A 115343-nucleotide genomic window follows, 5' to 3' on the forward strand; every position below is an offset into this window, starting at 1 on the left:
CTTCTGCGCCTGTAACGGCCCTTTCGCGAGCAAGCTCGCTCCCACACGTTGGCATGACACACGCAGCTCATTTCCAACAGCCCTGTATTCACCGGGCAACCGGTTTACAGGAAGTCGCGGATGTCGCGTTCCAGTTTGCGGCCGACGAAGATCGAGATGCTCAGCAGCACCACCGAGAACACCACCAGAATGCCGATGGCGGTCAGGTCCGGGGTCTGGCCGGTGATCAAGGCCGCACGGTACGCCAGCACCAGGTGGTGGAACGGGTTGAGCGCCACGACGTGCTGGATGAAGATCGGCAGGATGTTGGCCACATACACAATGGGCGTCAGCCAGAACCACAGCTGCACGATCACGCCGACCACTTCCTTGATGTCGCGGATGAACACCGAAAGGATCGCGCACGTGATGCCCAGCGCATACGCCAGCAGCTGCTGGACAAAGAACACCGGGATCCACCACAGCAGGTGCCAGGTGAATTGAAAGCCGATGCTGACCAGAAAGATCATGAAGAAGCTGGTGGCGATCAGGTAATGCACGGTTTCGCTGAGCACGACGTACATCGGCAGCGACCACAGCGACATGCGCACCTTGCCGATCAGGTGGGCCTTCTCGTGGAAGACCTGGGTGATGCGCGTCAGCGTGGCGGCGAAGCAGTTCCAGGCCAGCAGGCCGCTGACCAGGTAAACGCTGTAACCCCACGGGCCCAGGTCCTGGCCGAGGCCGCCCAGACGCATGCCCATGATGTTGGAGAACACCAGGGTGAAAATGAGGATGTTGATCAGCGGCAGGATAAACGTCCAGGCCGCGCCAAGCATGGAAGCAGAGTGCCGGTCGATCAGGTCCTGGCGAGTAAAGTTGAAAATCAGGTTCCAGTTCATCAGACATTCCGGTGCAGAAGAAGGGGCAAAAGGATACGCATTCCCGGCCCATTAAAAAACCCGCCTTTTGAGGGGCGGGTTTTTTGATTATCAGTCACAGGCCCGAAGGCCTGTAGCCGATACAACCAGTTTGCTAATTAAGCAACGTGGCTGATAACGCCGTTTGCGAAGGTCAGCTCGGCAACAGTAACACCGGTCAGGGTGATAACTGCAGCGCCGTCTGTAGTCGAAGCAGCGGCCAGGTCAGCAGTAGTGCTGCCGGTAACGTTGGTTTCAACTACAGCTTTAACGTTCGCGCCGTCTTGGATGAAGAATACTTCCTTGGCATTGTTGTCGCCGCCGGTGATGAAACCGGTAGTAGCGTCAACTTTAGCAGTGGTGTTCAGCGTGAAGCCTTCACCCAGGTACAGGGAGTCCTTCGAACCGAAGTTGATAGCAACGTCGTTAGCCTGAGTGATAGCAGATGCGAAGTGGAACACATCAGCCTTAGCAGTACCGGCACCGGCAGTAACCAGAGTCAGAGCAGCGCTGTTATCAACGGTAGTTTGAGTCGAGGCAGCAGTGCTAACCAGCGAATCGTGTGCAGTGTCGATAACAGTGTACTTAGCTTCCAGAGCGTCGATAGCTTTCGAGGCAGTCAGCTGAGCGTTGTCAGTGGCGACGTTATCGTAAGCAGTTTTCCAAGCAGCGCCAGTGCCAGCAGCAAGATTGCCGCTAGCAGTGCTTTCAGCAGCTACTGCAACAGCTTCCGATTTTTCCAGTGCAGCAACAGTTTTCACAGCAGCGAATTCGCTGATCGAAGCGAAAGCTGTGGTGATTTTGGTGACAACTGCGTCAGTGGTACCAGCAGCCGACAGAGTGGTGTAGATGTCAGCAGCGGTGGTGGTGGAAGCCAAGCCAGCATCGGACAGCGCTTTGGTGTAAGCAGCCGAGTTAGCGGTGTTGGCAACGTAAGCAGCGAAAGTAGTGTTCGCCTGGTCGATGTTGCCCTGTACTGCACCTTGGTTAGCTGCTACAGCTTTAACAGCTGCGTCGTAGGCGTTGATCTTGGTGACGGCGTCTTTGTCGTCAGTCAGGAAGTTGGTACGAGCAGTTGCCAAAGCAGTGGTATCAGTACCCAGCTTGGTGGTCAGCGTTTCTGTATCCAGATTAGCGCCGCGAGCCAGGGTGATCGCTGCTTCCAGATCGGAAGCTTGGTCAGCGTAGGTGGTACCAGTCGATACGGCGGTATCACCGATCAAAGGGGTTTGCTTGCCGTTGTCATTGGTAACGGACAAAGCGAACAGCTCAGTGCTCAGCGCTTTAACGTTGGCAATGTTGTTAGTGTCGAAAGCAGTAACAGCGGCATCAGCAGTAGCGTCAGCTTTCAGAGCAGCGATTGCAGCCGGAACAGCGATGCCGCTCAGGGTGCCGTTAGTCAGCTGGGTCAGAGCAGCGCTGATCGAACCGTTATCAGTAACGTTCGAGATGATAGTTGCAGCGTCAGCAGCCAGGAAGTTGGTGCCAGCAGCGTTGGTGTAGATCTCGGAAACCAGAACCTTGTTGGTTACGGTCTGGGAGTCAGTAGCGCTTGCGCCATTGATGAAAGCAGTCAGCAGCAGGTCGGTGCTAACGGAAGCGCCGCCACCGGTGGTCCAGTAGGTCAGGCCAGCTGCGTCAGCAGGGCGACCGAACAGGTTGCTGTAGATCTTGGCAACGGTGTCTTCACGAGTCAGACCGCCGTAGATAGCGGCGTACTCTGGCTGCGAGTTTACGAAGTTAGCGCGCAGGTCTTCCAGAGTCAGGGTAGCTGGAGTTGCGTTCAGCTCGGTGGTCCAGTAGTCCAGACCAGCTTTATCAGCAGCACGGCCGAGGTAAGCAACATACAGCTGTTGAATCTGTGCGGTAGTAGTAGCCATTACGTATACATCTCCAAAATGAGTCGATATCGACATCCAGGCTTCCATAACGGATGAGAGCCCGTCGGCCCCAGCCTGTTGCCACGTCCCGGCGGGCCATGGCCCCCTTTATGGGAAGTCAGCCTCTGCTGACCTGCTTATCGCGTTACCCGTTTCGACTTTTTTCAAGGCCGTCAAGCAGATAACACGATGGCCGGCCGATCATACATGTCAAAATGGCGGCGTAACAATAGCTGACACCGTTCTTTTTTTGTCTTGTCTATCAGAACTTTTCGTAAATCTTGTAAGACATTTCATTAAACATCGTGGGTTAAAGTTTTGGCGTTTTCGGCCGACAGGCCCATCAATACGTTGCGTAACCGAGCTGAAACGCTTCTCCATCCATGATTACGTAACCATTTTTCCTGTAAGACCTGTGGTACAGCGTCAAGATTTTTTCGCAGGCCTTTTGCCATGGAATCGCTATCGGTGCCCGGCAAAAATGTGACTGCATCCTCAACATCTTCAAAAATCGCCAGTGGCGTGCAGAAAACCGGACGACCGGTACTCAGCCCCCAACGCACCGCCGCACTCGACGATTCCTGCGTGTGTTGATAGGGGAAGACGATCGCGTCGGCCATGCCCAGCCAGGACAGCGATTCCTCGTCGCTCAGGTAATCGGTAATCAGCGTCACCCGCCCGGCCAAGTCCGGCTGGGCGATGCGCTCGCGGCAGGCCACGGCCAGTTCAGCCGATACCGGCACCGGGTATTCAGCATTGACCAGCAGCAGGTGCAGCGTGCTGTCGTCCTTGGCCAACAGCGCAAACGCTTCGATCAGTTCCGGCATGCCTTTGTGCGGCAGCAGAAAACCGTAGCTGGCGATGATGGTCTTGCCCTGCAGGTTGGCCGCCTGTTGACGCGCGCCCGGTGCAGGCGGCGGGGTGTCGATCACGCCGTGGGGGAACATCAGCAGGTTGTCGCGCAGGCCGAAGTCCTTCAGACGGTTGAGGTCGCCCACGCTGTGCACCAGCAGGCGCGCCGACTGGCTCAGGGACTCGCGCAGGTCGCGCAGTGATTTGAGCTGTTCGCCATGCTGCACGTCAGCCGTGGAATGGAACACCACCAGGGTGCAGATGCCGCGGCCGTGGGCCCAGTCGAGCAACGAGGCGAAGGCCTGCAGGCCGAAGAACGAGAAGTTGAACTGGATCAGCAGCGTGTCGACCCCCGAGCGCTCGATGGCCGCCTTCAGGCGCGCCAGGTCGTCGGTGTCGCCGGCGCTCCAGCAACGCTCGATGTTGCCTTCATCGCGACTGGTCAACACCACGCCGTCGTTGGCGAACACGTGGCAGTCGAGGCCGAACGCCGGTTCAAGCAGTTTGGTGCTGTAGGTGGCGATGCCGCAGGCGCTGTTCCAGGTGGTGACGGTGCCCAGGCGCGGGGCCTTTTTGAGCAAGGGTTGCTGGCTGGCTTGCGCCATGGCGTCAACGCTGGCCTTGGCCACGTGCGACCAGGTGAAGCGGCTGCGGATCAGCGCATCGGCGGCCTCGACCCGGGCGGCCGTGACGCTGGCCAGACGGCCTTCGCCCCACGCCAGGTAGAACTCGCCCAAGAGGCTCGCCAGGTGTTCGGCGCTTGGCTCGAACCACACCGAGGCGGCGGCATCCAGGTGGGTGCGGGCGCGCTCGTAGCGGTAGTCGATCAGCCAGGCGGTGTCTTCGGTGCAGAAGTCGCTCTGCCCGCCCTGCCCGGTCACGATCACCGGCAGACGATGCAGCATGGCTTCGGCCAGTGGCAGGCCGAAACCCTCACCGCGCGACGGCGCAACCAGCGCGTCGGCCATCGTGTACAGCGCACGCAGCGCCGAGTCCGGTAGGTCCTGCACGATCAGTTCGACGGCCGGGGCCGAGGGCAGGCTGGCGGCCCAGTCGGCGACTTCCTTGCGAATGTCGTGGTGCGGGTTGGGGAAGGTCTTGATGATCAGCACCACCGGCTGCTCGGCGGTGAACGCCTGGCCGTAGGCGTTGAGCAGCACGTCCACGCCTTTGCGCGGAAAGCATGAGGACACGTGCAGCAGTTTCAAGCGCTCGGCGCTGACGTTGGGCATCGGCGGCAGGCTGCTGGCGTCGATGTCGGCGCGCAGGATGTGGTCGGCGCCCAGGCCGACGGTGGCCAGCGGCGCAGTGACGCCGTTGTCGAGCAGGGTGCGGGTGACCCAACTGGACATGCTGGTGATCAGGTGCGCCTGGTGGTTGAAGTCGTGGCAGTAGCCTTGCGGCAGGCTCGACTCTTCCCAGCCGTAGCAGGACACGACGTTGAAGTCGCCCTGCATGTCGGTGACGCGCGGCGGGTACATCAGGCGCATCACGTCACGCGCCGGCTGTTCGCCGCGTGCGTGCAGGTCGGCGCAATCGGGGTTGGCGTCCAGAAACGCCTGATCGACCGGAATCGGCCCCGGCCCTTCGGTGGCGCGCAGGCCGACGCGGTGGCCGTGTTCGGCAATGGCGCGGCCCAGTTCACGGTTGACCAGCGCCAGGCTGTAGGTGCTGTCGAACGGACCTTCGATGCGGTAGTCGACCAGCGGCGTCGGTGCGGTGACCGGGAAGCTGAATTGCGGCAGCTGGATGTCGAATTTGCTCAGGTAGCTGCTCAGGCGGTCGTACAGGTGCTGGTAGCCGAACTCGTGCATGCGCTCGATGCCACGGCGGCGCATGTTGCGGCGCAGGGCCGGGTTTTCCATGAGTTGCGCGATGGTGGCCGCCACTTGATGCGGATCGGCGTTGTCCAGCAGCAGACCGGCGCTGCCCAGGGTGTGGATCACGTTGCTGTTGGGTGCGTCGTAGGCCAGCACCGGCAGTTCGTGGGCCATGGCCTCGATCAGCGGCATGCCGAAACCTTCGTGCAGGCTCAGGGAAACGAACAGGTCGCTTCGGCGGTAGAGCGAGGTCAGGGTGTCGTCATCGACCTTGCCGGTCAGGCTGACGAAGGACTGGATGCCCAGTTCCTGAATACGCGCCTCGATGCGCGCCTTGTAGTCCGGCACGGTGAAGCCGCCCACCAGGTACAGCTGGATCGGCACAGGCGAGCTGCGCAGCAACACGGCGAAGGCTTCGACCAGGCCCAACTGGTTCTTGTGCGGCATGATGCGGCCGACGTACAGCAGGGTGAACGGGCGCGGGGTGTCGTGGCGTTTGACGGCGTGCGGCTGGATGCGCTCCAGGTCCACCAGCAGGGGAATTTCGGTGATGTTGTGGTCGCTGTAGCCGTGCTTGAGCAGGTCCTGCAGGTTTTGCTGGGAATCGGCAATGCTGCCGGTCAACCAGTGTTTCCAGGTGTCGACCTGTTCCCAGCCATGGGCGAGCATAGGCTGGATGGCGTGTTCGGGCGGGAACAGCTCGCCGGGGGTGATGTTGTGGAACACCATGAACTTGGGTTCCGGCAGATCACGCAGCCAGGCTTCGACCGGGTTGCCGATGCCGTGGTGTACCAGCAGCGCATCGGCGCTGCCGGGCAGGTAGTCGTCCATGCACAGGACATCGCCAGCCATTTGTTCGGAAGGACGGATGCAGTAGATGTCTGACTTGACGCCTGCCAGACGTAACAACTTTCGGGTGAGCATCATGCCGTTACTGATGCCGTCGCCGGGGGAGACGCTGATTGCAAACTGGTGGAGGGTGACCTGTACTTCGCTGTGCATGGAGTGGCCTGGTAAAAATGGATAAAAAATGAAACAGGGCGCTATTGAATACTATTTTCGAGCCGCTGTGGGAGGCCTCACTACACCTTCCACGTAGCGCTGTCGCGCATCCCGTGTGGGAGTGGACTTGTCCACGAAAGGGCCAGTACATCCAGCCGAGGTGTTGCGCCTGATGCATCGCCTTCGCGGACAAGTCCGCTCCTACCGGGTTTGATCGTGGGAGTGGACTTGTCCACGAAAGGGCCAGTACATCCAGCCGAGGTGTTGCGCCTGATACATCGCCTTCGCGGACAAGTCCGCTCCTACCGGGTTTGATCGTGGGAGCGGACTTGTCCACGAAAGGGCCAGTGCATCCAGCCGAGGTGTTGCGCCTGACACATCGCCTTCGCGGACAAGTCCGCTCCTACCGGGTTTGATCGTGGGAATGGCCCCACCCATGCCTGCCGGGCACTTTCTCGCGCGCATGAAAAAGGCCGCGTTTTCACGCGGCCTTCTCAGATAGCTAGCTATCTAGATATATAGCTAGCTATTACGTACGCCCTGCTCTTCTATATATAGAAGGATCAGAACGATTTGCCGGACTGGACGCGCTCCAGGTCAGCCTTGACCATCAGGTCGCACAGCTCTTCCAGGGTGGTCTTGGCTTCCCAGCCCAGAACGCGCTTGGCTTTTTCTGGGTCGCCGATCAGCAGTTCGACTTCAGCAGGACGGTAGAACTTCGGGTTGACCTGAATAACGGTCTTGCCGGTCTTGGTGTCGATACCGTGTTCGTTGTCGGCGCTGCCTTTCCATTCCAGGTTGATGTCGACGGCCTTGAATGCCATGGACACGAAGTCGCGAACGGTTTCGGTGCGGTTGGTGGCCAGAACGAAGGTGTCCGGCTCGTCAGCCTGCAGCATGCGCCACATGCCTTCGACGTATTCCTTGGCAAAACCCCAGTCGCGCTTGGCGTCCATGTTGCCCAGTTCCAGGACGTCCTGCATGCCCAGGGAAATGCGCGCCACGGCGTCGGTGATCTTGCGGGTCACGAACTCTTTGCCGCGCAGTGGCGACTCGTGGTTGAACAGGATGCCGCTGGAACCGAAGATGTCGTAGGACTCACGGTAGTTGATGGTCATCCAGTGAGCGTACAGCTTGGCCACGCCGTACGGGCTGCGTGGGTAGAAGTCGGTGGCTTCGGTCTGTGGAACCTGCTGAACCTTGCCGAACATTTCCGAGGTCGACGCCTGGTAGAAGCGGATCTTAGGGTTAACGATGCGGATGGCTTCCAGCAGGTTGACTGCGCCCAGGCCGGTGATTTCGGCGGTGGTCAGCGGCTGGTCGAACGACACGCCCACGAAGCTCTGAGCGGCCAGGTTGTACACCTCGACCGGCTCGGCTTTCTGCATCAAGCGGATGCTGGCGGACAGGTCGGTCAGGTCGTGCTCGACCAGTTCCAGGTTCGGGTGGTTGAGCACGCCAACCTCTTCCAGACGCCAGAAGTTGACCGAGCTGGTACGGCGGTAGGTGCCGTAGACCTTGTAGCCCTTGTTCAGCAACAACTCGGTGAGATAAGCACCGTCCTGGCCGGTGATGCCAGTGATGATCACGGATTTTGTAGGTGCATTCATTGCTTGGAATTCCGGTCGGGGACTGAGTCCGTTTTACTGTTGTTGCTCAACCATACATTGACGCTTTCGACGCTTTCTTCGGAAAGCTTGCCGGCCCAGCGATTGAGGATGAACAGATTGGTAATGAAATCGTATTGAGTCTTGAGCAGATCGCGGCGCGCCTTGAACTCGTTCTGAGTGGCGGTCAGCACATCCACCGCGTTGACCACGCCATAACTGAAAGCTGCCTGAGACGCGATGCTCGACTGCTCGGCTGACGCAAGTGCATTTCGATTGGCGCGTATTTTTTCGACACTTGAGTCTGCGGTCAAGTAAGCATTGGTGGTTTCTTTGACGACCTGACGGCGCGTCGCCTCCATTTGCAGTTCTGCAGTGGTCTGGTCCTGATAAAGGCCACGTACCCGGGCCGATGCCGAGCCGCCGCTGTAGATCGGCACTTGCAGACCGATACCGGCCACATAGCTGTCGGTCTTGGGCGCCAGGGCGTTGTTGTAACCCTCGTTGGTGTTCTGCGCGCTGAGGTTCAGGCTGAGCGTCGGGTAGTGCGCGCCCTTGCCGCCACGCAAGGCGGCCTCGGCGGCCTCGACAGCGCTTTCGCCGGCGTGGATCTGCGGGTTGCTGTTGACGGCCAGTTGCACCCAGCTGTCCAGGCTTTCGTCCGACACTTGCAACTCGACGTCATTGCGCACGCGGCTGAGCTTTTCCTTGACCGGGCGGCCGACGATTTCCGACAGCGCGGCACGGGTCACGCGGACCTGGTTGCGGGCGTCCACTTCCTGAGCGGCCAGGGAATCGACGCGGGCCTGAATGTCGAGCTTGTCGGTGATCATTGCCAGTTGTTTGTCATACAGCGCGTTGACCCGGTCGAGGTTCTTCTGGGTCGCACGGCGCTCGGCCTGCACCAGCTCCAGTTCATCGTCAGCGGCCAGCGCGGCGAAGTAGCGTTGGGCAAGGTCGACGGTCGCTTCGGCCAGGGCCTCTTCGGACTCGGACGCCGACTGCTTGGCCAGGCTCTTGTAGCGCTGGTAGTTTTCCCAGGCGGCCTTGTTGTACAGGTGCTGGCTGAGCGTGACGCTGTAGTTTTCGCTGTTGTAGATCTGGTTGGTGGTCTCGTTGACCTGCTTGATGCGGTTGGCACCGGCATTGGCGGTGATCTGCGGCAACAGGCCGCCCAACGCTTCGCGCTGCTGTTCCTTGCTCGACTGGGCACGCGAGTAGGACGCCAGCACGCGCGGGTCTTCCAGACGCGACTCGCGGTAGAGCTGCATCAGGTCGGCCGAGTACTCCACAGCGCTGATGCCTTTGGGCGCAGGCTTAGGCTTGGACGGTTCTGCCGTTTTCGGTTCGGCGGTCTTCGGCTCGGCAGCGTGTGCCTGAAACGCCAACATTCCTACTAACAGGCAGGGCAACAAGCGCACAATCATTCCTCGATCATCGACTGGGAAATCGCGTTACGCGCCGGCTGCAAGAGGTATTGCAGCATGGTGCGCTCGCCGGTCTTGACCAGCACGTCGGCCGGCATACCGGCCAGCAGCTTGCGGTCACCCAGTTTATGCGCACCTTCAGGCGTCACGCTGACGCGGGCCAGGTAATACGGCATGCCGGTCTTTTCGTTGGTCAGGCGGTCAGCCGAGACGCTGGTCACAACGCCTTCGATCACAGGCGTCGTTGCACTGTTGAACGCACTGAAGCGGATATCAGCGGTCTTGCCGACGTTCACGCGGTTGATGTCCTGCGGCGGCACTTGAGCTTCGACCACCAGGTCTGACACCGACGGCACGATGTCCAGCAATGGCGTGGCCTGACGCACGACACCACCAATGGTGTGTACGGTCATGCCGATGACCATGCCGTCGTCCGGGGCACGAATGACGATGCGGGTCAGGCGATCAGCCAGCGCAGCGGTGCGCTCTTGCAGGTCGTAGGCCTTGGTCTGCACTTCAGCCAGTTGCTTGGCCACGTCGGAATCGAAATCCTTGTTGATCTGCAGGATCTGCAGTTGGGTTTCGTTGATCTGCAGACGGGTCTTGGTGATGGTCGAACGGTGGTCGGCCACTTCGGACTTGAGCATGTCGAGCTTGCGTTGCTGTTCGAGCATGCGCTGCTTGTCGACGAAGCCCTTGGCAAGCAGGTCGGTCAGTTCGGTGATCTCGTTGGTGTAGGACTTCTGCAGATTGGTCTTGGTACCGATCATGTCCTCGGTGCCCTTGATCTGCTGGTTCAGCTGACCAATGCGTTCCTGCAGCACCGCAATCTGCCCCAGACGCGCGCCACGGCGGGCGTTGAACACCTGCGTTTCGCCCAGACGGGCTTCGATGCCGCGCGGGGTGTCTGCCTCGGTCATGGTGCCGAAATCGATCTGCGCCTTGCCGTCACGCTCTGCTTCCAGACGCGCTTCCATGGCCCTGGCAGCGATCAGCTGGTTGTGGTTCATGTCGTATTCGGCGCGCAACTGGGCGTCGTCGAGGACGATCAGCGGGTCACCTTTCTTGACCATGTCGCCGTCGTGGGCGAGCACGTCCTTGACGATGCCGCCTTCCAGGTGTTGCACCGTCTTGCGGTAGGTCTGAACCGTGACGACACCCGGGGCATAAACACCGCCATCAATGGGCGCTACCGCGGCCCAGGTGCCGAAAATGCCGAACACCACGATCAGAATGGTGAAGCCAAGACGACGGGTCTTGGTATCGGAGGTCGGCAGGTCAGCGAAGTTATCAACGTTTTTGGTCAGCATGCGGGTCATCGATATCTTCCTGTCAGGCGCGAACCGGATTGGCGCCTGTGCCCACCTGGGCGGCTTTCTGTTGAGCTGCGGCTTGTTGCTTGTTGAGCTCTTCCATGACCTGATCACGCGGGCCGTACATGCTCACGCCACCTGCGGCCATGACCAGCAGGCGATCAAGTACCGCCAGGATCGTGGTGCGGTGGGTGATGACAAAAATGGTCGCCCCGGACTTCTTGAGCTCCAGGATGGCCGATGCCAAGGCACGTTCGCCCACTTCATCGAGGTTGGAGTTGGGCTCGTCCAGCAGAATCAGGCGAGGGTTGCCGTAGACGGCACGTGCCAGACCGATTCGCTGACGCTGTCCACCGGACAGGTTGACACCATCGCTGCCGATCACGGTGTCGTAACCGTCAGGCAGGTGCAGGATCATTTCGTGTACGCCGGAAATCTGCGCAGCGGCCACGACCTTTTCGGCGTCTACGTCGGCAAAGCGTGCAATGTTCTCGCTGATGCTGCCTTCGAACAGTTCGATGTCCTGCGGCAGGTAGCCGATGTAAGGGCCCAGCTCTTCCTTGTCCCACGAACTGATGTCGGCACCGTCAAGACGGACCGTGCCGTGCTGGGGTGCCCAGACGCCCATCAGGGCACGGGCCAGGGTCGATTTGCCGGACGCGCTCGGGCCGATGATGCCGACCACAGAACCTGCCGGTACGCCGAAGCTGATGCCACGGATGATCGGGTTCTTGCTGCCGGGTGCGCCGACGATCAGGTTGTCGACCAGCACGTTGCCCTGTGGGGCCGGCAACGACATGCGCTCAGGCTCGGACTTGAGCTTGTCCATGATGTTGTTGAGGCGGTCGTACTGCGAGCGCGCAGCAATGAAGCCTTTCCAGCTGCCGATGATCATGTCGATCGGCGCCAGGGCGCGACCCAGCAGGACGGAACCTGCGATTACCAGGCCTGGGCTGATTTCGTGGTTGACCGCAAGGTACGCACCCAGGCCCAGGATCAGCGACTGGATGAGCATACGGAAGGTCTTGGAAATGGCACTGATCACGCCGCCCTTGTCGCTGGCCTGGGACTGCAGCGCCAGGACTTTCTTCTGGCGGCGGCTCCAGCGCTGGATCAGGGTGCTGAGCATGCCCATCGATTCGATGACTTCAGCGTTGCGCAGGTTCTTGGTGGTCTGCAGAGTGGCGGCGATGTTTTCCTTGTTCGCCTCACCCAGTGCCTTGCCCGTGCCGCGCTCGTTGAGGTAGGCGAGGATCAGGAGAATGATTGCGCTGGCAATGGCCACCCAGCCATACCAGGGGTGGAACATGAACATCACGGCGACGTAGATCGGCAGCCACGGGGCGTCGAAGAACGCGAACAGCCCGTTGCCGGTCATGAACTGGCGCAGGCCGGTCAGGTCGTTCAGAGGCTGTGCGGACGCATCCATACCACCACTTTCAAGCGCACGCTTGAAACTGGCGCGGTAGACATCACGGCTCAGCAGTACATCCAGCTTGGTGCTGACGCGCACCATGATGCGCGAGCGAATCCACTCCAGCGACCCCATCGTGATCACCAGGATGGTCATGATGATGGTCAGCATGGCCAGCGTCGTCAGACTACCGCTCGTCACCACGCGGCCGTAGACCTGCAGCATATAGAAGGTAGGGACCAGCATCAGCGCGTTCACAAAGAGACTGAAAACACCAACCGATATGAAACTGCTCTTGCAGGCCTTTAAAGCCGCCTGCAAGCTGTTTTCATGTGCGTTGCGCATATTTTCCTGACTGCCACGGGGGTAAAAGGGCGCGAGTGTATCACCACCCTAACGTGCGATAAATGAAAAAGGATTTAGCTGAAATCGCTGTAGGACGCACGGTTGTATATAATGCGGGCCAATTTCCGGTTGCGTGGCCTTCTAAGCGACGGTTAAAGTCAATCTCATCTAAATCTGTTCCGATTCCCAGATACTTGTGGTTCAGCTGTTATTCAGCAATGGTTCATTTGTGGACAGTGGACGAGCGGTTTTTGCGAACACTTGTAGCGAGTCAATCATGCGCGTTCTGCATTTCTTCAAGACCTATTATCCTGATACCACCGGTGGCATCGAGCAGGTCATCTTCCAGCTCTGCCAGGGCACCCGCGGCCTGGGTATCGATAATCAGGTTCTGACCTTGAGCCCCCATCCGCACCCTGCACGTCTGCAAGTGGCCGATCATTCGGTGGTGCGCGTCAAGGAACAGCTCAATCTCGCGTCCACCGGCTTCTCCCTGCAAGCGTTCAGCCAATTCAAGGCCATGGCCCGGGAAGCCGATCTTGTGCACTTTCACTTTCCCTGGCCATTCATGGACCTGGTGCATTTCGCCAGCCTGCATGATCGGCCCACCGTGCTGAGTTATCACTCGGACATCATCAAGCAACGGTCGCTGCTCAAGCTCTACACGCCGCTCATGAATCGCTTCCTGAAGTCGATGGACCGTATTCTGGTGGCCTCGCCCAACTACCTGCGCAGCAGCGAGACCTTGCAACCGTTTGCCAACAAGACCGTGGTGATTCCTTACGGCCTGGACGCTGCCGCGTATCCGCAAGTGACCGAACAGCAACTCAACGACTGGCGTCAGCGCGTGCCGGAAAAGTTCTTTCTGTTCGTGGGTGTGCTGCGTTATTACAAGGGCCTGCAAAGCCTGCTCAGTGCGCTGGAAGGCACCGACTATCCGCTGGTGATCATTGGCTCCGGGCCTGAAGAACAGGCGCTCAAGGCCCAGGCCGAACGCCTGCAATTGCGTCATGTGCTGTTTCTTGGCCGCCTCGATGAGGTCGACAAGGCCTGCCTGCTGCAATTGAGTTACGCTCTGGCATTCCCTTCACACCTGCGTTCGGAAGCCTTCGGTATTTCGCTGCTGGAAGCGGCCATGTACGGCAAACCGATGATTTCCTGCGAGATCGGTACGGGCACCACCTACGTCAATATTCATGAAGAAACCGGGCTGGCCGTGCCACCTGAACACCCCGGCGCACTGCGTGCCGCCTTGCGCCGTCTGTGGGATAACCCGCAAGAGGCCAGCCGTTTCGGGGCCAACGCCCTGAAACGCTTCAACACGCAGTTCACCGCGCAACGCATGTGCGAAAAAACCGTCGCGGTCTACGGGGAGCTGGTGAAGGGTGCAGTGCCCTCTTCCACAGCAGGCTACTCACCCTCTGAAGAAGCCTGACAGGCCTCTACAGATCATTATCATTCTGGAACAGGCCGCCGTCTGCCTTGGCTTTATAGGGATATAACTGTGTTACCGAGACTCATCCAACAGCTTACCGACTTGATCAGCTTTATTATCAGAGGCCTGCTTCCCAAATCCCTGATCTCTTTTCTGATCGTGGGGTCACTGGGCGTCGTTGTGCACATGACCGTGCTCAAGACCGTCATGCTGCTGGCCACGGATAATTTTCGTTATGCCAATGCCTGCGCCATGATTGTTGCCGCCACGTTCAATTATCTGCTCAATAACAAGGCGACTTACCGGGACACCAGTTTGTCAGGCAAACGCATCATTGCCGGTTACGCGATTTATCTTGCGATTACGTCTGCCGGGCTGGCGCTCAGCCTGCTGATTTCCGGCGAAGTGTATGACCGTATTGGCATGCCGATGGCATCTGCCTTAAGCGGTATCGTGGTGGGTTCCTTGTGGAACTACTTCATGTCTTACAACTTTGTCTGGAAATTGCTTTCGCCAAAGTCCAGCCCCGCCAATACCTGATCGAGAAGTACGCCCATGAAGACGCTGGTCTTTTTTGCCACGTATAACGAAGCTGGCAACGTCCAATCCATGATTGATCGCATCGCCGAGTCGACGCCCCATGCCGATATCCTTGTGGTCGATGACAACAGCAAGGACGGCACGCTGGACATTCTGGAGTCGCTGGCACGCCCCAACCTCAAGGTCGTGGTGCGTCCTGGCAAGCTGGGCCTGGGCACAGCGCATCTGCTGGCCTGGAAATACGCCATCCATCACGGTTACGACATTCTGGTGACCATGGACGGCGACCATTCCCACGATCCGGCCGATATCCCGCATCTGATCAATCGCCTGAATGCCAACACTGATCTGGTGATCGGCTCACGCTATGCCAAGGGCGGTCAATGCGATTACACCGGCTACCGCCTGCGTGTCAGCCAGGCTGCCAACCTGGCTTCGCGTCTGTTGCTGGGTATCAAACTCTCGGAGTTCACCACCTCGTTTCGTGCCTTTCGGGTCAACCGCCTCAACGCCATCGATTTTGATGCACTGGTGGTCGGCGGCTATTCGTTCTTCCTCACGGTGATTGTCCAGGCGCATCGCCACGGCCTGCGGGTTGCAGAGCACCCGATCCACTTCCACGAGCGCAACGCCGGCGTGTCGAAAATACCGCCACTGGAAATTTTCCGAGGCATGGCGAACCTGGTGAGACTGGCCTGCGTCACTCACCTGACACGTGTTTCGGACGCCTTCGACAACAGCCCGCTCGACTGCGAACAATGCAGTGGTGACTCTTCGCTCATGCGCATCCGCAGCCGCACTGCGGGTAAACACGCCAAGGATGAAATCTGCCTGCACTGCGGTGATGCCAAGCATGGAATCACCGCTCAATGAAAACCGGTGTTCCTGCTGATCGTTCTCGCTCTCTGCTTCCTGGTATCGCGCTTCTGCTGCTCTGCGGTCTCATCGCCGGTATTGCCTTCCCCATGACGGTCACGTTGTCGGGTATGCAGGACGGCGATGGCATGCTCACCGCATTGATCTCCACCCAGAACCTGACCTGGTATTTCTGGGGCCAGGATCGTCTGCTCAATGTGCTGCCGGCCCTGACGCATCCGTTCACCAACGTCGAAACCAACCTGCGGCTGCAGGTGATGATGCGCGCAATGCTTGCCTATCTGGCCCCGCTCGGCGTGCTGGTTTTCCTGACTCGCGAGCTTCGCCTGCTGGTCATTGCCGTTGCGATTGCCAACGTGGTGGTCGTGACTTGCCTGGCCCCGTACGCGCTGTTCAACTTCTATGTACAGCACAATACGGCGGGCACTTCGCTGGTGATGCTGGCCGCAACCTATGCACTGACCTACAGCCGACTGCCAAAGCCTATGATGGGTGTGCTGGTGGTGCTGACGTTGTGCGTGGCGTATGCCGCCAACTTCGCACTGCTGACCTATGCCCTGCCGATGATCGTGCTGATAGGCCTGCTCAAACGCGAAGAGCGCAAGCGGCATGCGCTGTTTCTGGCGGCCAACTTTGTTGCGATCCTGGTCGCCCGGTTGCACAGCAGTTACTTCGGCGAACCTTCGACCTCATATGGCATGCAGATTTCATGGGACGCTCTGGTCGCGGCGGGCCACTCGATCCATACATTCATGCACCTGTTCACGCTCGCCACTTTCGCCGTCGTCGCAGGCCTGTGTTACCCCTATGCCCGGGAAAAGCGTCCCTGGGAAATCGCCGCAGCGGTCTCCATCGGCCTGGGCCTGGTCGTGTTGCTGGCCAACACGTACTGGGTGCAGAAAAACGGTTACGACATTCGCTACTTCATCACCGCACAGATCCTCATCACCTCGGTGATCGGCTATCTGATCGCTCAGGCGCTGCTGTCGCTCAATCTGCGCTATGGCCTGGTCGTGGCCTTATGCGTAGCGGCGCTGGCCAATTGCGTGGCGATGGGGCTTGGCGGGTACAACGGCTATTACAAGGAGCTGGTCTCACCCACATGGCGTGCACAGTCAGCTGCCGTGGCCGACGTGGCCGTTGCACAGAACGTTCGGGTGATTGCCGGTGGTTTCTGGGACGTCTGGGCGGCGGTCTATCAGACCAAGCGAGAACAGCGTTCCAGGCCTAAATCCGAGCGCATGGACGTGTATGGCGCAACGTTCAGGGGCGAGGTGCTGCGTGAGCAGTTTCTGGCATCGGTGCTTGCCAAAGGCGAGCAAAACGCCTTGTGCTTCTACACAGATGTGAATCAGTGCCTTCTGGAAATCAATGCCCGGTTCCACTTGCCGCCTGATTACACGCTGACACTCAAGAAGAGCGAAGCGGTGCAGATCCTCAGCCTGCCGATGCTCAAGCTGGTGTTCGAGGTCAATTGAACACACTTGCCGATCACCCGACTCACGGGTGATCGGCAACAGCGCCCTGCCCTGCGCGCCTGAACACTCAGGCGACGCATCAAGCGGCTTTTTTCAGAGTTTGAATACCAGCCCCTGGCCTGTCGGCAACTCCAGCACTTCAAGACCGAACTCGGCAAGTAACGGGTCTTCGGCTTCTTTCTGCGCGCGATAGACCCACCATCCATAGTCATCCAGTATCAGCACGCTGCCCGGCACCATGCGCGGGACAATGCGCTTGAGCGCTTCGACTTCGGCCGGCGCCTGATTCAGGTCGATGTGCGCAAAGGCAATCTGCTCCGGGAAACCCTGCTCGAACGAGTCCGGGACATAGCCTTTGATGACCTGTACGAACGGGTACGCTGCAAAGCGCTCTTTGACGGTGTTGTGCAACTGCGGTCCATGGTTGGGCATGGCGTGATGCACATCGCCTTCATCGTGTTCGAATGCGTCGTACAGGTAATACTGTTTACCCGTAGACGCGAGATCGACCCTGTCTGCAATGACGTTGGCGGTGTTGCCTTTATAGGCACCGACCTCGACAAAATCGCCCGGCAGACGCCGGGCCATTTTTGCAAAGTGGCACAGGATATACGTGCGCCAGATGATGGACATTTCAATGTTGGAGGTGGCGTTTTTTCTCATGGCAGCCATGAACGGCTCATCGGTCATGAAGCTGAAGTTGCGGTTCCAGCAAATGACGTTGTCGGCACTGTAAAAACTGTCGGGTGTGGCGACGCTTTGGCGCAGCCCTTCAAGGCTGTGCTTGAATAGTTCGGGGTTGATAATGTTGAAACTGTCGCCGTTAACAATCATGGTTTTTTACCTTTTCCATCGCCCTTATCCATGGATGAATACGGTCGGTCCTAATGCCATCTGGCACGTATTCAGATTGAATGACGCCACATAAAAAACCCCCGCATCCAGAAGGAAGCGAGGGTTCGATTACGCGTAATCAGGCAGCTTAAACAACCAGGATGCCAGTGGTGTGCAGATCGTTGATGGTGGTGACATTGCCCGTCAGGGTAATGGTTGCCACCTGAACGATGTCAGACGCCGAATCTACAGCCGTTGTACTGCCGCCCAGCGAGGAGTCTACGAAGTAGACGTTCGCTTTATGCGCGGTGTTGTCGATGGTCACCAGCACTTCCTTGCCGTTGACTGCCGACAGATAGCCGCCGGTGAAGTCAGCGACGCTGATCGTGTTGGCGGTCTGCAGACCGAAGCCACCGTTCTGTGCAACAGACAGGCCGTCAACCAGCGTGGCGCTACCCGCCGCACCACCAAAGTTAGACGCGCTGTTAACAATCTCGGTACCCAGGCTGTAGCCGTTACCCAGGAACGAGTTGAAGTTCAGCGTGCTGTTGCTGGCACCCGTGATGAAGCCGTTCAAGGTGTCATTGCCGTTCAGTGCAGCCGTTGCGGCGAACGAGAATGTGCTGCCGGATTTCAACAGCACAGTGTCGTTGCCGGCACTGGAGTCGAAGGTCTGCTGACCGGTCCCCATGATCACGTTGGACAGTGTGGCCGCATGGACCGTAACGCCGTCGCCGTCACCCACGGTGATGGTCTGGGTGAAGCGACCGCTGCCTGCCAGGAAGATGTCTTCGAAGCCTGTGATTTTGCTCAGGTCGATTGATGTGCTGGTCAGGCCGACGTGCAGCTCATCGGTCGTCGCAGTGCTGGTCAGTGCAAGCGTCTTGCCGTTGAGTGACGCTGCTGTGTCGGTCAGGTTCACCTTCTCGCTGCCCGACAGTTGAATGCCGGTAGCTTTCAGGACGCTGTCGACCGCTGCAAAGTTGCCGGTCAGGCCGGTGACGGTTGTTGCATCGACTTGGGTGGTGGTCAGCGCGTCGATCGAGGTCAGGGTAGTGGCCGCCAGACTGACGGTGTCCGTCACCTTGACCGCAACCGAACCCGTTACATAACCGTCAGTGTTGGCCGACAGGTTGGCAGCGGTGTCGGCAATGCTGGTGTAAACCAGTGCCGGAGTGACCACGTTGTCGATGGATTTGAGCTGAGCCAGCGTAGCACTGCCATCAACGGTGACCACCGTGCTGGCCAACACGTAAGCACCGGTGTTGGTGATCAGGTTGGCAGCGCTGTCCTTGATGCCTGCGTAAGTAACGGTGGTTGCAGCAGCGTCAATGGTCGCAAGCTGAGCGATGCTGGCGTTGTCGCTGACGGTCACAGCGCGACCTGCAGTGAAGGTGCCCGCACCCGCGTTGGTGGCAGCATCGGTTGCCAGCGCCAATGCCGTGTCGTTCAGGTCAGTGGTGTAGGTCACGGTGCCGGTGCCATTGGCGGTATCGAGGCTGGTGAGCTGGGCCACGGTCACCGCGTCTGTCACGACCACGTTGGTATTGGCATGGATGCCTGTGTAGTAAGCGGATGCACCGATTGCTGTCAGGTTGGCGTTGGTGTCGGTAATCGTGGTGTAGGTCAACGTACCGTCACCGTTGGCAGCATCGATCGTTTGCAACTGAGCGATGGTGACCGCGTCGGTGATGGTGACGTTGGAGCCTTCGCCGATGTAAACCGAAGCAACACCCGAGGTGACAAGGTTGGCGGCTGTGTCGGACAGTTCGATGACGGTCACTTTGCCGGTGGTCTTGGCGTCGATGTCTGTCAGATCAGACAGGCTCACGGTGCCGCTGACGGTGACCGGTACCGCACCGATGAGGTAGGTGCTGTCAGCCATCAGGTTGGCAGAGCTGTCAGTGATCGAGGTCACGGTCAACAGGCCGGAGGTCTTGCCGTCGATGGCGCTCAGTTGCGCAATGCTGGCCGAACCGCTGACAGTCACGGGTACGGCGCCGGTCACATAGAGGCTGTCAGTGATCAGGTTGGCTGCGGTGTCAGTGATCGACTCAATGGCCAGAGCGCCAGTGGTCTTGGCATCAATGGCGGTCAGTTGCGCAATGCTGGCCGCGCCGGTCACGGAGACAGGGATCGCACCGGTGATGTAGGTGGCATCTGCCGCCAAAGCCGAAGCGGTGTCGGTGACCGACGTTACGGTCACGGTGCCGGTGGTCTTGGCATCGATGGCGGCCAGTTGCGCGATGGAAGCGGCGTCATTCACGGTGACAGGAACTGCACCCGTGATGTAAAGCGTGTCGGCCGACAGCGCTGCAACCGTGTCATCGATTGACGCAACGGTCAGCAGACCGGTGGTCTTGGCATCGATGGCGGTCAGTTGCGCAATGGTCGCTGCACCCGTCACGGAGACAGGGATAGTACCGTTGATGTAGAGGGTGTCTGCTGCCAGCGCCGAAGCGGTGTCGGTGACCGACGTTACCGTCACGGTGCCGGTGGTCCTGCCGTCGATGGTCGCCAGGTCAGCCAGGTTGGCCGTACCGCTCACGGTAACCGGTACAGAACCGTTCACGTAAGTGGTGTCGGCAATCAGGTTGGCAGAGCTGTCAGTGATCGAGGTCACAGTCACCAGGCCGGCGGTCTTGCCGTCGATGGCGCTCAGTTGCGCAATGCTGGCCGAACCGCTGACAGTCACGGGTACGGAGCCGTTCACATAGAGGCTGTCAGCAATCAGGTTGGCTGCGGTGTCATTGATCGACGCAATGGCCAGAGCGCCAGTGGTCTTGGCATCAATGGCAGTCAGTTGCGCAATGGAGGCCGCGCCAGTCACGGAAACAGGGATCGCACCGGTGATGTAGGTCGAATCTGCCGCCAGAGCCGAGGCCGTGTCAGTCACCGACGTTACGGTCAGGGTGCCGGTGGTCTTGGCATCGATGGCGGCCAGTTGCGCGATGGAAGCGGCGTCATTCACGGTGACAGGAACTGCACCCGTGATGTAAAGCGTGTCGGCCGACAGCGCTGCAACCGTGTCATCGATTGACGCAACGGTCAGCAGACCGGTGGTCTTGGCATCGATGGCGGTCAGTTGCGCAATGGTCGCTGCACCCGTCACGGAGACAGGGATAGTACCGTTGATGTAGAGGGTGTCTGCTGCCAGCGCCGAAGCGGTGTCGGTGACCGACGTTACCGTCAGGGTGCCGGTGGTCCTGCCGTCGATGGTAGCCAGGTCAGCCAGGTTGGCTGTACCGCTCACGGTGACAGGTACCGCACCGATGACGTAGAGGCTGTCAGCGATCAGGTTGGCCGACGTGTCGTTGATCGACTCAACCGTCAGGGTGCCGGTGGTCTTGCCATCAATCGTGGTCAGTTGCGCGATGGAGGCCGCACCGCTCACGGTGACAGGGACTGCGCCAGTGATATAGGTGCTGTCGTTGATCAGGTTAGTGGCGGTGTCAGTGATCGACGCAACGGTCAGGGCGCCAGTGGTCTTGCCATCAATGCTGCCCAATTGAGCGATGGTGGCGGTGTCGGTCACGCTGACCGGAATGGCGTTTTTGATGTACGTGGTGTCTGCTGCCAGAGCGACTGCGGTATCTGCGATTGAAGTCGCTGTCAGCGTACCAGCCGTCTTGGCGTCAATGCTTGCCAGTTGCGAAAGGCTTGCTGCCGTTGTAATCGTGACAGGAATCGAGCCGTTAACGTACGTGGTGTCGCTGATCAACGCTGCTGCTGTATCCGCAATAGCGGTGGCAGTCAGTGTACCGGTGGTCTTGGCATCAATGGCCGCCAACTGAGTCAGGTCGGCAGTACCCAGCACGTTCACAGAAACGGAGCCGTTGATGTACAACGTGTCATTGAACAACGCGGATACGCTGTCCTCAATGGACGTGACTGTCAGCACACCTGTGGTCTTGGCGTCGATGGCAGCCAGTTGAGTCAGGTTGGCTACGCCGCTCACGGTAACCGGTACGGCGCCTGTGATGTAGGTGCTGTCATTGACCAGATTGACCACAGTGTCGGTAATCGATGCAACGGTCAGAGCGCCAGTGGTCTTGGCATCAATGGCGATCAGTTGCGCAATGGAGGCCGCGCCGGTCACGGAGACAGGGATCGCACCGGTGATGTAGGTCGAATCTGCCGCCAGAGCCGAGGCAGTGTCAGTCACCGACGTTACGGTCACGGTGCCGGTGGTCTTGCCATCAATGGCAGTCAGTTGCGCGATGGAAGCCGCATCATTCACGGTGACAGGCACTGCACCCGTGATGTAAAGCGTGTCAGCCGACAGCGCTGCAACCGTGTCATTGATCGACGCAACGGTCAGCAGACCGGTGGTCTTGGCATCGATGGCGGTCAGTTGCGCGATGGAGGCCGCGCCGGTCACGGTGACTGGGATCGCACCGTTGATGTAGAGGGTATCTGCTGCCAGCGCCGAAGCGGTGTCGGTGACCGACGTTACCGTCAGGGTGCCATTGGTCTTGCCGTCGATGGTCGCCAGGTCAGCCAGGTTGGCCGTACCGCTCACGGTAACCGGTACAGAACCGTTCACGTAATCACTGTCAGCAATCAGGTTGGCTGCGGTGTCGGTGATCGAACCCACGGTCACCAGACCGGTGGTCTTGGCATCGATAAGCGCCAGTTGCGCCAGATCAGCTGCACCGCTAACAGCAACCGGTACAGAACCGTTCACGTAAGTGGTGTCGGCAATCAGGTTGGCTGCGGTGTCGGTGATCGAACCCACGGTCACCAGACCGGTGGTCTTGGCATCGATGGCGGTCAATTGCGCAATGGAGGCCGCGCCGGTCACGGAAACAGGGATCGCACCGTTGATGTAGAGGGTATCCGCTGCCAGAGCCGAGGCAGTGTCAGTCACCGACGTTGCGGTCACGGTGCCGGTGGTCTTGGCATCGATGGTCGCAAGGTCTGCCAGAGAGGCCGAATCGCTGACGGTCACGGCAACCGCGCCGTTCACGTAAGAGGTGTCGGCAATCAGGTTGGCTGCGGTGTCGGTGATGGACGCAGCGGTCACAAGACCGGTGGTCTTGGCATCGATAAGCGCCAGCTGCGCCAGATCAGTTGCACCGCTCACAGCAACCGGTACAGAACCGTTCACGTAAGTAGTGTCGGCAATCAGGTTGGCTGCGGTGTCGGTGATCGAACCCACGGTCACCAGACCGGCGGTCTTGGCATCAATGGCCGCCAGTTGCGCCAGATCAGCTGCACTGCTCACGGTAACCGGTACAGAACCGTTCACGTAAGTGGTGTCGGCAATCAGGTTGGCTGCGGTGTCGGTGATCGAATCCACGGTCACCAGACCGGTGGTCTTGGCATCGATGGCGGTCAGTTGCGCAATGGAAGCCGCGCCGGTCACGGAGACAGGGATCGCACCGTTGATGTAGAGGGTATCCGCTGCCAGAGCCGAGGCAATGTCAGTCACCGACGTTACGGTCACGATGCCAGTGGTTTTGGCGTCGATGGTCGCAAGGTCTGCCAGAGAGGACGAATCGCTGACGGTCACAGCAACCGCGCCGTTCACGTAAGCACTGTCGGCAATCAGGTTGGCTGCGGTGTCGGTGATGGACGCAGCGGTCACAAGACCGGTGGTCTTGGCATCGATAAGCGCCAGTTGCGCCAGATCAGCTGCACCGCTCACAGTAACCGGTACAGAACCGTTCACGTAAGTGGTGTCGGCAATCAGGTTGGCTGCGGTGTCGGTGATGGACGCAGCGGTCACAAGACCGGTGGTCTTGGTATCAATAAGCGCCAGTTGCGCCAGATCAGCTGCACTGCTCACGGTAACCGGTACAGAACCGTTCACGTAAGTGGTGTCGGCAATCAGGTTGGCTGCGGTGTCGGTGATCGAACCCACGGTCACCAGACCGGCGGTCTTGGCATCGATAAGCGCCAGTTGCGCCAGATCAGCTGCACCGCTCACGGTAACCGGTACAGAACTGTTCACGTAAGTGGTGTCGGCAATCAGGTTGGCTGCGGTGTCGGTGACGGACGCAACGGTCAGCAAACCGGTGGTCTTGGCATCAATGGCAGTCAGTTGCGCAATGGAGGCCGCGCCGGTCACGGTGACAGGGATCGCGCCGTTGATGTAGGTCGAATCTGCCGCCAGAGCCGAGGCAATGTCGGTCACCGACGTTACGGTCACGGTGCCAGTGGTTTTGGCGTCGATGGTCGCAAGGTCTGCCAGAGAGGCCGAATCAGTGACGGTCACAGCGACTGCGCCGTTGACGTAGGTGGTGTCAACAAGCAGATCGGCAGCGGTGTCGGTGACCGACGTTACGGTCACGGTGCCGGTGGTTTTGGCGTCGATGGTCGCAAGGTCTGCCAGAGAGGCCGAATCGCTGACCGTCACAGCGACCGCGCCATTGACGTAGGTGGTGTCGACAAGCAGATTGGCAGCGGTGTCGACGACCGACGTTACGGTCAGGGTGCCAGTGGTTTTGGCGTCGATGACCGCCAGTTGAGCCAGGCTAGCCGAGTTGCTGACCGTCAGATCGACCGCGTTAGCAATATTAGTCACGTAGGTGGTGTCGGTGATCAGATTGCTAGCGGTGTCGGTGATGGAGGTGAACGTCAGCAGACCGGTGGTCTTGGCATCAATGGCCGTCAACTGAGCGACGGTGGCCGTGCCGGTCAAGGTGACAGGAGTCGCGCCGTTGATGTAGGTGGTATCTGCCACCAGGGCCGAAGCGGTGTCGGCCACCGACGTCACTGTAAACAGGCCAGTGGTCCTGACATCGATGCTCGCCAGAAGACTCAGGCTCGCGGTGTCAGTAACGGTGACCGCCTCGTTACCCAGGCCCGTGATGCTAACGGCAGTGTAGGCCGTGAGCAGATCGGATGCCGACCCCGTTACCGAGGCCACAGCGCTTACGTCGAGTCGTGCGAGGGACACTTCAGCGTCGAACCGGAGCAACTGGTCAGCGGTCAGGCTGGTATCAGTCAGTGCGACCTTGCTGTTGCTGCTCACGGTGCCAGCGATCACAACGGGCGTCGAAGGTACTAGCGAGATGATGTTGTTGGTGATGATGGTGCTGAGTTCGTCCAGAACAGCCGAGGACGTCGTCAGCGTGGTGTTACCAATCACCAGACCTTGCGTCACGGCCGAGGCGGCTATTTTGACTTCAGTGCCGGTCACGGCCTTGAACGTCAGCTCGCCGCTGGCAGAGCTCAGGGTCACGTTGCCGTTCTGGGCGCCAACGGTGAACTTGCCAGCGTCAGCGTTGGTGCCTTCGGTAACGGTGAACGTCGGGATGGTCGGTGTGGTCGGGCCGGTCGGGGTCGTGCTCGGAGTTGCTGTGGTGACGTCGTCAGAGGCTTGAGTCGAAGGGTTATCCAGCGCTGCCGGATTGGTCTGGGCAGCTACCACTTTGGTGTTGATGCTGGTGAACAGCGTCGTCAGGTTGGTAGCCGAGGAAACGTTGGCTGCAACCGTGTTCAAGTACGTGACCAGGTCGCTCAATTCGCCAGGCGAGTTCTTGATCAGGTTCGCAACGTTGGTGACGGCGTTGTTCAGCGCGGTCAGCACAGCCGGGGTCTGGCCAGCGGCATTCGAAGGAACCAGTTTGATCAGGTCCAGGGTCGCGGTCAGGGTATTGGCGTTGGCAGTGACCGATGTCAGGACACTGGCTGCCAGGTTGACGTCGTTAAGGCCTTTGTCAGCAAACGCAATACCTACGCTTGCCTTGTTGGACAGCAAGGTGGCGTCGAGCTGGCCCTGGGCGCTGGTGTTGCTTTTGGCGCCGTTGATGATGGCGGCAACGAACACATCGCGGCTGATTGCGCCGGAATCCAGCTGAGCCTGCCAGTAAGCCATGCCTGCGCTGTCTGCGCTGCGGCTGAGGACGTTGCCGTAAATGGCCGTGATGAAAGCATCGGTCGACAGAGAGTCAGGGTACTTGGCCTGACCTTCGGGCTGAGCCTCTACCCAGTTGTTCGCGATCTGCTCCAGGGAGATTGTCCCTGCATCCAGCTCTCCAACCCAGTACGCCAAACCCTCTGCGTCCGGAGCCCGGTTGAAAAATGCGGTGTACAGTTCTGCGATATCCGACTGGGTACTCATCTACAACTCCCTACTGTTACTGATGAAACTTTGCCGTGGGCAAAGTCGTACGCGTTTTTTGATGAGACAAGGTGGACTCCCTGAACGGGGCGACACTTTTTTTATAAGTTCATTCATAAAGCATCGCAGGGAAGTTATTAACTTTCTACCTTTATTTTTTTATGCCCGTCAAGATTCCAGCGCCTATATATTGACTTTATTTTGTGCTGGATCTCTGCACTTTAATTTCTTCATCTATATGGAAAAACACCTTTCATGCGGTCTTACCAACACGATAAAAATTTCAATTTATGTTATTTTTTTCATATTTATCAATGAGTTAAGCGATATAAAAAATACGGCGTCAATTTTCATATCACACAGCACCGTCATTAAAAAATAATCTATTAGTTAGCTAAGTATTTTACAAACCTGTTGGTATCTTTGTTTTTAACCTTTGTTTGTGCAGTCTTCTTTTCTTTTATTTTTTTGACCGAGCCGACAGGTTCAGGTTAACGCCTTATAAAAAGACGTAGGACTTTTCCACTCTTTTAAAAAATTCAATACCCTTTTATAAAAAAATATAGAGCCTGATTTTTTTTATAAAAAAACGCCTAACCCATTCATTTTAAAAGTTATTTTTTCTCAGCAGTGCCACTATTTTGGCATTACTCCTTTCGTATGAGCTGCGAGACCACCCCTTTTTCCGCGGAAACGATCCGAAAAGTGATGTGTTTCGAGAATCGGCCTGGTGATGGGCTCAGTGATGGCTTTTTGCCGTCTGTCGGATTTTTCTACCTTTCTGTGCCCTGGCACGCCTTTGGATGACCGAGTGGCCATCCATCAGCGTGAACAGCCTTTGCACTGCACGCGCACAAACGCATCTTTTGAGTCTTTCAATGCAAACGTGCAGAGAAACCGGAGGATCACCCTCTGTAAAACCGCAGGGAAAGCGCGTAGCCATGAGGGTTGGGCAGCAAGGGCACGACTGCAGGCCTGGCCGGATCGAAGGAGCTCGTCATCGACTGCCGGCCCTGAAGCATTTTTCATCGGAGAGGGAATGAAGCTCATCCAGGCTGTCGGTACATGAAAGAAACGACGGCAAGGTCCTTTCCAACGGCACCGCACTAGTTGCCTCGGTAGTCGGAAAACCGCGACTGCTTAGTCAGCATTCAGGATCTATCGACTACAAATTCCGGCTATGCCGTTAGTAGGATTATTCCGCGTTTAAGGCGGGATGACAGGCGTCCGTTTCCGCAAAAAAAGATCGATCGTGTCAGCGAAGCAGGCTCCATCGGCCTCTGTACCGGGGTGCCGGACAACTTCCCCGAGTAGAAGCAGAGCGCGCACCCGCACTTTATCCCACCCCGCCGACAGGCGTTGGTGGGTATGACGTCGCGCCTATCGACTACAAATTCTGGCTATGCGACAGCTCGCTATCAAGCTAGATAGCTATATATATAGCTATCTAGCTTGATAGCCTTATTGGCCTCTACTGACTGCTGTTTGAAGTCTGAACTGGAAGGAAATGGGATATTCAGTCGACACGAGCCCCCCAGTCGCGAAGAACAGGGGGCTGACTCTCGGGAATTGGCCAAAGGAACGGTGCAGGCCTCTCGCCTCTCGCATTGAACCTGCGGGCAGACTGGAGGCTATCGACTACAAATTCCGGCTAATGAAAATAAGCTAGCTAGCTATATAGCTAGCCATATTTATTTAATTTAACTTACTGTTTTTATTGGGAATTCGTCGACGACAACTTCTTCGTCTGCCGGAATTATTTCCATACCGTCCCCCAGGGACAGTCGCAACTGCGCCGCTTCCTGGAAGCGGAATATCAGACTCTTCACCGTCTTGCCTTCCGTGATGGTCTCGTAGGTGATGGTGATTCCAGACTTGGCCATGATCTCGCTGATGGACGGCGCGATTACCCGCTGACGCAGATTGTTAAAGCGCTTGTAGCTGTCGCCCAGGTCAAGCAGCGTGCGCAGTTTCTCGACCTCGATGATGAGCACCCCCGTGCTCTTGAACTGCATCATCAGCTCGAACAAACGAAAACTGTGCATGGAGTTCAGATTGGCCACACGGCGCAGATCGTAGGACGTCAGCTTGCTGTTGAGCATCGACAGGTAGGGGATGACGTCGACAGTGAAGTTTAGCGTGACCCTGCCCTCGCCCTCGGCATAGGCGGCTTTGTAAACCCAACGGATGCGTGTGCGGTTCTTGCCGTCAAATGTCTGGATATCGCGCTCGTACAGGGAGTCTGCGGCTTCCTTGAGGTTGGTGTAGGCAAAGCGGATCGGCACGCCATAGATATCGGCAAAGCTGGCTGCAGTCACGGTGATCTTGGACGGCATGGGCTTGCGTGGATCGACCTGGGCGATGGCCGCCAACAGCAGACGCTGTTCCTGGAGGGTCAGGCGGTAGGAGGCGCTGATCAAATCATTGGCTTTGGTCACAAGCAATGATGACGGTTCTTTGGAGCTCATCGACTATTCCTGTCGCAGTGATGAGTCGATAGTAACAAGCTTGGCCAACGAGTGGCGGGATCATTACGTAGCCAAATGCGTAGCCGGAATTTGTAGTCGATAGCCACTCTTTTGCCATAGCCAGAATTTGTAGTCGATAGCCATCCTATGGCCATAGCCGGAATTTGTAGTCGTTGCACGTCGCGCGCTGGGTCATAGCCGGAATTTGTAGTCGTTACAAGACAATGCGTCCTACACGAAAAAAGGGTTTCCATATGTAAACCCGCTTAAACACACAATCCCTCACAGCCTCGATGCCATCATGCCTGCCATGACTTAACCCTTTGCATGCGCAGGCTAGGGAAAGGCCGCAGAGTCACTGTTTTCGGCACGTTGAGAGCAATCCCTACACTGAGGGACGCGCGCTCATTGTCCAACGTGTACTCCGAGGAAAGGCCCTGGCACCCAGGCCTGTGGATAACAGCCGGAATCTGTAGTCGTCATAGCTGAAATCTGTAGTCGTCATAGCTGGAATTTGTAGTCGTATAGCTGAAATCTGTAGTCGTATAGCCGGAATTTGTAGTCGATGCCCCTCTGCAGGCCACGTAAATCAAGGGCTCCAGAGGTGCTAAAAACAAGCTTTAAAAACAAGCTTTAAAAACAAGAAAAAAAGATTTTAAAAACGCGCGAGAAGCTCATTTTTTATTTTTCTTGAAAATCAAACGCAACAGCGAGCAGCAACGCATCGCAAAAGGCCCTGTAAGCGCGCATAAGCGACGATAACGATAATTTGCACGCTGGTGCTTGATGGGCGCCATAAAGTCGCCCAGAAGGGATTTGGTGCGCCTTTACGGTGATCCTGCAGGAAATCATTCGATGCGCAAGGCGGTGAAAACCGACGACAGCGGCAAAGTAGCCCTCTCGAATGGTCGCCAGCGATGATCCCTGTGATCCTGAGCGAATAGGCAGTCGGTTAAACAAAACGTTTAGCCGCGGTAAACGACACACTGAATTTACAGGTTTTTCCGAATACCTGGACGCTAGTTTTCCTACAGAAAAATAATCTCCAAAAATCATCGAATCACGGTCATTCAGTATAGCTAGCTATCTTTATAGATAGCTATACTGATAGCTGTCTTGTAGCTATATATATAGCTATGCCATTGAAAGGAAAACCAAGTGACTATTTTTGCTTGTGTGAACACAAAAGGCGGTGTGGGTAAAACCACAACAGCAGTCCACCTGGCGACGCTGCTGGCAATACGCGGCAAAACATTGCTGATCGATGGCGATCCGCAGGCAAGCGCGGCCAGCTGGGCTGCATGGCGTCGTGACAATCCTGAATACAGCCCAAGCCCGACAACAGTTTGTCTACAGGGCAAAGCCATCAACTCTGAGGGTCGTCAGTTGGCAGGCGCCTATGACCATGTGGTCGTCGACGCAGGCGGACGCGATTCTGTAGGCCTGCGCTCAGCGTTGCTGTTGGCAGAAGTGGTTATCGTCCCGGTGGGTGCCAGCTCGTTCGATGCCGCTGCTATGACAGACTTGTTGACCGTTGTAGACCTGGCACGTGATTACAACCCTGATCTGGATGTTCGCATGCTGCTTTCAAGAGTAGACACGCGTACCAAGGACACCGGCGAGATGCTGACTTTTCTTGAAGAGCAGTCATTCAGCGTGTTCAAAACCAAGATTTGCGAGCGTGTGGCGTTCCGACGTTGCATCAGTGAAGGCGCTATCGTTCACGAGCTCAAGCGTGATCACGCAGCCATCCAGGAAATGAATGCCTTCGTTGCAGAGGTCTTGGGATGATCAAGTCAAAGCCTGACATCAAGAGCTTTAACAAGGATCCGAACGACTTTCTGGAAGGAGGGGAAGCGGACAAGGCGTTGACCAAATCACGCGCGATCACAGACAAAACGATTGCTGAAGAAAACCCGGCTCAGGCCATGGAAGCGTTCAAGCCGGAACCGACCGTGCAGAAATTGTTTCGTCTGCGTTGGGATATTGCCAATGCGCTGAAGCTGGGTGCTGCCCAGGAATCGGCCAAGACGGGTAAACGCGTGACTGAAACGGACATCATTCAGCAGCTGCTCAAAAAGCATTACGGCATAAAGTAGATAGCTAGCTATATAGCTATAATGAGCGCTGGCGCTATGATGTAGAACAGATAGCGCCAGTCGCCAGACCGCAATGGCTAGCTAGCAATATAGATAGCAGCGCCAGGCCATTTAATACCACCCCTAGCAGTACCTCACTTGTTAACTGCTTTTCTTTTTCCTTTCCGGGCGGCCTCGTGGATAGAAGAAGAGGAAAGTGGCGCTTTAAAAATCTGCTGCTACTATAGGGGTGGTATTAATAGTTAAGGGATCACTATGTACGTTGATATCACATCTATCCACGCCCGTTTGGTCAGCCAGGTCAACGCCTTCAACCATATCTGGCCTCAATGGGTGGTCTCCGGGAAGGTCTGGCAGCTGCCTTTGCTGGTACAGCAGAAGGCTCTGGATCTTATTGAAGTACAGCCTCTGGAGGGCGAGGCTGCCATTCATGCCACGACCCGGGCGATGACGCAGTTCGAGCGTTTGCCTGGCCAGGCGCCTGGTACGGTGATGCGTTTGCCGGGTTATTTTGCGTTGAGCCAAAGCGTTCTGCCGTGGATCAAAGAGATCAATCAGCTAAAGGATGAGCTGATGGCGGCGATCGAGCAGACACGTCTTGAGCTGAATCTGGCCACCACTGCCCGGTCGAAGATTCTCCGTCAGGCACTGGGGGCTCAGTTCAGCATGAAGCAATTGGCGCGGCACACCCAAGTGTTCGACATTTGCCCGCGGTTGATCGTGTTCACCTGGGCTGGCCATACAACGGGAGGTGAACGCGTTGCGGTGGGCAAGGTGAGAGAGCTTCTGGGCAAAGCTGCCGAACAGCAGTCGAGCAAAGACAACGTATCCATTGAGCAGACCCTGGCCGGTGCGGAGCTACGCCGGATTGTCAATTTGTCCGATCAAGCCAGCCTGATCAAATACAAGAAGGTCGCACCGCATCCCAGGGCGATGGTGTATTTCTCTGCCAACTCGCGCTATGACGCCATGATCCACAGCAACCTGCCGATGTTCGTGCTGGCCGGTGAAGAGCCTTCCAGTGTGCATGAGTTGCGCAATTTCGATCGCAACACGCGTCAGGCGGAACGGCCGGACAAGAAGTCGCGCATTGAAGTGATTCCGCGCATGAACCTGTACCTGAACCCTGATGACCTTGTGGGTCAGCGCAAGCCTTCGGTGATGGTCAGCAAGCCCAGCAGCGTGGCTTCAACCTACTCGGATAAAGCACAACTGCCGGGGCAGAGCGTCGACGCGACCGTCGATCACTCGCAACTGGACCTCAACCTTCCGACGGATGAGGTGTGAACTCAAGCGCTGCGCCTGACTGAATGAACGCCGCCCATGCATCCATCAACTGCCGGCGTTTGCCGAGCAGATCTCCCCGGTTGTAGGCTGCTTCGACCTTGTCTTCCAGGCTATGGGCCAGCGCCATTTCGCAGACGTCTCTGGGAAACAGTGTGTTTTCAGCCGCCCAGGTGCGAAATGTCGAGCGAAAGCCATGGGGCACGAACGCTCCGGCCTGCAGCTCTTGCATCACGCGTCGAAGCGCATTGCCAGGCAAGCTTGCTGAATGCCGGGCGTTGGGAAATACCCAGACAGGATGCTTGCCCTGTTGCTGTTCCAGGACCTGCAGAGCGCCCCTGCTCAAGGGAACACGATGCGGTTTGCCAGCCTTCATGCGGGCCGCGTCTATGTTCCATATGCCCGCGTTCAAATCGAATTCCGTCCAGCGCGCATCACAGACTTCAGCGTTTCGGCAGGCGGTGTAGATCAGCAGTTCACACGCACGCGCTGCCGTACTCGCCAGGCTGTCGAGACGCCTCAGAAACGGGCCGAGTTGATCCGCCGGCATCGCCGAGAACGGCGTCTTTGCGTGAGTCTGCCGTGGCAACAGCTTGTCCAGATGGCCGCGCCAGCGGGCCGGGTTTTCACCCTCGCGCAATTTGCGTGCTCGCGCGGCATCGAGCACCAGCTCGATTCTGTTGCGCAGACGGAAGGCGGTCTCTGGAATCTGGTTCCAGATCGGCATGAGCACGTCCAGCACCTGTTCGGTTTCGACCTGGTCGACGGGCAGGTCGCCGATCAGCGGGTACACGTGGTCGCGCAATGAATGTGACCATTGCTGCGCGTGCCTGAGGTTTTTCCAGCTCTGGCGATGGGTCTTGATATAGCGCTCGGCTTCGAAGCGAAACGTCACCACCTGGGTGGTTTGAACGTTGGTCTCGTCATCGAGCACCGTGCGCAGGCTTAACGGGTCGATGCCTTGTGCAAGCCTCAGCCGATGCGTGTCGACGGCGAGCCGCGCAGCCTTGAGCGAGACCTCGGGGAAAGCCCCGAGGCCAAGATCGTGACGCCGATTATTGAGTTGATAGCGCAGCACCCATTTTTTGGTGCCTCTGGCGCTGACACGCAGGATCAGCCCTCGCTCGTCATGGTAGCTGCCCGGCTCTACGAGGGTCTTGACGAACGCCTGCGTCAGTTTGCTCATTTTGATTCTTCTTGTGGAATGGTCTGGCACGCGACGGATTTTACACCAGAATGTACGCGGAGGGTGCCTCCGCGTACTTATCAGCTTTCGGTCTTTATATTAGGCAATAACGCCATGGCAGACATTTTTGGTCCCACAGATGGACCCACAGTGTGAAGGTAGGAAGGTATGCGTGATGAACGGGGAGGGTGGCCAGACGGTACGTGGTGTTCAAGGCGGGGATTTATCCAGCCTTGGGTTGCGAAGAAACCTGAGCCGGTGTTAATACGGCTGTTCAATAAAGAACAGGTCATTCTCTTTTTTCCGACGAACGTGGCTGCACAGGTATTGATGTGCTTTGAGTTTCAAAGTAAGGCGAACGTCTGGCTTGGATCCTATAACGAGTGCTGGTATCACGTGCAAACACATGATCTGGCTATTTGAACAATAATGAATAAAGACGAAAGCCCGAATAGTTAAACGTTAATTTTTTCGCGCTGCATGTACACGGTGTAACAATATGCTGAACCCTTCGGTAATAACGTGACTAAGCCTTAATAGAAATTCGCGACCGCATGGACAGATCACGTTATCAGACAACTTCTATTTAAAGCCAAACCCTTATCATTCCAGACATTAAAAAGGCCATCACCCGGATGGCCTTGTCGTTACCCGTTTCTATAGGATCGCGTCAGATCTTGAAGCTGGCCACCAACTGTTTCAAACGCCCGGCCTGCTGTGAAAGCGCAGCACAATCCTTGAGCGTTTCATTGAGGTTGGCCACGCCCTGCTGATTGAGGGCGTTGATCTGGTTGATGTCCACATTCAGTGTTTCCACCACGGCGGTCTGCTCTTCGGTGGCGGCTGCGACCGACTGGTTCATGCCATCGATTTCGCCGATGCGGCGGGTCACATCACGCAAGCGGCTGCCTGCCTGATTGGCGACCTCGACGCTGCCCAGGCTTGAGGCCTGGCTCTCGTTCATGTTCACAACCGCGCTTTGAGAGCCCGACTGCAGCTCGCCGATCATGTTGTGGATCTCGTCAGCCGACACCTGTGTACGATGAGCCAGGTTGCGCACCTCGTCGGCCACTACGGCAAACCCGCGACCTGCTTCACCGGCACGTGCTGCCTCAATGGCCGCATTGAGCGCCAGCAGGTTGGTCTGCTGCGAGATGCCCTTGATCACGTCGAGGATCTGACCGATGTTCCCGGTGCTGGCGTTGAGCTGCTCGATCTGGACACACGAATCGCTGATTTTGGTCGACAGCGTGTTCATCGACTGAATGGTTTGCTCAACCACCACCTGACCGCTTTCGGCCTGGGTGCGTGCCTCACTGGCCTGCGTCGAGGCGTCCGAGGCATTGCGGGCGATCTCCTGAGTGGCGGCACCCAGTTCGTTGATTGCAGCCGCGACGCTGTTGGTTCGGGCGCTTTGCTCGTCGAAGCCGATGATCGAAGAGTTCGAGGAGTGCACCACTCGTTGCGACAAGTCATGCACTTGAAGGGTGGCGGATGACACTTCGACGATGGACGCGTGCACCCGCTCGACGAACTGGTTGAACGAGCTTCCCAGGTCGGCGAACTCATCCCGGCCCTGAATAGTCAGGCGCCGCGTCAGGTCGCCTTCACCTTGGGCGATGTCCTGCATGGCGCGGCCCATATCGGTCAGAGGCTTCATGAGCGCACGAATCAACAGGCTCAACAGCAGTGCGATCACGACCACGGCAATGATGCCGGCCACGATCGCAGAGCTGCGAAACTGGCTCAGTGGCGCATAGGCCTTGTCCTTGTCGATTGACAGACCAATGTACCAGTCGGCCGAAGGCAAACCGGTGATCGGCGTGAACGACAGGATACGTTGCTGGCCATTGAGCGTGACCTCGCGCAAGCGTGCATCCAGGCTCAGCGTCTGGCCAGGATAGATATCCTTCAGGTTCTTCATGACCTGGTCTTTTTCAGGGCTGACGATGACCTGACCGTCGCCGCTCACCAAAAAGGCGTAGCCGATGCCGCCAAACTCCACCGAATTGATGATTTTCACCAGCGTATCGAGACTGAGGTCGCCCCCCACGACACCGGTCACCTGGCCGCCGCTCTTGACCGGACTGGCAATGGTCACGACCAGCCCGCCAACCGACGCCTGGTACGGCGCGCTCAGAATCGTCTTGCCGGCGTCGACCGTCGACTTGTACCAGGGACGCTGACGAGGATCATAACCGGCTGGCATCTGCACATCGGGGCGCTGAGTGAATGTGCCTTTGCTGTCACCGACATACGTGAACTGAAAGGTCGAGACCAGCGATGGCTGGGAAACGAGTCCACTCAGATCGGAGCCCACACCCTGGAAGGCCACGTCCTGGGTCAGGTTTTCCAGCACCAGAATGCGCCCGCTCAACCAGTTCTGCACGCTGCTGGCTGTCAACTGCCCCGCCTGCCCGACGGACGATTCGAGGTTCTGGTGAATCGTCGTTCGTTGCAGATAATCGTTGTAAAGCGTGAACAGCGCAAAGGCCAATACGACAACGCCTGATGCGGCCAGCAGAATTTTATGACGGAACTTCAAAGACATGACGAGGCATCTCTAACGTGTATAGATGGGTTGCAAACTTGCGAGTCACTGTCCAGGCCGCCAACTTTATGGGGGTGACCCTTTATACCGTTCATCCCCACAACAGCGTTCATGACGCCTGAAAGGCACGACATTCTGACGCCCGTTTTCTTATCACAGCGCAGTTGCGATTCAATGTTCTCGATGCCCCTTTATAACGGGGGGCCGCAATGAATGAAAGCACACCGCCCTTTTTTTGATTTTCTCTGTCTTTTTATTTCAGCTTGGTAAACCACTGCCGATAGCGTCTGTAACCCATGCCTTGGCGGTTATATCAAATGCACCCTCCTGAGGCCCTGATTGATGAATAATGCTTCTGGAGAATGCTAATGAACAGCTGGTTTGCAAACATCAGCGTTAACATGAAACTGGCCCTCGGTTTCGGTCTTGTACTTGTTTTTACGGCCATTCTTGCGCTGACAGGCTGGACCAGCATGAGCGGCCTGATCGCTCGCAGCAACTGGATGAGCGACATTACCTCGCTCAATGCGCAGTTGACCAAGTTACGGGTCACACGCCTGCAATACATGGTGGCCGTCGGTGATGAAAAGGTGGCTGAAACCGTTCAGGTTTCCCTGGATGGCTTCAAGGCCTATCAGGAAAAGCTGCTGACCTCGTTCAAGAGCCCCGAAAACGTAAAGATGCTCAATCAGCTGAGCGTGGTGATTGCGGACTATCAGAAATCGCTGAACAACATGCGCAGTGGCTACAAGGCCAGCATTGCATTGCGCAAGGAATTGAGCGTCAACGCCACCAAGGCGACCGAAATGCTTGACCGGATTCTGGCCGACGTAAGCAAGCTCGACGCCACCGATCCGAACCGTTTCGAGTACTACCAGCTCATCGTGCGCGCCAAGGAAGACCTGATGCAGACGCGCTATGAAGTGCGTGGTTACCTGACCGACATTACACCTGAAAACGAGCAGTCTGCTGCGCGCAAGCTCGATGACGCGCTCAAGAATCTGCAGCCGCTCAAGGCCACGTTCGGCAGCACCCAGGCCGACGCCCTCAAGCAACTGGAAACCTCCCTGCAGGCCTATAGCACCACGCTTCAGGGGTTCAAAACGTCCAGCGGCGACATTGCCCAGGCGCGTAAGGAAATGACCGTACAGGGTCAGGACATCGTCAAGCTCAGCGAGGCTATGTACCAACTGCAGCTGGATCGTCGCGATCAGGAAAGCGCTCAGGCGCGCAACATGCAGATTGGCTGCACACTGCTGGCCATGATTCTGGGCATCATCGCCGCCGTGATCATCACGCGCCAGATCACCCGTCCGCTGCAGGAAACCATGGCAGTGGTCGATCGGATCGCGTCCGGCGACCTGTCGCAGACCATGATGGTGACACGCCGCGACGAACTGGGCGTTCTGCAGCAGGGCATTCAGCGCATGGGAACCACACTGCGTGAGCTGATTGGCGGTATTCGCGACAGCGTGGTGCAAATCGCCAGCGCCGCCGAGGAGCTGTCGGCCGTGACTGAACAGACCAGTGCCGGCGTCAACAGCCAGAAGGTCGAAACCGACCAGGTGGCCACCGCCATGCATGAAATGTCGGCCACCGTGGCAGAAGTTGCCCGTAACGCCGAACAGGCCTCCGAAGCCGCTTCCACCGCCGACAAGGAAGCACGTGCCGGCGACACGGTGGTCAACGAAGCCATCGGCCAGATCGAGCGACTGGCGGCCGAAGTCGTACGTTCTTCCGAGGCCATGACGCTGCTGGAGCAGGAAAGCGACAAGATCGGCAAGGTCATGGATGTGATCAAGGCCGTCGCCGAACAAACCAACCTGCTGGCCCTCAATGCCGCCATCGAGGCTGCGCGCGCCGGTGAAGCAGGCCGTGGTTTTGCCGTGGTCGCCGACGAGGTGCGTGGCCTTGCGCAGCGCACCCAGCAATCCACCGAAGAGATCGAGAACCTGGTCGCGGCCTTGCAGAACGGTACACGTCAGGTCTCCAGCATCATGCTCAGCAGCCGCGAACTGACCGTCAGCAGTGTGCAGTTGAGCCGCAAGGCCGGCACCTCCCTGAACAGCATCACTCAGACGGTTTCCAATATTCAGGCCATGAACCAGCAGATCGCTGCCGCCGCGGAAGAGCAGAGCGCCGTGGCCGAAGAGATCAGCCGCAGCATCATCAACGTCCGTGATGTGTCCGAGCAGACCGCCTCGGCCAGCGAAGAAACCGCCGCCTCCAGCGTCGAACTGGCACGCCTGGGCGGGCAGCTGCAAACGATGGTCAGCCACTTCAAGATTTGACGTTCGGCAAAAAGCAATCAAGCCCGGGTTAACCGGGCTTGATTGCCTGGGCAGACTGACAATGATGTGAGGCATCCTGTCGGTGTTGGCACACGTTCAGGCGCGCAAGGCATCACTTGCACCCGAAAAAGAACCCTGGTGACGGGATCGATCCGTCGTCTTCCGTGCTGTTACCAGCACGGCTGCTCTAGCCATTGAGCTATCCAGGGCCGCCCCGGAGACGGACTCGAACCGCCACCTTTGTACTGTTGCCAGTACAACGCTCTGCCACCTGAGCCATCCGGAACATCACAGTCATCAGATGTAGTTCAGGTCATTGACCCGATCCACCGTCTGATGGCTTCATTCTGCAGGTCTGATCAGGGATTGAGTACTCTCACAACTGCTAGGTTTTACGATAAACCTGCAAAGCCGTCGAGCATCTGACATTCCATGCTGTGCTCGCCTGCAGCATCTAGCCCATGCACAGGGCCAAGCGATCATCCAATGCCTCTTCAAGCCCTGTTTTAAAAGGGCTTGATCGTTTCAGGCCCTGTAAAAAACCCACTCAAGAACGCGCCACGCAAGCCGATGAAATAGGTGTGCGAACCGGGCTGCGCGCATTCATTAGTTAACGGCAAAATGCTAGCATCGGCCGCCCCGCGCTGGCCGGTGTACACAGCGCCTTTACACCTGCACGACCGGCATTCTCCTACCGCGACTCTATCTCTTGGATTTTATGCGCCTTTTTCTTGATCCCAAGCGAGATATCGATGCAGCCTTGCTGCGTTATCGTCGTCTTTTCGGAGTGCTTGCACTGTTCAGCGGGGTGATCAACCTGCTGATGCTGGTTCCTTCCATTTACATGATGCAGGTCTTTGACCGCGTCCTGACCAGCCGCAACGAAACGACGCTGTTGATGCTGAGCCTGATTCTGCTCGGGTTTTTCATGCTCAGTTGTGCGCTGGAGTGGGTACGCGGCCAAGTCATGATCAAGATGAGCGCAGGCCTGGACGCCCAGTTGGGCGAGCGGGTCTTCGACGCGGCCTTTCAACGCAGCCTGCGCGAGCACAACTCCAACCCGGCTCAGGTGCTGAGCGACCTCAACAGCATCCGTCAATTCGTCACCGGGCCAGGCCTGATTGCGCTGTTCGATGCGCCGTGGCTACCGATCTACATCATCGCCACCTTTCTGTTTCACCCCTGGCTGGGTGTGTTCACCGTCGTCGGCTCGTTGATCCTTGCGGGGCTGGGCGTCTGGAACGAACTGACCACACGCAAGAGCATGAGTGAGGCCAATCGGCTGTCGGTGTCGTCTGCCAGTTACGTCAACAGCACCTTGCAGAACGCCGAAGTCATTCAGGCGTTGGGCATGCTCACACCTCTGCGTCGCCGCTGGTTCAATGTGCAACAGCGGGTCATCACCGAACAGGGCGAAGCCAGTGACCGCAGTTCGCGGATCGCGGCCATGTCGCGCTTCGTGCGCATGACCTGGCAGTCCCTGGCCTTGGGCCTGGGCGCGATCCTGGTCATGGAGAACCAGATTTCTGCCGGTGTGATGATTGCGGTATCGGTATTGCTGGGTCGGGCCATGGCACCGGCAGAAGCGCTGATTGGCTCCTGGAAGCAAATGGGCAACACCAAGAGCAGTTACCAGCGCCTCAATCGCCTGCTCAATGAATTTCCCAAAGCCGCGCCGCCCATGCCGTTGCCGCCACCCACCGGTGCGCTGAGCATCGACAGGCTGGTGGTCACACCGCCTGGCCTGCAGCGCCCTGCGATCAACGGTGTCACGATTACCCTGGCCAAAGGCGAAGTGCTGGCAGTGATCGGCCCCAGCGCGTCAGGCAAATCCACGCTGGCCCGGGCAATGGTCGGCATCTGGCCCGCCAGCCACGGCTCGGTGCGTCTGGACAATGCCGAGATCAGCCAGTGGTCACGCGAAGCACTGGGCCCGTATCTGGGTTACTTGCCGCAGGACATCGAACTGTTCGACGGCACCATTGCCGAGAACATCGCCCGGTTTGGCGACGTGGACTCGACAAAGGTCATTGAAGCCGCGCAACTGGCGGGCATTCACGAAATGATCCTGCACTTCACCAAAGGTTACGACACGCTGCTGGGCGTCGGTGGACTGGGCCTGTCAGGCGGCCAGAAACAACGTATCGGCCTGGCGCGTGCGCTTTATGGCCAGCCACCGCTGGTGGTGCTGGATGAACCCAACTCCAATCTGGATGAGGCAGGCGAAGCGGCGCTGGTCCAGGCCGTGCGTCAGTTGAAGACCGCCGGCTGCACGGTGGTACTGGTTACCCACCGACCGAATATTCTCGGTGTGGTCGACAAGTTGTTGTTCCTCAGGGATGGCGTGCAGCACCTGTTCGGCCCGCGTGACCAAGTGCTCAGGACACTGGTGCCGACACCCGTGCAAAAAACCGCAGAATCCAGCAATCAAGAAGCCTGAGGCGTCAATGCAATCCAGCCAGAACGACATGACCCCTGTACCCGCGCCGGACGCGGATGCTGCAGGCATTGCCCGCATCGGCATCTGGTGCCTGATCCTGGGGCTGGGCGGCTTTTTCCTCTGGGCCGGGCTGGCGCCACTGGACCGCGGCGTAGTCGGTGCCGGAACAGTCGTGGTTTCCGGCGAGCGCAAAACCGTCCAGTCGCGCACTGGCGGCATGATTGATCGCATCCTGGTGCGTGAAGGCGATCAGGTGCAACAGGGTCAGGTCGTGGTACAGCTCAATATTGTTCAAACCCAATCGCAGCTCGACGTCGCGCTGGGGCAATGGCTGAGCGCGCGAGCGGTCGAAGAGCGCCTGATGGCCGAGCGCCTGGACCGCGACAGCATTCAGTGGTCAGCGCAATTGCTGGAAAAAGCCAGCGATCCGCGTGCCCGCGCCGCCATGGAGCTGCAGGGTTATCTGTTCGCCACGCGCCGCGCAGAACTGGCCAGCCGGATGAAAATCAGCGAACACGAAATCACCTCGCTGACCCAGCAACTGGCAGGATATGAAGAGATCAAGCGTAATCACGCGGCGCAATTTCAGTTTCAGCAGCAGGAACTCAAAGGGCTCAGAGAACTGGCGCGCGAAGGCTACCTGCCACGTAATCGCTTGTTCGAGGCCGAAAGCAATGCGGCACAGTTAGGGGCCCAACTGGCGTCGACGCTGTCCGACATTGGCCGCACGCGTCAGGCCATCAACGAGAGCAAGCTCAAGGCGTTGCAACAGGGTCAGATCTTTCGCAGTGAAGCCGAGTCGCAACTGACTCAGGTTTCGGCCCAGACCTCGAGCCTGACGGACCAGATCAAGGCGTTCGATTTCGAGGTGCACAGTGCTTCGGTCGTCGCGCCGGTGGCCGGTCAGGTCATGGGCCTGGCGGTGCACACGGTCGGCGGGATCGCTCCGGCAGGCCAGCGCCTGATGGACATCGTTCCCCAAGGCTCCAGTTGGGTGGTCAAGGCGCAGTTTCCACCGATGATGGCCGACCGGCTTAAACCCGGACTGCCGGTCGACCTGCGCTTCGGCTCGCTGCAGCGGGTGCATACGCCCGTCATCGTCGGCCAGGTGACCACGGTGTCGGCCGACCAGCTGATCGATGAGCACACCAACTCACCGTACTTTTCGGTCGAGGTCTCGGTCAGTCCAAAAGACATCATCAAGCTGCGCGACATGGGCCTTGATATCAAACCAGGCATGCAGGCTGAAGTGTTGGTCAAGACCGGCGAACGCACGCTCGCCAATTACCTGATGCAGCCCGTGTCCGAACGTATGGCCGGCGCCTTCAAGGAAGAATGACAGTGCGCACACCTATCGCCTTGCTCTCTGTGTTCTGGTCGTGCTGGCTGCTGGCAGCCGACGATCAAACCCTGTCGCTGGTCGCGCTGTATGACGCCTCGCGCCTCAATGATGCGACCTACAAGGTCACTGATTACGACTACCAGGCATCACGCCAGGAAGTCGCGATCGGCCGTGCCGGTCTCTTGCCACAGGTGTCGATCAACTCCCGGTACGGCCATGGCGGACAGTTCGAAAAGCAGAGTTCGGCCAACAGCCAGGACGATCAGTTTGCCGCCGACAGTGTTGCGCTGTCGGTCAGCCAGCCGCTGTTCGACAAGGGTCGCTGGGCCTCCTACGAGCAGGCCAAGGCCCGCGCAAAGCTGGGTGAAGCGCAGCACGAAGGCGCAGGACAAGGGCTGTTCGACCGCGTGGTAGAAGCCTATTTCGACGTCGCGCAGGTGGAGAACGAGCTGAAGCTGACCACCCAGCAGAAAGCCTCCATCGAGGGTCTGGCCAAGCAATCCAAGCGATTGTTCGAAGCGGGCGAAGGGACCATTACCGACCTTGAAGAAGCCCAGGCGCGACTGGACACGACCCGTGCTCAGGAAATCGAACTGCAGGCACGGCGTCGGGCCGCCCTGCGCAAGCTGGCGGGGCGCTCCGGCACGGCCGTGAACAACATTCCCCAAATGCAGGAAAAATCCCCGTCCACGCCTTTGCTGGCGCCCGAGGAAGACCTGGATTACTGGATGCTCAAGGCCGACGAAGCGGGCGCGACACTGGGCGTGAGCCGTGCCTCGATCAAAGTTGCCGAGGCCAACCTGAAGCTGCAGAAATCCGGTCATTACCCCACCGTTGCCCTGAGTGGACGCCTGTCACGCATCGACCAGAGCGATATCAATGAACAGTCACAGCGCCAGTCCACTTACTACGTGGGCGTGGTGGTCGACATTCCGCTGTACCAGGGCGGCGGCGTCAGCGCGTCTTCGGAAAAGGCCCGTGCAGCGCTGGAAAGCGCACGCACCAGTTACGACGCGCAGTTTCAGCAATTGACCGAGGATGTCGAAGCCAACTACCTGGGCGTGGTTGCAGGCTTCGAGAAGATCAAGGCATTGGTGACGTCTGTGCGCTCAAGCCAGGTTGCATTGACGTCGGCCGAAAAAGGCTATCAGGCGGGAGTGCGTTCAACGGTCGAGATTCTAGACGCCCAACAGCGTCTGTATTCCGCCAAACGCGACCTGCTCGATACCAAGCTGGCCATGCTGCAAAGCTACGTCAACCTGCACACCCGCACGGGCCAGATGACCCGCACCCAGCTGGAGAAAGTGCAGAGCCTGTTCTGATACATCGCCTGTACCGGTGTTGCGGACGGCTTCGGGCAGATCGCCAGCAAGCCGCCTCCCATCGTCCAGTGAACTGCGCTGCAAGACAGCGCGGCCCAAAGGGCGAGAAGGGCTTGCCTGTCAATAACGCATTGCCTATTGGGGCCTCAGCGCAACGCGACTGATCGCGTCTTCGAAATCCCTGACAAAACGCGGTGTGTCGAACAGTGGCGATTGCGCACGGTTGTGCTGCAGGCGGTTTTTCAGGCCCGGCAGCAGACCCGGCTGTGTCGCCAGTTCGACGGCACGTTGCTCATAGTCCTCCAGCGTGGTGGTAATCAATTCAGGCAATTGCAGACTGGTCAGCAGGCTGCCGGCCATGCGTGAGGCAAAGGTGCGGCCGGAACGCGTGAGCACCGGCAACCCCATCCACAGCGCGTCATTGGCCGTCGTGCCCGCGTTGAAGGGGTACGCGTCCAGAAACAGATCGGCAGCGCTGTAGCGGGCCAGGTAATCGGCCGGCGCCACGCGCGGGGCGAACAACAACCTGGCCGGATCGACACCCTGTTGCTGCGCACGCGCGCACAGGTTGTTCTGCGCCCACGGATTGTCCGCCAGCAACCACAGCACACTGTCCGGCGTGCGCTGCAGGATGCGCATCCAGCAATCGAAGACCTCTTCGTTGAACTTGTAGTTGTTGTTGAACGAGCAGAATACGAAGCGATCTTCCGGCAAACCGCATTGCGCACGCGTCGGCAGGGCCGAAACCGGGCGTTGGCGGTCGCTGCACTGGTAGATCTGCGCCAGGTACAGCGGCGTTTCGCTGTAGTAGGGCATGACGCTGTCCGGTATCAGATAACGGTCTGCAATGACGTAATCGATACAAGGCAGGCCTGTTGAGCCCGGAAAGCCCAGGTACGTCATCTGCACCGGCGCGGGCCGGTAGGCCGGGATATTAGCGCGGGCCCCGGACGTCAAACCGTGCAGGTCGATCAGGATATCGATCTCGTGGTCACGTATGCATTGAGCGGCCGTTGCATCGTCCATCCCGCCGATACGCACGAAATGGTCCATCGCCTTCACCACACGGGCCCGCAGCGGTGAGCCATCTTCCCGACTCCAGCAGAAGCCATAGACATCGAAGCGCTCACGGTCGATCAGCTCGAACAGCTCGACCGTCAGCAGCGACACCGCGTGCAGGCAAAAATCCGAAGACAGAAAACCTACACGCAGTTTCTGATGTGCATACCCTTGCGCGGGCGCAAGGGCCGGTACGCGTACGTTGACGCGTTCCTTGACAAAATGCGCCGCAGCGGCGGCTTGCAGGCCCGGGTCATCGCTGCCGGCCAGCAAGGCCAGTGGCGAGGAAGCCTTGAGCAGATCGCCCTGGGTCAGCCCCGCAGGCGGCGCGTATACCGGCCAGACGCATTGTTTCTGGCGCAGATGTACCCAGTGTTGAATGACCTTGGGTTGTACCGGATCAACCTCCAGGCTGGTACGCAGGATAGCCTCGGCGGCCTGCAATTGCCGGGTTTCTTCCAGCAAACGCCCCAGGTTGTTGCAAACCATCAGATACAACTCGCGGCTCTGCTGCGCATCCACACGATTGTCGTCCAGCATCGACTGCCAGGTGGCCAACGCCTCCTGTGGCTTGCCCTGACGCTCAAGCGTGGTGCCCAGATTGAACCAGGCCTGAGCGAATTCGGGACTTTGGGCGATGGCTGCGCGAAAGGCACGTTCGGCCTCGGCAACACACCCCAGTTGCGACAACGTAGCGCCCAGATTGAACTGGATGATGTAGCTGACCGAAGACTGACAGTGGCTCAGCCAGCACTGGTACAACGTGACAACGTCCGCCAGCCGCCCGGCACTATTGAGACGATCGGCAGCCGAGAGCAACTGCATGGGCTGCAACGCCACCTGTTCGGACAACTGCAAGGCGATGGCCAGCACCTCATCAAGATCGGGGCTCTCAAGATTCTCTGTAGACATTCGAGCAATAGTCTCCACATATAAAAATACCGAGCTCTTGCGAGCTCGGTATCGGGTCAATCAGGGTTCAACACTCGATATCAGTGAACCCAGGTTTGAACATCCGTTGCGACCAGCAGCTGGACGTTACCATCGTTGAACACGTTGTAGCTCGCGCCATCGACTGTAGCAGTACCACCTGCGTGCCACTCGCCGCTCGCACCATTGATGTTGACCGTGTCGTTGTGGTCACCGTTGATGATCATCTGCACCGGTGCGGCTGCACCGTTGGCCACATCCACTTGAACGGCCTTGCCCAGTTCCGCTACCGACTGAGCGTCGACGGTCAGGGTGCTGGCCTTGCCGCCATCGGCTGCCAGATCAATGTTGCCCAGAGTATGAGCACCAATGGACTGCGGATCGAGCTTGGTCAGGTCGATGGACTGATCACCGTTTGCGTCAGTGCGGAACCACACGTCGGCAACGGTATGTGTCTGGCCATCGCTGGTTTCGAAAGTGCTCTGCAGACCCAACAGGTTGCCGTGGTTGAGTTCGGCAATCTTGGCAACATCGAGGTTGAACTGGGTGATGCCCAGATCTTTCAGGCTGTGCAGCTCGCCTTTCTCGCTGATGCCATCGTTGTTGGTATCGACCCACACCTGCAGCGCTGCAAAGAGTTGGTCAGCCCCGTTGACGACGCCGTCATGGTTGCTGTCCAGGCTCTTGAGTGCTTCGAAACCGTCTTTGGCCAACGAACCGTCCGCCAGGCGGAAGGCACTGCCGAACAGCTCGGAACCGTTGTTGATCTGACCGTCGCCGTTCAGGTCGATGGAAAGCAGACCGTCGCCGCCAGCCGTCCAGCCAGTCGTTTCCTTATGGCCATCGGCATTCAGGTCGAACTTGGTGCCTGCCGACAGATGCGTGGTGTGCACGCCATCGCCATTGAGGTCCAGGACCAGCGGCGTGGACAGTGCCAGCGCATCGATCTGCGTAGCCGTCATCGCCTGAAGCTGCGATGAGGTGAAGGCATCGACCTGAGTCATGCTCAGGTGCGACAGCTGAGCCGTCGTCAGCGCAGCCGCTTGAGCAGTGGTCAAGGCCGCAACCTGCGCCGTGGTCAGTGCCGCAAAGTCTGCGGTTTCGATGGCCACAACCTGAGCGGTGGTCAAGGCCGCCACGTCTGCGGTGCCCAGCGCGACGATCTGAGTCGCTTTAAGCGCCACGATCTGAGCGGTGGTCAGCGCCGCCACTTGAGCGGTGGTCAAGGCAGCAACCTGAGCGGTGGTCAGCGCGCTGAAGTCAGCGGTTTCCATGGCCGCTACTTGCGTAGTGGTCAGCGCAGCGATTTGTGTCGGCTTCAACGCCACCACTTGAGCACTGCTCAGGGCAACGATGTGAGCCGTGGTCAGCGCAGCGACATCGGCGGTTTCCATCGCAGCGATCTGAGTCACTTTCAGGGCAGCCACTTGACCTGTGGTCAGCGCAGCGACCTGAGCGGTGGTCAGGGCAACGATGTCAGCGGTGGTCAGGGAGCCGATATCAGCGGTTTCCATGGCCGCCACTTGCGTGGTGGTCAGGGCAGCCACTTGAGCGGTGGTCAGCGATGCCGCTTGTGCCGTGGTCAGGGCCACGATCTGGGCTGTGGTCAACGCAGCGGCCTGAGCCGTGGTCAATGCAGCAACACCGGCAGTGGTCAGCGCAGCGATATCAGCGACTTCCATGGCCGCCACTTGCGTGGTGGTCAAGGCTGCGACTTGCGTCGGTTTCAGCGCTGCAACCTGAGCGGTGGTCAAGGCTACGACCTGAGCTGTGGTCAGCGCCGCAACATCAGCGGTTTCCAGCGCAGCGATCTGGGTGACTTTCAGCGCAGCCACTTGTGCGGTAGTCAGGGCAGCGACCTGAGCGGTGGTCAAGGCAACAACACCCGCCGTAGTCAGCGCACCGATATCGGCGGTTTCCATGGCCGCCACTTGCGTGGTGGTCAGGGCGGCAACCTGAGCCGTGGTCAGCGCAGCGACTTGAGCGGTGGTCAGCGCCACAACCTGAGCGGTGGTCAATGCAGCCGCCTGAGCGGTGGTCAGGGCAGCCACCGAAGTAACCGGCAGCGCAGCAACATCAGCCGTTTCCAGCGCGGCAACTTGAGCGGTGCTCAGCGCAGCGACCTGGGTGGTTTTCAGGGCAGCGACCTGAGCAGTCGTCAAGGCCACAACCTGAGCGGTGGTCAGAGCCGCCACTTCAGCGGTGGTCAGGGCAGCAACCTGCAGAGCCGTCAGACCCGGGATCTGGGTCACGGTCAGCGCAGCCACTTGAGCAGTGGTCAGGGCAGCGACAGCCGCCGTCGTCAGTGCAGCCAGATCAGCGTTTTGCAGCGCAGCGATCTGAGTGGTGGTCATCGCAGCCACTTGGGTCGGCTTGAGTGCAGCCGCCTGAGCGGTGGTCAGCGCCACGATCTGATCGGTGGTCAGGGCAGCAACGTCAGCGGTCTCCAGCGCAGCGATCTGGGTGACTTTCAGCGCAGCCACTTGTGCGGTGGTCAGGGCAGCGACCTGAGCCGTGGTCAAGGCCACAACACCGGCAGTGGTCAGGGAACCGATATCAGCGGTTTCCATGGCCGCCACTTGTGTGGTGGTCAGGGCAGCGACTTGCGCGGTCGTCAGCGCAGCGACTTGAGCGGTGGTCAGTGCCACAACCTGAGCGGTGGTCAATGCAGCCGCCTGAGCGGTGGTCAGGGCAGCAACCGAAGCAACCGGCAGCGCAGCCACGTCAGCAACTTCCAGAGCAGCGACCTGAGCCGTGGTCAACGCAGCAATTTGAGTCGGCTTCAGTGCAGCGACTTGAGCAGTTGTCAGCGCAACCACTTGAGCGGTGGTCAGTGCCGCGACATCAGCGGTTTCCAGCGCCGCGATCTGGGCGACTTTCAGCGCCGCAACCTGAGCAGTCGTCAGGGCAGCGACCTGAGCGGTGGTCAGAGCCACAACACCGGCAGTGGTCAGCGCACCGATATCAGCGGTTTCCATGGCCGCCACTTGTGTGGTGGTCAGGGCAGCAACCTGTGCAGTGGTCAGCGCAGCGACTTGAGCAGTGGTCAGCGCAACCACTTGTGCGGTGGTCAACGCAGCCGCCTGAGCCGTAGTCAGGGCAGCAACCGAAGTAACCGGCAGCGCAGCGACATCAGCCGTTTCCAGCGCGGCAACTTGAGCGGTGCTCAGCGCAGCGATCTGGGTGGTTTTCAGGGCAGCGACCTGGGCGGTCGTCAAGGCCACAACCTGAGCGGTGGTCAAGGCCGCCACTTCAGCGGTGGTCAGCGCAGCGACTTGCAGAGCCGTCAGACCCGGGATCTGGGTGACGGTCAGCGCAGCCACTTGAGCAGTGGTCAGAGCAGCAACAGCCGCCGTCGTCAGGGCAGCCAGATCAGCGTTTTCCAGCGCAGCGATCTGAGTGGTGGTCATCGCCGCCACTTGGGTCGGCTTGAGTGCAGCCGCCTGAGCAGTGGTCAGCGCAACCACTTGAGCGGTGGTCAGTGCCGCGACATCAGCGGTTTCCAGCGCCGCGATCTGGGCGACTTTCAGGGCAGCGACCTGAGCAGTCGTCAGGGCAGCGACCTGAGCGGTGGTCAGTGCCACAACACCGGCGGTGGTCAGGGAACCGATATCAGCGGTTTCCATGGCTGCCACTTGTGTGGTGGTCAGGGCAGCCACTTGAGCGGTGGTCAGCGCGGCGACTTGAGCGGTGGTCAGTGCCACAACCTGAGCGGTGGTCAACGCAGCCGCCTGAGCGGTGGTCAGGGCAGCAATGGAGGCGACTGGCAGCGCAGCCACATCAGCGTTTTCCAGGGCAGCAACCTGAGTGGTGGTCAGGGCAGCAACCTGAGCCGGCTTCAGTGCAGCGACTTGAGCGGTCGTCAAAGCAACCACTTGAGCGGTCGTCAGCGCCGCCACTTCAGCAGTGGTCAGGGCTGCGACTTGCAGAGCCGTCAGACCCGGGATTTGAGTAACGGTCAGCGCAGCAACCTGAGCGGTAGTCAGGGCAGCGACAGCCGCCGTGGTCAGAGCAGCCAGATCAGCGTTTTGCAGCGCAGCGATCTGAGTGGTGGTCATCGCCGCCACTTGGGTCGGCTTGAGTGCCGCCACCTGAGCGGTGGTCAGCGCCACGACCTGGTCTGTTGTCAAGGCCGCAACGTCAGCGGTTTCCAGCGCAGCAACCTGGGCGACTTTCAGCGCAGCAACCTGAGCAGTCGTCAGGGCCGCGACCTGAGCGGTGGTCAGAGCCACAACACCGGCGGTGGTCAGGGAACCAATATCAGCGGTTTCCATGGCCGCCACTTGCGTGGTGGTCAGGGCAGCCACCTGGGCAGTGGTCAGCGCAGCGACTTGAGCCGTGGTCAGCGCCACAACCTGTGCGGTGGTCAAGGCAGCCGTCTGAGCGGTGGTCAGGGCAGCCACCGAAGCAACCGGCAGGGCGGCCACGTCAGCAACTTCCAGAGCAGCGACCTGAGCCGTGGTCAACGCAGCAATTTGAGTCGGCTTCAGGGCAGCGACTTGAGCGGTGGTCAGCGCAACCACTTGAGTGGTGGTCAGTGCCGCGACATCAGCGGTTTCCAGCGCCGCGATCTGGGCGACTTTCAGGGCAGCGACCTGAGCAGTCGTCAGGGCAGCGACCTGAGCGGTGGTCAAGGCCACAACACCGGCAGTGGTCAGCGCACCGATATCAGCGGTTTCCATGGCCGCCACTTGTGTGGTGGTCAGGGCAGCGACCTGCGCGGTCGTCAGCGCGGCGACTTGAGCAGTGGTCAGCGCAACCACTTGAGCGGTGGTCAACGCAGCCGCCTGAGCGGTGGTCAGGGCAGCAATGGAGGCGACTGGCAGCGCAGCCACATCAGCGTTTTCCAGGGCAGCAACCTGAGTAGTGGTCAGGGCAGCAATCTGAGCCGGTTTCAGTGCAGCAACCTGAGCGGTGGTCAGCGCAACCACTTGAGCGGTGGTCAGCGCCGCCACTTCAGCAGTAGTCAGGGCAGCGACTTGCAGAGCCGTCAGCCCCGGGATTTGAGTAACGGTCAGCGCAGCAACCTGAGCAGTAGTCAGGGCAGCGACAGCCGCCGTGGTCAGGGCAGCCAGATCGGCGTTTTGCAGCGCCGCGATCTGAGTGGTGGTCATCGCCGCCACTTGGGTCGGTTTGAGTGCTGCCACCTGAGCGGTGGTCAGCGCAACGACCTGGTCGGTGGTCAAGGCCGCAACGTCAGCGGTTTCCAGCGCCGCGATCTGGGCGACTTTCAGGGCAGCGACCTGAGCAGTCGTCAGGGCAGCGACTTGAGCGGTGGTCAAGGCCACAACACCGGCAGTGGTCAGCGCACCGATATCAGCGGTTTCCATGGCCGCCACTTGTGTGGTGGTCAGAGCAGCAACCTGTGCGGTCGTCAGCGCAGCCACTTGCGCAGTGGTCAGCGCAACAACTTGTGCGGTGGTCAACGCAGCCGCCTGAGCGGTGGTCAGGGCAGCCACCGAAGCAACCGGCAGCGCGGCCACGTCAGCAACTTCCAGAGCAGCGACCTGAGCCGTGGTCAACGCAGCAATTTGAGTCGGCTTCAGGGCAGCGACTTGAGCCGTGGTCAGCGCAACCACTTGGGCGGTCGTCAGTGCCGCGACATCAGCGGTTTCCAGCGCCGCGATCTGGGCGACTTTCAGGGCAGCGACTTGAGCGGTGGTCAGGGCAGCGACCTGTGCAGTCGTCAGCGCCACGATGCCAGCCGTGGTCAGGGAACCGATATCTGCAGTCTGCATCGCCGCCACTTGTGTGGTGGTCAGGGCAGCTACCTGCGCGGTGGTCAGCGCAGCGACTTGAGCGGTGGTCAGGGCCACAACCTGGTCAGTCGTCAACGCGACGGCCTGGGCAGTGGTCAGGGCGGCAATGGAGGCGACTGGCAGGGCAGCCACATCAGCGGTTTCCAGGGCAGCGACCTGGGCGGTGGTCAGGGCAGCAATCTGAGCCGGCTTCAGTGCAGCGACTTGAGCGGTCGTCAAAGCAACCACTTGAGCGGTCGTCAGCGCCGCCACTTCAGCGGTGGTCAAGGCGGCGACTTGCAGCGCGGTCAGGCCAGGGATCTGGGCAACGGTCAGCGCCGCCACCTGAGCGGTGGTCAGGGCAACAATGGAGGCCGTGGTCAAGGCAGCCAGGTCAGCGTTTTGCAGTGCAGCCACTTGCGTGGTGGTCAAGGCCGCCACTTGGGTCGGCTTCAGCGCAGCGGCCTGAGCGGTGGTCAGCGCCACGACCTGAGCAGTGGTCAGCGCAGCGACATCGGCGGTTTCCAGTGCAGCAATCTGAGTCACTTTCAGCGCAGCGACCTGGGCGGTGGTCAGTGCCGCGACCTGAGCCGTGGTCAGGGCCACAACGCCAGCCGTGGTCAGGGAACCGATATCAGCGGTTTCCATGGCCGCCACTTGTGTGGTGGTCAGGGCAGCGACCTGCGCGGTTGTCAGCGCAGCGACTTGAGCGGTGGTCAGTGCCACAACCTGGGCGGTGGTCAACGCAGCCGCCTGAGCGGTGGTCAGGGCAGCAAGAGAGGCGACCGGCAAGGCGGCAACGTCAGCAACTTCCAGAGCAGCGACCTGAGCAGTGGTCAGTGCAGCAATCTGGGTGGTTTTCAGGGCAGCGACCTGGGCGGTCGTCAAGGCCACGACCTGGTCGGTCGTCAGCGCCGGCAATTGTGTGTTCGAAAGAACGGCAATGTTGGCCTTGGTGATGACTGCAATCTGGGCGGTCGTCAGGGCCACGGCTTGGGCCGTGCTCAGTGCGGCGATATCGGCAGTTTCCAACCCGGCTATGGTTGCGGTGCTCAAGGCGGCAATTTGCGCGGTGGTCAACGAAGAAATAAAACTCATATACGCGTCCTGTTTAAGGTCATTAACCGCGCTGCCAGCGATGTCGCCGTAGCCTAGGGAGTAGGGATTGGTAGCCCACGTGTCATCGTTAGCGACCGAGCCCACTGAAACATTAAGAACCAATTGTGGTGGCTTTTTGATACATGCAGCTTTTTAGTTATAAAAAAGTCCATCTTTATAGGCCTATCCCTAGCTTTTGATATCATATAGCCAGTCATATACTTTTTATGTGACTTTTTTATGCATTTTGATGAGCGGTTAATGCCCACCTCATAACCTTGACCAGACCCGGACTCTTCACCTAGTGTGCTTTGAACCTTCCATAGGTCGGCCACACACGTTGTCGGCCATCCGGAACAAGCCATCCCCCCTCCCTGCACTTCAGCGCGAGGGCCTTGATCGAGTAATTGATTGTGAAAACCTTCCTGCATGTAGGTTGCGGTCCAAAAAGCCAAAGCGGTACGACCAAGGGCTTTGCTTCTTCTGCGCAGTGGAAGGAGCTGCGTTTCGATATCGATGAAAGCGTGAACCCGGACATCGTCGGCACCATGACGGACATGTCCAGGGTTGCGGACGCGTCGGTGGATGCGCTGTTTTCCAGTCACAACATCGAGCACCTGTACCCGCATGAAGTGCCTGTCGCACTGGCCGAGTTCAAGCGCGTGCTCAAGCCGGGCGGCTTCGTGGTGATCACGTGCCCGGACCTGCAGTCAGTGTGTGCCCTGGTCGCAGAGGACAAACTGACCGACGAGGCTTATCTATCGCCGGCTGGCCCTATCGCGCCTATCGACATCCTGTACGGCCATCGTCCCGCAATGGCCAACGGCAACGTTTTCATGGCTCACCGTTGCGGTTTTACCAAGAAAGTCCTGACCGGCAGCCTGCAGGCGGCGGGTTTCGACATGGTGTTGCCTATCCAGCGTGCGCACCCGGCTTATGACCTGTGGGCCATTGCCGCTCTGGCTCCGATTACCGAACAACAGGTCGTGGAAATCGCCAACGAGCACTTTCCTTCCTGATCCTCGCTGACGGAATTTCCTGACCCGTCACACGGCCGTTAAAGACGAGCGAACACGCCCTCGCTCGTCGCCTCTCCTCAAGCGTATTCAACTATCAATTTCGGCAATGATGAGTACCACTCGCATTGACTTCTTAATAAAATCCAGCGGCGTAGCATGACCTCCATACCGAACTGATCCCCACAACTTCGATCTGGAGCAATAACCATGAACACTTCAAAACTGATTGTTGGCCTGGCTTTTTCTGTATTGGCTTCCAGCGCTTTTGCCCTTCCAACGGCTGAAAACCATGCACCGCTGACTCACTCCGTCATTGCGGCTGACGGTGCTGATCGCGTCGGTGCAAACCGTGTCGCGGCTGATGGTGCCGATCGCGTCGGTGCTAACCGTGTTGCGGCTGATGGTGCTGATCGTGTCGGTGCAAACCGTGTCGCGGCTGATGGCGCTGATCGTGTCGGTGCAAACCGTGTCGCGGCTGATGGTGCCGATCGTGTCGGTGCTAACCGTGTTGCGGCTGATGGTGCCGATCGCGTCGGTGCAAACCGTCTGGGATAAAACCTGATGCTCTCATTGCCAGGCCCGGTATTCGCCGGGCCTGATGGTTGAAGACTGAATGCATAACAAGCGTCTCTTTTCTTAATACCCTTTTATTGTCACCTTACACTCTGCGTACATGCGTACCCGGTATCTCATCGTAAGAACAGCGACGAATGGACACGGGGTTAACGACTACGGGTTTACCGCCAGGTGAGTGCTGAAAAAGTTCGCGACGCCCCGGCACTTCATACCGCAATGAATAATAAGATCAGCCCTGATCGCCATGAGTGTCATGAAAAAAACCACAGGCGGCTATCAACGTTTCAAGGTGTGCTTAATTCCCGGTCTTCTGTGACAGCCGCTCGACATATTCAGCCACAGCAATGTGGTCAGCCTTTCTTTTTCCCGCGTCGAGAAAGGCCCGAAAGTCATCGCCCACCAACAACTGGTCAATGTGCTGTCGAATCCGCTTCTGCATCGAATATGGGACACTCGATGCCGGATGGTGTATCTCGTAGGCGCTTTCGAGCACCTCGACCAATCGAGTACGAAATTTCTCCAGCCCCCGTCCGCTGACGACCCGTTTGTAGGTGGACAGGAAAAAGGTCTCACCGCGCCCAGGACCACGGCTGGTGACATAGGCCACTGCGCAAAGTCCCACGCCGCTTCGCTTGCGCCAGTGCACCGCCGTCTGCTCATTGAGCTGAAGCACATCTTCGCGACGCCAGGCATGGCCACTGTGAATCAGGTGAATGATGGCCGCATCCAGCGCACGGCGAGTGCCGCCAAAGCGCAGGTCCGTGAAACGGGCATACACCTGAACGGTTTTGTTTTTCAGGACCCGCACGATCCAGACACGACCTCTGGCCTCACGGGTAATACCGCGTGGAACGCTATAGGTGACAGCATCGACAGTCTTGTCGTAACACCTGAGTGCTGAAATATCGATTTCAGACGGTGTGCTCATGAGCTTATTCAACGTGAGAAGTTTAAACAGTCACGCTGGAAAGTCGATAATGCGTTACAGCAACGTTATCCTGGCGTGGTCATAGACAGGGAAACTGTTTCATCTGCGGTACATATAGGACGGTTCGAAAGACGTATTCTTTTTACTTCTGGACCTGCACGATCAACTGTACTTAACTGTAGCGCATCAGCAGTGACGGACATTGATACTCTTATAGTCAGGCCCCTGTCATGACGACGAATACCCCTTCAGACGCCGTGAACATCGCTGTTGTCATTCCTTGTTTTAACGTCACCCACCATATACTCGATGTCATCGCAGGTATCGGCAAAGACGTATGCCGGGTCTACGTCGTGGATGATTGTTGCCCGCAAGGCTCCGGCAAGACGGTACAGCGCGAATGCCGTGACGCGCGGGTGGTGGTGCTGTTCAACGCCGTGAATCTGGGCGTGGGAGGTGCCGTCATGGCCGGGTACAACGCGGCGGTGGCCGACGGCATGGACATCATCGTCAAAGTGGACGGCGACGGACAGATGGACCCGGCCCTTATTCCTGCCTTTGTCGCCCCCATCAAAACCGGCGAAGCGGATTACACCAAAGGCAATCGCTTCTTCAACCTTGAACACATCAGTGGCATGCCGCGGCTACGTATCTTCGGCAATGCGACACTTTCATTGCTGAACAAACTGTCCTCCGGGTATTGGGACCTGTTCGACCCGACCAATGGCTACACCGCCATTCATCGCGACGTCGCCCGGCAACTGCCGATGGGCAAGATCAGTGCGCGTTATTTCTTTGAGACTGACATGCTGTTTCGTCTGGGAACGCTGCGCGCGGTGGTGGTGGATATCCCGATGCAGGCTCACTACGGCACCGAAATCAGCAACCTCAAAGTGTCCAGGATTTTGGGCGAGTTCATGGGCAAACACGTACGTAATCTGTTCAAGCGTCTGTTCTACAACTACTACCTGCGCGACATGTCCCTGGCGTCCTTCGAATTACCGCTGGGTCTGTTGATGCTGACGTTTGGAGGCGTGTTCGGTGTGGTTCACTGGGCGCATGCCTGGCAGACCGGGGTTGCCAATTCGGCGGGCACTGTCATGGTCTCGGCACTGCCCATTCTGGTGGGTATCCAGCTGATTCTGGCGTTCATCGGCCATGACGTGCAGGCGGTCCCCAGACGCCCCATCCATCTTCAGAACAAGTACCTGAACAGTGGCTGCTGACCGGACGGTTTGCCTGGTAGCACTTGCCTGTTTGCGAATGCCGATCGGCATCGTGATCATCGCCTACTCATGAATGCACAGAGCCCACGCGCGAGGACGAGCCTTTGATCAAGCTCATCATCCTGATCGCCTTGCTGGGGTTGGCGATCAGCTTCGCTCGCACGGCCTGGCTGGCTCAGACGATCAGCACCCGGCTTAAGCTCCAACTGAGCGAACCCACCGTGTTCAGTGCCTGCGTGCTGTGTGTGTTTCTGTTATTCGTTGCGCTGGGCCTGACCGGATCGTCATTGAATCTGGGGCTGCGCAGCACCCCGTTCGTGGAGGCCGATATGTCACGCGTCTGGGGCCACGAACGCCCGATACGCAGCGACGAATGGCTGGTCCTGACGCCCATGGCCATTGCGCAGTACAACCATGAACCGCGCTATCCGGTGATCAACACGTCACTGGGCCTGGACGGCCAGAACATGCTGGTCGTCGGCATGGCTGGCGTGCCGGTGGCGCACCTGTCGGCACTGGCTAAACCTGCGACGTGGGGGTTCTTTGTCTTCGACCTGAAAAGGGCGCTCGCCTGGTACTGGTGGTTTCCGGTATTCGGCTGTTTTCTGGCCCTGGCGCACGTGCTGAACACGCTGACTCCGGGCCGCTGGCGACAGAGTTTTCTGTTCGCCCTGTTGTTCGTCGCCGCGCCTTATGTCGTGGCCTGGTCGTTCTGGCCGGCTTACGCCGTGTTCTTTCCGTGCGTAGCCTTACTGTGTCTGCTGAAGATCCTGCGCTCACGCAAAATCCGCGTGCTGTTGCCTCTGGGTGTGCTCGCAGGGCTTGCGATTGCGGGGTTTGTCCTGCTGCTGTATCCACCCTGGCAGGTGTCAGTGGGCTATGTGTTCATGGCGCTGCTGGCAGGTCTGGTGCTGCGTGACCGGTTATACCAAGGCATCAGGCTCGAACCGATTCTGGCGACCCTGCTTGCCGTGCTGGTCGCAGGCAGTGTGCTCAGCAGTTGGTGGCTGAGCGCGCAAGACGCTGTGCACGCCATGATGGGCACGGTTTACCCGGGGCAACGCCACATCGAGACCGGTGGCAATGTCCCCTGGCACATGCTGTTCAAGGGCTACACCAACCTCACGGCGTTGTCATACGCCGAAAATACGACCGTCAATCAAAGCGAGATAGCGTCGTTCCATTACTACCTGCTGCCCCTGGCCTGCCTGATGTTGATACGCGCCAGACAGCGCATGCTGACCGCTCTGGAGGTCAGTCTGGCGGTCATGACAGGCCTGATCCTGCTCTACATGCTGATTGGCATCGCAAACACGCTGTCGACCTATTCGCTGTGGTCATACGTGACCGCAAAACGGGCTGATCTGGCACTGGGGCTGGCCAGCCTGATACTGACGCACCTGATGATCGATGGCAGGCGACCGACGTCCTTCGGACACGAAAGCCAGACCTTCGTCGCGTGGACCACGGCGCTGATCTGGGCAGCGCTGATGTACGAAGGCTTGCAGGCATTCGAGGCGCCCGTTCTGTCACGTCTCGGCACGTCGATCACACTGGGCCTGGTGCTGGTGGTCATTGCCAGCAGTTATGTTCTGCTCACCCGGCAAACCGCGGCTTTTCTCGGACTGAATCTGGGCTTGTCGCTGGCTGCAACACTGGGCTTTCACCCTGTATCGATTGCACCTGCGCGGGTGAGCGCCAGCCTGAGCGAGCCTGCCCTACCCGTTCTGACGCTCGGTTCGCAGATACCGGCGATGATCCTCGCGGCGTCGGGTCGACAGGTCGTTAATGGTGTTTTTTATTACCCGCAACCCACGTTGTGGAAAATACTGGACCCTGAGGGTCTGCAGGCTGAACGCTACAACCGTTATCAACACCTGATTTTTCTCAGTCGACCATACGTCAGCGACCTGCAGATCGAGGTGCCTCAGGCTGATGTGGTCAACGTACTCGTCAATCCTCAACATCTGGATTTCCACCGAACCGGTGCCGGACTCATTGCGGCACCCGACAGCGATGCCCCATTGCTCACTCTCAACCCTGCCTTGGCGTTGCAACACAGCGAAAAAGGCTGGTCCTGGTTCAGGGTAAAGCCCGCGCCCTGACCCGCTTAGTCCTCCACACGCGGCGGCCAGGCAAGGCCGAAGTCCAGGTGATCCAGCGTCAGGTTCGGGTTATAGGCATAGTCGTCTCTGATAGACGGCCAGCGCAGGGCCATGTAAGCCACCTCCCCGTTGAAACGGTTTTGTTTTTCCGGTGAGTCTTCAATACCACGGGTAGCCGATTCGTAGTGATACAGCTGTGCGTAGGGTGTCCAGACATTGACGTAGCCCGCCTCCTGAACGCGCAAACAGAAATCCACATCGTTGAAGGCGATTTTCAGGTTGACCTCATCCAGCCCGCCCACCTGCTCGAATACCGTTTTTTTAATCACCAGACACGCCGCCGTCACGGCAGAGAACTCCTGAATCAGCATCGCACGGCCAAAGTAACCGTGTTCGCCTCGGGGCAGAAACTTGTGCGCATGGTTGGCGATACCACCAATGCCCAGAATGACGCCGCCATGCTGCAAACGGCCATCGGGAAACCACAGCCGTGCCCCCACGGCACCGACGTCGGGTTGCAGGGCAAGCGAGACCATTTCGTCCAGCCAGTCGGGAGAAATGACTTCGATATCGTTGTTGATCAGCCCTATCAGTTGACCACGCGCCTGACTGACTGCGCGATTGTTCAAGGCTGAGTAATTGAAGGGTCCGTCGTCCCTGAGTACGTGAATATCGGGCTGCTGATCGATCTGCGCGAAATACGCCAGCGATTGGGCTTCGTCGGAGCCGTTATCGATCACGATGATTTCGTAGTGCGGGTAGCGGGTCAGGCGCTCGATGCTGTCGATGCATTGTTTGAGCAGCGCCCAGGCATTACGTGTCGGGATGATCAGGCTCACCAGAGGTCTGGGCTCAGGCAACGCGTAATGCACCCGGTACATGCCGAACGGCAACAATTGAGCCTCGCCCTGACGCCCGCTGCGCTGCAGATGGTCGTTCAGTGCCTTGATGGCCGCATGAGCGGCATACGGCTTTTCCTGCACGGCCACAGAGGTGCTTCCGGCATGAATACGCCAGTGGTACAGCACGCGCGGGATATGAATAATGTGCGAGGGGCTCAGCTTCTCGGTGCAACGCAAGGCCAGGTCATAGTCCTGAGAGCCTTCGAACCCCACCCGGAAACGGCCCACCTCTTCGACCAGATCACGCCGATAGACCCCAAGGTGGGAAATCATGTTCTGCGAACGAAACAGATAGGCATTCCAGTCGGACTTGAAGTAAGGATCGCTGCGGCGTCCCTGCTGGTCGATCTTGTCTTCGTCCGAATAGATCACAGCGGCGTCCGGGTGCCGAGCGAGGGTCTGCGCCACCCAGTACAAGGCGTGTTCCGGCAGCAGATCATCGTGATCCATCAGCGCGATATAACGCCCACGCGCCAGCTCGAGCGCCGAGTTGCTGGCTGCCGAAATATGACCGTTCTCGCTGCGTAACAGCACCCTTACCTGCGCATGCTGGCGCTGGACGCTTTTGAGATATTCGCGCACGGCCGGATTGCCCGAGGCGTCGTCGGCGATACACAACTCCCAGTGCGGATACAGCTGATGGAGAACGCTGTCGATGGCCTCGCGCAGCAGATCCAGCGGCGGATCGAAAACCGGCATGATGATCGAAATCAGCGGTGGATCGTCCCACCCTTCCATGTCGTGGATCATGGCCTGCCGGTCACTGTCACCGAGCGTGTCGTAAAGCTTGATCCAGGCCGCGTAATCGTGACGGTCAGGCCCCGCGTTTTCAGGCGCTGCACCCTGTTCAACGCGTGCACGGCCGACACCATTGAACCAGCGCAAGCGCTCTATCAGGCCACGCACCCCGTGCTCTCGCAATACAGTGGCCACACGCTGCGTGCTGGCCTTGAACCCTCCGCCGCGGCGAATCAGTGCCGGCAGGCGTCGAGAGGCCTTTGCCAGGCGATGTGTAGTCAGCACCGTATGCCGCAACGGCGCTGCAAGCCTGCGGCTATACGAGCCTTCGAGTTCGTGGATACGCAGGTTCAAATGATGAATATGGGTGTCCTTCTCCACTTGCAGGTGGAGCATGGCACTTTGCAGTTGCTTGATCAGTTCGTCGCGCTCGCGTGCGTCGTGGCCGCTCTCCTGAAACAGGCGCTCGACCGTCTGGAGGGTGCCTGCCTCGCCCTCAATGACGTGCTTTTCGATCAGTTGGGTGGCGTTGTCCAGTTGATTGACCCGAAGCATCAGCGTCTGGATCTGCTCGGACAAGGGTTGAACGGCCGTGCGCAACGACGCCTCGTGTTGCTCGCTCCAGTTCAGGCCCTGGCTGATGCGGCGTGCGATGATTTCATCGGTGTACAGCACCAGATCCAGCGTCAGGACCAGATCGCGAATGTCATGGCGTTGCGAAAGGTCGATGGGCAGTTGCAGATAAGGGTCGTCGTTGAGGCTGACGAACAGGATGGAAGACCCGGTTTTCTCGACCTCCTGCAGCCCTGACACCCAAGGCAGTGCGGCGGTATGGCCGTCCCACTGCCAGATCACGGTGTCGTTTTTGACGATGCGCAGGTTGTCCAGCGAGAACGTCATACGCCGGTCAACCGGGTCGAGTCTGAGCAGACGTGGCGACGTCTGGACCGTGCTCAGCGAGAACTGCAGGTGTTGATGACCGGGCAGCACCTCAAGGCTCAGGGCGGCTTCTTCCTTGAAGCTTCCGGCCTCATCGCTGTAATACAGCCGGGCCTGGCGTCTGGGTGCGGTCGGCGACACCCGTTGATTGATGATCCGGTCGGCTTCCCAGTTCAAAAAATGACTGGCCTCGGTACCGGTCACGAAGGCCTGAAAATACGCTTCTTTTTCAATGAAACCGTCCAGTTGCGCAGGCGTGATTTCAAACCCTGCGTGCAGCAGCGTTTCAGTAACGAATTGCCTGCGTGTCAACGGCATCACGCTGGTGCAGAACGGTATGGCGCTGGCGATCAAGAGCAACAGTGAGCGGACCAGCAGGTGCCCCAGTTCAACGCCGCTGGCAGCCTCCCATTCGACATCGATCAGCGCTGGACGGCCTTGAGCATCGAGCAAGACATTTTGCGGCACAGCATCGATAAATATCCCCGGCAGGCGCTCGTCGAGACGCTCCAGCGCCAGCTCATGCCCGTGCTCGACCAGCAAGTCTGTCAGGGCAAGCCGATAACGGGCCACAAACTGACTGAACTGCCGGATTGTCCAGTTGGGCGTGCTGGCGATGTCGAGAAACTGCTGGCTGAGCACCTGGCCCTGTCGATAAGGGTCGACACGCGACAGCACGTGGCGAAAGTCCTTGTGTGGATAGGCCTCGGCGCGCAGTGGCTCATGCCGCACCTCGATCTCGTCCGCGGTTTCGATGAACAGGGTCTGCTTGCAGTAGCCGGGCTTTCGGCTGACGTTGTAATGAGCGGCCAGCAGGTTGGGCATCACCACCGGCGTCAATGAACAGGACGCGGCAATCAAAAAGGAATTGGCCAGCTCCATGCCTAGCCCGTTGTCGAGCACCACCGGCCAGGCGCGCTGCAGGTTAAACAGCGTGGCCCTTGGCAACTGCGGATCCTTGCGCACGTTCTGCCACAGCAACGCGGCGGCGTCGAAGCCTGGGTGCTCGAAACCACGCGGGGTGACAATGGAGTTGGGCAGTTTGTAATCGGGGGCAGGAAACAGAAATTCCGAGCGACTGAAACCGGCCTGTTCGAGCAGGTCCGTCAGCCGTTTACGTCCGAAGGTCTGTGGGCCGTCTGCCCGATAACGTCCTTCCACACCAGCCATTGGCGTGCCCAGATGGTCTTCGGGTGCGCCGGCGAAATATTTCAGGCCCAGCTGGTTCTCGATGGCCAGCAGCAAGACACCGTCCGGTGCCAGCAGCTCGCGCACCCTGACCAACATGTTCAGGGCGGGATCATCGCCCTGATTGAACAGGCTGGCGTACTCCAGCACGCCGATCAGGGTGATGACCTCAAACCGCCGGGGCGACTTGAACAGCTCGAAGCGCTCGGCCACGACCGTAACGTTGTCCAGATCCCGGGTCCGGCTGGCTGCAATGCGTGCGCGGCGCACACTGCCTTCAAGGCTCAGGACCGTGGCACCGCACTCGCCCAGGTAGCGACTGATCGCACCACAACCGGCGCCGATTTCCAGCACATGCCCCGTCAGGCAATGCTCAAAAGGGCGCAGCAGATTGCCCCGCGCGCGTCCCAGATGGTAAAGCGAAACCCAGTCTGTGCAGTGCTGGCCCAGTTCGGCTGACAGCACACTCAGGTCCTGGGCCTGGCGCACGATGTTGGCCAGGCGCTCTTCGCTTTCATCGCCATCGCTGTAGGCCAGCCCTTCGTACCCCGGCCGCGTCCACACGCCTGTGCGCCGGTCCAGACGATACCCGCTCTGTTCAAGATGGCTCATGGTGCTGTTCCTGATCAAAATCCATGGTGACGGCCAGATCGACCAGCCCGAACAGCGTGGGGGTCGCGGCAACGACGAAGTGAATGGCGTCGTAACGACGATCGTGCGGCACGACCTCTTCGCCCTCGCGAGAGGCGACGCCCAGAGAAATGAAGTAATCGCCTGCGGCCAGACGATTCCTGAAGCTCAGGCACGCCTTGAGCTGCGAACCCGGCGCAAAAAACTGCCGGCCAGCCGCGCAGTCCTGCAGCCAGGAGTTGGTGCCGTAGACCGTGACGCCTTCCTTGGTCTTGACCGTGAACCCCAACACCGGATGACTGACCAGCCGATTGAAGCGGATCGCGACATGCAGCACGACCTCGGCCCCTGGTTCGATGCTGGGTGGAAAGGGATGCCCTTGAGCGGTGAGGTGAAAGTCCATCAGGCTCGCCGCACCGTCGCCCCAGCGGTATTCGTGGCGATTGAAGCCGGGCCGCGAACCGAAGGCATCGTGGGCAAAACTCAGCACCGGTTCTTGCGTGCGCGGGTCGGCTGATGACGCGACAGCCGGGTCTGTCGAGGCTATGGACGCCTGCGCAGTGTCACGGTTTCGACCAAACAGAATGTCCATGTAGCGATTGACGACGGCGCGCGGGTCGCCGCTCATCTCCACACGTCCGCCTTCCAGCAGAATGGCCCGGTTGCAATGGGTGACCACCTGTTCGCTGGCATGGGTGACCAGCAGGATGCTCGCGCCGTTCTGCTTGAGCTGCCGCAATCGCTCGAAGCACTTGGCCTGAAACTTCGCATCGCCGACCGACAGGGCTTCATCGACGATCAGAATCTGCGGGTCGACCTGCGCCTGCACGGCGAATGCCAAGCGCACGACCATGCCGCTGGAGTAGTTCTTGACCGGCTGATCGATGAAGTCGCCGATGTCGGCAAACCCTGCAATGGCGCTGAAGCGTTGATCGACTTCTTCGCGGTCCAGGCCCAGCACCGAGGCGTTGAGGTAGACGTTCTCCCGGCCCGTGAACTCGGGATTGAAACCCGACCCCAACTCCAGCAACGCCGCGACACGGCCCTGGGTCTGCACCGAGCCGCCGGAAGGCCGCACGGTGCCGCAGATGATTTGCAGCAGGGTCGATTTGCCTGAACCGTTGCGCCCCACAATACCGACGGTTTCGCCACGCCGGATCTCGAAGTCGATGTTGCGCAGCGCCCAGAACGCCTGCCCGTATGCCTGGCTCGGCATCCCCAGGCGGCGCTGCAGCCTGGGCACGAGTGAATGCAGCAGCCGGTCCACGGGCCGGGCATAGGTGTAATAGCATTTGGAAATATCACGCACGCTGATGGCGATTTCGTCAGAGGACATCGGCAAACCCCTTGCGGGCTTTCTGGAAGAAGGCAAAGCCCGCCATGGCGATGACACAGGCGATCAGCATCGCCAGGGCCAGGCTTTGCCAGTCAGGCCAACGCCCGAACAAGAGCACGTTGCGGCTTTCTTCGATGATGTACGTCAGCGGGTTGAGCCTCAGCCAGGGCTGGTAAGCAGGCGGCAAGGCGGCCACCGGATACAGAACCGGCGAAAGAAACAGCAGGACAGTGGTCAGTACGCCAATGACCTGGCCCACATCGCGCAGGTAAACGCCCAACGCAGCCAGCAGCCAGCTGAACCCCAGGGTCGCGATGGCCAGCGGCAGCAGCACCAGGGGAAGCAGCAACGCTGTCCAGTACAGCGTGTGGGTCAGCACGAACTGCGCCAGCAGCAGCACAATCAGGCTGGTGCCGGTATGAAAAAGCGCCGACCCCAATGTCACGACCGACAGCACTTCCAACGGAAACAGCACTTTCTTCACGTAGTTGCCGTTGCTCATGATCAACGACGGCGAGCGGTTCGCACACTCGGCAAACAGCCCATGCACAATCATCCCCACGAACAGCAGAATGGCAAAGCCGCCCTTGCTCGTGTCCTGTCCGGCCCAGCGGGCCTGGAACACTTCGGAAAACACAAAGGTGTACACCGCCAGCATCAGCAGCGGATTGAAGAACGACCAGGCAATGCCGATCACCGAACCGCGATAACGGCCGATGACCTCGCGCCGGGTCAGGGTGCTGATCAATTGTCTGTGACGCCAGAGGCTGCGCAGCAGATCCAGAGGACCGGCAGCCGGCGCTAGATGAGCGCTCAACATGATGGCTCCAGCGTATGAGGCAAGCGTTGGAAAGCGGGGGGTCAGTTGCCAGGGACATGGCTACCGCACCTGAGACGGGCTCACAGGCGAAAACACAACGAAGGGCTCAAGGCGTCGCGAAAGCACTCGCACATGGCAGGTTGCCAGAGGCTTTGTGCACAACAGTGTGGCAGTCAATCCGCAGGACAGAGGCGTTTGGCGATGGGTGGTTGCGGGTGTTTCAGCGGGTTTACGAAACGCCGTGCCTCGGTCACTGACACAGCGATTTTTTGCAGTCGCCACAGGATCGAGAGAGGGGACTTGGTCTGCGCGGCAATCCGACGATGAACGATCGCACGATGTTTCTGATAGACCGTGCCGACGTCATCGCCGGCACGCCGCCTCCCACAAATCCGTGTTTTCTACAAAAAGCGGTTTCTTCAGCGAGCTACGTTTCGACCGTGGACATCACGCCTGCGGCGGCTGCCCGTTGGACGCCGACAGACCGCCGTCCACGGGCAGATTGACGCCGGTCACGAAGCGCGCATCGTCGCTGGCCAGGAAGGCGATGACGTCGCCGATGTCTTCAGGCTCGGCAGGACGCCCCAGCGCAATGCGCTCCTTGAACCTGGCCATCAGCGCCTCGTTATCCATCATGTCTTGCGTCAGCTCACTGCGCGTCAACGACGGACACACGGCATTGACGCGCACGCCGTCAGCGCCATGATCCATGGCCAGCGCGCGGGTGAAGTTGGTAATTGCACCTTTGGCCGCATTGTAGAAACTCATGCCCCAGTCGCCGCCAAGGCCTGAGACAGACGACACGTTGACGATATTGCCCTTGCTGGCAATCAGCGCGGGCATGGCGCTGCGGGTGCAATAGAACACGCCGTCCAGGTCCACCGACATCAGCGCTTTCCAGTCCTGCACGTCGAGTTCGGTGACCTTGCCGGATTTCACGATACCGGCGTTATTGACCAGCACGTCCAGACGGCCGAAATGGCTGGCCACTTCCTTGAACAACGCCTCCACATCGCTCAGGTCAGCCACGTCGGTGGCCCTGACCAGATGCCCCTCGCCGTGCAACTGCGCGTGCACGCGGGTCAATTTGTCTTCGTTGCGACCAACCAGCACAACGCTGGCACCTTCCCGGGCAAAACGCTTGGCCGTGGCTTCGCCGATACCGGAACCGGCACCTGTGACCACAACGACTTTTTGGGTGAAACGATTCATTCGACAGGCTCCAAAAAAGTGAATACGTGACGGGTGGACTGTGAGGCCCCCGGCCGCGTTCACTCTTCTTCGCATACGGCCCCTGCAAGCACCCTGAAGCGCTCAAACCTTCGACTAACCGCTCGTTGACAAACCCCGCACACCCTGTAAATAATCGCCGCGGTTGTACGACAACCTATGACACCAAAACAATAAAAAAAGCCGGAGCCCAACCCATGAAGACTCGCGTCTGCACGCTCGCTCTCCCTTGCGCTACCCCCTGGATCACCGTCGCCGCGGCAGGGTCCGATCCTTTCGCTGCACCCCAGGACACTCGTGTTTTATAGATTTCGCTGATTGCCAGCGAACGGTACCCGGCTGTCTTTCAGTCGGGGCCATGCCTGGAAACAGGCATCACATAATCCTCGACGGTGTCGGTCATTGCCTGTGCATGGCCAGGAAGAGGGGACGGTTTCGTTAACAAGGGAGCACAACAATAATGACATCTCACACCACCCGCTCACGCCTTCTGCTGGGCGTTGGCAGCATGACGCTGCTCTGCCCGATGCTCGGCATGGCCGAAGGCTTCGTGGACGACACGAAGGCCACGCTGACGCTGCGTAACGCCTACTTCAACCGCAACTTCACCAACCCTGCGTTTCCCAGCAGTGCGGCACCGCAAAGCAAGGCCGAAGAGTGGACGCAAAGCTTCATTCTCGACGCCAAGTCGGGCTTCACCCAGGGCACAGTCGGGTTTGGTGTCGACGTGCTGGGGCTGTACTCGATCAAGCTCGACGGCGGACGCGGTACGGGTGGCACTCAACTGCTGCCGATCCACAGCGACGGCCGTCCGGCGGATGATTTCGGGCGTCTGGGCGTAGCGGGCAAGGCACGTTTCTCCAAGACCGAAGTCAAGGTCGGCGAGTGGATGCCGGTGCTGCCGATCCTGCGCTCCGATGACGGCCGTTCGCTGCCGCAGACCTTCCGCGGCGGGCAGATCACGTCCAAGGAATTTGACGGCCTGACGCTCTACGGCGGCCAGTTCCGCGGCAACAGCCCGCGCAACGACGCCAGCATGGAAGACATGTCGATGAACGGCCGTGGCGCCTTCACATCCGACCGCTTCAACTTTGGCGGCGGCGAATACGTCTTCAATGACAAGCGCACACAGGTCGGCGTCTGGTACTCGGAACTGCAAGACATCTACCAGCAGCAGTTCTTCAATGTCCTGCACAGCCAGCCGCTCGGTGACTGGACCCTGGGCGCCAACCTGGGCTACTTCATCGGCAAGGAAGACGGCAGCAAACTGGCGGGCGATCTGGACAACAAGACCGCCTACGCACTGCTTTCAGCCCGCTACGGCGGCAGCACGTTCTACGTCGGCCTGCAGAAACTCAGCGGCGATAGCGCCTGGATGCGGGTCAACGGCACCAGCGGCGGCACACTGGCCAACGACAGTTACAACGCCAGCTACGACAACGCCAGGGAAAAGTCCTGGCAGCTGCGTCACGACTACAATTTCGCCGTACTGGGCGTGCCTGGCCTGACCCTGATGAACCGCTACATCAGCGGCGACAACGTACACACCGGCAACATCACAGACGGCAAAGAGTGGGGGCGCGAGTCCGAACTGGCTTACACCCTGCAAAGCGGGACGTTCAAAAACCTGAACATCAAATGGCGCAACGCAAGTATTCGCCGTGATTTCAGCACCAACGAATTCGATGAAAACCGTATTTTCATCAGCTATCCGCTTTCGTTGCTCTGACGAATCGGGCCGGTCCGCTCCACTGAAGGGGACCGGCCCTGTGCAGTCGTCTAAGCGCAGCTTGCAGAGCGGCCATTTTATACCTTGGCCGCGTTGACAAGCCGCGCATGGGGTGCTGATAATCCGGTAAGTCATACGACAACAGATGACAAAAAATAACAATCAGGAAACGTCCTCATGGCATCGGCTCACACCACGCAAAATCCCTTCAATCGCCTCCTGCTGACAGGTGCGGCAGGCGGCCTGGGCAAGGTGTTGCGCGAAACGCTGCGCCCTTACGCACATATCATCCGGCTGTCCGACATAGCCGACATGGCGCCCGCCACCGGCAGCCATGAAGAAGTCCAGCTCTGCGACCTCTCCGACAAGAACGCGGTACACCGCCTGGTCGAAGGCGTGGATGCCATCCTGCATTTCGGTGGTGTATCCGTCGAACGGCCATTCGAGGAAATCCTCGGCGCCAATATCTGCGGTGTGTTCCACATCTACGAAGCCGCCCGTCGGCATGGCGTGAAGCGCGTGATCTTCGCCAGCTCCAACCATGTGATCGGGTTCTACACGCAGGACGAAACCATCGACGCACATTGCCCGCGCCGTCCGGACAGCTACTACGGCCTGTCCAAATCCTACGGCGAGGACATGGCCAGCTTCTACTTTGATCGCTACGGCATCGAAACCGTCAGCATCCGCATCGGCTCCTCGTTCCCCGAACCGCAAAACCGTCGAATGATGAGCACATGGCTCAGCTTCGACGACCTGACTCAACTGCTCGAACGCGCCCTGTACACGCCCAATGTCGGCCACACCGTGGTGTACGGCGTGTCGGATAACAAAACCGTTTGGTGGGACAACCGCCTGGCCAGTCATCTGGGCTATACGCCCAAGGACAGCTCGGAGGTCTTTCGCGACAAGGTCGACGCTCAGCCGATGCCGGCAGCCAACGACCCGGCGATGGTCTATCAGGGCGGCGCCTTTGTCGCTTCCGGGCCGTTCGGCGACGAGTAAACATCGCTCATCCACCACCTGAACAGCCTGGAGACGCAAGCCGTATGGACGCCGAACTGATTCTAGATGCGCAAAACGCTACCGGCGAAAGTCCCGTCTGGAGCGCGCGTGATCAGGCGCTCTACTGGGTCGATATTCCGGCAGGCCGCCTGCATCGCTGGAACCTGAGCGATGGCAGTACGCGCCACTGGCAAGCCCCGCAGATGCTGGCCTGTATCGCGGCTGATGGTCAGGGTGGCTGGCTCGCCGGAATGGAAAGCGGCCTGTTCCACCTGCAGCCCCATGAAGATGGCAGCCTGATCAGCACGCCACGGGTCGACGTTCAACACGCACAGACCGGCATGCGCTTCAATGATGGTCGTTGCGACCGTCAGGGGCGCTTCTGGGCGGGCACGATGCTGATGGACATGAACGCCGGTGCAGCGGTGGGTGCCCTGTATCGCTACAGCGCCGGGCAGCCCACGCTTGAGCCGGTGCTCAAAGCGCTCATTGTGCCCAACGGCCTGGCGTTCAGCCCGGATGGCAGGACGATGTACCTGTCCGATTCACACCCCAGCGTGCAGAAGATCTGGGCTTTCGATTACGACACTGACAGCGGCACCCCACACAACCGCCGCCTGTTCGTGGACATGAACCACCACCTGGGCCGCCCGGATGGTGCCGCCATCGATGCCGAGGGCTGCTACTGGATCTGCGGCAACGATGCCGGCCTGATCCATCGTTTCACCCCACAAGGCAAGCTCGACCGCTCGCTGGTCGTGCCCGTGAAAAAACCCGCCATGTGTGCCTTTGGCGGCCCGAACCTGGACACCCTGTTCGTCACATCAATCCGCCCCGGTGGCGACCTGAGCGATCAACCACTCGCCGGTGGTGTGTTCGCCCTGCGGCCCGGCGTCAAAGGCCTGGAGGAGCCGGTTTTCCGGGACTGACACAACAGCACTGAACCCAATAGCACCGACCAAAAACAAGAAAATCGGAGATATCCATGGACTTCAAACGCACACTCCTCATCGCTGCACTTCCTCTGGCGTTTTGCATGACAGGCACGGCGCAGGCAGAAATAAAGATCAAGTTCGCCGAAGTTCACCCTGCCGGCTACCCGCCGGTGGTGGCAGAGCAGAACATGGGCAAAAAGCTGCAAGAGCAAACCAAGGACGAGATCACCTTCAAGATGTTCGCCGGTGGCGTGCTGGGCTCGGAGAAGGAGGTCGTCGAGCAGGTGCAGTCCGGTGCCATCCAGATGACCCGCGTCAGCCTCGGCATCGTTGGCCCGGTGGTACCGGACGTCAATGCGTTCAATCTGCCGTTCGTGTTCCGTGACCAGGCGCACATGCGCACCATCATCGATGGCGAAATCGGTCAGGAGATGCTCGACAAGATCACCAACTCCAACTTCAACATGGTCGCTCTGGCCTGGATGGACGGTGGTACACGCAACCTGTACACCAAGAAGCCGGTACGCAACATCGCCGACCTCAAGGGCATGAAGATTCGCGTCCAGGGCAACCCGGTGTTCATCGACACCATCAACGACATGGGCGGCAACGGCATCGCCATGGCCACCGGTGAGATTTTCAGCGCCTTGCAGACCGGCGTGATCGACGGCGCGGAAAACAATCCACCGACCTACTTTCAGCACAACCACTATCAGAACGCCAAGTTCTACACCATGACCGAGCATTTGATCCTGCCGGAACCGGTGGTGATGTCGAAGACCACCTGGACCAAGCTGACCCCGGATCAGCAGACCCTGGTGAAAAAACTGGCGCGTGACGCGCAGATGGAAGAGCGCGCGCTGTGGGACAAGGCATCGGCCGCTGACGAGGCCAAACTCAAGGCCGCAGGCGTGGAGTTCATCACCCTGACGTCTGAGCAGAAGAAAGCCTTCTACGACGCGACTCAAGCGGTTCGTGACAAATACGGCGCGCCTTACAAGGACCTGATCAGCCGCATCGAAGCGGTCAAGACCGATCCTGCGCTGATGGCAAAAGCCCAAGCTGCCCAATAAGACAGTCCGATAACGCCGCGGGGGCGAGCGCCAGCTCGTTCGCCGCCGCTGTGGTGAGCCTTCATGAAAAATACGTTATTGCGCATCAACGATACGTTGTATCGAGTCTGTATCGGGATTGCGGGGCTGTCGGTCCTGACCATGACCCTGATCATTCCCTGGGGCATCTTTGCCCGTTACGTGCTGGGCAGCGGCTCCAGCTGGCCGGAACCGGTCGCCATTCTGCTGATGGTGGTGTTCACCTTCTTCGGCGCAGCAGCCAGCTACCGCGCCGGCGCACACATGGCGGTGGCCATGGCGGTGGATCGCATGCCGATGCAGGTTCGCAAAGTGGCCGTGGTGGTCGTGCAGATCCTGATGGCCATCGTTGCGCTGTTCATGATCTTCAAGGGCTTCAAGCTGTGCGCCACCACCTGGAATCAGTTTCTCGGTGAGTTGCCGGGCCTGCGGGTCGGCATCTCGTACCTGCCTATTCCCATCGGCGGCATCGTGACCCTGATTTTCGTCCTGGAAAGGATGTTCCTGGGTGACCAGAGCCACCGCTCCGTCATGCGGTTCGACGTTATAGAAGAAAGCGAAGGAGCCGCATAAATGGACGCATTGATACTGTTGGGCAGCTTTATCGCATTGATCCTCATCGGCATGCCGGTGGCCTATGCACTGGGGCTGTCGGCGCTGATCGGCGCCTGGTGGATCGAGATTCCGGCCGATGCCCTGATGATTCAGATCGCAGGCGGAGTGAACAAATTCTCGCTGCTGGCGATTCCATTCTTCGTGCTGGCGGGCGCCATCATGGCCGAAGGCGGCATGTCACGAAGGCTGGTGGCCTTTGCGGGCGTGCTGGTGGGCTTCGTGCGCGGCGGCCTGTCGTTGGTGAACATCGTGGCGTCGACCTTCTTCGGCGCGATCTCGGGTTCCTCCGTGGCCGACACCGCGTCGGTGGGTTCGGTGCTGATCCCGGAAATGGAACGCAACGGCTACCCTCGGGACTTCTCGACCGCCGTGACCGTGAGTGGCTCGGTGCAGGCCCTGCTGACCCCGCCCAGCCACAACTCGGTGCTCTATTCGCTGGCGGCTGGCGGCACGGTGTCGATCGCCTCGCTGTTCATGGCCGGGATCATGCCGGGTCTGTTGCTCAGCGCGGTGATGATGGGCCTGTGCATGATCTTCGCCCGCAAGCGCAACTACCCCAAAGGTGAAGTCATTCCGCTGCGTCAGGCGCTGAAAATCGCCGGCGAAGCCCTGTGGGGCATGATGGCGCTGGTCATCATTCTGGGCGGTATTCTGTCGGGCGTGTTCACCGCGACCGAGTCAGCGTCCATTGCCGTGGTCTGGTCGTTCTTCGTGACCATGTTCATCTACCGCGACTACAAATGGCGCGACCTGCCCAAGCTGATGCACCGGGCGGCACGGACCATTTCCATCGTGATGATCCTGATCGGTTTCGCCGCCAGCTTCGGGTACATCCTGACGCTGATGGAAATCCCGATGAAGATCACCACGGCGTTCCTGACCCTGTCGGACAACCGCTACGTGATCCTGATGTGCATCAACGTGATGTTGCTGCTGCTGGGCACCATCATGGACATGGCACCGCTGATCCTGATCCTCACCCCGATCCTGCTGCCAGTGGTCGCCAGTGTCGGCGTCGACCCGGTGCATTTCGGCATGATCATGCTGGTCAACCTGGGCATTGGCCTGATCACGCCGCCGGTGGGTGCGGTGCTGTTCGTCGGCGCGGCGGTGGGTAAAGTCACCATCGAAGCCACCGTGAAAGCGCTGCTGCCGTTCTACGTGGCGCTGTTCATGGTGCTGATGCTGGTGACCTACATCCCTGCCATCTCGCTGTGGCTGCCGGGCGCTGTGCTCTAACCCTTCTGTTGACTGTCGGCCCTCGCGAACGTGAGTTCGCGAGGGCTCAGGCACAACCGCTGTCTTTCCAGCCAAGGAGGCTGGTCCCGCATGTCCGCCCCTGCCCTGTTTCCCCGCCACATCGCCGTCCTGATACTGGCGTTGCTGGCCTGCTCTTTCGCTGGCAATCACATTGCCGCACGCATTGCCTTCGACCATGACACCGGCCTGCTGCTGGCGATTCTGTGCCGCTCCGGTGTGACCTTGCTGGTGCTGGTCAGTCTGGTGCTGCTGCAACGCGAACGCCTCAACCTGCCCGCCAGCACCTGGCGCTGGCAATTGCTGCTGGGCCTGCTGATCGCGACCCAGAGCTTCTGCATCTACTCGGCCGTGGCACGTATTCCGGTCGCACTGGCGTTGCTGGTGGTCAACGTCTCGCCCATCCTGCTGGCGCTGCTGACCTGGGCGCTGGGCGGTGCGGCACCGACGCGCCGGGCTGCGGCACTGATGGGCCTGATCCTGTGTGGTCTGGTGCTGGCACTCGACGTGCCGCATCGCCTGTCCAACCCCGGCAGCAGCGAGCCGCAGTGGCTGGAAGGCATCGCCTACGCGTTCACCGCAGCAGTGGTGTTCGCCTTTGCGCTGTGGATCACAGATAACAAGCTAGCTAGCATGCGTGGCACCGTTCGCAGCATGCTGACCATGGTCGTGGTCTTCATCGCGGCCGCCGTGGCCGGTGCCAGCGGCCTGTTGCCCGGCGGTGTGGACCTGCCGGCAAGCCCCGTCGGCTGGACCGCACTGGCCAGTCTGGTGTTGTTGTACGGCGTAGGCTTTTCGCTGCTGTTCATCTGCATGGCGCGTCTGGACATCGCCCGCAACGCACCGGTCATGAACATCGAACCGGTGGCCAGTCTGCTGTTTGGCTGGCTGATCCTGGATCAGTTGCTCAGCAGCGGTCAGGTCATCGGCGGCCTGATTGTCGTCAGTGGCATCGTGCTGTTGACCTGGCGCCGTGCCACGCCCTCCTCGAAAAACCCCATTGCGCAAGAGGTCCCGCCCCATGCCCGCGAACGTTCTGACCCTTGAAGACGGCCTGACCCGACTGACTCTGGCCCCGCAAACCGGTGGCAGCATCGTCAACTGGACAACACTGGAAAGCGGCCAGCCGTTGCTGCGCGCCAGCGACGATGACGCCCTGGCCGCAGGCACGCCACGCAAACTGGCCTGCTACCCGCTGGCACCCTGGTCGAACCGGATCGGCAACGGCGGCTTCGACACGCCCGACGGCTGGCTCGCCCTGTCGCCCAACAGCAACAATGACGCGCTGCCCATTCATGGCAGCGCCTGGCAGCAAGCCTGGGACGTGAGCGAGCAGAGCGACACGCACGTCTGCCTGCAACTCGACAGCCAGACCCCCTTCGCCTATCAAGCCCGGCTGCGCTACACGCTGCGCGACGGCCAACTGAGTATCGAATTAAGCACCACCCACCTGGACAGCCGCGCCGCCTGGCACGGGCTGGGTCTGCATCCGTACCTGCCGCGCACGCCCCACACACGCCTGCAGACCAATGCCTCGCAAGTCTGGCTGTGCGACGAAGCAGGCTTGCCCACGGAGCTGCGGGACCTGCCTGCCGACTGGAATTTCCGGCACGGCAACGCCCTGCCCCGTTCGAAACTGGACAACGGCTTCACCGGATGGGATGGCCGCAGCCTCATCCGCCAGCCGGATCTGGGCTACGAGTTGCACTGTGAGGCCAGCGGCAGCGAGTACTTTCTGGTGTTCTGCCCGCAGGATCTGGACTTCTTCTGCTTCGAACCGGTCAGCCACCCGGTCAACGCCCATCACCTGCCGGGGCATCCGGGATTGAAGCTGTTGCAGCATGGGGAGTCCATGACGTTGGGGTTCAGCCTGCTCTATCGGGCGCTTTAGCCTGTCGGTTCACGGTGAGATGATCAGCATCGAGGTACCGCTCAACCGGGTCAGTCCAGAAGCGCTGGCGCACTCGTTGCTCACTTTCGAATCAATGTCACCCAGCACGAAAACAGTCATCGCTTTGGCCCCCTTGTAACGGCCCTCCACAATGCTTCCTGTACCGACAACGGTGGTCGTGCGCTGATCTCCCTCAGTCTCAAGGCTTGCATTGAACGTGTAGGTACTGGTGGCACGGTCATTCCACCTGATCACCCACGTAATGGGCGAGGCCAGGGTGCGCAGCGCCTCGCAGGAGAACGTCGCCTGAAACCGTTGCTCCGATGAAGCACTGACGGCCAGCTCCGAGTCAGGTGAAACGCAAGGCCCCCAATAACTTCTGGCTGAGACAGTGACCAGGTGATTGTCATTGGCAAGCCCCGGTGACCACACGATGGTGTGCATTCCGGCCTTACAGGTCACAAGATTTTCGGCCTCAGCGACGGCCCGTTCAGGTGTGATGAGGAGGGCTGCGAGCCCGCAGATCAACAGCGCAGAACCCAGGCAAACCAGACCTGACAAACACCGCTCGGCAACAAGACGCATGATCGGCTCCGTGCACGTGATGATGTTCACCTACCGATGTATCAGTCTGTGTTGTCGGTTTCTACTGTAAGAAATGACAGGAGCCGGGATATACCATTGATATATCACACCTAAAATTGACTATGAATTGTCCTTTGCCCAGCCACGGAGTGATTTCTCATGGAGCAATCAACAGTATTCAAACGTAATCGCAGCCAGATTGTTCGACTGCCTAAGGCACTGGCGCTTCCAGACGATGTGAAACGCGTGGATATTGTCGCGGTGGGCAGAACCCGCATCATTTCGCCGGCGGGTGAAACCTGGAACAGTTGGTTCGATGGCGACGGCGTCAGTGCCGACTTCATGACAGAGCGAGAGCAGCCCGCCGATCAGCTGCGTTAATCGTTCTGATGCTGAAGTACATGCGCGATACGAATATCTGCATCTTCACAATCAAGAACAAACCGCTGTCCGTACGTGAAGCGTTCAATCTTCATCATGGCCAGCTTTGTATAAGTGCTATCACCTTGATGGAACTCATCTACGGCGCGGAAAAGTCAGTAATCCCTGAAAGAAATCTGGCCGTCGTCGAAGGCTTGCGCGTAAACGACTGGGTCGTTTAGTCAGCCCTTTACAGCCGATAACGCTATCTGTCTCGCCAGAGCCGATAAACGTCTGTCCAATTCGCCTTTTTTCCTTGTGATCCGTTCCCGCTGCGCCTGCGTAACACTGGCGTAGCGAACCAACACCAGACAACGGCGATCAGAAGGTGGATCATGAGCATCACTGCCAGTCTCAGGACCTTCTGTCACTTGTCCACCCCATCCAGCGATTCGCCGATAAACCGACTTTGGATCAATGAAGTCAGTGCCGTGGCCCTCCAGCAGGACCGCGACAGCTTCATGCGCATTTACGATCACTTCGCCCCGCGTCTGTTGCGCTACCTGACGGGGCTGAATGTGCCCGAAGGTCAGGCCGAGGAACTGGTGCAGGAAGTGTTGCTCAGGCTGTGGCACAAGGCTGATACGTTCGACCCGAGCAAAGCGAGCCTGGGCACCTGGCTGTTCCGGATTGCACGCAACCTGTACATCGACAGCGTGCGCAAGGACCGTGGCTGGGTGCAGGTGCAGAATTCGCTGGAACAGCTTGAACGGCTGGAAGCACCGCAGGACCGCACGCTCGATTACAGCCAGCGTCAGGAACAACAACTGGCCACGGCTATCCAGAACCTGCCAACCGATCAGGCGCGGGTATTACGCATGTCCTACTTCGAGGCACTCAGCCATCGCGAAATCTCCGAACGTCTCGGCATGCCCTTGGGCACCGTGAAGTCATGCCTGCGCCTGGCCTTCCAGAAACTGCGCTCCCGGATCGAGGAGTCTTGATGAACAACTTACGACACCCCGACGACGCCACATTGGTCAGCTACGCTGCAGGCGCGCTGGCGCAAAGCATTTCACTGGTCACCGCCGCGCATCTGGAACGCTGCCCGGTCTGCCGAACGCAATTGCGGCAAGCCGAACAGATCGGCGGCGTGCTGATGCAGCAACACAGCAGCACAGTCGTGCCGTTGCGAGGTCGGGCCGCGATGCTTGATCGGTTGAGCGAGCCTGCACCGCAACAGGGTCTGGCACTCAATCCGCGGCTGGCCTCCAATCAGGACCCCGACCTGCTGCCCGCGTGCATGCAGGCGCATTTCGGTCAGTACCTGAGCGCGTTGAAGTGGAAGACCCTGACGCCGGGCGTGCAGCGTGTAAAGGCCGAAGGCATTACGCAGGGCAACCTCATGCTGCTGAAAATCGCCCCCGGCGTCAGCATGCCGATGCACAGCCATCAAGGCAGCGAGATGACCCTGGTGCTAAAAGGGTCGTACTACGATGAACTGGGGGATTTCAGGCCGGGCGACATCGCCGACCTGCACAGCGACATGCAGCATCAGCCCATCGCCTACGAGGAATGCATCTGCCTGCTCGCGACCGAATCGCCACTGCGCTTCCATGGGTTGATTGCGCGCATGATGCAGCCGTTCATCGGGATCTGAGCGAACGGCTGCAAGGCCCGTTTCAGCGCTGGATGTCGACACCCAGCGAGGCCAGCGCGTCCCAGTACCCGGGGTACGTCTTGCCGACGCAGTCCGGGTCCAGAATGCGGATACCGGCGATCTTCAGACCTGCCAGCGCGAAGCACATGGCAATGCGGTGATCGGCGTGGGTGTCGATCAGTGCATCGACCGTCGTGCCGGCCAGTGCCGGGTTGGCGTTGACGATCAGGTCATCACCCTCCTCGATCGCCAGCCCCGGCGCAATGGCGCACAGGCCGTGGGACAGTGCCGAGACGCGGTCGCACTCTTTCACGCGCAGGTTGGCGATGCCGACAAAGCGCACTGGCTGGTTGTTGAAGGCCGCCAGTACGGCCAGTGTCGGGATGGCGTCCTGCATCTGCGAGCCGTCGATAATGGCCGGCATGTTCGGGAAGCTGTCGATGATGTGGCTTGCCAGTGCGTCGGGCTGAGTGAACGCGTCAGTGGCCACACCCAGATCGATGTTGCCCTGGGTCAGCGCCTGAGCGGCCCACAGGTAGGTCGCAGCAGAGGCATCCGGTTCGATATGGAAATCCGTCGCGCGATAGCCCGTGGCCGAGACTTTCCAGGCCGCATCACCGACAGCCTCAACCTGGGCACCAAACGCCTGCATCGCCGCCAGGGTCAGGTCCACATAACCGCGCGCCCCGATTTCACTGCCGGTCAGGGCCACTTCCAGCGGACCCTTGCCACACGCGCCCGCCATCAGCAGCGCCGAGACGTACTGGCTGGACAGGTTGCCATCAATCTCGATGCGCCCTGCCGCCAGGCCGCCCTTGCCTTTGATCGCCACCGGCGGACAGCCGGTCGGCGCGCTGACTTCAACACCCATGCGCTGCAAGGCGTCGACCAGTGGGCCGATTGGGCGCTTGCGCATGTACGCGTCGCCATCGACCACGAAGTCGCCTTCGAAGTTGGCCAGTGCTGCGGTCAGAAAACGCGTCGCGGTGCCGGCATTGCCCAGAAACAGGGCTTGCTGCGGGGCCTGCCAGTGACCGGAACTGGTGACCACGAAGGTGCTGTCATCCGGTTCGTCGACCTGCACGCCCATCAGGCGCAAGGCCTCGGACATGACGCGGGTATCGTCACTTTTCAGCGCGCCGGTCAGGCGGCTGGTGCCTTTGGCGAGCCCCGCCAGCAGCAGGGCACGGTTGGTGATCGACTTGGAACCGGGCGGGCTGACGCGCCCGATCAGCGGGCGCTCGACAGGCAAAACAGTGAGGGTGGCTTGAGATCGCATGATGTCCCTGAGCGTCAGCGGAAAAATCGCGATCCTAGCACGAGCGCGGGGCGGCATTCATTGCTCAACGCACACCTTTTGACAGGACTTCGACCACGCGCTGCCCGGCAACAAAAAGAGGATCCGTGGAGCGTGCCCGCGCACGCAACATCTCTACTGGATGTACTGGCCCCTTCGCGAGCAAGCTCGCTCCCACGAAGTTTGAGTTGCGCCCGATAGTTTGGGCAGGGCACTTATCCTGGTGGGAGCGGACTTGTCCGCGAATATGGTGCTCCAGTCGCTGACTATTTGTCGGATGTACGGGCCCCTTCGCGAGCAAGCTCGCTCCCACGGAGTTTGAGTTGCGCCCGATAGTTTGGGCAGGGCACTTATCCTGGTGGGAGCGGACTTGTCCGCGAATACGGTGCCCCAGTCGCTGACTATTTGTCGGATGTACGGGCCCTTTCGCGAGCAAGCTCGCTCCCACGGAGTTTGAGTTGCGCCCGATAGTTTGGGCAGGGCACTTATCCTGGTGGGAGCGGACTTGTCCGCGAATACGGTGCTCCAGTCGCTGACTATTTGTCGGATGTACGGGCCCCTTCGCGAGCAAGCTCGCTCCCACGGAGTTTGAGTTGCGCCCGATAGTTTGGGCAGGGCACTTATCCTGGTGGGAGCGGACTTGTCCGCGAATACGGTGCCCCAGTCGCTGACTATTTGTCGGATGTACGGGCCCTTTCGCGAGCAAGCTCGCTCCCACGGAGTTTGAGTTGCGCCCGATAGTTTGGGCAGGGCACTTATCCTGGTGGGAGCGGACTTGTCCGCGAATACGGTGCTCCAGTCGCTGACTATTTGTCGGATGTACGGGCCCCTTCGCGAGCAAGCTCGCTCCCACGGAGTTTGAGTTGCGCCCGATAGTTTGGGCGAGGCACTTATCCTGGTGGGAGCGGACTTGTCCGCGAATACGGTGCTCCAGTCGCTGACTATTTGTCGGATGTACGGGCCCCTTCGCGAGCAAGCTCCCACAAACATCGTGCGTTGACTGGGTACTTGATGAAGCAAACAGGCAAGGCCTCAGCCCTGCCCGCCAGACAGCTTCTGCAATTGGGTGTTAGCCGCCTGCAATTGATGACGGTTGGTCGCCACGTCCGTGACGTCGTAGATCACCAGGCACACATGGCTGATTTTCCCTGTGGTCGAGCGCAGCGGGAACAGTGTGGTGTTCTGGTACATGAACTCTTCCTGCCCGGTGATGGGCTGGTAATTCTTGAACCGCACCAGATAAGGCCGCTGCTCCCAGATCGTGAAGGCTGGCGTGCCCAGGGTCACGACGTTGTCGATCTTCTTGCTGAACCACGGCTGGTTCACATCGGGAAACAGCTCGAAGAAGGTCTTGCCGATGGCCACGTAAGGCACAACGCCTGAACGGTTCTCCATGAAGGTGTTCCAGACCGACACCTGGTAGTTGAGGTCGAGCACCACGATGCCCACGTCGATGTTTTGCGTGACGGCCAGCAACCAATGCAGCTCGTTGATTTCGATAGCGTTGCTCATGGGGTCAGCTCATCAGGTAGGCAAGTTTTTTGGTCAGCAGATCGACCGAGTCTTCGGTGAACAGCATCAGCAGATCAAAGTGAATGTTGTGGCCTTCCACGCTGTAGCTGATTTCCACCGCCAGGGTCTTTTTCCAGCGCTCACGGTTGATGCGGATCAGCTCGTCGATGCCGCCCTGGGCGCCCAGCAATTGTGGATGGCCCTGAGAGAAGGCGATGTCGATCTGCTCGGCAATGCCGCTCAGGCAGGCACCGATCAGAATCGTGGACAGGTCCAGGAGCATTTCCATGTCGGAGGAGTCGGGGGAGTTGCCGCCCATGAGCTTCGACACGCCGGAAATTTCCGAGTCATGAAAGATCAACAGCGCTTCGCCAGCGATTCCGCCACCGATATAGCCCTGACAGACCGCCGTCAGACGCTGGTCACTGTGTGCGTCGGCCAGCGCCATGTGCAGCTCGCCCACTTCGAGCATATTCACGTTGGGCACCGGCAGTTGCACGAACACCCCCAGCACCTTGGCCAGCAAAGCGGCGGCGCGGCCCATGGCAACGTTAACGGTTTCGCGGAACGCATCCTGGAAACTGATGATCCCCTGCCCCGGCACCTGGGGTGTAGCAACCGCGACAGGCAAGGCAGAAGGCTTGCCCAGCAGGCCCAGACGCTCGAGCGTGCTCTTGAGTTCGTCCGGGTCGGCGGGCTTTTTCAGAAACGCCAGTGCGCCCAGTTCCATGACCCGTCGGACGGCTTCGTCCTGCACGTCGCCGGAGACCACGATGACCTGGGTATCCAGTTGCTCGTCACGAATGGCGGCCAGTGTCTGGTAGCCATCCATGACCGGCATGGTCAAATCCAGCAGAACGACCTTGCCCAGACCGCTACGAATCGCTTCCAGGCCTTCCTGGCCCTGTGTGGCCATCGTCACCGAAACATCCCAGTCGGGGGGCAACGCCCGCATCAACTGTTTGCGCGCCATGTTGGAGTCGTCGCATATCAATAGCGCAAGAGTGGACATCGTGTAGTTCTCACTGCAAAAAATCAGGCTGCCAGAGGCAGATAGCATGGGTACGGTAACAGGGCTGCAACAGCCACGCGTCAAGTCCTGGCAACTTCAGTCACGGCAAACACATATCATATCGACATCACTCCTGCCACTTTCCGACGCCATCGGCGGGTGTGCCACTGGTCTGTTCATACTAGAAGAGTTTCATAGGCCGTCACGTATTGAAATCAATCGTTGCCGGCATCTGCCAGTGAACGGCCACAGGTATTTCTTTTTCCCGTGGCTACCGCTGCACGTGCAATAGGCATATTATCAACTGATAGATTTACAGATGATCATTCGATAGTAGAGGTGTGCCATGTCTCTCGCCATTCGCGACTACCACCCGGCGACGATACAGAAGCAGGATTTCTGGCAGTTGCTGGGGATTCCACCCCGTGGCGACCGCCTGTATTCGGCGCTGCGCAACGGCTTGCCGTATGAAATATTCGAGCGGCTTGCGCAGTACACCGACCTGAACCGCTCGACCCTGGCCGAGCACCTGGGGATTGCCCCCGCGACCCTGCAGCGCCGATTGAAGGTGCGCCAGTTCAATGCCGAAGAAAGCGATCGCCTGTTTCGCCTGGCGGCGGTCTACAAGGCGACTCTGGACCTGTTCGAGGACGACGCCGAAGCCACGCGCCGCTGGCTGGCCAACCCGGTATACGGCCTTGGCAATCGTCGTCCGCTGGAGATGCTCGCCACGTCCGCCGAAGCGCAGGCGGTGCTGGACCTGATCGGTCGGCTTGAGCACGGGGTCGTGGCTTGATCCCTGTCTATCGTCTGGTCAAGCGCAAGTGGCTGGCCCAGGCCTTCGACGGCGAAGGCGCCAAACTCTACGGCGGGCGCTGGAACAGCAAGGGCAACGCCTGTGTGTACTGCGCCGGCAGTGAATCACTGGCGTTGCTGGAAGTGCTGGTTCATCTGGGCAATGCGGCGGTGGTCCAGCATTACGCCATGCTCGAACTGCAGATCGCCGAAGAGCACATCCTCAACGCCCGCCCTGACACCTTGCCGCCCGATTGGCGCGAAGAACCCGCCCCACCGGCCACCGCCTCCTTCGGCGATGCCTGGCTGTTGTCCGGCCAAAGCCTGGCACTGGCCGTGCCCAGCGTGATCATCCCGCGCGAATCCAACTACCTGCTGAACGTGCGGCACACCGCCTTCAAAGCGGCCGTCGCGACGGCACGGGAGCTGGAGTTTGTCGTGGATGCGCGCCTGCTATAGAGCTTGCGCTGCCTGCGGTCGCAACCCGCAGGCTGTCCCTATAGCTATATAGCTAGCTTTTTATATAGCCAAAAAATCTGGCCAAACGCATCAGCGCCTGTCCGCATAAGGCGTGACGGGCTCGATGGGCATGGGCAGGCTGCCGCGCCACAGGTCGAAGGTGTAACGCAGGTACAGCAAGGCGCGGCTGGGTGCATAGCCTTCGCTGTGCTGCCAGGTCACACCGGAGCCGACCACCCAGTGGTCCGACAAACGCCGCTCCAGCAAGCCGCGAAGCCCGACGCTGACGCCGGTACTGCTGCTGGCCGCGGTGGTCAGGGTGGTGGTGTCATCGATGTCCTGCCCGGCGGCCGCTGCGCTGGCGAAGTATTTTCCGGCCGGACCGTCCAGCGGGTAGAGGTCGCTGCTGTCGCTTTTGGAGAACGACCAGCCCAATGAGCTTTCCAGTTGCACGGACCAGTCCGCCGTCCTCCAGGCGTAACTGAACGGCACGCTGATCGAGTAATACTGCTGGGGGCTGTAATACCCGCCCTGACCCAGGGTGTATTCGCTCAGGTCCTTGTCGTAACTCCAGTACATCAGCGTCAGGCCTGTGCGCATGCGCTCATCGGCGCGTTCGACCAGGCGGTAGTAATAACCGCCCATGGCGCTGCGCCGCTGGTTGTCGACCACATTACGGCCCACCAGCCAATGCTGGCCAAGGCTGGCCCAGACGCCATCGACACCGCCTTCATCGTGGCTCAGGCTCAGGGTCAGGCCATTGCTGGTCACCCCGCCCCAGCGTATGCCGGTGACCGGATCAACGGCACCGGCGTAAGACACCACCGAATTGCTCATGGGCCTGCGCGAGGCTGTCAGCGTCCAGCCGATGGATTTCCAGTCACTGCTGTAACCGATGCCGCCCAGCCAGTTACCCACCTCGAAACCTTCCGGGGTATGGCCCAGATCGACGTTCCACTGCTCGTTCTTCCAGCCTGCTGCAAGGCTGGGCCCGCTGATGCTTTGGGAACGGCTGCGACAGCCATTGGCGAGGGCTGCGCCAGTGGCCCGGTCGCGCAACTGCACGGCGCAGGTGCCGAAGCGCTCTCGGTGCAGGCCATCGGCATCGGTGTCGAAATCACTGACCTGCAGGTCTACCTGCTCGGCCTGCACAAAGCCCTGCCCCTGCGCCACGGGGGTATCAAGACGCAAGATCGTGGTCTGGGTGGTGAGATCGGAAATGCCGGGCGAGGTGTTGTCCGTGCGCCAGGCGAAGTCGCGGTAGAGATTGAGCGTCGGGTTTTGCGCCTGATACAGCTGATCCACATCACTGCGAATGCTGCGTGGCAGCCAGTCGTCGGTGTCGGTGGGGCGGCTGGCCTGGGTCATCGCGCCGTCATCGCGAACGCCGGAATCGGCTCCCGTGGCACGAGGTGCTGTCAAACCGGCTGCCGCCATGCTGCTGGCGTAATGATCCAGCGCCTGCTGCGGGTGATCCCTGGCAATCAGGCGGGCAGCGTCACGGTAAATCAAGGGATCGCGCTGCGGGGTTTTCAGCAATTGCGTGAACAGGGCATTGGCCTTGTCGGTATCCCCGGTCGCCGCCCAGGCATTGGCCAGACGACGCTGCTGTGCGGGCACCAGAGGCTGTTCCGGCGCAAAACGCTGCAAGGCCTGACGCGCCTGAGGCCCTCGTCCCGTGGCGACCAGCGCTTCAATCAGCCCGATCTGCGCTTCAGTATTACCCGGCTCGCGCTTGAGCACTGCGCGGTAGCCGCTTTCAGCCTGGCGCTGATCGCCGCGCTGTGCGGCCCAGTCAGCGACCGTGCCCAGGTCATCAAGGGTCGGGGCCCGCATCAACAGCGCGATGGCTGCCGGCTCCTCCCCGCGTGCCCTCAACCTGTCGGCTTCAGCAAGCAATTGACGACGTTTGATCCGCCCCGCCAGCTCGCGCATGTTGTCGGTCCAGCCGGCAGCAGGAATCTGACCCAGCGTCTTCAGCACCTCGGCATCACGTCCGGCGCTGGCCAGAAACAGCCCATGGGCATAGCGCGCCTGAGGGTCGCGGCCTTGTCTGGCCAACAACACGACGAACGCATTGTCCGCTTCGCGAGGCCGGCCGAGCATCACCTCAGCATTGGCCAGGCGGTAGGTGAGCCAGGGATTATCGGCATCCAGCGCACGAATTTTGTGCAGCAGCACGACCAATTGTGACCAGTCGGCGCGCTGCTCAGCCGCATCGGCCTGCAGGTTAAGGCGCTCAAGCTCGATACTGCGGCGCAGGCCAGCGAACTCAGCCTGATTGCTCATCGGCAGGCTGTCGAGAAAGGCTTCGGCGCGGTCATTGGACTGACGTTGATACAGCCGCACAAGGGCGCGAACGACGCTACCGTTGGCAGGCTCGACCTTGCGGGCCTTAAGCAACAGGGCTTCGGCCTGAATATCGTCGTGCTCGGCCTGGGCCACATTGGCCAGACCTATCAAGGCAGCGGCGCTGTCCGGGCGCAGCGTGCTGGCTTGCTGATAACCCTGGCGTGCGGCCGTGTAGTCCTGACGCAAGAGGGCCTGATCGGCTTTTTGCAGGATCATCCAGTTGCGCGTGGCCGCCTGCAGGTCCTGCCATTTGCTGATGTAGTCGGTGTCCTGTTCCTTGGCCAGAGCCTGGGTGAACGCGTCGAAAGCAGCCGGGTATTTGTCCTGACGCATCAGCGCCGTTCCCAGCGCGCCGTATAAGGCAGGCTCCTGCGGGTAGCCTTTCAAGGCTCGCCGCAACAACGCTTCGGCACCGGCACTGTCACGGTTCTGATCGAGCATCGAACGCGCCCTGACGCCCGCCTGCCAGGCCGGGTCGGCAAGCAACCGGCGCTGTTTGGCGAGCAGCGCAGACGCCTCGGCGGCATACGGCGAATAGGGGTAAACCTGCACGAACGTCTGCCAGGCCCGGACCGATTCGGGCCCGACCGGCAGCTTCACCAGGTAGTTGTATTCCCGCTCGGCAGCGTTGGTGCTGGCCTGTGGATCGGCCGCCAGCTGGTGCAGTATGGCCAGCGCTTCGTCATTGCGATTTTCGGCGAAATACAGGCCTACCCGCAGTTGCCCAAGTGTGGCGTTGCCCGGGTAGGCCTGATCGAGCAGCCTTAACTGCTCAATCACCGCCTTGCGCTGGCCGGGAACCCGACTGCGAGCCGACAGGTACTCCAGCGCCGAGGCCAGGTCGGCAGGCTCCTGGCCGAACAGTTGCTCGAACGCAGCCGTGGCTTCTTCGAAACGCCCGGCCGCGGCCAGCAAGCGTGCCTGTTGCAACTGACGTACGCCGTCAGGGCTCTTGAGCCGGACCAGAGCCTGAGCCTGACGCAGCGCCACAGATCCCGGCGCGACAGCCTGCAGACGAGCCAACAATCGGTCGAGGCGCACCTGCCGATGGTTGTCCTGCGGCTCGGCCAATACCTGACGAATCTCGCCCACCAGCACCTGAGGATGATCCGGCGCGATCAACTCCAGACGCGCCAGCGAATCGCGAACCAGGTCTTCGCGGTACAACGCCTCGCCCACACGCATCTGCTGCAGCAACCACTGCTGCTGATCCTGCGCCGCCGGTGGCGCGGCACTGGCCGCGACCGGCGTGCAGAGGCAGCCCAACAGCAACGCGCCCGGCCATTTGAGCTTGTTCATCACTGGCATGCGGCCACCCATCCGGGCTGCAGCAGCCCCTTGCGGTCAAAGCGATAACGTTGTTCGTCCCAGCCCTGACCAAACAGCAGCAGCGACTGGTTGTAATACGCGTCGGCCAATGGCGGAGTCTGTTTCAGGCGTGCCCGCTGCACGTCCCGCAGCGCGGGATCATCGGCGAGCAGCGGCAGCAACGCCGCCGAGAAACCCACCGGGCCGATGCCGTGTGTCGCACCACTGAGCGTATCGACTTGCTCGGGCACACCCCCCAATTGCGCAATCGCCTGGCGCATGGGTTTGAAATGCGCCATCAGTTCGCCGCGACCTGGCGTCGCCTCATCCAGCATGCCCAGCCAGAGGTAGACGCGAATCGCGTCGTAACTGCCTTTTGGTCCTGCCGGGTCTGGCGCCCAGCGTTGATCGGTGCGCCACATCAGCCAGTCAGGCGCCAATCCCTGAGGCGTCGCTTCCAGCAGCAGACGCTGATTATTGCGCGCCACTTCGGCCCAGATCGGCGCAAGGGCCGCGAACCGGGTCAGCAATTGTGGCGGCAGGTAGCTGGGGTTCAGACGCCAGCCTTCAGGTGATTCGAAGCCCTTGTCGCCCGGCATCAGCATCAACCCGAGGCCCGGCAGCTTGCGCAACGTCTGCGCAGCGCTGCGCCACAGCAGGTGCTGGCCGAGGGTTTCGTAGTCGGGGCGCTTCCACAGGCGTCCGGCTTCCAGCAGGCTGTAGGCGATCCACAGATCGGCATCGCTGGCGTTATTGCTGTCCAGCACCTGCCAGCGGCCGCTCTGATCGCGGCCCCACTGCCAGGCGGGTAACTGGCGTTCCAGATCGCCGTTGGCCAGGTTGTTGCGGGTCCAGTTCAGCAGTCGTTCGAAGCTCTGCGGGTCGTTGGCCACCAGCGCGAAAAACAGTGCATAGCTCTGCCCTTCCGAGGTCGTGACCTGCTGCCCGGATGAGCCATCGATCACCCGTCCGTCCTGGCTGACCAGATGCTGAAGGTAGCGCTCCCAGGCGGGCCAGTGGCACATGTCCGCCGCTGCCGACAGCACAGGCAGGCTTTGCAGAAGCGCAGCCGCCAGCCAGGGGCCGGCAGCATTGAGCCGATTACGCTTCATAGGACAGACGCCGACGCGCCAGCCACTGCAATACGCGCCAGGTCAGGAAGGCACTGAGCAATACGCCTGTCACGGCCAGCAGGGCCAGAACCAACGGGCGCTCCGACAGCTTGTACCAAAGCAACACCCACCACGGCAGGTTGCCCACGTAGTAACGATCACCCACCAGTTGGCCGTTCACGCCACTTTCGCGGATCAGCACCACAGACCCGGCCATGGCGTCCATCTTGCCGCTGTCATTGAGGCTGTCGCGCAGCAGTTGGTAGTCGGCGTCGTCATTGGCCAGCAACGCCACCACGCTGCGCTGCGCATGGAACGGCGACTGCATGCCTACGATGGCCGCTATCGGGCCGCGTGCGGACACCGCCACGCGGCTGCTCGCCTGATGGGGCTCATCGCGGCCGCTGGATGCGGCGCTGTACATCGGCTCGCGCCCCGGCCGTGGGTTGCCAGCCTTGAGCAGCCAGTCCTGAGAGCGGCTGAGCCACAGTTTCACGTCCGGATTTTCATGCATGTCGGCGGCATACTCGCCCAGCACCAGCAGGTCGGCGTCGCGCCTGGCGATGTCGTCCCACTGCTGGGTGAGCGTCAGGTTCAACGCCGGCAGGCCGGAGCGTGCCGAAATGCCGGCCACGGCCTCCAGATACGTACTCAACTGCACGGCGCTGGGCTGCGCCGGCAGCACCACGACGGTTTCCGACAGGTCAGCCATGCGGCTGAACGGAAAGCCACTGCGGGCAAAGGCCGCCAGGTCCGGCATGGCGATGTAATGGTGATAGCCCGACATGTCGATGCTCGACTGATCGTCGATTACCGCCTGGGTGTCCACCGGCAGCGTGGTCTGGCAGCGGTCGCGCTGCGAACTGCTGGCCGCCGTCGCGAAACTGAAATTGAAGCGCAGCACGTTGCGATCACCGATCTTCAGGGCCGGAACCGAGAGCTTCTCGTTGATATTCGCCGTCTCGCTAGACAGCAGCGCCAGACGCAGCTCTTCAAACTGGTCATTGCTGTTGGCCAGCAACGGCAGGCTGGTAATGAACTGGTTGTTGAGGCTGATGTTGAGCCGTGAGCCGTCGTTGGTCGCAGGCGGGGTGTAGCGGTATTTGGTCTGCAGCGGGATGCCCTGGTTACGCCAGACGAACAGGTCCGGCGGCAGGTTGATGTTCAGCAGAATCGGCAACGGCTGCAGCCCGCTGACGCGCAATTGCTCGGGGTACTGGATCAGCTCGGAGAAGCGCACCGCACGGTCGGTGCGCATCCAGTTCGGGGCATCGTAGGGCTTGCGTGGCTGGATCTGCTTGAGCGTGTCGATGACCACCCGATCACCACGAAACAGATCACCGCCCAGGGCCAGTGCCTGAGCGGCAGTGGCCAGGTCGTCCTCATTACGGCCCAGCACCAGCAGCACCTTGCTGTAACGGTCGGCAGGGTTGTCGATCATCTGCACCACGGGCGCATCGACCGCGGGAAAACGCTCAAGGTCGGCCAGAAACGCAGGACGATGGTCGTTGGTGGCGAACACGATCGAGGTAGCGGTCGGGTTACCCGGCGTCGCCGCTGGCAAGCGGTCGAACACCACCGGAAAGCGCGCGCCGCGCCATCCGGCCTGGCTGCCGAAATAGGAGGCCAGGATCCCGGCCGCACGCTGCTCGCCCAGGGTCGGTGATGTCGCCAGGACCATGTTCAGCACCGGTGTGTCGTAGCCCCGGGCATCAAAGAACGGCACCGGGAAATACGCCAGGTCATTCTTGATCGCCAACGCCTGCTCTCTGACCGAGACGTGGCTGGTGCGGCTGATGTTCACCCACAGCGCGCTGTTGAACGGTTCTTCGCAGATGTCCGTGTAGTGCCCGACGAACTCCAGGCGCACCCGATTGAAGTCACTGATCAGGCGTGGATCCAGCTGCAGCAGACGCGTGGTTTTCTTGCCCAGTTGCTCCTTCTCGATCGGCACCACACTCATCAGCACATCATTGAGGTAGACCCGCAAATGCGACAGGGTCGGAATCAGGGCTGGCGAAGGGGTGTACTCCAGCTGCAAGCGCGCATCAGTGGCGATGCGGTCCCGGCGCATGGTGAACTCAAACTGGTCAGTGTTCTGAGTGCCCCGCAACAGGCTGTCAGCGCTGCGCCCCAGTTGCTCGAAATCACGCGTGACGTCCCAGGTGGGTACCGGCACCGGCACCGGCTGTATGACCACAGGTGCCGGGGCCGCCGCCAACTGACTTTTCGATGGCTGTGATGGTGGCTGGGCCTGGGCATGCCCCACGGCCACCACCAGCACGCTGGCCAACAAGGAACTGAAACTGCGATTCATGAGAGGCAATCCGATCAGGAAAAGGGGGAAGAAGGCGGTCGGGCAAACCTTGGGACATAGCTGAACAGCCAGGCCACGAGGCGCAACAGCGGGCGAGCGAAGGTTCGGCTCCAGCCCGGCATATACTGATAAAGCCGCTGGTAGCCCGAGGCACCCAGCTTGAGCACATCGATAAAGCTGCGCAGCGGACGGTCAGGCTCGAAGTCCTCGTTCCAGTTCAGCCAGGCGTCGGCCCGGGCGAACGTGCACTGCACGTAATCGATTTTCTGCTCCACGGACAGCGCGTTGAGCGCCACGCCAATGAAGTGCTTGTGGTTGCGGCTGACGATGCCGGGAAACAAAAACTCGCGCTCGCCCCGCTGCATCAACAACGACACCTGGTCACCGATCTGCACGGTCAATGGCATGTGCAACTCGATGGCCGCACCGCCGTCGGAATAGTCCACCAGAGTGCCGGGATAGAAACGCCCGTTGGCCAGCCGCAACGCGGCAGGCAGACGCGACTGGACGCGGTGGGTTTCGCGGACTTGCTTCACTTCGGCAGCGATGGCCACCGCCGCGCCGACAATCAACAGGTTGTAGATCACCCACAGACTGCTGACGATCACCGTGCCGATTTCGTTGGCAGGCCCGTAGCACAGCCGCCAGATTGCAAACCCAAGGCCCAGCACGTTAAGCACCGCCAGCACCAGATAAGGTCGGGCGATGGCCCAGTCGAACTGGTTCTCGGTCATCAGGCCGCCCTTGGCGGTGACGTTGAATTTGCCTTTTTTCGGGTTGAACAGCGCAACCGTGGTCGGGCGTGCGATGTACCAGGCGAGGACGGTTTCATACACCTCGCCCCAGAACGTGAGGCGGTGCTCGCCCTGCATGCGCGAGTTGGTCAGGCTGGCGTGGACCATGTGCGGGATCACGTAGAGCACGATCATCAGGGCCGGGGCATAGATGATGTAGGCATGCATCAACAGGAACGCCAGGGGCGCGGTCAGAAACACCAGCCGTGGCAGGCCCGCCAGAAAGTGCAGCATGGCGTTGGCATAACAGATGCGCTGAAAGAAGGTCAGCCCCTTGCCCAACAGCGGATTGTCGGTACGGAAGATCTGCGCCATACCGCGTGCCCAGCGAATGCGCTGGCCGATGTGCGCCGACAGGTTTTCGGTCGCAAGCCCGGCAGCCTGTGGAATGCGCACGTAAGCCGAGTTCCAGCCTTTGCGATGCAGGCGCAACGCGGTATGGGCATCTTCGGTGACGGTTTCCACGGCAAAGCCGCCAATCTCGTCGACAGCGACGCGGCGCAACACGGCGCACGAGCCGCAGAAGAACGCAGCGTTCCACATGTCGTTGCCGTCCTGAACCAGGCCGTAGAACAGCTCGCCTTCATTGGGACGACGACGGAAGGTCCCCAGGTTGCGCTCGAACGGATCCGGCGACAGAAAGTGGTGCGGCGTCTGTACCAGGGCCAGTTTCGGGTCACGTAAAAACCAGCCGACCGTCATCTGCAGGAAGGAGCGCACCGGCACGTGATCGCAGTCGAAGATCGCGACCAGTTCACCATCGAGCCGGGTCAGCGCGTGGTTGAGGTTGCCGGCCTTGGCGTGGCGATTGTCCGAACGGGTGATGTAGTTCACGCCTGCCTGTTCGGCAAACAGACGAAATTCCTCGCGCTTGCCGTCATCGAGAATCGAAATGCGCAACTTGTCGTGCGGCCAGTCGATACCCAGCGCGGCGTAGACCGTACCGCGCACAACCGACAGGCTTTCGTTGTACGTCGGGATCAGCAAATCCACTGTCGGCCATAGCCGGGTGTCACGGGGCAACTGTGCCGGCGGGCGATGCAAGGGCCAGCAGGTCTGAACGTAACCGAGCAGCAGCACCAGCCAGGAATAGGTTTCGGCGATCAGCAACAATAGGCCACACACCAGGTCCAGCGGACTGTCCCAGTTCAGCGTCGCGGTGTACCGCCACCATAGGTAGCGGCAGGAAATGATGACCGACAGCATGATCAGCAGCAGGGTCGCAAACCGCCCTGGCAACCGCCGAATCAGCATGGCCACGCCCCACAGCAGGATCACGAACAGCAGCTGCGACACATAGCCGAACGGTTCGGTGATGCACATCACCACCAACAGCAGACTGATCACTGCGCAGAACAGATTGACCGCGTGCCGCATCTTCGACCCCAGCCCCTGCCACCAGCGTGCGCTGCTTTCGAGCACCTGACTCTGACTGACCTGCTCGGGCAGGTCATTGAGAAACAGCGCCACACGCTGCCAGAGTTTTCGGTTGGCGTGCACGGTCATGCGTATCCACGTGGGTGGCGTACGTCGGCGGCGCTGCGGCCAGGGGCGAAACAGCAGCAGCCACAGGCTCTGCAGAACGATACGCAACGGATCCCCGGCGCCAGGACGCTTGCCTGCCATGTGCGGATACCAGCGCTGGCGCTGTTCGATCACCTGTTGCCAGAGCGGTGACTCCAGACGCAGCACCAGCCAGGCCAGTGCCGTGCAGAACGCCAGCCACAAGGCCGTCGGCGGATAGCAGTCATGCTCGCTTCGCAGGTACGTGTAGGGAAAGCAACGCGTGATCACGACACGTCCCCACGCCGCCGGGTCAGGCACCAGGTCGCAAGGCTCAGCACGTCCTGAGCCGCCAGACTGCCCGGCGCGTATTGCCCTAACGGCTGCTTGAAGGCCAGGGCCTCACGCACGGCTTCATCGACATGAATGGTCAACGGCAGCAAGCGGTCGGCGCAGTGGTTGCGCCACAGCAACAGCAAGTCACGCTGCAACTGACTGGCGGGGTCGAAACGGTTGACCAGCAACAGGGTGTCGCTGAGCTGTTGCTGCAGCAGAATATGACAGGCCGCATCGGCCTCGATCAGTTGAATGGGGAACAGGCACGGGCCGGGATTGGCGTGCCCCGGCAAACGCTGTGGCAAATCGAACAATATCCAGTCGTAATGGGCCGCCAGGCTGTCCTGGCGACGGGCCCACAACAAGGGCTCGTCAAGCAGTTGCAGCTCAAGGTCGGCAGACTCGCGCGCACTCAGCGCGCCATAAGGCAACAGATGCAGATGGGGTGTCAGGCTCCAGGCCTGGCGAAACCAGTCCTGGCCATCGCGCATCGCACGGGCCCAGCCACTTTCCTGCGCTGCGTCCAGCCCCACGTGCAGGCGCAACATGTTTTCCGGGCACATATCGACCAGCAGCACACGCTCACCCAGACTTTCCAGCGCATAGCCGATAGCCGCCAGCAGCGTGCTGGCACCCAGTCCACCGCGTACCCCCATCAGGCTCAGCGAGGTCATGTAGCGGTCCCGAACGCGCCCTGCCTGACTGCCTCGGTCACAGGCAGTGACTGAGTATCGCGCGACTCGGTGGCGAAGCCGAATTCCGTCAGAAACGGCCAGCGCTTAAGCGCATGACTGATTTCCATCTGCGCGGAAATATCGACGTAGTCGAGGTCCGGCAGGTTGAGCTCGATCTTCAGACGCGCAATGTCATCGGCCTGCTTGCTGAGCGACATACGCTGATCATTCATTTGAATCTTTGCGGGTAAGGCAACCATGCACCCTGCTCCTTGATTCGCACATAAGGCTTGCCGTCGTAGTTCAGAACCACGGTGCCGGCGTTTTCCGAGACCACCGGTGTCTGCGGCAGGTTGGCCAGCAATACCTGCCAGTCCGGGCCAAGCCCTTCACGCTGTGGTGGTGCGGCGTAAAGACGTGAAATGATTTCCGAAAGCGCCAGGTAACTGCTCGATGCGCTGACATGGATCGGCCCGGAGCGCGGATTGCTGCCCATGCCGATCAGCTTGACGCCCACCGGTACGTGGGTGATCGAGGGGCTGGGGATCTCTCGCATGCCGGAAATCTGCATGCGGTCGCCATGCAGCGCCGCGCCGTGTTCCGGCACAATCACCACCGCCACGCGCCGGCCGCTCTTTTCCAGCTGCTTGAGAAAGGCGTTCAGGTCATCGATCAGGCTTTGCGCACGGGTTTTGTAATCGGCGCTGCGAGTGCCGCCATCGGCCGTCACGATACGGTTGCCGTCGTGCAGCGTGGTGGAGTTGTAAAACAGGGCCACCCGCGAATCGCTCTGCGCGGTACGGTACCGCCACCATTTGTCCAGCACCTCGCGGTCACGCCAGATCGGCGAGCCATCGAAACCCACCAGGTTGCGCGGCAGGTCGGCGGTGCTCACTTGTGGATCTGGCAAGGAGCCCTGGGCGCGGACCTCATCGATGAAACCTTCGAACTTGCCGGTGTGGTTAAGCATGACTTCGCTGCTGAAACCGAGCTTGCGCAGGTCATCCATCAACAGGCATTGCTGCGGCGCCATGCCGTAGAGCTTGCTGTGCGGCTGCTGCCCGCAACTGGCGCGCAACAGGCGAATCGCGGCCGGACCGCTGTAGGCCGTGGCGGAGTTGAAGTTGTCGAACACCATGTCCATCTGCTGCAACAAAGGGTTATCGCGCAGGCCAACGGCCTCCAGATCGTCCCAGGCCATGGAACAGATGTTGATCAGCAGCAGGTCGAAAGGCTGCGCGGCTGAAGTGGAAGGCTCAAACTTCACCTGCCGTCCGGCCTCGGTGGTGTAGAACTGTTGCAGGTAGGCGTCCAGCGTCGGGCTGTCCGGCTCCACGCCGGACACAGTCTGTGTCACGCTCCCCGGACTGCCGCTCATCTGCGCCACAGGCGTCGGTGCCTGCATGGCCAACAGACCCGTGCCGCCCAGCCAGGCCAGGCTCGCCAGGGTCAGGGACGTCAGACGTAGCCACTGGCGTACGGAAAAGAACACGATCACCAGAATCAGCAGCGCGCCGCATACGTTCCAGTCAATGAAACGACCTGCCAGCTCCAGCAGGTACTCATGAGTGAAATTCAGCACCCCCGGCTGGTCCAGCAAACGGCTGAACGGCGGCAGCCAGGTGTCCTGGTAGAACAATGCCACGCCCACCGGAATCGCAATCAGCGTGCGCAGAAACGCCAGCGTCCGGTTGCGCAGGGGCGCCAGCAGCACGGCGGCAAAAAGCAGGTTGGGCAAGACCTGCAGGTTCAGGTAGCCGCCCCAAAGCAGGGCCAGCTTGATGAGGAAATACAGGTTCCACAGCCCAAGACCTGGCCAGGTACGCATGGCCGCCGAAACGGCGGGATGTTCAACTCGGTTCATCAGCATCATTCACGACAGGGGCGGCAGGCACTCGACGGCGCACGCCTCGAAACTTGAGATGCCGGGGCGGCAATTGCTGCTCCAGCCAACGCGTCAGGTGATGGCGAAAACGACGCAGCATCAGCATCGACGCGATGGTCAGCAGGCAACTGGCCGCCATCACCTGCACCAACTGGATAAACGTCATGGGCAAGGCTCCGACAGGGTCAACGTGATGCGTTGCGGCGCGTAGCCGTGGCGGCCAATGGCCGCGCCCAGATCGGCCGTCACCTGCTCGACCGCAAGGGCTGGCAGGTCGGTGAGTCCGGTGGCGGTCAGAAAGTCCTGGCGGGGCAATACGTCCACTGCCGTGAGCGACTTGCATTCACTGAAGAGGTCGCGCCATGGCAGACGACAGATATTGCCCAGCGCCGGCTCCAGGCCGTCACCCCGGCATGCGAACAGGAACAGGTAAAACATGCCGTCGAGCACGCATGCCACGTCGCCGAAGCGGCGCAGGGTGATCTGGCTCATGTACTGCTCAATGTTCAAATCACCGCGCGGCCGCAGGCGCAACAATTGATGAGTCACCTCGCCCGCCGCGCCGTGGTAGACGTCTTCGAGCAGGGTGATGAACTCGGCGGGCGACAACATCCCCCGCTGGGTCGGAGGTCGCAGGCGGTCGAACAGCGCCTGAATGTCTGGCATCTGACGATAGCGCCAGGTCTGTCCCTGGGTGCTGTCGACCAGGCTGAGAAAGTGCGCCAGCTGGGTCTTGAACGGCACGATCAGGTTGGCACCACAGGCCAGCAGCAAACGCTCATCCCGGTAGCGCAGGCAGGGTTCTGTTTCGCGCACCACAATCTTCAGCAGTACGCCGCTCTGCTCGCGCAACTGGTGCAATTCACGGCCCAGGATTTCCACATCCTTGTTGCTTTCCAGCGCCACGATCACTGTTGCCGCACGGGCCTGCGCGGCTTGCGTCAGGAGGTCCTGACGACGCTCGAACAACCGCCACTGATCCGACAGCGGTGCGGCACCTTCAAGCGCGGCACGCTGGGTCAGGTAGATGCGCTGGTCGTCGACACGCACGGTGGCATTGCTCGTATTCCAGGACTCACTGAGCGTAAAACCGGCGTCGACCTTTTCCAGCTCGAACGCCTGCGAGGCGCAGACGCCCAGTTCGCTGTGCCAGAAATTGAGCTGATAGCAGATGCCGCTGTCGCGCCGATAGAGCTGGGCCAGTCCGGAGGTGTGCTCGTTGAGCGACAGCAGTTTTTCATGCAACTGCGCAGCGGGTCCGTGACACAGGATCAGCAACGTTGCATCACGCTGCCCAAGCCATTCGCGTGTGCTCTCGCACCAGCGTTGCAGGTAGGCCAGGGAGAAGTTTTCCAGACTCGAGGACGGCACCATCAACAGCAATTGGCTGCCGGGCGGCGTGTGAGCACGGTGCAAGTCGCGGGTCAGGGCTTTGAAGGCGATAGGCGCCACATCCGCTTCGGTCGAAAACAGGCGCAGCATCGCAGGGCCGCAGTCCTCGGACAGGCCGTCGATGACGTCGTGCGGATCGATGCCCAGTCCCAGCAGCGAAGCACTGACCGACTCAGGCAGAGCAGCAAGAAACTGACGGGCAAGGGTAGTGGCGTCGCTGGTGATATCGGAAATCACCCAATACACACCGCCCTGCCGCAACGACATATGCTCATCCCGCAGCTGCTGGATGGCCAAGGTGACCTGAGCCAAGTACTACCCCATACATTCGAATACATGCACATGCACAGGCACCGGGTCGGGGCTGCGCAACTGCCAGATGATGTTTTTACCTGCGGCAGTCCGTGCCTGGCCTGGTCGACCGAATTGACATGCGCCAGCCAAAGCCAGCGGCGTATTCGAAAAGGGGGAGGCTCAACGACCTGAGCACACTGACCTGTCTGTGCGTTTGGTCATCTGTGCCGTGGCCGGTGCAAAAACAGCGCTAATGTGTGATATCAATTTGATTGTGTCAATATTTTGTTGCGAGTTAAGCAATCAATTAGATGAGTGACCTAATATAAAAATAACGGCATTTTATTGACCTTAAAATGTTGACGCTCTGTTTCGGCTGCTTGTTTGAAAACTTGAGTCTGTGACCGAAAAAGACGGGTTGACGCTGATCCTGTCGTTTTCTTTTTTTCCACAGCCACTCATAAGTAATCCTGAATTTATGTCAGAAAACCCTTTTTATTCAAAGGCTTGTAATTATAAATAATATAGATAGCTAGATATCTAGCTATCTATACAAGCAACCAAAAGGACGTCACTCCGTTGCGGGCAGCGCCATTCCCTTGGGCCACAGCAGCCAGATATTGCCCTTCTGCTTCATGTCGCCCGCCAGCTTGCCCGCCTCCTCGCCCGTTCCCCAGAACAGGTCGGCACGCACCTGACCCGCAATAGCGCCGCCGGTGTCTTGGGCGGCCACCGGGCGTACCACGCTGCTGCCATCAGGGCGTGTGGTCGACAGCCACAGCAGGCTGCCCAGCGGAATGACCTTGCGGTCGATCGCAACGCTGTAGCCCGCCGTCAGCGGTACATTGAGCGAACCGCGCGGGCCTTCAGTGCTGTCCGGGTTGCGGCCGAAAAACACATAACTGGGGTTGCTGCCCAGCAGCTCGGGGACACGCTGCGGATTGGCTTTGGCCCAGTCAGCGATGGCGCCCATGGTCACCTCTTCCTTCTTCAACTGGCCCTGCTCAACCAGCCAGCGGCCAATGGCTTTATAGGGGCGACCGTTCTGATCGGCGTACGCCAGGCGCACCTGCGAACCATCCTCCAGACGTACACGCCCCGACCCTTGAATCTGCAGAAACTGCAGGTCCATCGGGTCAGTCAGCCAGGCAACCACAGGGGCATTGAGGCCCTGAGCGCCGATGGTGGCGGCGTCGTCATAGGGCTTGAGCACACGGCCCTCAAGACGCCCACGCAGGCGCTTGCCCTTGAGTTCGGGGTAGATGCTGTCCAGGTTGACCACGATCAGATCATCCGGGACGCCATACACCGGCACACGGGCGGTGGCGGTCTGCGTCAGGCTGCCGGGGTACACCGGCTCGTAATAACCGGTAATCAGGCCATCGGCGCTGCCGCCTTCAGCGCGCAGGCTGTAGACCTGCAACTGACTGTTCAGAAAGACCCGGATCTGTTCTGCATCCGGCGCAGGCGACAGGCTGGCCGCTGCGGCACAGGTCGGCCCCCAGATCGCGTCGGCCTTCAAACGTGTACACGCGCTGCGCCACGCGCTGAAACCGGCCTGCAGATCCGCATCGGAGACGGCGGGCAATGCTTCCCAACTGGCCTGGGTATAGGTGGTGTGAGGCGGTTTTGGGGGGGTGACCGGCTTGTCGGACGTGTCGCACGCCGCCAGCATCGCTGCCAACGGCAGGACCAGCACCAGGCGCCGGTGCCAGGGTTTGAAAGAGAACGTCATCAGCGCGAATCCTTGTACAGCCACAGCAGGCTTGAGGGTAAAAGCCGCCATTGTGGCCTAAGCGGGCGCTGTGACCTAGGCTCTGTAGGAAAAGTGGCTGCTCCACTTTTCGTACAGAGCCTGGGGACAGACGGACAGGCCATCGCCTGACTGATCCCATAGGTTGTCTGGATGGTGGTCATTGCCAACGGTGATTTCCGCTGGCGATCTGCGTTTTCTAGAATGGCCTCAACTTCTGAAAACATCTGACCCTTGAGGACTGATATGCGTATTGAAATCGGCATCAACGAGCAGGATCGCCAACAGATCGTCGACGGCCTGTCGCACCTGCTGTCCGACACCTATGTGTTGTATTTGAAAACCCACAACTTCCACTGGAACGTCACCGGCCCGATGTTCCGCACCTTGCACTTGCTGTTCGAAGAGCAGTACACCGAGCTTGCCACGGCGGTCGATTCCATCGCCGAGCGTATCCGCGCCCTGGGCTTCCCGGCACCGGGCACCTACTCGACCTACGCCCGCCTCTCCTCAATCAAGGAAGAGCCCGGCGTCCCTGACGCCGCCGAGATGATCAAGCAATTGGTAGACGGTCAGGAAGCGGTGGTACGCACCGCACGCAGCCTGTTCCCGCTGCTGGAAAAAGTCAGCGACGAACCCACCGCCGACCTGCTGACCCAGCGCATGCAGGTCCACGAAAAAGCCGCGTGGATGCTGCGCACGTTGCTGGAAGGCAATTGACCGCAAGACGACAGGCGGCCTGTCTGGACGGTGAGTCGGATTGACCCTCTGGCATGCACGCGAAGATCGGTAGCGCATCGAGCGCAGGTGTAGACACGCTGCGCTCGACAACCGGTGCTAGACGTATTCCTTGCCGTCGCTGGCAACCAGCGGCTCGCCCTTGAACACCTCAGGGCCGTCCATCGTGAGTGTCAGGGTGCCTTTGCTCCAGGCCAGCCAAGGCGTTGCCTCGCTGCAGTCTTCGGAGGTCACGCCGGAAGGGCTGAGCACAATGGACTCATGATCGATCTCGATCAAACCGATGACATAGGTATAGATACTCTCGTCGTCATAGGCCCCCGGCTTGAAATCGAACGCGCACTCCACGACCTGATTGCCGTATTCCATGCGCATGCGGGGCTTGAGCGACGCCACTGAAACATCGCCGTTATCGACCGCCGAATAGACACTGCACACCAGCGCCACCTTGCCGCCCATGAGCCGGGAAATCTGCGGGTTGATCTCGACGGTCTCCATCGCCGGTTCCGAGGCACTGGCCGTCACAACGTCACCGGTGTGAAACACAAAGGGGTCGAGGTCGAAAGCGCCACGCTTGTCCGGTGCCTGAATGATCGACATACGGCCGTCAGGACGCAGGATGCCGATGCGCAGGTCCAGGTCGTCGTTGTCTTCATCGTCACCATTGTCGACCCAGGTCGCACTGACCTTGATCACTCTGGGTGCCGTAGGCCCTTTCTCCAGCGTGACCTTGTGCGTACTGCCGGGCTTGTCGAGCGTGATGATGGATTTGGCGATGTTCACCGGCGTGGCAGGCGGCATGGGTACAACAGGCGCCTGCTCCTCGACCTCGATGCCATACAGGCCGCACAGCCCGGCCAGCCCAATGGCGAAACCCTGCCACACGGCGCGGGCCTTGGCCTGGCCATTGCGCAGGTACAACTCAAGCACAATGATGCCGGTCTCCTGATCGAAGGACACGGGCGTCAGTTCCAGAATCTGCGCGCCAACCGTGACACGCCCCACCAGATCGCGCACCTGGGCGAAGCCGCCGCCCGTGCCATCCTGAGTCAGGGTGATCGCGATTTTACTGATCGAGGCAGGCAGGCGTGAAAGGTCAAAACCAATACTGTGGCTGACCGTACCGCCTTGCGTCACAGGTTCCGTGAAGCTCGCAGCCCCTGATGCATGCTCGGGGGCATTGAAGAAAACCATGCCGCTGTCATCCATGACCTTGCCGCTGTCGGTCACCAGAAAAGCCGTCAGATTGACGTCCAGATGAGCATCGGCAGCATGGCTGACCACGACCTGCCCTCTGGACGCGTCGAGGGAGGTGTTTTCGCCGGGTTTAAGGCCTTGAGTCACGTGATTTCGCCTGTCCATGGTAGGGACTGCCACAGTGGCTTTTCATCACCCTCAGGGTCAAGTCCCTGCCAGAGCCCCGACGCAGGCTAATCATTTCAATTGATTAGCAAACCGCCCTACTGCACCCACCACCTGTTTGGCGCCGTCCTGAATTTCGACAATCACCGACCCGGCCTCGTTGGCCAGTTGCAAGCCCTGTTCGGCCTGGGCGCGGCTGTTGGCCATGCCACGCACGGCCTCGTCGGCCAGCGCCTGGTTCTGCTGTACCACGCTGACGATCTCCTCGGTGGCCGCACTGGTGCGGCCGGCCAGTTGCCGCACTTCATCGGCCACCACGGCAAAGCCCCTGCCCTGCTCGCCGGCACGTGCCGCTTCAATGGCCGCGTTGAGGGCCAGCAGGTTGGTCTGCTGAGCGATACCGCCGATGGTCTGCACGATGGAGCTGATCAGCAATGACTGCTTGCCCAGCGCCTCAATGCCGGAGGACGCCGATTCCATTTCCTGGGAGATCTTGCGCATGGTCTGCACGGTGTTCTGCACAACGTCCGCGCCGCGCTGGGCGCTGACGTCGGTCTGCTGGGAAATCTCGAAGGCCACGCTCGCCGCCTGGCTGACGTCTTCCTCACGGGCGACCTGATCGGTCACGACGGTGGCGAACTTGACGATCTTGTAGAGCTTGCCCTGGGCGTCATGCACGGGGTTATAGGTCGCCTCGAGCCACACATCACGACCATTGCTGTCGACCCTCTTGAACCGGCTGGCCACAAACTCGCCACGGTTCAAGGTTGCCCAGAAGTCCTTGTACGCGGCCTGGCTCACGTCCTGCGGGTCACAAAACAGGCTGTGGTGCTTGCCCTTGATCTGCGCCAGGTTGTAACCCATGCCACGCAGAAACTGCTCGTTGGCCGTCAGCACGTGGCCGCCCAGATCGAACTCGATCACCGCTGTGGAACGCAGCAAAGCCTGAATGAACGCCTGGTTCTCGGACGCCGTTTCAATGGTTTGGGTGATGTCCGAGCCATAGCACTGCACGTGCATCAGCTTGCCGCTATCGTCCAGGACCGGCTGCCACATGGCGCGTATCCATGCCAGGCTGCCGTCGGCACGCAGGAAACGGTAATTGTCGATAACCGACTCGCCCTTCTGCACCGCGGCCCTGAGGTTGCGATAACAATCGAGCTGCTTCACATAAGCCGGCACAAACTCGTCCAGTGCGCGCCCCAGCAACTGATCTTCGCCATACCCCAGCATCGTGAGGAAGTTATCGTTGACGTGGGTGAGGCGGTAACTGGCATCCAGCGTCAGCCCCACCATGCAGGCATCAATACCATTCTGCATCTGCCTGAATATCGATAACTCGGCCTGTTGTGCCAGTAATTCCTTTTTCAAGCGAGTATTGAACATGGCTGCACCGATCTGTGAGTTATACAACGTTATCGGCAGCAGCGTAGCCGGGTTGAGCGCCCTGCGTACTGGATTTTCATTGTGCAAAACAGCGCTCAGATTTGCCCAATGAACATCCAGGGCACTCACATGTTTGCGACCAGAGAGGTTGCGCTCGTCATGTCGTTCGAGTGGCGCTAAAACAAAGGACTACGCTTCAGGCATGCGAACTTGGGCAGTGCATGCACCTGTAAACATCATCGTCATGTTTAAGGAATCGCCTGCCATGAGCACACGACTATGCCCTGTCTGCCAAAACCCGCTGCAACGCGGCCTCTACGCCTGGCATTTAACCTGTGCGCACTGCCATTACGAAGGCTCGGTTCTGGAGCCTGTGATCAACTCCAGCCCTGCCCATGAACTGATTGACGAGAGCAAACGCGAAGCAGGCCTGAAAACACTCAGAACCCGAAACTTTCAGACCGTACTCAGCCGTATCAAGGCCTTGAAAAAACAAGGCAGCCGCTTGCTGGAAGTAGGCTGCGCACATGGGTGGTTTCTGGACCTGGCGCGGCAGGACTTCGACGTGACAGGTATCGAACCTGACCACCAGCTGCTGGAACGTCTGGACAAGAGCCTGCCCGTGCGACACGGCTATTTCCCGCAGGCCCTGAATGAAGGGGAGACGTTCGATATCATCGTGTTCAACGACGTGATCGAGCACATTCCAGACATCAGGATGACCCTCGACACCTGCCACCGGCATATGAACGAAGGCGGATTACTGGTGTTGAATCTGCCCAACAGCAACGGGATCTTCTATCGACAGGCAAGATGGCTGGCTCAGCACTCGGTGCAGGGTCCATTCAACAGGCTGTGGCAGAAAGACCTCCCATCCCCCCATGTCCATTACTTCAACCCCACCAACCTTGAAGGTTTGCTGGACATGCAGGGGTTCAGTCTCATTGAGAGAGGACGGTTGCCTACGCTGGTTCTGAAGGGGTTGCATGCCCGCATTGCGTTGGTCAAAGGCCTTGGCCCCCTGACGCAGCAGGCTGCTTATGTGGCGATTCTTCTGGCGCTGCCGATGCTCAGGCTGCTGCCGGGCGATATTTTCTACTGCCTGGCGCAGCAACAATCTGACTGAGCCATGAGCGCGAGCCTAAGCAGACAGGGTCCGCTCAGGCTGCAGTACTTGGCGTTACTTCTTCAGACGGCCGTAACGGTCTTCGAAGCGCACGATGTCGTCTTCACCCAGATAAGAGCCGGACTGCACTTCGATCAGCTCGAGCGGCACCTTGCCGGGGTTGGCCAGCGAGTGTTTGACGCCCAGCGGGATGTAGGTGGACTGGTTTTCCGAGAGGATCAGTTCCTGATCGTCGCACGTTACCTTGGCGGTGCCGGAGACCACAATCCAGTGCTCGGCGCGGTGGTAATGCATCTGCAGCGACAGGCATTCGCCCGGCAGCACGCTGATACGCTTGACCTGATAACGCTCGCCCATGTCGATCGTGTCGTAGTGGCCCCACGGACGGTTGACCAGCGGGTGCGTGACAAACTCAGGACGCTCTTCGGCCTGCAGACGTTTGACCACGTCCTTGACCTGCTGACTGTCGTTCTTGTTGGCGACCAGGATGGCGTCCTTGGTCTCGATAACGATCAGGTTCTCGACACCGACCGTGGCCACCAGGCGGTGGTGCGACTGCACCAGGCAGTTGCGGGTATCGATGGCCATCACGTCGCCTTCCAGGCGGTTGGCGTTGGCATCGTGTGGGCCCACGTCCCAGATCGCAGCCCAACTGCCCAGATCGTTCCAGCCCGCATCCAGCGGCACGACCAGACCGGCGGCCGTGTGCTCCATGACCGCGTAGTCCACCGACTCGTCGGCGCACAGCGCAAACTGCTCGGCCTGCACGTGCAGGAAGTAGTTGTCCGCCTCGGCGTGCTCCAGTGCCACACGGCAAGCGGCCAGGATATCCGGGCGATGCTGCTCAAGTTCGGTCAGGAACACCGAGGCGCGGAACATGAACATGCCGCTGTTCCACAGGTAGATACCCGAGGACAGATACTCTTCGGCCATTTGCTGGGAAGGTTTTTCCTTGAAGCCGGCAATGTCGAAACCGCCCTGGGCGATGGACTGGCCGCACTGAATGTAGCCAAAACCGGTTTCGGCGTGGGTCGGTGTGATGCCGAAGGTCACCAGACGACCGGCCTCGGCATGCGCCTGGGCAACACGGACCGCCTGGCGGAAAGCCTCTTCGTCATGGATGTGGTGGTCGGCGGCCAGCACCAGCAGGATCGGGTCCGTGCCGTCGGCAGTCGCTTCCAGCGCAGCCAGCGCGATGGCAGGAGCGGTGTTGCGCGCCAGTGGCTCAAGGATCACACGACGGCTGGCCATCTTCGCCACACGCAGTTGCTCGGCGACGATGAAACGATGGTTCTGGTTGCTCACCACCACGGCCGGCGAGTGCTCAAGCCCTTGCAGACGCGCGAGCGTGCGTTGAAACATCGTTCCCTGATCCTGACCGTCAAGGGCCAGAAACTGCTTGGGAAAGCTTTGGCGCGACAGCGGCCACAGACGCGAACCATTGCCACCGGCCAGGATTACAGGGGTAAACATAGATGCTCCATTCTTGTGCCACGTGGGTGTAGCGAGGGGCGCATTATCCGGGGGCTGTAGAGGGGATGCAATACAGATTGGCGCTCGTGACACGTCGCGAGGAACAGTAAACATTGCGCTGTCACTCGGGAACTATTCCCATCAGGAAAAGTCCGAAGTCCCACTTAATCATCCATTTGTATCATCGTTGATACAACTTCAGCTTCCATGCAGCATCATCGGGATTGCATTCCAGGTGCGTGCGTGAAGGTCTGCCTCAACCAAGGAAGATCAATGGCAACCCTGAAACTCTATCAGCCCATCGACATGAACGCCCTTCAAGCATGGGACGGCACCTTCCCCATTGTTGAGGCAGGCCATATACAAGCCACTGACGGTGTGAGAACCCAGGATTACTTCGGTTCCTTCCAGTTCAGCAATGGCGAAGTGTCCGGCGGCGTGTTGACGTCCACCGTCGCTTATCAGAATGGCGCGTATTACGAAGTCAGCGGCTTTAATCTCGACGCCGGGGTCATGGCCGAATACATCGGCAACTTCGACATCAATGGCGCGCTGACCGAAATACTCAAGGGCGACGACACACTTATCGGCTCTGCCGGCAACGATGTGCTCAAAGGCGGCGGCGGTAATAATGCGTTCGATGGCGGTGCCGGCATCGACACCGTGTATTACAACGGTGGCAAACATGACGTCTCGATCCCGTCCAGCGGCAATACATACACCGTCAGTCATGACGGCGGCACCGACACGTTGAACAACATCGAGCGTATCGACTTCGGCCCGGGCTCTGTTCTGGCGCTGGATGTAAAGGCCGGCGAAAACGCAGGTTCGGCCTATCGCCTGTATCAGGCCGCGTTTGATCGCAAACCTGACACCAGTGGATTGAAGTACTGGATCAACGAACTGGACACGGGCGCCAACCTTCAACAGATCGCTCAAGGTTTTGTCGACAGCGCCGAATTCAAGACGCTCAACCCCAGCAACGATGCCACCTCGATCATCAACAACTTGTACCAGCACGTGCTGCACCGCGACGCCGACGAAGCGGGCGCACAGTATTGGAAAAGTGCCATGGCCGAAGGCATGAGCACGCATGAAGTACTGGTTTCGTTTTCCGAGAGTCAGGAAAACATCAGCAATGCCGCCGCGGCACTCAACAGTGGCCTTTGGCTGGTCTGACACCTCACTGCTTTTGTACCTCTACCCTTCAGGATAAGGAATCCTCATGGCACGCGTTACCTACAATCAGCCGTTCACCAACTTTGATTTGAGCAAAGCCGCCAATGTCGGCGTGACCGGTACGGTCACCGACGCTACCAGCACTCACATCGGCTTCAGTGATGGCTCTTACTCGGCCGACCTGAAAGGCATCTTTGTCTACGGCAGTACTCAACTGATGGGGCGCGTCTCCGAGATCTCCTATTCCAAGGACGGCTCGACTTACATGACCGTCTCTGAACTGGGTTACAACCTGTCGGGTTCGGTTCCAACGTCCTTCTACGAAGGCGATGACACGTACATCGGTTCCAGCGGCAACGACCTGTTCGGCGCCTGGCTGGGCAATGACAAGTACGATGGTGGTGCGGGCACCGACACCGTCTACTACAGCGCGTCCAAGAACGACTTCGTCGTCAAGGCCAGCGGCAACGGTCTGAGCCTGGACGGCCTGGGCAAGACCGACTCGCTCGTCAACATCGAACGCGTCCAGTTCGACGACGGCACCCTGGCAGTGGATATCAATGCAGGCCAGAACGCCGGTTCCGGTTATCGCCTGTACCAGGCCGCGTTCGACCGCAAGCCGGACAACGACGGCCTCAAATACTGGATCAACGATCTGGACAAAGGCAGCAGCCTGCAGCAAGTGGCCAAAGGCTTTGTCGACAGCGCCGAGTTCAAGGCCCTGAACCCGGGTCAGGACCAGAATTCGTTGATCAACAACTTCTACCAGCACGTGCTGCACCGCGACGCCGATGCAGGCGGCCTGCAGTACTGGAATGGTCAGATGAGCGGCGGCATGACGGCGGCTGAAGTCCTGGTGTCGTTCTCTGAAAGCCAGGAAAACATCGCCAACGTGGCCCCCGACCTGAACAACGGTCTGTGGCTGGTGTAACGACAACACCTGATCTACTGGCGTAAAAAAACCCCGCTTTCTTCTGGAAAGCGGGGTTTTTTATTGAGGCTGCCAATAGGGTGTGACGCTCAGAATACTCAGGCGGGGAGCGATGCTTTTGATCCGCTCTCCCGGTTTATTTTGTAATCGGAGAATCCAAACGTTTTTATACGGCCCGGAATAAATCAATAACCGGGCAGTGATTTTTTCGCATAAAAAATACCCCCACCGGTCAAGGATAAGGGTATTTATGTCCAGTGCCTTTTACAGCCGTAGAAATCTCTTTTTTATCACACGACCTCAGGCGTCAGGTTGAATACGCCAGCGGTGTCAAGAGACACACTGGTGACACCACTGAGTACTATTTTCTCTGCAGAGGACGTAGCAGCGTTATAGAACGTCAGCTCGTCAGCGGTCGACACCCCACCCACATCCGCAGCGAAGAACCACTGGTCTGGCCGGCGGTGGCCGAGGGAATCAGCGAGAGAATCGCCAAGGTGCCTGAGACGCTGGCGGCGTCGGTGCTGACCGAAGACAGGACCTTGGCGCCCAGCGTCGTATCGTTCAGGCCCTTGTCGGCGTACGCGACGCCAACAGTGGCTTTATTGGTGATCAGGGTGTTGTCGAGCACGCCGCCCTAGTGGAACAACTGAATCGCGGTGATTAATGATGTATTACGCGTTCTTTATTTCAGATCGACGACGGCCCGGCGCGGTATCACTTGACGATGTACATAAAGCGCCGAACGGTATCCTGTTGTTATGGAAAACAGGCTGCACGTCGGCCGTGACGAGCGATCAGCCGTTTTTCAGGCAGGCATAAGTCATCGAACAGGACCCGGTAAGTTCCGAGGTCCTTACGGCTATAAAAGGGCATGGCTTTTCAAGGGTCTGCGCGTGAAGTCCCACTTGCACGGCTTCACGCTAGCGATATGCACGCGGGTTGTCTAACGCGGCGCTAGACTAAATTCAGCTAACTTAATACTGAAAAAAACAAACTGTCTGGTTATAAGCATTAATCAATGATTTCCTGGTGTTGTCCCGTGAATACCGGCAACAGAAAAACTGCGAAAGACACATTGTCCGACAATAAAATAGTCACTTAAGAAAAACTCGGCGATCTGCTACCATCCGTGGCTTTTTTGCTGGCACAGGATAGGGAGCATCCCTAGACGTAAAAGCGATACCCCTCTATAAAACGTCGCTTGAAAAGTCGGGCAGAGGGCCAAAGGAGCATTCATGCAAAGTCAGGTCGCCGTCGTTATCCCCTGCTACAAGGTGCGTCAGCAAATCCTCTCGGTCATCGCCCAGATCGGCCCGGAGGTTTCGTCCATTTTCGTGGTCGATGATTGCTGCCCTGAAGGCTCAGGCGATTACGTAGCCGAACACTGCATCGATCCACGCGTGGTCATTCTGCGCCATACCGTCAATCAGGGTGTGGGCGGTGCAGTGATGACCGGTTATCAGGCTGCCATTGCGGCGAACGTCGACGTTATCGTCAAGATCGATGGCGATGGTCAGATGGACCCGGGGCTGATCACCAACTTCGTCGACCCGATTCTCAACGGCGAAGCGGACTACACCAAAGGCAACCGTTTCTACGACCTGGAAAAAATCAGTGCCATGCCGAAGATGCGACTGTTCGGCAATGCGGTCCTGTCGTTCATGACCAAGCTGTCCTCCGGCTACTGGAACCTGTTCGACCCCACCAACGGCTACACCGCCATTCACCGCGAAGTGGCGCGCCATCTGCCGTTCCACAAGATCAGCCGACGCTACTTTTTCGAGACTGACATTCTGTTCCGGCTCAACACATTGCGGGCCGTGGCCGTCGATATCCCCATGGACGCCAAGTACGAAGACGAGGTCAGCAACCTGAAGATCTCGAAAATCATTGGCGAGTTTCTGCGCAAACACGCGCGCAACACGTTCAAGCGGGTGTTCTACAACTACTACCTGCGCGACATGTCGCTGGCGTCCATCGAGATGCCCACGGGCCTGGCGATGATCGTGTTCGGTTGCGGATTCGGCCTTTACCACTGGGCGAGTTCCAGCTACACCCACGAGCCGACGCCGTTGGGCACCATCATGTTTTCTGCGTTGCCGATCATCATCGGTATCCAGTTCGTGCTGGCGTTCCTGTCCTATGACATCAGTTCGGTGCCCGATCGCGTCATCCACAAGAAGTACCAGAAGCGCCGTCAGCTGCAACTGGAAAAGAGGCCATGATGTCTTTATCGCAATTTGTCTTCATCTCCCTGACCGTCGTCGCGCTGGCGACCGGTCAGATCCTGTTCAAGCTGGCCTCGGCCACGGTCGAGTTCTCGATGGCGGGCCTGTGGAGTGCGATGGTCAACGTGAAGCTGATCATTGCTCTGGTGGTCTATGCCGGTGCAACCGTGCTCTGGCTGTTCGCGCTCAAGACCACGCCGCTGAGCATCGCTTACCCCTTCACCGCCATGGCGTTCTTCATCGTCCCGCTGCTGGCGCACTTCTTCCTGGGCGAATCCCTGAACTGGAACACCTTCGCCGGTGCTGCCCTGATTGCACTGGGGGTTTGCGTCTCGGTGTATCGGGCCTGAGACCTCGCGGCCCTGCGTCGCCTCCACAGTCGGCAACTTCCTTTATTTTCGAATGCGTTTGATACGGATATTGGCAATGAATCGCTCCACCCGGGAATCGCCCCGCAACCTCTACATCCTGTTTTTCATCGGCATTGCGTTCTTCCTTGCCCTGGCGCTGAAAAACAGCGGCCTGTACCCGTTCATCCTCTCCGATGAGTACACCTACAGCCGCTATTCCAGGCTGATTCCGCTGTCCGACTCGATGATTCCGGGGTACCTGTACCTGGCGGTGTATCGCCTGACCAATCACTGCGGGACCGATTTCCTGGGCTGCGCGAAAATCTTCAACGCGTTCTTTTTTGCCTGCGCCACGCCCTTCCTGTATCTGGTCGCGCGACGGGTGATGAACACCGTACCTGCCCTGCTCATCACGGTGTGCGCGCTGCTCGCGCCCATCAACAGCTACACCACCAACTACATGCCCGAAGCCTTCTATTTCCTGGGCTTCTGGGTGTTCATGTGGAGCATTTTCAGGGTCCGGCCGGGGTTCGCGCAGGACTGGGCCATCGCCGGTTTCACGCTGGGCTGCACGGCGCTCATCAAGCCGCATTCCATGCTGTTCGTGCCTGCGGTGCTGATCTACATCTGCTATGTGTCGGCCACCGCACGCGACAGCGACCTGCGCATGACCCTGCGCAATCTGGGGGCTTTTCTGCTGGCCGCGCTGGTGGCCAAGTTCGCGATCAGTTTTCTGATCGCAGGCCCGGCGGGGTTGACCTTCTTCGGCCCGTCGTACAGCAAGATTGCCTCGTCCACGACCTCCGGGATGGACCGCATCATCCAGTTGCTGACCCTGGGCCTTGAGAGCGTCAGAGGCCACCTGCTCGCCCTGTGCCTGATCGTCGGCCTGCCGATGGCCGTCGTCGTCCACGCGGTCTGCAAGGCTGTGTTTGCCCGCCGTGAACCTGACACCGCGCAAAAGATGGCGATCCTGGCCACGCTGCTGTTCGCCAACCTGATTGCCGTGGTCGGCCTGTTCACCGCGTCGGTGGTCAACACCAGCGTCTACGAGTCGGTCACGCGCCTGCACATGCGCTATTACGACTTCATCTTCCCGCTGACCTGGATCGTGGTCGCCTCGCGCCTGTACGCCGCGCCAGAAGGTCAGGCACGTGGCTGGCGCGCCGTGCTGGCTGTATTGATCGGTCTGCCGATGGTCTACGCCATCTACACGGCGATGGCTCCGTTCGAACCGAGCATCATCGACAGCCCCGAGCTGCGCGGCTTCCTGTTCCACACAGGCTCGTTCTACTTCATGAGCGCACTGGCCTTGCTGTCGCTGGGTGCCTGGGTCTACCAGACCCGCTGGGGCGCGCGGTTCTTCGTCTACCTGGCGCTGCCGCTGACCATCCTGCTGACCAGTTACTGGGTCACCCGTGAACAGCGTCTGCACCTGATCCCGGACACCTTCGACCGCGCCGGTTTGTTCACGCGCCAGTACCTGTCGGCAGAAGAACGCACCCAGGTGCTGATCATGGGTGCCGACCTGGGCGGGCTGATCAAGGCCTCGTTCTACCTGGACAACACCGAGGTGTCCCCTGCGACAGTGGACGACAGCAACCATTACGACTTCCAAGGCCTGCCCGAGAACAAGAAGTGGCTGCTGTCCATCGGCAACTACGTGCCGCAAGCCAATGGTCGCCCGCAGGTCGTCATGCCGGGCTTCACGCTGACCCGCATCAGTGCCAATGAAACCATCGACATGCGCAACACACGCTGGCCTGGCGTCATCACCCTGGCGCAGGGCCTGGCCACGCCCGAGAGCTGGGGCACCTGGTCGACCGACGACGAGGTCGTGCTGACGTTCGCCCGGCAACTGCCCGAGACCTTTGATGTGCGCCTGACCGCTCACGCCTTCGGGCCCAACATCGGCAAGGACTTTATCCTGCGTGTGGGCAGCACCCGCGTGCCGTTCACCCTGAGCGAACAGGATCAGGAACTGCTGTTGCACCTCGATAACCCGGAACGCGCAAGCAGCCTCATCATCGAGGTTCCCCAGGCGGTCAGCCCGGCGCAACTAGGCATAAATGCCGATAACCGGAAACTGGGCCTGGGTATTCAGACCTTATCGATAGAACAGCGCGAATAATGCAGCGCCTCGGCGCGCTCAGCTGACATTCAAGTGCGTGGATTCAACACCCGTGTATTTAAATACACGGGGTGTTGAATCAAACGCCGGTGCATGAGTCTTAAGCACACTTTGAATGCTCACAACAGCCACACATGTTAGGCTTCGCGCCCATGATTCACGTCGCCACGCCCACCCCTGCTGCGGCGGGCCAGGTTCGTTCTGAACAACACTCCCCAAATTAAGAGTTGTACGCATGCTTGAAGTGGAAAACGTCTGTAAGGAGTTCAAGCTCTACAGCAGACCCTGGCACCGGCTCAAAGAAATTGTCATGCGCCGTAGTTATCACCGCACCCACAAGGCGCTGGACAACATTACGTTCAGCGTGGCCAGTGGTGAAACGCTGGGTATTCTCGGCCGCAACGGTGCGGGTAAATCCACCCTGCTCAAAATGCTCAATGGCGTGCTGTTGCCCGACGCCGGCCAGATCAAGATCACCGGCCGGGTCACGGGCCTGCTGGAGCTGGGCACCGGTTTCGACCCCAACCTCAGCGGTGCACAGAACATCGTCGGCAACGGCCTGCTGCTGGGCATGACACGCCAGCAGATCGAAGAGCGCCGCGCCTCGATCGTCGAGTTCTCGGAACTGGGCGCGTTCATTCACGAGCCGATCCGTACCTATTCCTCGGGCATGAACATGCGCCTGGCGTTCTCGATCGCCATCCATGCCGACCCGGACACCTTCCTGATCGACGAAGCCCTGTCGGTGGGTGACGGTCACTTCCAGCAGAAGTGCATGCGCCGCATCAAGGAATTTCGTGCCAAGGGCGGCTCGATCATCTTCGTCTCCCACGACCTGAACGCGGTGAAGATGATCTGCGACCGCGCCATCGTGCTCAGCGAAGGCAAAGTGGTTGCCGACGGCCATCCCGAAGACGCCGTGAACATCTACAACCAGCTGCTCGGCGCCGATGACGAAGACTACAGCGAACGCCTGCAGGTCGAGCAACATGGCTATGGCTCGCGTCAGGCGGCCATGGAAAACGTCGTGTTCAAGGGCCTGAACTCGCAGAGCACGATCCTGGCCAACGGTGACACCGGCGTCCTGGAAGTGACCGTCGCCGCGCAGGTCGACCTGCCCGACGTGTCCCTGGGCCTGATGATCCGCGACCGCTTCGGTCAGGACATCTTCGGCACCAACAGCCATTACCTGGGTCATCCGATCGCCATGCTCGCTGGCGAGCGCAAGACCCTGCGTTATCGCTTCCCGATGCGCCTGGCCCCTGGCAAATACACCATCACCCTGGCCTTGCACGACGGGGCGGATCACACCATCAACTGTTTCCACTGGCACGACAACGCCATTGGCTTTGAAGTGGCCGGCATCACCGGGACCTTCTTTGGCGGCATCTGCGACCTGGCAGCCACGCTGGAAGAACTGCACGCGCCAACAGATATTTCTAACGGAATTGCACGTAATGCTCATACCCAATAACCCTGACCTCGACTTCCAGGAACTCAACCGTCGCATCGAAGCAGAGGTTCAGCGTTATAAGCTCGACACCCGCGAGCGTGCGCTGCCGGCGTTCGACCCGTCACCGGCCGAGGTCTACGACCGTCCGTACCAATGGATGGAGCTGATCCAGCTCGACGACGAAGCGCTGATGCGTGCCGCCTACCCGACCCTGTTGGGGCGCAAGGCCGAGGCCAGTGAAATCCAGCACGGCCTGCATCAACTGCGTTCCGGCTTCGACAAGTTCGAGATCCTTGCCGCCCTGCGCTATTCGCCAGAAGGCAACGCACACAACACCGAAGTACACGGCCTGCGCCGCGCCAAACTGAAAAACACCCTGCGCCGCATCCCTGTGCTGGGCAAACTGCTGCTCAGTGCCTACAGCGTGGCGTCCATCGAGTCGCGCAACCGCTACTACGTGGCGCGCCTGGACTTGCTCAGCCGTCAGAACAAACTGCAAAGCGATGGCCTGCTCGCCAGCCGCGATCAGTTCAACGTCCTGCAGGCTCAGCTCTATGCGCAGCTGGATCTGCAACGCGGTCAGCAGATGCACCTGGACGAGCTCAACAGCTTCCTGCAGGCCCAGCAGAAATCACTGGATACCCATGAATTCAAGGTCAACGCGCAGCAGGCCTTGCTCGATGAGCACCGCAGCGACCTCGAACGCAAAGAGCAGGAACTCAAGCGCCTTGAAGCCGAGCTGAACCAGGAGCGCAGCACCCAGCAGGAACTGCGCGCGCGCCTCGCTCACCTCGAACGCCAGCCGCGTCAGGTGGCCGCCAGCGCCAGCAGCAATGCCGAGACCAGCGTGGTTGCCACGGTGCCGGCCGCTGCGTCGTCGGGCGTGCCGAGCAGCATTCCGGACAGCTTCTACCTGGCGTTCGAAAACCGTTTCCGCGGCGACGCCGAAACCATCCGCGAGCGTCAGTCGTACTACCTGCCGATCCTCGACAGCGTGGCCCCGCTCAGCGCCGGTCTGCCATTGGTCGACATCGGCTGTGGCCGTGGCGAATGGCTGAACATGCTGCCCAAGCCGTTTGCGCGCATCGGCATCGACCTCAACTCGATGAACGTCGAAGCGTGCATCGAGCAGGGTCTTGAGGCCGTGCAGCAGGACGCACTGGTCTGGCTGGCCAACCAGCCGGAAAACAGCGTCGCGGCGGTGTCGGCGTTCCACGTGATCGAGCACTTGAGCTTCGAGCAGTTCAACACCCTGCTCGACGAGTGCCAGCGCGTTCTGGCACCGGGTGGCGTGATCATCTTCGAAACGCCGAACCCGGAAAACATCGTGTCTGCGGCCACGCACTTCTACACCGACCCGACCCACATCCATCCGCTGCCGCCGGCCTTCACCGAATTTCTGGTGCAGTTCAAAGGCTTCAGTGACGTGCAGATCCACCGCCTGAACCCGATTCCGCGCGAATACGCCCTGAACGAAGACAGCGAAGTGGCACGCCGTTGCGACGCGCTTTTCTACGGCCCGCAGGATTACGCGGTCACGGCGAGCAAGAGCGCGTCATGAAACCAGTGCGTATCGACCAATTTGCACCCTCCGTCGCCGCTGGCGACGGCGTGACCAACGGTTTGCTCTTCACCCGCAGCCTGTTGCACGACCTGGGCTACGAATCGGACATCTACAGCTTCTCGATCCCGGAACAGATGATCGGTCAGGTGCTGCCTGCCCGCACCTTCCACGCCTCGCGTTGCGACCTGCTGATGTACCACCACTCCATGGGCCACGATCACGGCCCGTGGCTGATGCTGCAGCAGTGCCCCAAGGCGCTGGTTTATCACAACATCACGCCGCCGGCGTTTTTCCCCGAAGGCAGCGGCCTGCGCCGCTATGCCGAACTGGGCCTGACCCAGCTGCGTGACTGGCGCAAAGAATTCGTTCACGCCCTGGCCGACTCGCCGCTCAACCAGAGCGAGCTGGAGCTGGCCGGGTACGAGCGCAGCAAGACACTGCCGCTGCTGGTCGACACCCGTCGCCTGGAAGGCCCGATGAGCCAGCCAGCATTTATGGCCGACCAGCCCGCCGGTACCCGCTTTTACCTGGCAGTCGGACGCCTGGCCGAGAACAAGCGCCAATACCTGTTGATCGAAGCGTTCTATCATTTGTTGCAGAACCAGCAGGCCTCTGAAGAATCGCCGCAGCGCCTGATCATCGTCGGCGGCACAACCAGCGAAGCCTATGCCCGCGGCCTGCAGATGCACATCCTGAACCTGGGCCTGCAGGAGCACGTGCTGCTGGTCGGCAAATGCTCGGAGCCCGAGCTGCGCTGGCTGTACAGCAACGCCCATCAGTATTGGTGCGCCAGCGCCCATGAAGGGTTCTGCATGCCCTTGCTGGAAGCCAACTACGCCTCACTGCCTGTTGTCACACAAGCGCGTTCCAATATCCCGGACACCTTGGGTGAAGGCGGATTACTGCTGGAAAGCGACGACCCGGTCGATTTCGCGATGGCCTGCCATTTCCTCAACACCGAGCCTGGCCTGCGCGAAAAACTGATCGATGCCGGGCATCGCAACCTTATGCGCTACGAGCGCGAGAACCTGAAGCAGGCGTTAGTGCTTTGGCTCGCCCAACTGGATTTTTTAAAGCCCCGTGAAGGAGTACAACTCGATGCGACCCTTACTACTCACAGGTGCTAACGGCTTTGTCGGCAAGATCCTGACCGGCCGCCTGCAACAGGCAGGCTTTCACGTCACCGCACTGAGCGGCCAGTCGAGCCCGGCCCAAAGCACGGCAGACGACCACCTGCAATGCGACATCCGCGACACCGAAGCGCTGGCCAGCGCCGTGGCCAGGGTCCGCCCTGAATACGTCGTGCACCTGGCGGCGGTTTCCCACGTGCCCACCAGCTTCAAGAACCCCTTGCTGACCTGGCAGACCAACGTCATGGGCAGCATGAACCTGCTTGAGGCCATCAAACAGCACGCGCCCGAGGCCTTCGTGCTGTTTCCCAGCTCCTCGGAAGTCTACGGCGCAGCGTTCAAGACCGCCGACAGCGTGGACGAAAACACCCCGCCGCAGCCGCTGAACCCCTACGCGGCCAGCAAGGTGGCCGCCGAGACGGCGTTTCGCGAGTACTTCCGCCAGGGCGTCAAAGGCGTCAAAGGCGTCATTGCGCGGCCGTTCAACCACATCGGCGCTCAACAGAGTGCTGACTTCGTGACGGCCTCGTTCGCTCGTCAGATCGCCCTGATCGAGGCTGGCAAACAGGCACCGGTGCTCAAGGTCGGCAACCTGGACGCCATACGCGACTTCCTGGACGTGCAGGACGTGTGCAGCGCCTACCTTGAACTGCTGAAGCTGACCGATACGCCCGGCCACCCGGTGTGCCTGAACGTTGCCAGCGGCCACTCGCGCAGGATTCGCGACATGCTCGACCAGTTGCTGGCCTTGAGCACGGCGCACATCGACGTCGAACTGGACCCTGAACGCCTGCGCCCTTCGGACATTCCGGTAGCCGTGGGCAATGCCCGCCTGCTGCGTGAAACCACAGGCTGGCAACCGCAGATCGCCTTGCAGGACACCTTGCGTGAACTGCTGGATTACTGGCGACAACAGGTCCTGCACAGCGCCTGACCTGAACACGAGTGCGGCCCGACACGTCGGGCCACGCGACGCTCCCTCTCCGCCGAATCGAGACACAACGAACAATGAACATTGGCTTTAGCTGTAGCGTCTGGTCGGGCGGCGAACGCGCCGGGCACCTGGACGGTATCGGCACTTATTCCAAAGCCCTGTGGCACGGTCTGAACGACCTGGCGCACAGCAGC

At 59.7% G+C, this 115343-nt stretch carries 77 protein-coding genes, 2 tRNA genes and 3 pseudogenes (1 of these 82 running past the window's edge); 42 read left to right on the top strand and 40 right to left on the bottom strand.

Annotation, left to right across the window (positions count from 1 at the left end; genetic code table 11):
* Positions 1 to 104: 104 nt before the first annotated feature.
* From H8S56_RS17780 to H8S56_RS17810, 7 genes are all read right to left on the bottom strand, one after another.
* The gene (locus H8S56_RS17780; RefSeq protein ID WP_024689189.1) at positions 105 to 881 is read right to left on the bottom strand and encodes an ABC transporter permease; all 777 of its coding nucleotides are present in this window, start codon (positions 879 to 881) and stop codon (positions 105 to 107) included.
* A gap of 137 nt (positions 882 to 1018) precedes the next feature.
* The gene (locus H8S56_RS17785; protein ID WP_408003829.1) at positions 1019 to 2827 is read right to left on the bottom strand and encodes a DUF4214 domain-containing protein; all 1809 of its coding nucleotides are present in this window, start codon (positions 2825 to 2827) and stop codon (positions 1019 to 1021) included.
* A 248-nt stretch (positions 2828 to 3075) separates the two neighbouring features.
* A complete protein-coding gene (locus tag H8S56_RS17790; protein ID WP_187519352.1) occupies positions 3076 to 6453 on the bottom strand; it encodes a glycosyltransferase family 4 protein in 3378 nt (1125 codons plus the stop codon).
* 563 nt (positions 6454 to 7016) lie between these two features.
* Positions 7017 to 8063 carry a GDP-mannose 4,6-dehydratase gene (gene gmd, locus H8S56_RS17795; RefSeq protein WP_024689192.1) on the bottom strand — a complete coding sequence of 349 codons (1047 nt, stop codon included), beginning with the start codon at positions 8061 to 8063 and terminating at the stop codon, positions 7017 to 7019.
* Positions 8060 to 9487 carry a TolC family outer membrane protein gene (locus H8S56_RS17800; protein WP_187519353.1) on the bottom strand — a complete coding sequence of 476 codons (1428 nt, stop codon included), beginning with the start codon at positions 9485 to 9487 and terminating at the stop codon, positions 8060 to 8062. The genes gmd and H8S56_RS17800 overlap by 4 nt, the downstream gene beginning before the upstream one ends.
* The gene (locus H8S56_RS17805) at positions 9484 to 10797 is read right to left on the bottom strand and encodes an HlyD family type I secretion periplasmic adaptor subunit (RefSeq protein WP_187519399.1); all 1314 of its coding nucleotides are present in this window, start codon (positions 10795 to 10797) and stop codon (positions 9484 to 9486) included. Before H8S56_RS17805 ends, H8S56_RS17800 begins: the two co-directional genes overlap by 4 nt.
* A gap of 22 nt (positions 10798 to 10819) precedes the next feature.
* Entirely contained in the window at positions 10820 to 12559 is a 1740-nt protein-coding gene (locus H8S56_RS17810) for a type I secretion system permease/ATPase (protein WP_187519354.1), read from the bottom strand.
* A 274-nt stretch (positions 12560 to 12833) separates the two neighbouring features.
* Here H8S56_RS17810 and H8S56_RS17815 point away from each other — a divergent pair, with 274 nt between their 5' ends.
* The 4 genes from H8S56_RS17815 (at position 12834) to H8S56_RS17830 (ending at position 16888) form a co-directional block, all read left to right on the top strand.
* The gene (locus H8S56_RS17815; protein ID WP_408003832.1) at positions 12834 to 13994 is read left to right on the top strand and encodes a glycosyltransferase family 4 protein; all 1161 of its coding nucleotides are present in this window, start codon (positions 12834 to 12836) and stop codon (positions 13992 to 13994) included.
* A gap of 102 nt (positions 13995 to 14096) precedes the next feature.
* Positions 14097 to 14534: a GtrA family protein gene (locus H8S56_RS17820; RefSeq protein WP_235201013.1), complete on the top strand. Its 438-nt coding sequence runs from the start codon at positions 14097 to 14099 to the stop codon at positions 14532 to 14534.
* Positions 14535 to 14549: 15 nt separating this feature from the next.
* Complete coding sequence (locus H8S56_RS17825) at positions 14550 to 15407, top strand: polyprenol monophosphomannose synthase (RefSeq protein ID WP_187519356.1); 858 nt, start codon at positions 14550 to 14552, stop codon at positions 15405 to 15407.
* Complete coding sequence (locus H8S56_RS17830) at positions 15404 to 16888, top strand: hypothetical protein (protein ID WP_187519357.1); 1485 nt, start codon at positions 15404 to 15406, stop codon at positions 16886 to 16888. Before H8S56_RS17825 ends, H8S56_RS17830 begins: the two co-directional genes overlap by 4 nt.
* A 93-nt stretch (positions 16889 to 16981) precedes the next feature.
* Here the strand turns inward: H8S56_RS17830 and H8S56_RS17835 are convergent, their stop codons facing one another.
* The 3 genes from H8S56_RS17835 to H8S56_RS17845 form a co-directional block, all read right to left on the bottom strand.
* On the bottom strand, positions 16982 to 17722 hold the full coding sequence (locus H8S56_RS17835; RefSeq protein ID WP_024689200.1) for a class I SAM-dependent methyltransferase: 741 nt from the start codon (positions 17720 to 17722) through the stop codon (positions 16982 to 16984).
* Between the two features lie 148 nt (positions 17723 to 17870).
* Positions 17871 to 25793 (bottom strand): DUF4214 domain-containing protein, encoded by a 7923-nt coding sequence (locus tag H8S56_RS17840; RefSeq protein WP_187519358.1) that lies wholly within the window; start codon positions 25791 to 25793, stop codon positions 17871 to 17873.
* Positions 25794 to 27493: 1700 nt separating this feature from the next.
* The gene (locus tag H8S56_RS17845) at positions 27494 to 28261 is read right to left on the bottom strand and encodes a replication initiation protein (RefSeq protein WP_024684979.1); all 768 of its coding nucleotides are present in this window, start codon (positions 28259 to 28261) and stop codon (positions 27494 to 27496) included.
* A 1158-nt stretch (positions 28262 to 29419) separates the two neighbouring features.
* Here H8S56_RS17845 and H8S56_RS17850 point away from each other — a divergent pair.
* From H8S56_RS17850 to H8S56_RS17860, 3 genes are all read left to right on the top strand, one after another.
* Positions 29420 to 30052 (top strand): ParA family protein, encoded by a 633-nt coding sequence (locus H8S56_RS17850; RefSeq protein ID WP_024684978.1) that lies wholly within the window; start codon positions 29420 to 29422, stop codon positions 30050 to 30052.
* Positions 30049 to 30360 carry a hypothetical protein gene (locus tag H8S56_RS17855; RefSeq protein ID WP_024684977.1) on the top strand — a complete coding sequence of 104 codons (312 nt, stop codon included), beginning with the start codon at positions 30049 to 30051 and terminating at the stop codon, positions 30358 to 30360. Before H8S56_RS17850 ends, H8S56_RS17855 begins: the two co-directional genes overlap by 4 nt.
* A 255-nt stretch (positions 30361 to 30615) precedes the next feature.
* Positions 30616 to 31647, top strand: coding sequence for a DNA replication terminus site-binding protein (locus H8S56_RS17860; RefSeq protein WP_187519359.1), 1032 nt, complete (start codon positions 30616 to 30618; stop codon positions 31645 to 31647).
* On the opposite strand, the gene H8S56_RS17865 is transcribed toward H8S56_RS17860, so the two are convergent.
* Together H8S56_RS17865 and H8S56_RS17870 are read right to left on the bottom strand one after the other, a co-directional pair.
* On the bottom strand, positions 31622 to 32830 hold the full coding sequence (locus H8S56_RS17865) for a tyrosine-type recombinase/integrase (RefSeq protein ID WP_187519360.1): 1209 nt from the start codon (positions 32828 to 32830) through the stop codon (positions 31622 to 31624). The genes H8S56_RS17860 and H8S56_RS17865 overlap by 26 nt on opposite strands.
* 670 nt (positions 32831 to 33500) lie before the next feature.
* Positions 33501 to 35381 (bottom strand): methyl-accepting chemotaxis protein, encoded by a 1881-nt coding sequence (locus H8S56_RS17870; RefSeq protein WP_187519361.1) that lies wholly within the window; start codon positions 35379 to 35381, stop codon positions 33501 to 33503.
* Positions 35382 to 35884: 503 nt separating this feature from the next.
* Between H8S56_RS17870 and H8S56_RS25005 the strand changes: the two are divergent.
* Both H8S56_RS25005 and H8S56_RS25010 read left to right on the top strand, forming a co-directional pair.
* A pseudogene (locus H8S56_RS25005) lies at positions 35885 to 36769 on the top strand (methyl-accepting chemotaxis protein); the annotation flags it as partial.
* A gap of 198 nt (positions 36770 to 36967) precedes the next feature.
* Positions 36968 to 37672, top strand: coding sequence for a methyl-accepting chemotaxis protein (locus H8S56_RS25010; protein ID WP_408003833.1), 705 nt, complete (start codon positions 36968 to 36970; stop codon positions 37670 to 37672).
* Positions 37673 to 37803: 131 nt separating this feature from the next.
* Here the strand turns inward: H8S56_RS25010 and H8S56_RS17880 are convergent.
* Positions 37804 to 37882: transfer RNA gene (locus tag H8S56_RS17880), tRNA-OTHER, on the bottom strand.
* Positions 37883 to 37959 (bottom strand) — tRNA-OTHER (locus H8S56_RS17885). It abuts the tRNA gene before it with no gap.
* A gap of 431 nt (positions 37960 to 38390) precedes the next feature.
* Between H8S56_RS17885 and H8S56_RS17890 the strand changes: the two genes are divergently transcribed.
* The 3 genes from H8S56_RS17890 to H8S56_RS17900 are packed head-to-tail and all read left to right on the top strand — an operon-like array spanning position 38391 to position 42776.
* A complete protein-coding gene (locus H8S56_RS17890) occupies positions 38391 to 40112 on the top strand; it encodes a type I secretion system permease/ATPase (RefSeq protein ID WP_024685714.1) in 1722 nt (573 codons plus the stop codon).
* Between the two features lie 7 nt (positions 40113 to 40119).
* On the top strand, positions 40120 to 41451 hold the full coding sequence (locus H8S56_RS17895; protein ID WP_187519363.1) for an HlyD family type I secretion periplasmic adaptor subunit: 1332 nt from the start codon (positions 40120 to 40122) through the stop codon (positions 41449 to 41451).
* Positions 41448 to 42776, top strand: coding sequence for a TolC family outer membrane protein (locus H8S56_RS17900; RefSeq protein WP_024685716.1), 1329 nt, complete (start codon positions 41448 to 41450; stop codon positions 42774 to 42776). Before H8S56_RS17895 ends, H8S56_RS17900 begins: the two co-directional genes overlap by 4 nt.
* Positions 42777 to 42911: 135 nt before the next feature.
* Here H8S56_RS17900 and H8S56_RS17905 read toward each other — a convergent pair whose 3' ends face one another.
* Together H8S56_RS17905 and H8S56_RS17910 are read right to left on the bottom strand one after the other, a co-directional pair.
* Entirely contained in the window at positions 42912 to 44747 is a 1836-nt protein-coding gene (locus tag H8S56_RS17905; RefSeq protein WP_187519364.1) for an O-linked N-acetylglucosamine transferase, SPINDLY family protein, read from the bottom strand.
* Between the two features lie 80 nt (positions 44748 to 44827).
* Positions 44828 to 51601, bottom strand: coding sequence for a heme utilization protein (locus H8S56_RS17910; protein WP_187519365.1), 6774 nt, complete (start codon positions 51599 to 51601; stop codon positions 44828 to 44830).
* Positions 51602 to 52014: 413 nt separating this feature from the next.
* Here H8S56_RS17910 and H8S56_RS17915 point away from each other — a divergent pair, with 413 nt between their 5' ends.
* Positions 52015 to 52620: a class I SAM-dependent methyltransferase gene (locus tag H8S56_RS17915; RefSeq protein ID WP_024686760.1), complete on the top strand. Its 606-nt coding sequence runs from the start codon at positions 52015 to 52017 to the stop codon at positions 52618 to 52620.
* Between the two features lie 207 nt (positions 52621 to 52827).
* Positions 52828 to 53175, top strand: coding sequence for a hypothetical protein (locus H8S56_RS17920; protein ID WP_187519366.1), 348 nt, complete (start codon positions 52828 to 52830; stop codon positions 53173 to 53175).
* Positions 53176 to 53491: 316 nt separating this feature from the next.
* On the opposite strand, the gene H8S56_RS17925 is transcribed toward H8S56_RS17920, so the two are convergent.
* Positions 53492 to 54124 carry a hypothetical protein gene (locus H8S56_RS17925; RefSeq protein ID WP_024686762.1) on the bottom strand — a complete coding sequence of 211 codons (633 nt, stop codon included), beginning with the start codon at positions 54122 to 54124 and terminating at the stop codon, positions 53492 to 53494.
* A 230-nt stretch (positions 54125 to 54354) separates the two neighbouring features.
* On the opposite strand from H8S56_RS17925, the gene H8S56_RS17930 reads away from it, so the two are divergent.
* Both H8S56_RS17930 and H8S56_RS17935 read left to right on the top strand, forming a co-directional pair.
* Entirely contained in the window at positions 54355 to 55350 is a 996-nt protein-coding gene (locus tag H8S56_RS17930; protein ID WP_187519367.1) for a glycosyltransferase family 2 protein, read from the top strand.
* 104 nt (positions 55351 to 55454) lie between these two features.
* On the top strand, positions 55455 to 57455 hold the full coding sequence (locus tag H8S56_RS17935; RefSeq protein WP_187519368.1) for a DUF7657 domain-containing protein: 2001 nt from the start codon (positions 55455 to 55457) through the stop codon (positions 57453 to 57455).
* 5 nt (positions 57456 to 57460) lie between these two features.
* Here the strand turns inward: H8S56_RS17935 and H8S56_RS17940 are convergent, their stop codons facing one another.
* The 4 genes from H8S56_RS17940 to H8S56_RS17955 form a co-directional block, all read right to left on the bottom strand.
* Positions 57461 to 61834 carry a glycosyltransferase gene (locus H8S56_RS17940; protein ID WP_187519369.1) on the bottom strand — a complete coding sequence of 1458 codons (4374 nt, stop codon included), beginning with the start codon at positions 61832 to 61834 and terminating at the stop codon, positions 57461 to 57463.
* A complete protein-coding gene (locus tag H8S56_RS17945; protein WP_187519370.1) occupies positions 61821 to 63188 on the bottom strand; it encodes an ABC transporter ATP-binding protein in 1368 nt (455 codons plus the stop codon). Before H8S56_RS17945 ends, H8S56_RS17940 begins: the two co-directional genes overlap by 14 nt.
* Complete coding sequence (locus tag H8S56_RS17950) at positions 63178 to 64008, bottom strand: ABC transporter permease (RefSeq protein ID WP_408003830.1); 831 nt, start codon at positions 64006 to 64008, stop codon at positions 63178 to 63180. The genes H8S56_RS17945 and H8S56_RS17950 overlap by 11 nt, the downstream gene beginning before the upstream one ends.
* Before the next feature lie 447 nt (positions 64009 to 64455).
* Complete coding sequence (locus tag H8S56_RS17955) at positions 64456 to 65220, bottom strand: SDR family NAD(P)-dependent oxidoreductase (protein ID WP_187519371.1); 765 nt, start codon at positions 65218 to 65220, stop codon at positions 64456 to 64458.
* 478 nt (positions 65221 to 65698) lie between these two features.
* Between H8S56_RS17955 and H8S56_RS17960 the strand changes: the two genes are divergently transcribed.
* From H8S56_RS17960 to H8S56_RS17995, 8 genes are all read left to right on the top strand, one after another.
* Positions 65699 to 66967: an OprD family porin gene (locus H8S56_RS17960; RefSeq protein ID WP_024686770.1), complete on the top strand. Its 1269-nt coding sequence runs from the start codon at positions 65699 to 65701 to the stop codon at positions 66965 to 66967.
* A gap of 177 nt (positions 66968 to 67144) precedes the next feature.
* Complete coding sequence (locus tag H8S56_RS17965; protein ID WP_024686771.1) at positions 67145 to 67972, top strand: NAD-dependent epimerase/dehydratase family protein; 828 nt, start codon at positions 67145 to 67147, stop codon at positions 67970 to 67972.
* 44 nt (positions 67973 to 68016) lie between these two features.
* Positions 68017 to 68901, top strand: a complete 885-nt coding sequence (locus H8S56_RS17970) for a glucurono-1,5-lactonase (RefSeq protein WP_187519372.1) — start codon at positions 68017 to 68019, stop codon at positions 68899 to 68901.
* Between the two features lie 56 nt (positions 68902 to 68957).
* Complete coding sequence (locus H8S56_RS17975; protein WP_024695906.1) at positions 68958 to 69980, top strand: TRAP transporter substrate-binding protein; 1023 nt, start codon at positions 68958 to 68960, stop codon at positions 69978 to 69980.
* A 63-nt stretch (positions 69981 to 70043) separates the two neighbouring features.
* The gene (locus H8S56_RS17980; protein WP_024686774.1) at positions 70044 to 70571 is read left to right on the top strand and encodes a TRAP transporter small permease; all 528 of its coding nucleotides are present in this window, start codon (positions 70044 to 70046) and stop codon (positions 70569 to 70571) included.
* The gene (locus tag H8S56_RS17985) at positions 70572 to 71852 is read left to right on the top strand and encodes a TRAP transporter large permease (RefSeq protein ID WP_024686775.1); all 1281 of its coding nucleotides are present in this window, start codon (positions 70572 to 70574) and stop codon (positions 71850 to 71852) included.
* Positions 71853 to 71942: 90 nt separating this feature from the next.
* The gene (locus H8S56_RS17990; RefSeq protein ID WP_187519373.1) at positions 71943 to 72917 is read left to right on the top strand and encodes an EamA family transporter; all 975 of its coding nucleotides are present in this window, start codon (positions 71943 to 71945) and stop codon (positions 72915 to 72917) included.
* The gene (locus H8S56_RS17995; RefSeq protein WP_187519374.1) at positions 72892 to 73761 is read left to right on the top strand and encodes an aldose 1-epimerase; all 870 of its coding nucleotides are present in this window, start codon (positions 72892 to 72894) and stop codon (positions 73759 to 73761) included. Before H8S56_RS17990 ends, H8S56_RS17995 begins: the two co-directional genes overlap by 26 nt.
* Before the next feature lie 9 nt (positions 73762 to 73770).
* Here H8S56_RS17995 and H8S56_RS18000 read toward each other — a convergent pair whose 3' ends face one another.
* On the bottom strand, positions 73771 to 74346 hold the full coding sequence (locus H8S56_RS18000; RefSeq protein WP_187519375.1) for a hypothetical protein: 576 nt from the start codon (positions 74344 to 74346) through the stop codon (positions 73771 to 73773).
* Between the two features lie 159 nt (positions 74347 to 74505).
* Here H8S56_RS18000 and vapB point away from each other — a divergent pair, with 159 nt between their 5' ends.
* The 4 genes and pseudogenes from vapB to H8S56_RS18020 all read left to right on the top strand — a co-directional run bounded on the left by vapB (position 74506) and on the right by H8S56_RS18020 (position 76366).
* Positions 74506 to 74727 carry a type II toxin-antitoxin system VapB family antitoxin gene (gene vapB / locus H8S56_RS18005; protein ID WP_187519376.1) on the top strand — a complete coding sequence of 74 codons (222 nt, stop codon included), beginning with the start codon at positions 74506 to 74508 and terminating at the stop codon, positions 74725 to 74727.
* Positions 74728 to 74735: 8 nt separating this feature from the next.
* Positions 74736 to 74921: pseudogene (locus H8S56_RS18010) on the top strand (PIN domain-containing protein); the annotation flags it as partial.
* A gap of 276 nt (positions 74922 to 75197) precedes the next feature.
* Positions 75198 to 75710 carry a sigma-70 family RNA polymerase sigma factor gene (locus tag H8S56_RS18015; protein ID WP_024686779.1) on the top strand — a complete coding sequence of 171 codons (513 nt, stop codon included), beginning with the start codon at positions 75198 to 75200 and terminating at the stop codon, positions 75708 to 75710.
* The gene (locus tag H8S56_RS18020; RefSeq protein ID WP_024686780.1) at positions 75710 to 76366 is read left to right on the top strand and encodes a ChrR family anti-sigma-E factor; all 657 of its coding nucleotides are present in this window, start codon (positions 75710 to 75712) and stop codon (positions 76364 to 76366) included. Before H8S56_RS18015 ends, H8S56_RS18020 begins: the two co-directional genes overlap by 1 nt.
* A gap of 22 nt (positions 76367 to 76388) precedes the next feature.
* On the opposite strand, the gene H8S56_RS18025 is transcribed toward H8S56_RS18020, so the two are convergent.
* The 3 genes from H8S56_RS18025 to H8S56_RS18035 all read right to left on the bottom strand — a co-directional run bounded on the left by H8S56_RS18025 (position 76389) and on the right by H8S56_RS18035 (position 80187).
* Positions 76389 to 77645 carry a 3-phosphoshikimate 1-carboxyvinyltransferase gene (locus H8S56_RS18025; RefSeq protein ID WP_187519377.1) on the bottom strand — a complete coding sequence of 419 codons (1257 nt, stop codon included), beginning with the start codon at positions 77643 to 77645 and terminating at the stop codon, positions 76389 to 76391.
* A 1050-nt stretch (positions 77646 to 78695) separates the two neighbouring features.
* Positions 78696 to 79175, bottom strand: a complete 480-nt coding sequence (locus tag H8S56_RS18030; RefSeq protein WP_024686782.1) for a PAS domain-containing protein — start codon at positions 79173 to 79175, stop codon at positions 78696 to 78698.
* Positions 79176 to 79179: 4 nt separating this feature from the next.
* Positions 79180 to 80187, bottom strand: coding sequence for a response regulator (locus H8S56_RS18035; protein WP_187519378.1), 1008 nt, complete (start codon positions 80185 to 80187; stop codon positions 79180 to 79182).
* A 346-nt stretch (positions 80188 to 80533) separates the two neighbouring features.
* Between H8S56_RS18035 and parS the strand changes: the two genes are divergently transcribed.
* A complete protein-coding gene (parS, locus tag H8S56_RS18040; RefSeq protein ID WP_024686784.1) occupies positions 80534 to 80983 on the top strand; it encodes a type II RES/Xre toxin-antitoxin system antitoxin in 450 nt (149 codons plus the stop codon).
* Positions 80980 to 81441, top strand: coding sequence for an RES family NAD+ phosphorylase (locus H8S56_RS18045; RefSeq protein WP_187519379.1), 462 nt, complete (start codon positions 80980 to 80982; stop codon positions 81439 to 81441). The genes parS and H8S56_RS18045 overlap by 4 nt, the downstream gene beginning before the upstream one ends.
* 90 nt (positions 81442 to 81531) lie before the next feature.
* Here H8S56_RS18045 and bcsC read toward each other — a convergent pair whose 3' ends face one another.
* From bcsC to mltA, 10 genes are all read right to left on the bottom strand, one after another.
* Positions 81532 to 85092, bottom strand: a complete 3561-nt coding sequence (bcsC, locus tag H8S56_RS18050; protein ID WP_187519401.1) for a cellulose synthase complex outer membrane protein BcsC — start codon at positions 85090 to 85092, stop codon at positions 81532 to 81534.
* Positions 85092 to 86213, bottom strand: a complete 1122-nt coding sequence (gene bcsZ / locus H8S56_RS18055; RefSeq protein ID WP_187519380.1) for a cellulose synthase complex periplasmic endoglucanase BcsZ — start codon at positions 86211 to 86213, stop codon at positions 85092 to 85094. Before bcsZ ends, bcsC begins: the two co-directional genes overlap by 1 nt.
* On the bottom strand, positions 86203 to 88530 hold the full coding sequence (gene bcsB / locus H8S56_RS18060; RefSeq protein WP_187519381.1) for a cellulose biosynthesis cyclic di-GMP-binding regulatory protein BcsB: 2328 nt from the start codon (positions 88528 to 88530) through the stop codon (positions 86203 to 86205). The genes bcsZ and bcsB overlap by 11 nt, the downstream gene beginning before the upstream one ends.
* A 14-nt stretch (positions 88531 to 88544) precedes the next feature.
* The gene (gene bcsA, locus H8S56_RS18065) at positions 88545 to 91118 is read right to left on the bottom strand and encodes a UDP-forming cellulose synthase catalytic subunit (protein ID WP_187519382.1); all 2574 of its coding nucleotides are present in this window, start codon (positions 91116 to 91118) and stop codon (positions 88545 to 88547) included.
* The gene (gene bcsQ / locus H8S56_RS18070; protein WP_187519383.1) at positions 91115 to 91837 is read right to left on the bottom strand and encodes a cellulose biosynthesis protein BcsQ; all 723 of its coding nucleotides are present in this window, start codon (positions 91835 to 91837) and stop codon (positions 91115 to 91117) included. Before bcsQ ends, bcsA begins: the two co-directional genes overlap by 4 nt.
* A complete protein-coding gene (gene bcsR / locus H8S56_RS18075; protein WP_214654143.1) occupies positions 91834 to 92055 on the bottom strand; it encodes a cellulose biosynthesis protein BcsR in 222 nt (73 codons plus the stop codon). Before bcsR ends, bcsQ begins: the two co-directional genes overlap by 4 nt.
* A gap of 11 nt (positions 92056 to 92066) precedes the next feature.
* Positions 92067 to 93701 carry a cellulose biosynthesis protein BcsG gene (bcsG, locus tag H8S56_RS18080; protein WP_408003831.1) on the bottom strand — a complete coding sequence of 545 codons (1635 nt, stop codon included), beginning with the start codon at positions 93699 to 93701 and terminating at the stop codon, positions 92067 to 92069.
* Entirely contained in the window at positions 93688 to 93888 is a 201-nt protein-coding gene (gene bcsF / locus H8S56_RS18085) for a cellulose biosynthesis protein BcsF (RefSeq protein ID WP_187519385.1), read from the bottom strand. The genes bcsG and bcsF overlap by 14 nt, the downstream gene beginning before the upstream one ends.
* Positions 93885 to 95426 (bottom strand): cellulose biosynthesis protein BcsE, encoded by a 1542-nt coding sequence (gene bcsE, locus H8S56_RS18090; protein WP_187519386.1) that lies wholly within the window; start codon positions 95424 to 95426, stop codon positions 93885 to 93887. The genes bcsF and bcsE overlap by 4 nt, the downstream gene beginning before the upstream one ends.
* Before the next feature lie 553 nt (positions 95427 to 95979).
* A complete protein-coding gene (gene mltA / locus H8S56_RS18095) occupies positions 95980 to 97143 on the bottom strand; it encodes a murein transglycosylase A (RefSeq protein WP_187519387.1) in 1164 nt (387 codons plus the stop codon).
* A gap of 264 nt (positions 97144 to 97407) precedes the next feature.
* Between mltA and H8S56_RS18100 the strand changes: the two genes are divergently transcribed.
* Positions 97408 to 97881 carry a Dps family protein gene (locus tag H8S56_RS18100; RefSeq protein WP_024686787.1) on the top strand — a complete coding sequence of 158 codons (474 nt, stop codon included), beginning with the start codon at positions 97408 to 97410 and terminating at the stop codon, positions 97879 to 97881.
* Positions 97882 to 97998: 117 nt separating this feature from the next.
* On the opposite strand, the gene H8S56_RS18105 is transcribed toward H8S56_RS18100, so the two are convergent.
* The 3 genes and pseudogenes from H8S56_RS18105 to H8S56_RS25020 all read right to left on the bottom strand — a co-directional run.
* Positions 97999 to 99243, bottom strand: a complete 1245-nt coding sequence (locus H8S56_RS18105; protein WP_187519388.1) for a TerD family protein — start codon at positions 99241 to 99243, stop codon at positions 97999 to 98001.
* 90 nt (positions 99244 to 99333) lie between these two features.
* Positions 99334 to 99888 carry a methyl-accepting chemotaxis protein gene (locus H8S56_RS25015; RefSeq protein ID WP_408003834.1) on the bottom strand — a complete coding sequence of 185 codons (555 nt, stop codon included), beginning with the start codon at positions 99886 to 99888 and terminating at the stop codon, positions 99334 to 99336.
* Positions 99874 to 100647: pseudogene (locus tag H8S56_RS25020) on the bottom strand (PAS domain-containing protein); the annotation flags it as partial. The pseudogene H8S56_RS25020 and the gene H8S56_RS25015, both read right to left, overlap by 15 nt.
* A gap of 265 nt (positions 100648 to 100912) precedes the next feature.
* Between H8S56_RS25020 and H8S56_RS18115 the strand changes: the two are divergent.
* On the top strand, positions 100913 to 101773 hold the full coding sequence (locus tag H8S56_RS18115; RefSeq protein WP_187519390.1) for a class I SAM-dependent methyltransferase: 861 nt from the start codon (positions 100913 to 100915) through the stop codon (positions 101771 to 101773).
* A 54-nt stretch (positions 101774 to 101827) separates the two neighbouring features.
* Here the strand turns inward: H8S56_RS18115 and H8S56_RS18120 are convergent, their stop codons facing one another.
* Positions 101828 to 103246 carry a mannose-1-phosphate guanylyltransferase/mannose-6-phosphate isomerase gene (locus tag H8S56_RS18120; protein ID WP_187519391.1) on the bottom strand — a complete coding sequence of 473 codons (1419 nt, stop codon included), beginning with the start codon at positions 103244 to 103246 and terminating at the stop codon, positions 101828 to 101830.
* Between the two features lie 273 nt (positions 103247 to 103519).
* Here H8S56_RS18120 and H8S56_RS18125 point away from each other — a divergent pair, with 273 nt between their 5' ends.
* Positions 103520 to 104425 (top strand): DUF4214 domain-containing protein, encoded by a 906-nt coding sequence (locus tag H8S56_RS18125; protein WP_024686791.1) that lies wholly within the window; start codon positions 103520 to 103522, stop codon positions 104423 to 104425.
* Between the two features lie 46 nt (positions 104426 to 104471).
* Positions 104472 to 105356, top strand: a complete 885-nt coding sequence (locus H8S56_RS18130; RefSeq protein WP_187519392.1) for a DUF4214 domain-containing protein — start codon at positions 104472 to 104474, stop codon at positions 105354 to 105356.
* 400 nt (positions 105357 to 105756) lie between these two features.
* Here H8S56_RS18130 and H8S56_RS18135 read toward each other — a convergent pair whose 3' ends face one another.
* On the bottom strand, positions 105757 to 105987 hold the full coding sequence (locus tag H8S56_RS18135; RefSeq protein ID WP_187519393.1) for a hypothetical protein: 231 nt from the start codon (positions 105985 to 105987) through the stop codon (positions 105757 to 105759).
* 607 nt (positions 105988 to 106594) lie between these two features.
* Between H8S56_RS18135 and H8S56_RS18140 the strand changes: the two genes are divergently transcribed.
* From H8S56_RS18140 to H8S56_RS18175, 8 genes are all read left to right on the top strand, one after another.
* Positions 106595 to 107584, top strand: coding sequence for a glycosyltransferase family 2 protein (locus tag H8S56_RS18140; RefSeq protein WP_024686794.1), 990 nt, complete (start codon positions 106595 to 106597; stop codon positions 107582 to 107584).
* Positions 107584 to 107937: an EamA family transporter gene (locus H8S56_RS18145; RefSeq protein WP_080266064.1), complete on the top strand. Its 354-nt coding sequence runs from the start codon at positions 107584 to 107586 to the stop codon at positions 107935 to 107937. Before H8S56_RS18140 ends, H8S56_RS18145 begins: the two co-directional genes overlap by 1 nt.
* Positions 107938 to 108013: 76 nt before the next feature.
* Positions 108014 to 110068 (top strand): ArnT family glycosyltransferase, encoded by a 2055-nt coding sequence (locus tag H8S56_RS18150; RefSeq protein ID WP_187519394.1) that lies wholly within the window; start codon positions 108014 to 108016, stop codon positions 110066 to 110068.
* 235 nt (positions 110069 to 110303) lie between these two features.
* Positions 110304 to 111542, top strand: a complete 1239-nt coding sequence (locus tag H8S56_RS18155) for an ABC transporter ATP-binding protein (protein ID WP_024686797.1) — start codon at positions 110304 to 110306, stop codon at positions 111540 to 111542.
* A complete protein-coding gene (locus H8S56_RS18160; protein ID WP_187519395.1) occupies positions 111526 to 113082 on the top strand; it encodes a methyltransferase domain-containing protein in 1557 nt (518 codons plus the stop codon). The genes H8S56_RS18155 and H8S56_RS18160 overlap by 17 nt, the downstream gene beginning before the upstream one ends.
* On the top strand, positions 113079 to 114212 hold the full coding sequence (locus H8S56_RS18165; protein ID WP_024686799.1) for a glycosyltransferase: 1134 nt from the start codon (positions 113079 to 113081) through the stop codon (positions 114210 to 114212). Before H8S56_RS18160 ends, H8S56_RS18165 begins: the two co-directional genes overlap by 4 nt.
* A complete protein-coding gene (locus H8S56_RS18170; RefSeq protein WP_187519396.1) occupies positions 114184 to 115149 on the top strand; it encodes a GDP-mannose 4,6-dehydratase in 966 nt (321 codons plus the stop codon). The genes H8S56_RS18165 and H8S56_RS18170 overlap by 29 nt, the downstream gene beginning before the upstream one ends.
* A gap of 74 nt (positions 115150 to 115223) precedes the next feature.
* A protein-coding gene (locus H8S56_RS18175) for a glycosyltransferase family 4 protein (RefSeq protein ID WP_187519397.1) crosses the window boundary here: on the top strand, positions 115224 to 115343 show its 5' portion. It continues 1029 nt past the right edge of the window; only the first 120 of its 1149 coding nucleotides appear in the window; the start codon lies at positions 115224 to 115226; the stop codon falls past the right edge of the window.

This window comes from Pseudomonas triticifolii, from assembly GCF_014358015.1.
Taxonomy (GTDB): domain Bacteria; phylum Pseudomonadota; class Gammaproteobacteria; order Pseudomonadales; family Pseudomonadaceae; genus Aquipseudomonas; species Aquipseudomonas triticifolii.

Coding starts and splice junctions, on each gene's coding strand:
- H8S56_RS17780 (WP_024689189.1), bottom strand. CDS start 881: ATGAACTGGAACCTGATTTTCAACTTTACTCGCCAGGACCTGATCGAC.
- H8S56_RS17785 (WP_408003829.1), bottom strand. CDS start 2,827: ATGGAAGCCTGGATGTCGATATCGACTCATTTTGGAGATGTATACGTA.
- H8S56_RS17790 (WP_187519352.1), bottom strand. CDS start 6,453: ATGCACAGCGAAGTACAGGTCACCCTCCACCAGTTTGCAATCAGCGTC.
- gmd (WP_024689192.1), bottom strand. CDS start 8,063: ATGAATGCACCTACAAAATCCGTGATCATCACTGGCATCACCGGCCAG.
- H8S56_RS17800 (WP_187519353.1), bottom strand. CDS start 9,487: ATGATTGTGCGCTTGTTGCCCTGCCTGTTAGTAGGAATGTTGGCGTTT.
- H8S56_RS17805 (WP_187519399.1), bottom strand. CDS start 10,797: ATGCTGACCAAAAACGTTGATAACTTCGCTGACCTGCCGACCTCCGAT.
- H8S56_RS17810 (WP_187519354.1), bottom strand. CDS start 12,559: ATGCGCAACGCACATGAAAACAGCTTGCAGGCGGCTTTAAAGGCCTGC.
- H8S56_RS17825 (WP_187519356.1), top strand. CDS start 14,550: ATGAAGACGCTGGTCTTTTTTGCCACGTATAACGAAGCTGGCAACGTC.
- H8S56_RS17830 (WP_187519357.1), top strand. CDS start 15,404: ATGAAAACCGGTGTTCCTGCTGATCGTTCTCGCTCTCTGCTTCCTGGT.
- H8S56_RS17835 (WP_024689200.1), bottom strand. CDS start 17,722: ATGATTGTTAACGGCGACAGTTTCAACATTATCAACCCCGAACTATTC.
- H8S56_RS17840 (WP_187519358.1), bottom strand. CDS start 25,793: ATGAGTACCCAGTCGGATATCGCAGAACTGTACACCGCATTTTTCAAC.
- H8S56_RS17845 (WP_024684979.1), bottom strand. CDS start 28,261: ATGAGCTCCAAAGAACCGTCATCATTGCTTGTGACCAAAGCCAATGAT.
- H8S56_RS17855 (WP_024684977.1), top strand. CDS start 30,049: ATGATCAAGTCAAAGCCTGACATCAAGAGCTTTAACAAGGATCCGAAC.
- H8S56_RS17860 (WP_187519359.1), top strand. CDS start 30,616: ATGTACGTTGATATCACATCTATCCACGCCCGTTTGGTCAGCCAGGTC.
- H8S56_RS17865 (WP_187519360.1), bottom strand. CDS start 32,830: ATGAGCAAACTGACGCAGGCGTTCGTCAAGACCCTCGTAGAGCCGGGC.
- H8S56_RS17870 (WP_187519361.1), bottom strand. CDS start 35,381: ATGTCTTTGAAGTTCCGTCATAAAATTCTGCTGGCCGCATCAGGCGTT.
- H8S56_RS25010 (WP_408003833.1), top strand. CDS start 36,968: ATGTCGGCCACCGTGGCAGAAGTTGCCCGTAACGCCGAACAGGCCTCC.
- H8S56_RS17890 (WP_024685714.1), top strand. CDS start 38,391: ATGCGCCTTTTTCTTGATCCCAAGCGAGATATCGATGCAGCCTTGCTG.
- H8S56_RS17895 (WP_187519363.1), top strand. CDS start 40,120: ATGCAATCCAGCCAGAACGACATGACCCCTGTACCCGCGCCGGACGCG.
- H8S56_RS17900 (WP_024685716.1), top strand. CDS start 41,448: ATGACAGTGCGCACACCTATCGCCTTGCTCTCTGTGTTCTGGTCGTGC.
- H8S56_RS17905 (WP_187519364.1), bottom strand. CDS start 44,747: ATGTCTACAGAGAATCTTGAGAGCCCCGATCTTGATGAGGTGCTGGCC.
- H8S56_RS17910 (WP_187519365.1), bottom strand. CDS start 51,601: ATGAGTTTTATTTCTTCGTTGACCACCGCGCAAATTGCCGCCTTGAGC.
- H8S56_RS17920 (WP_187519366.1), top strand. CDS start 52,828: ATGAACACTTCAAAACTGATTGTTGGCCTGGCTTTTTCTGTATTGGCT.
- H8S56_RS17925 (WP_024686762.1), bottom strand. CDS start 54,124: ATGAGCACACCGTCTGAAATCGATATTTCAGCACTCAGGTGTTACGAC.
- H8S56_RS17930 (WP_187519367.1), top strand. CDS start 54,355: ATGACGACGAATACCCCTTCAGACGCCGTGAACATCGCTGTTGTCATT.
- H8S56_RS17940 (WP_187519369.1), bottom strand. CDS start 61,834: ATGAGCCATCTTGAACAGAGCGGGTATCGTCTGGACCGGCGCACAGGC.
- H8S56_RS17945 (WP_187519370.1), bottom strand. CDS start 63,188: ATGTCCTCTGACGAAATCGCCATCAGCGTGCGTGATATTTCCAAATGC.
- H8S56_RS17950 (WP_408003830.1), bottom strand. CDS start 64,008: ATGTTGAGCGCTCATCTAGCGCCGGCTGCCGGTCCTCTGGATCTGCTG.
- H8S56_RS17955 (WP_187519371.1), bottom strand. CDS start 65,220: ATGAATCGTTTCACCCAAAAAGTCGTTGTGGTCACAGGTGCCGGTTCC.
- H8S56_RS17960 (WP_024686770.1), top strand. CDS start 65,699: ATGACATCTCACACCACCCGCTCACGCCTTCTGCTGGGCGTTGGCAGC.
- H8S56_RS17965 (WP_024686771.1), top strand. CDS start 67,145: ATGGCATCGGCTCACACCACGCAAAATCCCTTCAATCGCCTCCTGCTG.
- H8S56_RS17970 (WP_187519372.1), top strand. CDS start 68,017: ATGGACGCCGAACTGATTCTAGATGCGCAAAACGCTACCGGCGAAAGT.
- H8S56_RS17975 (WP_024695906.1), top strand. CDS start 68,958: ATGGACTTCAAACGCACACTCCTCATCGCTGCACTTCCTCTGGCGTTT.
- H8S56_RS17980 (WP_024686774.1), top strand. CDS start 70,044: ATGAAAAATACGTTATTGCGCATCAACGATACGTTGTATCGAGTCTGT.
- H8S56_RS17985 (WP_024686775.1), top strand. CDS start 70,572: ATGGACGCATTGATACTGTTGGGCAGCTTTATCGCATTGATCCTCATC.
- H8S56_RS17990 (WP_187519373.1), top strand. CDS start 71,943: ATGTCCGCCCCTGCCCTGTTTCCCCGCCACATCGCCGTCCTGATACTG.
- H8S56_RS17995 (WP_187519374.1), top strand. CDS start 72,892: ATGCCCGCGAACGTTCTGACCCTTGAAGACGGCCTGACCCGACTGACT.
- H8S56_RS18000 (WP_187519375.1), bottom strand. CDS start 74,346: ATGCGTCTTGTTGCCGAGCGGTGTTTGTCAGGTCTGGTTTGCCTGGGT.
- vapB (WP_187519376.1), top strand. CDS start 74,506: ATGGAGCAATCAACAGTATTCAAACGTAATCGCAGCCAGATTGTTCGA.
- H8S56_RS18020 (WP_024686780.1), top strand. CDS start 75,710: ATGAACAACTTACGACACCCCGACGACGCCACATTGGTCAGCTACGCT.
- H8S56_RS18025 (WP_187519377.1), bottom strand. CDS start 77,645: ATGCGATCTCAAGCCACCCTCACTGTTTTGCCTGTCGAGCGCCCGCTG.
- H8S56_RS18030 (WP_024686782.1), bottom strand. CDS start 79,175: ATGAGCAACGCTATCGAAATCAACGAGCTGCATTGGTTGCTGGCCGTC.
- H8S56_RS18035 (WP_187519378.1), bottom strand. CDS start 80,187: ATGTCCACTCTTGCGCTATTGATATGCGACGACTCCAACATGGCGCGC.
- parS (WP_024686784.1), top strand. CDS start 80,534: ATGTCTCTCGCCATTCGCGACTACCACCCGGCGACGATACAGAAGCAG.
- bcsC (WP_187519401.1), bottom strand. CDS start 85,092: ATGAACAAGCTCAAATGGCCGGGCGCGTTGCTGTTGGGCTGCCTCTGC.
- bcsZ (WP_187519380.1), bottom strand. CDS start 86,213: ATGAAGCGTAATCGGCTCAATGCTGCCGGCCCCTGGCTGGCGGCTGCG.
- bcsB (WP_187519381.1), bottom strand. CDS start 88,530: ATGAATCGCAGTTTCAGTTCCTTGTTGGCCAGCGTGCTGGTGGTGGCC.
- bcsQ (WP_187519383.1), bottom strand. CDS start 91,837: ATGACCTCGCTGAGCCTGATGGGGGTACGCGGTGGACTGGGTGCCAGC.
- bcsR (WP_214654143.1), bottom strand. CDS start 92,055: ATGTCGCTCAGCAAGCAGGCCGATGACATTGCGCGTCTGAAGATCGAG.
- bcsG (WP_408003831.1), bottom strand. CDS start 93,701: ATGAACCGAGTTGAACATCCCGCCGTTTCGGCGGCCATGCGTACCTGG.
- bcsF (WP_187519385.1), bottom strand. CDS start 93,888: ATGACGTTTATCCAGTTGGTGCAGGTGATGGCGGCCAGTTGCCTGCTG.
- mltA (WP_187519387.1), bottom strand. CDS start 97,143: ATGACGTTCTCTTTCAAACCCTGGCACCGGCGCCTGGTGCTGGTCCTG.
- H8S56_RS18100 (WP_024686787.1), top strand. CDS start 97,408: ATGCGTATTGAAATCGGCATCAACGAGCAGGATCGCCAACAGATCGTC.
- H8S56_RS18115 (WP_187519390.1), top strand. CDS start 100,913: ATGAGCACACGACTATGCCCTGTCTGCCAAAACCCGCTGCAACGCGGC.
- H8S56_RS18120 (WP_187519391.1), bottom strand. CDS start 103,246: ATGTTTACCCCTGTAATCCTGGCCGGTGGCAATGGTTCGCGTCTGTGG.
- H8S56_RS18125 (WP_024686791.1), top strand. CDS start 103,520: ATGGCAACCCTGAAACTCTATCAGCCCATCGACATGAACGCCCTTCAA.
- H8S56_RS18130 (WP_187519392.1), top strand. CDS start 104,472: ATGGCACGCGTTACCTACAATCAGCCGTTCACCAACTTTGATTTGAGC.
- H8S56_RS18140 (WP_024686794.1), top strand. CDS start 106,595: ATGCAAAGTCAGGTCGCCGTCGTTATCCCCTGCTACAAGGTGCGTCAG.
- H8S56_RS18145 (WP_080266064.1), top strand. CDS start 107,584: ATGTCTTTATCGCAATTTGTCTTCATCTCCCTGACCGTCGTCGCGCTG.
- H8S56_RS18150 (WP_187519394.1), top strand. CDS start 108,014: ATGAATCGCTCCACCCGGGAATCGCCCCGCAACCTCTACATCCTGTTT.
- H8S56_RS18155 (WP_024686797.1), top strand. CDS start 110,304: ATGCTTGAAGTGGAAAACGTCTGTAAGGAGTTCAAGCTCTACAGCAGA.
- H8S56_RS18160 (WP_187519395.1), top strand. CDS start 111,526: ATGCTCATACCCAATAACCCTGACCTCGACTTCCAGGAACTCAACCGT.
- H8S56_RS18165 (WP_024686799.1), top strand. CDS start 113,079: ATGAAACCAGTGCGTATCGACCAATTTGCACCCTCCGTCGCCGCTGGC.
- H8S56_RS18170 (WP_187519396.1), top strand. CDS start 114,184: ATGCGACCCTTACTACTCACAGGTGCTAACGGCTTTGTCGGCAAGATC.